At 70.5% G+C, this 112,887-nt stretch carries 99 protein-coding genes (2 of these 99 running past the window's edge); 41 read left to right on the forward strand and 58 right to left on the reverse strand.

Annotation, left to right across the window (positions count from 1 at the left end; all coding sequences use genetic code 11):
* Positions 1-279, forward strand: the 3' end of a protein-coding gene (locus ACFO6Q_RS08420) for a LysR family transcriptional regulator (RefSeq protein WP_380020188.1). Its footprint begins 636 nt before the window's first position; 279 of the gene's 915 nt are visible here — the last part of the coding sequence; its start codon lies off the left edge, out of view; its stop codon occupies positions 277-279.
* A 365-nt stretch (positions 280-644) separates the two neighbouring features.
* Positions 645-1,808 carry a glycosyltransferase gene (locus tag ACFO6Q_RS08425; protein ID WP_380020189.1) on the forward strand — a complete coding sequence of 388 codons (1,164 nt, stop codon included), beginning with the start codon at positions 645-647 and terminating at the stop codon, positions 1,806-1,808.
* Positions 1,809-1,811: 3 nt separating this feature from the next.
* On the opposite strand, the gene ACFO6Q_RS08430 is transcribed toward ACFO6Q_RS08425, so the two are convergent.
* Positions 1,812-3,182: a formimidoylglutamate deiminase gene (locus tag ACFO6Q_RS08430; RefSeq protein WP_380020190.1), complete on the reverse strand. Its 1,371-nt coding sequence runs from the start codon at positions 3,180-3,182 to the stop codon at positions 1,812-1,814.
* A gap of 72 nt (positions 3,183-3,254) precedes the next feature.
* Here ACFO6Q_RS08430 and hutI point away from each other — a divergent pair, with 72 nt between their 5' ends.
* The 5 genes from hutI (at position 3,255) to ACFO6Q_RS08455 (ending at position 6,781) form a co-directional block, all read left to right on the forward strand.
* Positions 3,255-4,484, forward strand: coding sequence for an imidazolonepropionase (hutI, locus tag ACFO6Q_RS08435; protein ID WP_380020191.1), 1,230 nt, complete (start codon positions 3,255-3,257; stop codon positions 4,482-4,484).
* Positions 4,481-4,810, forward strand: coding sequence for a YkgJ family cysteine cluster protein (locus tag ACFO6Q_RS08440; RefSeq protein WP_380020192.1), 330 nt, complete (start codon positions 4,481-4,483; stop codon positions 4,808-4,810). Before hutI ends, ACFO6Q_RS08440 begins: the two co-directional genes overlap by 4 nt.
* Positions 4,810-6,012, forward strand: coding sequence for a BaiN/RdsA family NAD(P)/FAD-dependent oxidoreductase (locus tag ACFO6Q_RS08445; protein WP_380020193.1), 1,203 nt, complete (start codon positions 4,810-4,812; stop codon positions 6,010-6,012). Before ACFO6Q_RS08440 ends, ACFO6Q_RS08445 begins: the two co-directional genes overlap by 1 nt.
* A gap of 80 nt (positions 6,013-6,092) precedes the next feature.
* Positions 6,093-6,302, forward strand: coding sequence for a hypothetical protein (locus ACFO6Q_RS08450; protein ID WP_380020194.1), 210 nt, complete (start codon positions 6,093-6,095; stop codon positions 6,300-6,302).
* Positions 6,303-6,427: 125 nt separating this feature from the next.
* Positions 6,428-6,781, forward strand: a complete 354-nt coding sequence (locus tag ACFO6Q_RS08455; protein ID WP_380020195.1) for an EF-hand domain-containing protein — start codon at positions 6,428-6,430, stop codon at positions 6,779-6,781.
* A 52-nt stretch (positions 6,782-6,833) separates the two neighbouring features.
* On the opposite strand, the gene ACFO6Q_RS08460 is transcribed toward ACFO6Q_RS08455, so the two are convergent.
* Complete coding sequence (locus tag ACFO6Q_RS08460) at positions 6,834-7,751, reverse strand: acyltransferase (protein WP_380020196.1); 918 nt, start codon at positions 7,749-7,751, stop codon at positions 6,834-6,836.
* Between the two features lie 171 nt (positions 7,752-7,922).
* Here ACFO6Q_RS08460 and ACFO6Q_RS08465 point away from each other — a divergent pair, with 171 nt between their 5' ends.
* From ACFO6Q_RS08465 to ACFO6Q_RS08475, 3 genes are all read left to right on the forward strand, one after another.
* Entirely contained in the window at positions 7,923-8,840 is a 918-nt protein-coding gene (locus ACFO6Q_RS08465; RefSeq protein ID WP_380020197.1) for a DUF2167 domain-containing protein, read from the forward strand.
* A complete protein-coding gene (locus ACFO6Q_RS08470; protein WP_380020198.1) occupies positions 8,837-9,547 on the forward strand; it encodes a site-2 protease family protein in 711 nt (236 codons plus the stop codon). Before ACFO6Q_RS08465 ends, ACFO6Q_RS08470 begins: the two co-directional genes overlap by 4 nt.
* A 68-nt stretch (positions 9,548-9,615) precedes the next feature.
* The gene (locus tag ACFO6Q_RS08475; protein WP_380020199.1) at positions 9,616-10,512 is read left to right on the forward strand and encodes a bifunctional helix-turn-helix transcriptional regulator/GNAT family N-acetyltransferase; all 897 of its coding nucleotides are present in this window, start codon (positions 9,616-9,618) and stop codon (positions 10,510-10,512) included.
* An 8-nt stretch (positions 10,513-10,520) separates the two neighbouring features.
* On the opposite strand, the gene ACFO6Q_RS08480 is transcribed toward ACFO6Q_RS08475, so the two are convergent.
* Positions 10,521-12,950, reverse strand: a complete 2,430-nt coding sequence (locus ACFO6Q_RS08480; RefSeq protein WP_380020200.1) for an ABC transporter permease — start codon at positions 12,948-12,950, stop codon at positions 10,521-10,523.
* 431 nt (positions 12,951-13,381) lie between these two features.
* Between ACFO6Q_RS08480 and ACFO6Q_RS08485 the strand changes: the two genes are divergently transcribed.
* Entirely contained in the window at positions 13,382-13,768 is a 387-nt protein-coding gene (locus ACFO6Q_RS08485) for a YciI family protein (protein WP_380020722.1), read from the forward strand.
* A gap of 2 nt (positions 13,769-13,770) precedes the next feature.
* Positions 13,771-15,009, forward strand: coding sequence for an RNA polymerase sigma factor (locus ACFO6Q_RS08490; protein WP_380020201.1), 1,239 nt, complete (start codon positions 13,771-13,773; stop codon positions 15,007-15,009).
* 70 nt (positions 15,010-15,079) lie between these two features.
* On the opposite strand, the gene ACFO6Q_RS08495 is transcribed toward ACFO6Q_RS08490, so the two are convergent.
* From ACFO6Q_RS08495 to ACFO6Q_RS08510, 4 genes are all read right to left on the reverse strand, one after another.
* The gene (locus ACFO6Q_RS08495) at positions 15,080-16,660 is read right to left on the reverse strand and encodes a serine hydrolase domain-containing protein (protein WP_380020203.1); all 1,581 of its coding nucleotides are present in this window, start codon (positions 16,658-16,660) and stop codon (positions 15,080-15,082) included.
* A gap of 222 nt (positions 16,661-16,882) precedes the next feature.
* Positions 16,883-18,421, reverse strand: coding sequence for a M56 family metallopeptidase (locus ACFO6Q_RS08500; protein WP_380020204.1), 1,539 nt, complete (start codon positions 18,419-18,421; stop codon positions 16,883-16,885).
* Positions 18,418-18,810: a BlaI/MecI/CopY family transcriptional regulator gene (locus ACFO6Q_RS08505; RefSeq protein WP_380020205.1), complete on the reverse strand. Its 393-nt coding sequence runs from the start codon at positions 18,808-18,810 to the stop codon at positions 18,418-18,420. The genes ACFO6Q_RS08500 and ACFO6Q_RS08505 overlap by 4 nt, the downstream gene beginning before the upstream one ends.
* Before the next feature lie 126 nt (positions 18,811-18,936).
* On the reverse strand, positions 18,937-19,833 hold the full coding sequence (locus ACFO6Q_RS08510; RefSeq protein WP_380020206.1) for a LysR family transcriptional regulator ArgP: 897 nt from the start codon (positions 19,831-19,833) through the stop codon (positions 18,937-18,939).
* A 96-nt stretch (positions 19,834-19,929) separates the two neighbouring features.
* On the opposite strand from ACFO6Q_RS08510, the gene ACFO6Q_RS08515 reads away from it, so the two are divergent.
* Positions 19,930-20,547: a LysE/ArgO family amino acid transporter gene (locus tag ACFO6Q_RS08515; protein ID WP_380020208.1), complete on the forward strand. Its 618-nt coding sequence runs from the start codon at positions 19,930-19,932 to the stop codon at positions 20,545-20,547.
* Between the two features lie 36 nt (positions 20,548-20,583).
* Here ACFO6Q_RS08515 and dmeF read toward each other — a convergent pair whose 3' ends face one another.
* Positions 20,584-21,546, reverse strand: a complete 963-nt coding sequence (dmeF, locus tag ACFO6Q_RS08520; protein WP_380020210.1) for a CDF family Co(II)/Ni(II) efflux transporter DmeF — start codon at positions 21,544-21,546, stop codon at positions 20,584-20,586.
* A 62-nt stretch (positions 21,547-21,608) separates the two neighbouring features.
* Here dmeF and ACFO6Q_RS08525 point away from each other — a divergent pair, with 62 nt between their 5' ends.
* A complete protein-coding gene (locus ACFO6Q_RS08525; protein WP_380020211.1) occupies positions 21,609-21,881 on the forward strand; it encodes a metal/formaldehyde-sensitive transcriptional repressor in 273 nt (90 codons plus the stop codon).
* 135 nt (positions 21,882-22,016) lie between these two features.
* Here ACFO6Q_RS08525 and ACFO6Q_RS08530 read toward each other — a convergent pair whose 3' ends face one another.
* A complete protein-coding gene (locus ACFO6Q_RS08530) occupies positions 22,017-28,883 on the reverse strand; it encodes a choice-of-anchor U domain-containing protein (protein ID WP_380020212.1) in 6,867 nt (2,288 codons plus the stop codon).
* 253 nt (positions 28,884-29,136) lie between these two features.
* Between ACFO6Q_RS08530 and dbpA the strand changes: the two genes are divergently transcribed.
* From dbpA to ACFO6Q_RS08545, 3 genes are all read left to right on the forward strand, one after another.
* Positions 29,137-30,501, forward strand: coding sequence for an ATP-dependent RNA helicase DbpA (dbpA, locus tag ACFO6Q_RS08535; RefSeq protein ID WP_380020213.1), 1,365 nt, complete (start codon positions 29,137-29,139; stop codon positions 30,499-30,501).
* Positions 30,502-30,582: 81 nt separating this feature from the next.
* On the forward strand, positions 30,583-31,593 hold the full coding sequence (locus ACFO6Q_RS08540; RefSeq protein WP_380020215.1) for a TraB/GumN family protein: 1,011 nt from the start codon (positions 30,583-30,585) through the stop codon (positions 31,591-31,593).
* Positions 31,590-32,189 carry a DUF1415 domain-containing protein gene (locus tag ACFO6Q_RS08545; protein WP_380020216.1) on the forward strand — a complete coding sequence of 200 codons (600 nt, stop codon included), beginning with the start codon at positions 31,590-31,592 and terminating at the stop codon, positions 32,187-32,189. Before ACFO6Q_RS08540 ends, ACFO6Q_RS08545 begins: the two co-directional genes overlap by 4 nt.
* Before the next feature lie 480 nt (positions 32,190-32,669).
* On the opposite strand, the gene ACFO6Q_RS08550 is transcribed toward ACFO6Q_RS08545, so the two are convergent.
* On the reverse strand, positions 32,670-33,449 hold the full coding sequence (locus ACFO6Q_RS08550; RefSeq protein ID WP_380020217.1) for a phosphodiester glycosidase family protein: 780 nt from the start codon (positions 33,447-33,449) through the stop codon (positions 32,670-32,672).
* 93 nt (positions 33,450-33,542) lie between these two features.
* Between ACFO6Q_RS08550 and ACFO6Q_RS08555 the strand changes: the two genes are divergently transcribed.
* Both ACFO6Q_RS08555 and ACFO6Q_RS08560 read left to right on the forward strand, forming a co-directional pair.
* Positions 33,543-34,025, forward strand: coding sequence for a YajQ family cyclic di-GMP-binding protein (locus ACFO6Q_RS08555; RefSeq protein WP_380020218.1), 483 nt, complete (start codon positions 33,543-33,545; stop codon positions 34,023-34,025).
* Between the two features lie 87 nt (positions 34,026-34,112).
* Positions 34,113-34,937 (forward strand): CPBP family intramembrane glutamic endopeptidase, encoded by an 825-nt coding sequence (locus ACFO6Q_RS08560; protein WP_380020220.1) that lies wholly within the window; start codon positions 34,113-34,115, stop codon positions 34,935-34,937.
* Here the strand turns inward: ACFO6Q_RS08560 and ACFO6Q_RS08565 are convergent.
* Together ACFO6Q_RS08565 and ACFO6Q_RS08570 are read right to left on the reverse strand one after the other, a co-directional pair.
* Complete coding sequence (locus tag ACFO6Q_RS08565; RefSeq protein ID WP_380020222.1) at positions 34,929-35,654, reverse strand: pseudouridine synthase; 726 nt, start codon at positions 35,652-35,654, stop codon at positions 34,929-34,931. The genes ACFO6Q_RS08560 and ACFO6Q_RS08565 overlap by 9 nt on opposite strands.
* 10 nt (positions 35,655-35,664) lie before the next feature.
* Complete coding sequence (locus tag ACFO6Q_RS08570; RefSeq protein ID WP_380020223.1) at positions 35,665-36,039, reverse strand: YajD family HNH nuclease; 375 nt, start codon at positions 36,037-36,039, stop codon at positions 35,665-35,667.
* A 119-nt stretch (positions 36,040-36,158) separates the two neighbouring features.
* On the opposite strand from ACFO6Q_RS08570, the gene ACFO6Q_RS08575 reads away from it, so the two are divergent.
* Complete coding sequence (locus ACFO6Q_RS08575) at positions 36,159-37,040, forward strand: transglutaminase-like domain-containing protein (RefSeq protein ID WP_380020224.1); 882 nt, start codon at positions 36,159-36,161, stop codon at positions 37,038-37,040.
* Here the strand turns inward: ACFO6Q_RS08575 and ACFO6Q_RS08580 are convergent.
* Complete coding sequence (locus ACFO6Q_RS08580; RefSeq protein WP_380020225.1) at positions 37,006-37,521, reverse strand: hypothetical protein; 516 nt, start codon at positions 37,519-37,521, stop codon at positions 37,006-37,008. The genes ACFO6Q_RS08575 and ACFO6Q_RS08580 overlap by 35 nt on opposite strands.
* 147 nt (positions 37,522-37,668) lie before the next feature.
* Between ACFO6Q_RS08580 and ACFO6Q_RS08585 the strand changes: the two genes are divergently transcribed.
* Positions 37,669-38,229, forward strand: a complete 561-nt coding sequence (locus ACFO6Q_RS08585; protein WP_380020226.1) for a hypothetical protein — start codon at positions 37,669-37,671, stop codon at positions 38,227-38,229.
* 45 nt (positions 38,230-38,274) lie between these two features.
* Here the strand turns inward: ACFO6Q_RS08585 and abc-f are convergent, their stop codons facing one another.
* The 5 genes from abc-f to ACFO6Q_RS08610 form a co-directional block, all read right to left on the reverse strand.
* The gene (gene abc-f, locus ACFO6Q_RS08590; protein ID WP_380020227.1) at positions 38,275-40,026 is read right to left on the reverse strand and encodes a ribosomal protection-like ABC-F family protein; all 1,752 of its coding nucleotides are present in this window, start codon (positions 40,024-40,026) and stop codon (positions 38,275-38,277) included.
* 65 nt (positions 40,027-40,091) lie between these two features.
* On the reverse strand, positions 40,092-41,309 hold the full coding sequence (locus tag ACFO6Q_RS08595) for a hypothetical protein (RefSeq protein WP_380020228.1): 1,218 nt from the start codon (positions 41,307-41,309) through the stop codon (positions 40,092-40,094).
* Positions 41,310-41,329: 20 nt separating this feature from the next.
* Positions 41,330-41,788 carry a nuclear transport factor 2 family protein gene (locus tag ACFO6Q_RS08600; protein WP_380020229.1) on the reverse strand — a complete coding sequence of 153 codons (459 nt, stop codon included), beginning with the start codon at positions 41,786-41,788 and terminating at the stop codon, positions 41,330-41,332.
* A gap of 10 nt (positions 41,789-41,798) precedes the next feature.
* Complete coding sequence (locus ACFO6Q_RS08605; RefSeq protein ID WP_380020230.1) at positions 41,799-43,214, reverse strand: MBOAT family O-acyltransferase; 1,416 nt, start codon at positions 43,212-43,214, stop codon at positions 41,799-41,801.
* 251 nt (positions 43,215-43,465) lie between these two features.
* A complete protein-coding gene (locus ACFO6Q_RS08610) occupies positions 43,466-44,464 on the reverse strand; it encodes an LLM class flavin-dependent oxidoreductase (protein WP_380020231.1) in 999 nt (332 codons plus the stop codon).
* Positions 44,465-44,611: 147 nt separating this feature from the next.
* Here ACFO6Q_RS08610 and ACFO6Q_RS08615 point away from each other — a divergent pair, with 147 nt between their 5' ends.
* On the forward strand, positions 44,612-45,970 hold the full coding sequence (locus ACFO6Q_RS08615; RefSeq protein ID WP_380020232.1) for an MATE family efflux transporter: 1,359 nt from the start codon (positions 44,612-44,614) through the stop codon (positions 45,968-45,970).
* Between the two features lie 5 nt (positions 45,971-45,975).
* On the opposite strand, the gene ACFO6Q_RS08620 is transcribed toward ACFO6Q_RS08615, so the two are convergent.
* The 3 genes from ACFO6Q_RS08620 to ACFO6Q_RS08630 form a co-directional block, all read right to left on the reverse strand.
* Positions 45,976-46,725, reverse strand: coding sequence for a queuosine precursor transporter (locus ACFO6Q_RS08620; RefSeq protein ID WP_380020233.1), 750 nt, complete (start codon positions 46,723-46,725; stop codon positions 45,976-45,978).
* Positions 46,726-47,048: 323 nt separating this feature from the next.
* Complete coding sequence (locus ACFO6Q_RS08625) at positions 47,049-49,604, reverse strand: winged helix-turn-helix domain-containing protein (protein WP_380020234.1); 2,556 nt, start codon at positions 49,602-49,604, stop codon at positions 47,049-47,051.
* Entirely contained in the window at positions 49,601-51,781 is a 2,181-nt protein-coding gene (locus ACFO6Q_RS08630) for a WD40/YVTN/BNR-like repeat-containing protein (protein WP_380020235.1), read from the reverse strand. The genes ACFO6Q_RS08625 and ACFO6Q_RS08630 overlap by 4 nt, the downstream gene beginning before the upstream one ends.
* A gap of 298 nt (positions 51,782-52,079) precedes the next feature.
* Between ACFO6Q_RS08630 and ACFO6Q_RS08635 the strand changes: the two genes are divergently transcribed.
* The 4 genes from ACFO6Q_RS08635 to ACFO6Q_RS08650 all read left to right on the forward strand — a co-directional run bounded on the left by ACFO6Q_RS08635 (position 52,080) and on the right by ACFO6Q_RS08650 (position 57,798).
* Positions 52,080-54,920 carry a S53 family peptidase gene (locus tag ACFO6Q_RS08635; protein ID WP_380020236.1) on the forward strand — a complete coding sequence of 947 codons (2,841 nt, stop codon included), beginning with the start codon at positions 52,080-52,082 and terminating at the stop codon, positions 54,918-54,920.
* A gap of 180 nt (positions 54,921-55,100) precedes the next feature.
* Positions 55,101-55,820, forward strand: a complete 720-nt coding sequence (locus ACFO6Q_RS08640; protein WP_380020237.1) for a YebC/PmpR family DNA-binding transcriptional regulator — start codon at positions 55,101-55,103, stop codon at positions 55,818-55,820.
* A gap of 35 nt (positions 55,821-55,855) precedes the next feature.
* On the forward strand, positions 55,856-56,599 hold the full coding sequence (locus ACFO6Q_RS08645; RefSeq protein ID WP_380020238.1) for an alpha/beta hydrolase: 744 nt from the start codon (positions 55,856-55,858) through the stop codon (positions 56,597-56,599).
* A gap of 491 nt (positions 56,600-57,090) precedes the next feature.
* Complete coding sequence (locus tag ACFO6Q_RS08650) at positions 57,091-57,798, forward strand: hypothetical protein (RefSeq protein WP_380020239.1); 708 nt, start codon at positions 57,091-57,093, stop codon at positions 57,796-57,798.
* Positions 57,799-57,965: 167 nt separating this feature from the next.
* Here the strand turns inward: ACFO6Q_RS08650 and ACFO6Q_RS08655 are convergent, their stop codons facing one another.
* The 4 genes from ACFO6Q_RS08655 to ACFO6Q_RS08670 form a co-directional block, all read right to left on the reverse strand.
* Positions 57,966-59,429 (reverse strand): M20/M25/M40 family metallo-hydrolase, encoded by a 1,464-nt coding sequence (locus ACFO6Q_RS08655; RefSeq protein WP_380020240.1) that lies wholly within the window; start codon positions 59,427-59,429, stop codon positions 57,966-57,968.
* Positions 59,430-59,500: 71 nt separating this feature from the next.
* Entirely contained in the window at positions 59,501-60,565 is a 1,065-nt protein-coding gene (locus ACFO6Q_RS08660) for a hypothetical protein (protein WP_380020242.1), read from the reverse strand.
* A 35-nt stretch (positions 60,566-60,600) separates the two neighbouring features.
* Positions 60,601-61,311: an AraC family transcriptional regulator gene (locus ACFO6Q_RS08665; protein WP_380020243.1), complete on the reverse strand. Its 711-nt coding sequence runs from the start codon at positions 61,309-61,311 to the stop codon at positions 60,601-60,603.
* Between the two features lie 70 nt (positions 61,312-61,381).
* Positions 61,382-62,095 carry a pseudouridine synthase gene (locus ACFO6Q_RS08670; RefSeq protein ID WP_380020244.1) on the reverse strand — a complete coding sequence of 238 codons (714 nt, stop codon included), beginning with the start codon at positions 62,093-62,095 and terminating at the stop codon, positions 61,382-61,384.
* A gap of 135 nt (positions 62,096-62,230) precedes the next feature.
* Between ACFO6Q_RS08670 and ACFO6Q_RS08675 the strand changes: the two genes are divergently transcribed.
* Entirely contained in the window at positions 62,231-62,653 is a 423-nt protein-coding gene (locus ACFO6Q_RS08675) for a YbaY family lipoprotein (protein WP_380020245.1), read from the forward strand.
* 62 nt (positions 62,654-62,715) lie between these two features.
* On the opposite strand, the gene ACFO6Q_RS08680 is transcribed toward ACFO6Q_RS08675, so the two are convergent.
* The 5 genes from ACFO6Q_RS08680 to ACFO6Q_RS08700 form a co-directional block, all read right to left on the reverse strand.
* Entirely contained in the window at positions 62,716-64,368 is a 1,653-nt protein-coding gene (locus ACFO6Q_RS08680; protein WP_380020246.1) for a M28 family metallopeptidase, read from the reverse strand.
* Between the two features lie 119 nt (positions 64,369-64,487).
* Entirely contained in the window at positions 64,488-65,519 is a 1,032-nt protein-coding gene (locus tag ACFO6Q_RS08685) for a glycoside hydrolase family 5 protein (protein WP_380020247.1), read from the reverse strand.
* Between the two features lie 76 nt (positions 65,520-65,595).
* A complete protein-coding gene (locus ACFO6Q_RS08690) occupies positions 65,596-66,750 on the reverse strand; it encodes a peptidoglycan DD-metalloendopeptidase family protein (protein ID WP_380020248.1) in 1,155 nt (384 codons plus the stop codon).
* 248 nt (positions 66,751-66,998) lie between these two features.
* Positions 66,999-67,454, reverse strand: coding sequence for a hypothetical protein (locus ACFO6Q_RS08695; RefSeq protein ID WP_380020249.1), 456 nt, complete (start codon positions 67,452-67,454; stop codon positions 66,999-67,001).
* A gap of 1 nt (position 67,455) precedes the next feature.
* Positions 67,456-68,823 carry a tail fiber domain-containing protein gene (locus tag ACFO6Q_RS08700; protein ID WP_380020250.1) on the reverse strand — a complete coding sequence of 456 codons (1,368 nt, stop codon included), beginning with the start codon at positions 68,821-68,823 and terminating at the stop codon, positions 67,456-67,458.
* Positions 68,824-68,972: 149 nt separating this feature from the next.
* Between ACFO6Q_RS08700 and ACFO6Q_RS08705 the strand changes: the two genes are divergently transcribed.
* Positions 68,973-69,503: an ECF-type sigma factor gene (locus tag ACFO6Q_RS08705; protein WP_380020252.1), complete on the forward strand. Its 531-nt coding sequence runs from the start codon at positions 68,973-68,975 to the stop codon at positions 69,501-69,503.
* A gap of 132 nt (positions 69,504-69,635) precedes the next feature.
* Here the strand turns inward: ACFO6Q_RS08705 and ACFO6Q_RS08710 are convergent, their stop codons facing one another.
* The gene (locus ACFO6Q_RS08710) at positions 69,636-72,611 is read right to left on the reverse strand and encodes a serine/threonine-protein kinase (RefSeq protein ID WP_380020253.1); all 2,976 of its coding nucleotides are present in this window, start codon (positions 72,609-72,611) and stop codon (positions 69,636-69,638) included.
* 177 nt (positions 72,612-72,788) lie between these two features.
* Here ACFO6Q_RS08710 and ACFO6Q_RS08715 point away from each other — a divergent pair, with 177 nt between their 5' ends.
* Complete coding sequence (locus ACFO6Q_RS08715) at positions 72,789-73,448, forward strand: class I SAM-dependent methyltransferase (protein ID WP_380020255.1); 660 nt, start codon at positions 72,789-72,791, stop codon at positions 73,446-73,448.
* 50 nt (positions 73,449-73,498) lie between these two features.
* On the opposite strand, the gene ACFO6Q_RS08720 is transcribed toward ACFO6Q_RS08715, so the two are convergent.
* From ACFO6Q_RS08720 to ACFO6Q_RS08760, 9 genes are all read right to left on the reverse strand, one after another.
* Positions 73,499-73,786, reverse strand: a complete 288-nt coding sequence (locus tag ACFO6Q_RS08720) for a hypothetical protein (protein ID WP_380020256.1) — start codon at positions 73,784-73,786, stop codon at positions 73,499-73,501.
* Between the two features lie 110 nt (positions 73,787-73,896).
* On the reverse strand, positions 73,897-74,262 hold the full coding sequence (locus ACFO6Q_RS08725; protein ID WP_380020257.1) for a DUF6164 family protein: 366 nt from the start codon (positions 74,260-74,262) through the stop codon (positions 73,897-73,899).
* Positions 74,263-74,336: 74 nt separating this feature from the next.
* Positions 74,337-74,924 (reverse strand): YceI family protein, encoded by a 588-nt coding sequence (locus ACFO6Q_RS08730; protein WP_380020258.1) that lies wholly within the window; start codon positions 74,922-74,924, stop codon positions 74,337-74,339.
* 80 nt (positions 74,925-75,004) lie between these two features.
* A complete protein-coding gene (gene thpR, locus ACFO6Q_RS08735; protein ID WP_380020259.1) occupies positions 75,005-75,607 on the reverse strand; it encodes an RNA 2',3'-cyclic phosphodiesterase in 603 nt (200 codons plus the stop codon).
* A 61-nt stretch (positions 75,608-75,668) separates the two neighbouring features.
* Complete coding sequence (locus tag ACFO6Q_RS08740) at positions 75,669-76,061, reverse strand: YciI family protein (protein ID WP_380020260.1); 393 nt, start codon at positions 76,059-76,061, stop codon at positions 75,669-75,671.
* 43 nt (positions 76,062-76,104) lie between these two features.
* Positions 76,105-76,359 (reverse strand): DUF3297 family protein, encoded by a 255-nt coding sequence (locus ACFO6Q_RS08745; protein WP_380020261.1) that lies wholly within the window; start codon positions 76,357-76,359, stop codon positions 76,105-76,107.
* A 131-nt stretch (positions 76,360-76,490) separates the two neighbouring features.
* Complete coding sequence (locus ACFO6Q_RS08750; protein ID WP_380020262.1) at positions 76,491-76,757, reverse strand: DksA/TraR family C4-type zinc finger protein; 267 nt, start codon at positions 76,755-76,757, stop codon at positions 76,491-76,493.
* 82 nt (positions 76,758-76,839) lie between these two features.
* A complete protein-coding gene (locus tag ACFO6Q_RS08755) occupies positions 76,840-77,664 on the reverse strand; it encodes an endonuclease/exonuclease/phosphatase family protein (RefSeq protein ID WP_380020263.1) in 825 nt (274 codons plus the stop codon).
* Positions 77,665-77,677: 13 nt separating this feature from the next.
* Positions 77,678-78,163: a hypothetical protein gene (locus tag ACFO6Q_RS08760; protein ID WP_380020264.1), complete on the reverse strand. Its 486-nt coding sequence runs from the start codon at positions 78,161-78,163 to the stop codon at positions 77,678-77,680.
* 159 nt (positions 78,164-78,322) lie between these two features.
* Between ACFO6Q_RS08760 and ACFO6Q_RS08765 the strand changes: the two genes are divergently transcribed.
* The 3 genes from ACFO6Q_RS08765 (at position 78,323) to ACFO6Q_RS08775 (ending at position 80,707) form a co-directional block, all read left to right on the forward strand.
* On the forward strand, positions 78,323-78,673 hold the full coding sequence (locus tag ACFO6Q_RS08765) for a YciI family protein (RefSeq protein WP_380020266.1): 351 nt from the start codon (positions 78,323-78,325) through the stop codon (positions 78,671-78,673).
* A gap of 8 nt (positions 78,674-78,681) precedes the next feature.
* On the forward strand, positions 78,682-79,953 hold the full coding sequence (locus tag ACFO6Q_RS08770) for an RNA polymerase sigma factor (RefSeq protein ID WP_380020268.1): 1,272 nt from the start codon (positions 78,682-78,684) through the stop codon (positions 79,951-79,953).
* Positions 79,954-80,050: 97 nt separating this feature from the next.
* Positions 80,051-80,707, forward strand: a complete 657-nt coding sequence (locus ACFO6Q_RS08775) for a glutathione S-transferase family protein (protein ID WP_380020270.1) — start codon at positions 80,051-80,053, stop codon at positions 80,705-80,707.
* Between the two features lie 52 nt (positions 80,708-80,759).
* On the opposite strand, the gene ACFO6Q_RS08780 is transcribed toward ACFO6Q_RS08775, so the two are convergent.
* On the reverse strand, positions 80,760-81,122 hold the full coding sequence (locus ACFO6Q_RS08780; RefSeq protein ID WP_380020271.1) for a YciI family protein: 363 nt from the start codon (positions 81,120-81,122) through the stop codon (positions 80,760-80,762).
* A gap of 144 nt (positions 81,123-81,266) precedes the next feature.
* Here ACFO6Q_RS08780 and ACFO6Q_RS08785 point away from each other — a divergent pair, with 144 nt between their 5' ends.
* A complete protein-coding gene (locus ACFO6Q_RS08785) occupies positions 81,267-82,400 on the forward strand; it encodes a DUF1615 domain-containing protein (protein ID WP_380020272.1) in 1,134 nt (377 codons plus the stop codon).
* A 31-nt stretch (positions 82,401-82,431) separates the two neighbouring features.
* On the opposite strand, the gene serS is transcribed toward ACFO6Q_RS08785, so the two are convergent.
* The 4 genes from serS to ACFO6Q_RS08805 all read right to left on the reverse strand — a co-directional run bounded on the left by serS (position 82,432) and on the right by ACFO6Q_RS08805 (position 87,088).
* Complete coding sequence (gene serS, locus ACFO6Q_RS08790) at positions 82,432-83,709, reverse strand: serine--tRNA ligase (RefSeq protein ID WP_380020273.1); 1,278 nt, start codon at positions 83,707-83,709, stop codon at positions 82,432-82,434.
* A gap of 94 nt (positions 83,710-83,803) precedes the next feature.
* Positions 83,804-84,361, reverse strand: coding sequence for a hypothetical protein (locus ACFO6Q_RS08795; protein WP_380020274.1), 558 nt, complete (start codon positions 84,359-84,361; stop codon positions 83,804-83,806).
* A gap of 78 nt (positions 84,362-84,439) precedes the next feature.
* Positions 84,440-85,618: an MFS transporter gene (locus ACFO6Q_RS08800; protein ID WP_380020275.1), complete on the reverse strand. Its 1,179-nt coding sequence runs from the start codon at positions 85,616-85,618 to the stop codon at positions 84,440-84,442.
* 198 nt (positions 85,619-85,816) lie between these two features.
* The gene (locus tag ACFO6Q_RS08805) at positions 85,817-87,088 is read right to left on the reverse strand and encodes an MFS transporter (RefSeq protein WP_380020276.1); all 1,272 of its coding nucleotides are present in this window, start codon (positions 87,086-87,088) and stop codon (positions 85,817-85,819) included.
* Between the two features lie 122 nt (positions 87,089-87,210).
* Here ACFO6Q_RS08805 and ACFO6Q_RS08810 point away from each other — a divergent pair, with 122 nt between their 5' ends.
* Positions 87,211-87,816: a TetR/AcrR family transcriptional regulator gene (locus ACFO6Q_RS08810; protein ID WP_380020278.1), complete on the forward strand. Its 606-nt coding sequence runs from the start codon at positions 87,211-87,213 to the stop codon at positions 87,814-87,816.
* 15 nt (positions 87,817-87,831) lie between these two features.
* On the opposite strand, the gene dacB is transcribed toward ACFO6Q_RS08810, so the two are convergent.
* The 7 genes from dacB to ACFO6Q_RS08845 all read right to left on the reverse strand — a co-directional run bounded on the left by dacB (position 87,832) and on the right by ACFO6Q_RS08845 (position 98,108).
* A complete protein-coding gene (gene dacB, locus ACFO6Q_RS08815; RefSeq protein WP_380020279.1) occupies positions 87,832-89,334 on the reverse strand; it encodes a D-alanyl-D-alanine carboxypeptidase/D-alanyl-D-alanine endopeptidase in 1,503 nt (500 codons plus the stop codon).
* A 12-nt stretch (positions 89,335-89,346) separates the two neighbouring features.
* A complete protein-coding gene (locus tag ACFO6Q_RS08820) occupies positions 89,347-90,702 on the reverse strand; it encodes a replication-associated recombination protein A (RefSeq protein WP_380020280.1) in 1,356 nt (451 codons plus the stop codon).
* Between the two features lie 284 nt (positions 90,703-90,986).
* On the reverse strand, positions 90,987-91,883 hold the full coding sequence (locus tag ACFO6Q_RS08825) for a cation diffusion facilitator family transporter (RefSeq protein WP_380020281.1): 897 nt from the start codon (positions 91,881-91,883) through the stop codon (positions 90,987-90,989).
* A 25-nt stretch (positions 91,884-91,908) separates the two neighbouring features.
* Positions 91,909-95,016 (reverse strand): efflux RND transporter permease subunit, encoded by a 3,108-nt coding sequence (locus ACFO6Q_RS08830; protein WP_380020282.1) that lies wholly within the window; start codon positions 95,014-95,016, stop codon positions 91,909-91,911.
* 219 nt (positions 95,017-95,235) lie between these two features.
* Positions 95,236-96,408 carry an efflux RND transporter periplasmic adaptor subunit gene (locus ACFO6Q_RS08835; protein ID WP_380020284.1) on the reverse strand — a complete coding sequence of 391 codons (1,173 nt, stop codon included), beginning with the start codon at positions 96,406-96,408 and terminating at the stop codon, positions 95,236-95,238.
* 11 nt (positions 96,409-96,419) lie between these two features.
* On the reverse strand, positions 96,420-97,673 hold the full coding sequence (locus ACFO6Q_RS08840; RefSeq protein WP_380020285.1) for a TolC family protein: 1,254 nt from the start codon (positions 97,671-97,673) through the stop codon (positions 96,420-96,422).
* A 57-nt stretch (positions 97,674-97,730) separates the two neighbouring features.
* The gene (locus ACFO6Q_RS08845) at positions 97,731-98,108 is read right to left on the reverse strand and encodes a hypothetical protein (RefSeq protein WP_380020287.1); all 378 of its coding nucleotides are present in this window, start codon (positions 98,106-98,108) and stop codon (positions 97,731-97,733) included.
* Positions 98,109-98,215: 107 nt separating this feature from the next.
* Here ACFO6Q_RS08845 and ACFO6Q_RS08850 point away from each other — a divergent pair, with 107 nt between their 5' ends.
* Positions 98,216-98,788, forward strand: a complete 573-nt coding sequence (locus ACFO6Q_RS08850) for an arsinothricin resistance N-acetyltransferase ArsN1 family B (RefSeq protein ID WP_380020288.1) — start codon at positions 98,216-98,218, stop codon at positions 98,786-98,788.
* Here the strand turns inward: ACFO6Q_RS08850 and lolA are convergent.
* A complete protein-coding gene (gene lolA / locus ACFO6Q_RS08855) occupies positions 98,770-99,429 on the reverse strand; it encodes an outer membrane lipoprotein periplasmic chaperone LolA (protein WP_380020724.1) in 660 nt (219 codons plus the stop codon). The two genes, ACFO6Q_RS08850 and lolA, sit on opposite strands and share 19 nt — an antisense overlap.
* 114 nt (positions 99,430-99,543) lie before the next feature.
* Here lolA and ACFO6Q_RS08860 point away from each other — a divergent pair, with 114 nt between their 5' ends.
* On the forward strand, positions 99,544-100,158 hold the full coding sequence (locus tag ACFO6Q_RS08860) for a hypothetical protein (RefSeq protein ID WP_380020738.1): 615 nt from the start codon (positions 99,544-99,546) through the stop codon (positions 100,156-100,158).
* A 24-nt stretch (positions 100,159-100,182) separates the two neighbouring features.
* On the opposite strand, the gene mgtA is transcribed toward ACFO6Q_RS08860, so the two are convergent.
* From mgtA to ald, 4 genes are all read right to left on the reverse strand, one after another.
* On the reverse strand, positions 100,183-102,834 hold the full coding sequence (gene mgtA / locus ACFO6Q_RS08865; protein WP_380020289.1) for a magnesium-translocating P-type ATPase: 2,652 nt from the start codon (positions 102,832-102,834) through the stop codon (positions 100,183-100,185).
* 152 nt (positions 102,835-102,986) lie between these two features.
* A complete protein-coding gene (locus ACFO6Q_RS08870; RefSeq protein WP_380020290.1) occupies positions 102,987-103,229 on the reverse strand; it encodes a hypothetical protein in 243 nt (80 codons plus the stop codon).
* 349 nt (positions 103,230-103,578) lie between these two features.
* Positions 103,579-105,915 (reverse strand): DNA translocase FtsK, encoded by a 2,337-nt coding sequence (locus tag ACFO6Q_RS08875; RefSeq protein WP_380020725.1) that lies wholly within the window; start codon positions 105,913-105,915, stop codon positions 103,579-103,581.
* Positions 105,916-106,109: 194 nt separating this feature from the next.
* Complete coding sequence (gene ald, locus ACFO6Q_RS08880) at positions 106,110-107,171, reverse strand: alanine dehydrogenase (protein ID WP_380020291.1); 1,062 nt, start codon at positions 107,169-107,171, stop codon at positions 106,110-106,112.
* A 219-nt stretch (positions 107,172-107,390) separates the two neighbouring features.
* Here ald and trxB point away from each other — a divergent pair, with 219 nt between their 5' ends.
* From trxB to infA, 5 genes are all read left to right on the forward strand, one after another.
* Entirely contained in the window at positions 107,391-108,341 is a 951-nt protein-coding gene (gene trxB / locus ACFO6Q_RS08885; protein WP_380020292.1) for a thioredoxin-disulfide reductase, read from the forward strand.
* A 109-nt stretch (positions 108,342-108,450) separates the two neighbouring features.
* Complete coding sequence (locus ACFO6Q_RS08890; RefSeq protein ID WP_380020293.1) at positions 108,451-109,608, forward strand: GNAT family N-acetyltransferase; 1,158 nt, start codon at positions 108,451-108,453, stop codon at positions 109,606-109,608.
* Positions 109,605-110,336, forward strand: a complete 732-nt coding sequence (aat, locus tag ACFO6Q_RS08895) for a leucyl/phenylalanyl-tRNA--protein transferase (RefSeq protein ID WP_380020294.1) — start codon at positions 109,605-109,607, stop codon at positions 110,334-110,336. The genes ACFO6Q_RS08890 and aat overlap by 4 nt, the downstream gene beginning before the upstream one ends.
* 312 nt (positions 110,337-110,648) lie before the next feature.
* On the forward strand, positions 110,649-111,425 hold the full coding sequence (locus ACFO6Q_RS08900; RefSeq protein WP_380020295.1) for a ferredoxin--NADP reductase: 777 nt from the start codon (positions 110,649-110,651) through the stop codon (positions 111,423-111,425).
* Positions 111,426-111,544: 119 nt separating this feature from the next.
* Positions 111,545-111,763, forward strand: coding sequence for a translation initiation factor IF-1 (infA, locus tag ACFO6Q_RS08905; RefSeq protein ID WP_343785901.1), 219 nt, complete (start codon positions 111,545-111,547; stop codon positions 111,761-111,763).
* A 236-nt stretch (positions 111,764-111,999) separates the two neighbouring features.
* Here the strand turns inward: infA and clpA are convergent, their stop codons facing one another.
* Positions 112,000-112,887, reverse strand: partial view of an ATP-dependent Clp protease ATP-binding subunit ClpA gene (gene clpA, locus ACFO6Q_RS08910; protein ID WP_380020296.1) — the 3' end only. Its footprint extends 1,389 nt past the window's final position; the window shows 888 of its 2,277 coding nt (coding positions 1,390-2,277); its start codon lies off the right edge, out of view; the stop codon is at positions 112,000-112,002.

The following is a 112,887-nucleotide window of genomic DNA, read 5'->3' on the forward strand; positions in this document are numbered from 1 at the left end:
GAATTCTGCGAGCGCGGCCGCTGGTTCGAGATCGGCGTCGAGGGCAACCTGATCAGCAACGACAGCTCCCTCGGCCTCGGCGCCGCGCTGGCCGGCATCGGCCTGGTGCACACCATGGAACCGCGCGCCCGCGAGCACCTGGACAGCGGCGCGCTGGTCAGCGTGCTCGACGACTACCTGCCGCCGTACGACGGCTTCTACCTGTACTACCCCAGCCGCGCGCAGCTCGCGCCGAAGCTGCGCGTGTTCGCCGATTTCCTGCGCGAGCGCATCGGCTGAAGCCGGCGTGGGCTGCGCGAGGGTGGCGCTGGCCACGCTCGTTCTCCAGCCTCTACCGCTACCGCCGCAATCGCGCCGTCATTCCCGCGCACGCAGGGATGGTCTCCGGCCACCCGCCTCTTTCCGAGATTGCGTCATTCCCGCGAACGCGGGAATCCATGGGCTTCGGCATCGACCGGGAAGGCCAGGATCAAGATGGATTCCCGCTTGCGCGGGAATGACGGCGGGAGCGATGACGCGCGCTGGAATGACGGCGGAAGAGTTCGCGGCACACGGTGAGCAAAGGAGTGACCGGCCGAATGCCTCGGCGCGCACCCCATCGCACCGTTGCCATTTCGTAAGAAACGCCCCGTAACGTCCGCGTCATGAACGTGCTCATGCTGTCGGACGTGTACTTCCCGCGCGTGAACGGCGTGTCGACGTCGATCCGCACCTTCGCGCGCGAACTGCAGCGGCTCGGCCACGCCATCACGATCGTGGCGCCGGCCTACGGCGACGCCGAGCAGGATGGCGAATTCGAGATCCTGCGCCTGCCCGCGCACGGAATCTTCTTCGATCCCGAGGACCGCCTGATCCGCGCTGCGGCCCTGCACCGCGCCGCGGACGAACTGGCGCGGCGCCGCTGGGACGTGATCCACGTGCACACGCCGTTCCGCGCGCACCGGCTCGGCGTGATGCTGCGCCGGCGCGGCACGGCGCCGCTGGTGGAGACCTACCACACCTATTTCGAGCCTTACGCCCGGCACTACTTCCCGTGGCTGCCGGCCGCGCCGCTGCGCTTCGTCGCGCGCAGCCTGTCGCGCCGGCTCTGCCGCGAAGTCGACCATCTGATCGTGCCGACGCGGCAGATGCAGGAGGTGCTCGAGCGCTACGGCATCGCCACGCCGACCACGATCATCCCGACCGGCATCGACCTCGACGAATTCCGCGGCGGCGACGGCGCGCGCTTCCGCCGCATGCACGGCATCGACGCCGGCCGGCCAACCCTGGTCACCGTCAGTCGTCTGGCGGCGGAGAAGAACATCGGCTTCCTGCTCGAAGTCGCGCGCGCGCTGCTCGAGGAGTTTCCCGATCTGGCTTTCGTCGTCGCCGGCGAGGGCCCGGACGCGGAGCGCCTGCAGGCGAAGGGACGCGCGCTCGGCCTGGAAAACCACCTGCGCTTCCCCGGCAACCTCGACCGCCGCACCGCCCTGCTCGACTGCTACCGCGCGGGCGAGGTCTTCGTGTTCGCCTCGCCGACGGAGACGCAGGGCCTGGTCCTGATCGAGGCGATGGCGCTCGGCGTGCCGGTGGTGTCGACCGCGGTGATGGGCACCGAAACCGTGCTGCGGCAGGCACGCGGCGCGCGCGTCAGTGCCGAGGACGTGCGCGCGTTCGCCGGCCACGTCGCCGATCTCCTGCGCTCGCCCGAGCTGCGCACACGCATGGCCGAGGCCGGGCGCCAAGACGCGCTCGCCTGGAGCGCGCCGGTGCTGATGCGCACCACCGTCGAGCTGTACGAACGGCTGGCGGCATCCAGGCGCGCCTGAGCCTCACCTCAGGCCGTCGACGACCTCGCGGTAGCGCACCGCAATGCGCTCCTCGTCGCGATGGCGGAAATCGCGCACCCCCCAGCGGCCGGCGACCATGACGTCGCGAACAAGATTCGTATTGCCGGCGAACAGCCAGCTGTCGATCGCGTGCGTCGCGTCGCGGCCGGCCAGCAGCGGCGATGCGTCGTCGAGCACCACCAGGTCCGCGCGCGGCGCGGCGCTGTCGGCGGAAGCGCCCAGGCGTGCGATGTCCACGCCGCTGGCCTGCGCACCGCCGGCCAGCGCCAGGGCGAACAGGCGCTCGCCGGTGCTCGGCGTCGCCACGGTCGCGGTGACGTTGCGATGGCGCGTGATCAGCCGCTGGCCGTACTCGAGCCAGCGCAGTTCCTCGACCGGCGACACCGAGATGTGGCTGTCGGAGCCGATGCCGATCGCCCCGCCGGCGTCGAGGTAGGCCGGCAGCGGAAACAGCCCGTCGCCGAGATTCGCCTCGGTGGTCGGGCACAGGCCGGCGACCGCGCCGGTCGCGGCGAGGCGGCGCGTTTCCCGTTCGCTCAGGTGCGTGGCGTGGACGAGGCACCAGCGCGCGTCGACCGGCGCGTGGTCGAGCAGCCATTCGACCGGACGCGCGTTGCGGATCGCCAGGCTGTCCTGCACTTCGCCGATCTGCTCGGCGATGTGGATGTGGATCGGGCGATCGCGCGCGAGCGCGTCACCGAGCACGACGCGCAGCGCCTCCTCCGGCACCGCGCGCAGCGAATGCAGCGCGATGCCGACGCGCAGCGCCGGCGATTCCAGCGTGCTCAGGCGTTCGAGCAGGCGCAGGTAGGCGTCGACCTCGTGGCCGAAGCGCCGCTGCCGCTCGGTCAGCGGCCGGCCGTCGAAGCCGCCGGTCATGTACAGGGTCGGCAGCAGGGTCAGGCCGATGCCGGCTTCCTGCGCCGCCTCGATCAGGGCCAGCGACATCGCCGCCGCGTCAGCGTACGGCCGTCCGTCCGGCTGATGATGCAGGTAGTGGAACTCGCACACCTGCGTGTAGCCGGCCTTGAGCATCTCCACGTAGAGCTGCGCGGCGATCGCGCGCAGCGCCTGCGGGCCGACGCGTCCGGCGAACTGGTACATGACTTCGCGCCAGCTCCAGAAGCTGTCCTGGGAATTGCCGCGCCTCTCCGCCAGCCCGGCCATCGCACGCTGGAACGCGTGCGAATGCAGGTTCGGCATGCCGGGGACGACGTAGCGTCCCAGGCGCTCGGCGCCGTCCGCATCCGCGGCGGCGGTCGGCGCGAAACGGTCGCCGTCGACCTCGAAACGGGCACGCTCGGTCCAGCCGCCGTGCGGCATCCATCCGGAATCGGCAAAATACGCAGGCATCGGAATTTTTTCGCAGTCGTCGATCGCACGCAGCCTAGCGAGCGGCGCGGCGTATCGCCAGATGGAGTGTGCATGCCGAACGCGCAATGGGATGGTCTGCTGCTCGACGCGAGCCTGGCGACGATGGACCGGGCGGGCGTGCCGTACGGCCTGATCGAGAACGCCGCGCTGGCCTGGAAGGACGGCGCGATCGTGTTCGCCGGCGCGCAGCACGACCTGCGCGATGCGCCGGAGCGGCTCGCGGCCGAAGTCGCCTCGGCCGGCGGCGCGCTGGTCACGCCGGGCCTGATCGATTGCCACACGCACCTGGTGTTCGGCGGCGACCGCGCCGACGAATTCGAGCGGCGCCTGAACGGCGCCAGCTACGAGGAGATCGCGCGCAGCGGCGGCGGCATCCTGTCCAGCGTGCGCGCCACGCGCGCAGCCTCCGAGGACGAACTGCTGGCGCAGTCGCTGCCGCGCGCGCGCGCCCTGCTCGCCGACGGCGTCACCACGGTCGAGATCAAGTCCGGCTACGGCCTGGATCTCGACAGCGAACTGAAGATGCTGCGCGTGGCGCGCCGCATCGGTGCCGAGCTGGGCATCGGCGTCAGCACCACCCTGCTCGCCGCGCACGCGCTGCCGCCGGAGTTCAAGGACCGCGCCGACGACTACGTCGAGCTGATCCGCACGCAGATCCTGCCGGCCGCGGCGCGCGAGGGCCTGGCCGACATGGTCGACGCGTTCTGCGAGCGCATCGCGTTCTCGCCGGCGCAGACGCGGCGCGTGTTCGAGCGCGCGCGCGAACTCGGCCTGCCGGTCAAGCTGCACGCCGACCAGCTGTCCGATCTGGGCGGCGCCGCGCTCGCCGCCGAATTCGGTGCGCGCTCGGCCGAGCACCTGGAGCACACCGGCGAGGCCGGCGTGCGCGCGATGGCCGCCGCCGGCACCGTCGCCGTGCTGCTGCCCGGCGCGTTCTACGCGCTGCGCGAGACGCAGCCGCCGCCGATCGCGCAGTTCCGCGAGCACGGCGTGGCAATGGCGATCGCCAGCGACCTCAATCCCGGCACCTCGCCGCTGCTGTCGCTGCGGCTCGCGCTGAACATGGCCTGCATCGAGCTGCGTCTGACTCCGGAGGAAGCGCTGCGCGGCGCGACCGTGCACGCCGCGCGTGCGCTGGGACTGGACGATCGCGGCATGCTGAAAACCGGACTGCGCGCCGACTTCGTGGTCTGGAACGCACGCCATCCGGCCGAGCTGTGCTACTGGATCGGCGGCGGTCTCGCCCGCGAAGTGCGCGTAGGCGGACGCGCGATGCGATGACGGCGGCGCTCGACATCGAAGTCGTCGACGAAGTGATCGATGCGAGCGTGCGCTGCGCCCGCTGCGAAGCGGTCTGCTGCCGCCTGCCGGTGCTGCTGATGCCCGGCGACGCCGTGCCGATCTGGGCCACCGACGTCGACGAGCACGGCCTGGAACACATGGCACAGCGCGACGACGGCTGGTGCACGGCGCTCGATCGCGACACCATGCGCTGCACGATCTACGCGCAGCGCCCGCAGGTCTGCCGCGACTTCGCGATGGGCGGCGCCGGCTGCCTGATCGAACGCGCCGAGTGGTACGGCGACGCCGCGCCGGCGGGCGGCTGATGACGGGCTCCGACGCGGCGCAACCGCGGGATTTCGATGCGATCGTCATCGGCGGCGGCGCCGCCGGCCTGATGTGCGCGCTGGTCGCCGGCCAGCGCGGCCGCCGCGTGCTGGTGATCGAACACGCCAACCGCGTCGGCAAGAAAATCCTGATGTCCGGCGGCGGGCGCTGCAATTTCACCAATCTCGGTGCCTCGCCGCGCAATTTCCTCTCCGCCAATCCGCACTACTGCAAGTCGGCGCTGGCGCGCTACGCGCCGGCCGATTTCGTGGCGATGGTCGAGCGTCATCGCATCGCCTACCACGAGAAGGAGCTCGGCCAGCTGTTCTGCGACGAGTCCTCCAAGCAGATCGTGCGCATGCTGCTGGACGAATGCGCCGCCGGCGGCGTGCGCATCGAGACGAGCTGTTCGGTGACGGGCGTGCAGCGGCGGGACGACGGTTTCCGCATCGCCACCACGTCCGGCGAAGCGGTCGCGCCGTCGCTGGTCGTGGCCAGCGGCGGCCTGTCGATTCCGAGCATGGGCGCGAGCGGCTTCGGCTACGAGCTGGCGCGACAGTTCGGCCATCGCGTGCTGCCCACGCGGGCCGGGCTGGTGCCGCTGACCTTGAGCGGCAGGCACCTCGACGCGTTCGATGGCCTCGCCGGCGTGGCGCTGCCGGTGGAAGCGCGCTGCAACGGGACGAGCTTCCGCAACGCGATGCTGATCACGCATCGCGGCGTCAGCGGCCCGGCGATCCTGCAGATCTCCTCGTACTGGAATCCCGGCGACGAACTGCGCCTGGACCTGCTGCCCGATCGCGACGCGTTCGACTGGCTGCAGGCGCAGCGCGCCGAGCGCCCCGCCGCCGAGCTGCGCAACGTGCTCGCCGACGCGCTGCCCAAGCGCTACGCCCAGCGCTTGTGCGAGACCGCGTTCGCGAGCCGGCCGATGCGCCAGTACCGCGAAGCCGAACTGCGCGCGATCGCGGCGCAGCTCGGCGACTGGCCGCTGATCGCCAGCGGCACCGAGGGCTACCGCACGGCGGAAGTCACGCTCGGCGGCGTCGATACCGACGAGCTGTCCTCGTCGACGATGCAGTCGCGCCTCGTGCCGGGCCTGTATTTCATCGGCGAGGTGGTCGACGTGACCGGCTGGCTCGGCGGCTACAACTTCCAGTGGGCCTGGGCCTCGGGACAGGCCTGCGGCAACGCGCTGTAGGCGGCCGTTCACGCTCGCGCGGAACCTGCGCGCGCTGCGCGGGTCGGAATCAGTGGGCCCCAGATGACGGAGGTGTCGCCATGCCGGTCGCGCGAATCCATTGTCCCCATTGCCAGGGCGAATTCATCGACAGCCGTACCGACTGGAAGGCCGAAGACGTCGCGCGCTGTCCGAAATGCGGCGCGGACGTCGCCGCGCACCTGGGCGAGGTCGAATCCTCCGCCGACGAGAACGATCGCGTCGCGCACGCCGAGCCGGCCGTCGCCACGCCGCTGGACAAGACGCGCTGAGCGTCCGGCGTGCGCTAGGCCATAACGGAATATCTACACTAGGCTATTGATTCCCTATCGGAAACATTCATAGCGAATTCAATCGGCCAGTGCGATCGTGGCGTTCGGATACGACGGAGGTTGCCATGAAGAATTCGACGTCCGCGATCGCGGCACTGGCTCTCGCGCTGGCGATGCCCGCAGCGTTCGCACAGACCAGGAACGCGCCGCCGATGAACGAGCAGCAGCAACTGGAGCGCACCCAGCAGGAGCTGCAGAACCGCGAGAACGAACGCGCCGCCGCCACGCCGGTGCAGTTCGACCAGCTCGACGTGCGCAAGGCCGGCCAGCTGACGCTCGAGGATGCGAAGAACGATCCGTGGCTGTCGCGGCATTTCCGCCAGTGCGACACCGATGGCGACCAGCAGGTCACGCGCGCCGAGTACACCGCGTGCACCGCCAAGCCGAAGACTTCCGACGCGGACAAGATGGACGAATGATCGCCGCCGCGCGAACGCCAGGAAAACCCCCCGCGCCGCACGATCCAGCCGTCTAGACGGCCGGCTCTCCGGCGGCTTCCGAGGAGAGCCGCGCGTAGGTGGCGTCCTTGTCGGTCCACAGCGCGTTCATCCAGGCCTGGAAGCGCTCGCGGAACGCCGCATCGTTCTGGTAGTCGCCGCTCGCCAGCTCGCGCGGAATCGGCCGCTCCAGCACGTCCACGCGCACCTCGCCCACGCGGTCGGCGAACAGGTCGAGCAGGGTCGGCTGGCCGCCGGGGTAGACCACCGTCACATCGAGGATCGCCTGCAGGCCCTCGCCCATCGCCTCGAGCACGAATGCCACCCCGCCGGACTTCGGCTTCAAGAGATGGCGGTACGGCGATGCCTGCGCCGCATGCTTGTCCGGGGTGAAGCGCGTGCCCTCGACGAAGTTCATCACCGCAACCGGAATCGCGCGGAACTTGGCACAGGCACGGCGCGTCGCCGCGATGTCGCGTCCGGCCAGCTCGGGCCGCCGCGCGATCTGCTCGCGCGCGTAGCGCCGCATGAAGGGGAAATCCAGCGCCCACCACGCGAGCCCGAGCAGCGGCACCCAGAACAGCTCGCTCTTGAGAAAGAAGCGCAGCAGCGGAATGCGCCGGTTGAACACCTTCTGCAGAACCGGGATGTCGACCCAGCTGCAATGGTTGGCGAGCACCAGGTAGTGCCCGTCGCGCTGCAGCCGTGCGCGTTCGCCGAGCACGAAGCGCGTGCGCGTGAAGGCGACGATCAGCAAACTGTTGAAGCCAATCCAGCTCTCGGCCAGGCCCGTCAGCAGCGGGTTGCACAGGCGCCGCACCGCGGCGAACGGCAGGACCACCTTGAGCAGCGCGATCGCGAGTAGCGGCAGTGCGTGCAGCAGGGTGCTCGCGACGATCAGAACGCCAGCCAGGGGCAAGCGCAGGAAAACCGGCAGTGCTCGCATTCGCATCCAGGCAGGGAACGACCCGGCCAGCCTAGCGGCGATCGGCGCGCATGGCGAGCGCGGGCGGCGGCGCATGCGCTACCCTTGCCGCCGCCGGCCGCGCCGCGGCCCGCCGTCCGCCGTCCGCCGTCCGCCGTCCGCCGTCCGCCGTCCGCCGTCCGCCGGGGAGAACATCCAATGGAAATGAAGTTCCTGCGCCGCCTCGTCTGGGCGGCCGCATTCGGCGTGTGCGCCGTTTCGGCCGCGCACGCCGAGGAAACCGCGGCGGGCACGCCGGATGCCGCGTCCCAGGCCGCCGCCGACGGCCCGTGGGAGAAGGCCGCCCAGGCCATGCAGCCCGGTCTGCGCAAGGTCGCGCTGTCGAACCAGGCCACGCTGGACCTGCCCGAAGGCTACGGCTTCGTTCCGCCGGCGCAGGGCAAGGCGCTGATGGAAGCGATGGGCAACAGCATCGGCGACACCTTCCTCGGCCTGATCGTGCCGACCGGCGAGGACGGCGAATGGATGGCGACGGTGGACTTCGAGGACGCCGGCTACATCAAGGACGACGACGCCCGGCACTGGAAGGCCGACGAACTGCTCGACGAACTCAAGCAGGGCACCGAGGCCGGCAACGAGCGCCGCGCGCGGCTGGGTTTCTCGCCGCTGGAAGTCACGCACTGGATCGAGCCGCCCGCCTACGAATCCGCCACGCAGCGCCTGGTGTGGTCGGTCGAGCTGCGCGAGAAGAGCGCCCCGGCCGGAACCGACAACACGGTCAACTACAACACCTACGTGCTCGGTCGCGAGGGATACGTCTCGCTCGATTTCATCACCTCCCAATCGCGCGTCGAGGGCGAGAAGCCGGTCGCCAAGCAGCTGCTGGGCTCGATCTCGTTCAACGAAGGCCGCCGCTACGCCGACTTCAACTCGTCCACCGACAAGGTCGCCGAATACGGCCTGGCCGCGCTGATCGGCGGCGTCGCGGCGAAGAAGCTCGGCCTGCTCGCGCTGGCCGGTGCGCTGTTCGCGAAGTTCTTCAAGCTGATCGCGGTCGGCGTGGTCGCGATCGGCGCCGCGCTGCGCAAGTTCCTCGGCCGCAAGACCTCGCCGTGAAGCTGCTCTGGCTGCTGCTCGGCGGCGCGAAGCTCGGCAAGCTCGCGCTGACCGGCGGCAGCATGCTGCTGTCGATCGTCGCCTATGCCTGGCTGTTCGGCTGGGGCTATGCGGTCGGCTTCGTGTTGCTGATCCTGATCCACGAGATGGGCCACTACCTCGCCGCGCGCCGGCGCGGGCTGGACGTCGGCGCGCCGACCTTCATCCCGTTCGTCGGCGCCTGGATCGAACTGAAGCAGCAACCGCACGACGCCGAGACCGAAGCCTACGTGGGCATGGCCGGGCCGCTGGTCGGCACGCTTGGCGCGCTCGCGTTCTACGCCGCCGCGCGCGCCACCGGCAGCGATCTGCTGCTCGCACTCGCCTACGCCGGGTTCTTCCTCAACCTGTTCAACCTGATCCCAGTCTCGCCGTTCGACGGCGGCCGCATCAGCGCGGTGATCTCCCCGCGCCTGTGGCTGCTCGGCGTGCCGCTGCTGATCGCGCTGTTCCTGTGGCGGCCCAGTCTGCTGCTGGTGCTGATGGCGATCCTCGCCGCGCCGCAGGTGATGCAGGCGCTGCGCGGATTCTCCGCGCCGGAACAGCAGGCGTACTACCTGGCCGACGCGGAGACGCGCACGTCCTACGCCGCGCTCTACCTCGGTCTCGCCGGCTTCCTCGCCGTCATGTGCCACGAGCTGCACGCGCAGCTGCCGCGCGCGTTCTGAGCGCCGCGTCGCACGGCTTTCGCGGCCGGCGCTTGCACTCCGAAAATTGTCTGACTAAAGTCAGACGAATGAAGAACACTCCCCTGCCCGACGACGTCGGCCGCATCCGCGCCTTCAACCGCACGCTGACGCGGCGGCTCGGCGTGCTGAACGAGAGATACCTCGGCCGCGACCGCCCCTACGTCGAATCGCGCCTGCTGTTCGAGATCGGCGCGGACGGAGCCACCGCGCGCGAGCTGCGCCAGCGCCTGGGCATGGATTCGGGTTTCCTGAGCCGGCTGCTGCGCACGCTGGAGGCGAGGAACCTGGCGACCACCCAGCCGTCCGCCGCGGACGCGCGCGTGAAGGCCGTGCGCCTGACGCGCTCGGGGCTGGCCGAACTGCGCAAGATCGACGCGCTGTCCGACAAGCTCGCGCAGTCGATGCTGGATTCGCTCGACGAATCGCAATCGCAGCGCCTGGTGGCGGCGATGGCCGAGGTCGAGCGGCTGCTGCGCGCTTCCAGCGTCGAAATCGCGCCGGAAGAACCGGACGGCGCCGGTGCGCGCCACTGCCTGGACCGCTACTTCGCCGAGCTGGACGCGCGCTTCCCCGGCGGCTTCGACCGCAGCCACGGCCATTCCTCGGACACTTCCGACTACCGCGCCCCGGGCGGCTGCCTGCTGGTGGCGCGGCTGTTCGGCGAGCCGATCGGCTGCGGCGCGCTGCGCACGCTCGCGCGCGGCGTCGGCGAGATCAAGCGCATGTGGGTGTCTCCCGACGCGCGCGGACTCGGCCTCGGGCGGCGCCTGCTGTGCGAGCTGGAGCAGGCCGCGCGCAAGCACCGCATGCGCACGCTGCGCCTGGACAGCAACGGCACGCTGGCCGAGGCGCTGCGCCTGTACCGCTCCGCCGGCTACCGCGAGATCGAACGCTTCAACGACAATCCCTACGCGCAGCACTGGTTCGAAAAGGCGCTGCGCTGAGCGGCACGTCAGTCGCGGCGCAGCGACTCGATCGGATCGAGGTTGGACGCCCGGCGCGCCGGCAGGTAGCTGGCGAGCAGGCCGACCAGCACCATCACCAGCGGCATCGCGACGAAGGTCGCGACGTCGAGCGGCTGCACGCCGAACAGCAGGCTGCTCAATGCCCGCGTGCCGGCGAAGGCGACCAGCACGCCGATCGCGACGCCGACGCCGACCACGCGCACGCCCTGCCCGACCACCATCGCGCGCACCTGCGTCGCGCGCGCACCGAGCGCCATGCGCACGCCGATCTCGCGCGTGCGCTCGTCGACGACGTAGGACAGCACCGCGTACAGGCCGACCGCGCCGAGGATCAGCGCGAGCAGCGAGGCTATGCCGAGCGTGAGCAAGGTGAAGGACAGCTGCAGCATCGAGTCCTCGATCAGACGGGCCATCGTGAACACGCGATACATCGGCGCTTCCGGCGCGACCTCGTGCACCAGCGCGCGCACTTCCGGCGCGATCGTTTCCGCACGCGCGGTCCGGACGACGTAGCCCGGCGAGGAGACCGTGCGCCCGCCCTGCGGCGTGGTGTCGACCAGCGGGAAATACACCGCCGCTTCCGCCGGCGTCTGCAGATCGTCCTGCATGACGTCGTCGACCACGCCGACCACGGTTTCCCAGGCGGTCTGGTCACGACGCTGCAGGCGCTGGCCGACCGCGTCGCGCCCCGGCCACAGCATCGCCGCGGCGGACTTGCTGACGAGAACGTTGCCGCGCGAGGAAGCGTGGTCGTCGGCGCCGAACGTGCGCCCGGCCAGCAGCTTGATCCCCATCGCCTTGAAGTAGTCGCCGGCGGTGAAGTTGTAGTGCAGCAGCTTGCCCTCGTTCGCATCGGCGCTCATCTGCTCGGTGCGGATCGGCATCAGCGACGTGCCTTCGTTGAGCGGCACGTTCTCGATCAGGCCGACCGATTGCACGCCGGGCAACGCGGCCAGGCGCTCGAGGAAGGCCAGGTTGAAGCGCGCGAAGGAGGCCGCGTCCTTCAATTCGGGCCGCTCCGGCGCGATCTGGAAGGTCAGGATGTCGCGGGTGTCGTAGCCCGGATCGACCTGGCGCAGTTCGTAGACGCTGCGCATCAGCAGCCCGGAGCCGATCAGCAGCGCCAGCGCGAGCGCGGTCTGCCCCACCACCAGGGCGTGGCGCAGCCAATGCCGCTGGCGGGTCAGCCCGCGGCCGCCTTCGCGCAACCGCGACAGGTCCGGCGCGGAACCGCGCAGCGCCGGCAGGCCGCCGCAGATGAAGGCCGACACCAGCGCGGCGACGGCGGTGAACGACAGCGTCGCCGCATCCAGGCCGGCTTCGTCCAGACGCGGAATGAGCGCCGGGGCCGCGCTCAGGAAGATCGGCAGGGCGACCGCGGCGATCGCCAGGGCGGCGACCGCGGCGAATCCGGCCAGTACGATCGCCTCGGCCATGTGCAGGCGCAGCAGCTGCCCTCGTGCGGCACCGAGCGCGCGCCGCACCGACATCTCCTGATGGCGCCCCTCGATTCGCACCAGGAACAGATTGGCGACGTTGGCGCAGGCAATCAGCAGGACCAGCACGGTCGCCGCGAACAGCACCCACAGCGGCCCCGAGTAGTTGCCGAGCAGTTGATCCGCCAGGCCGCGCACGACCGCGCGATGCTGCCCGATCAGGCGCGCGTAGGCGGTCGGTCCGCCGAAGCGCTCCGGCAGGCGTGCGGCCAGCGTGGTCAGCTCGTTCGCCGCGCTGCCATACGTGGCGCCCGGCGCCAGGCGGCCGACCAGGTCGGCGCCGAAGCGGCCGGGCGCCTTGATGTCGGCCGGCCGGATCGTCTGCGAGATCCACAGCATCGTGTCGTTGCGCGGAAAGCGGAACTCCGGTCCCATCACGCCGATGATCGTGCGGTGCTTGTCGGAGACGTCGTAGGTGCGCCCGATCACCGACGGATCGCGTCCGAACCATCTGGTCCACAACGCGTGGCTGATCACCACGGCGGTGTCTTCGTCCTGCTCGGTCGGCAGGCGTCCGAGCATCGGCTTCACGCCCAGGGTCGAGTACAAGGTATTGGTCGGCTGCGACATGCGCACGCGCTCGACGCGGTCGCCGACGCGCAGCGTGGAGGTGAAGTTGTCGTAGAGCGCGACGTCCTGCAGGAGCGTGGACTGCTCCTTGTACTGCAGGAAGAATTCCGGCGCCGCGCCGAGTTCCTCCGGCAGGCCCGAGCCCGGCGCCGAAGCCGTGACGTAGACGAGGCGGTCCGGATCGGCATACGGCAGGCGGTCGAGCAGGACCGTCTTGACCACGCTAAACATGCCCGCCATCGCGCCGATCGCGAGCCCGAGCATGCCGACCGTGGTCACGGTGAATCCCGGCGTGCGCCGCAGCGTGCGCAACGCCTGTCGCAGGTCCGCCATCCAGTTGCCCAGTCGCATGCGATCCTCTGCTGCAAGGCCGTCGTTCGGCCGGTGCGTTCGCGCAAGAGTGCGCGATGTCGCGACTGCTTTCAGCAAGGCACGTGCCAGCGCACGGCCGGCTTTCCGATCAATGGCTTGCGAGCGGAGCTCGCGAAACCTGTTCGGTGGCGGGCGGTTTGCGTCCGGAAGCGGACAGCGCGATTGTCCGGCGCATTCGGGGTAGCCGACCAAGGAAGCGTTTCTCGCAGAGGCGCAGAGAACGCAGAGAGAGCGATGGTCCAAAGCGCTTTTCCTCTGCGTTCTCTGCGCCTCTGCGAGAATGTGCTTCTTCGATCACCCCATCGCCGAGCTTATTTTTTCCGCCATGTAGAGAACCCGCGCCCGGCTCCGACTACACGGTGAACGCCCCCATGGCGGGTGCGGCCAACGAGGAAAATCCCGTGAAATACATGCTGATGATGCACGCCCCGAAGGAAGGCTGGACCACCGCCGGCATCGGCACCTGGGCGCCGGAGGACATCCAGGCGCACATCCGCTTCATGATGGACTTCAACCGCAAGCTGAAGGCCTCCGGCGAATTCGTCGACGCGCAGGGCCTGGCCGGGCCGGAGGAAGCCAAGCTCGTGCGTGCACGCAAGGACGGCACGCCGGACACCGACGGCCCGTTCGCCGAGAGCAAGGAATTCCTCGCCGGATTCTGGATCCTCGACGTCGACGGCCCGGCGCGCATCCACGAGATCGCCGCGCAGATCTCGATGGCGCCCGGCAAGGGCGGCGCACCGCTGCACATGCCGATCGAAGTACGCCAGGTGATGAGCGCGCCGCCGGTCGACTGAGCGTGAGCGTCGACGACCTCGGCCTCGAGCCCCTGCTGCGCGAACTCGCGCCGCAGGTGCTCGGTGCGGTGGCGCGCCGCTTCGGCGACTTCGCCGCGGCCGAGGACGCCACGCAGGAAGCCCTGCTCGCCGCCGCGCTGCAGTGGCCGCGCGAAGGGCGCCCGCACAACCCGCGCGGCTGGCTGATCCACGTCGCCGCGCGGCGCCTCACCGATCAGATCCGCGCCGACTTCGCGCGGCGCCAGCGCGAGGCGTTCGTGTTCCTCTACGACGCCGGCGAGGAAGCGGCCGACCCGGTCTTCGACGAGGACGGCCTCGACCGCGACGACACGCTGGTCGTGCTGTTCCTGTGCTGCCATCCGGCGCTGACGCCGCCTTCCGCGATCGCGCTGACCCTGCGCGCGGTCGGCGGCCTGAGCACGGCCGAGATCGCGCGCGCCTTCCTCGTGCCGGAGGCGACGATGGCGCAGCGGATCAGCCGCGCCAAGCAGACGATCCAGTCCTCCGGCGTGCCTTTCGAGCTGCCGGACGAGCGCGAACGCGCCGAGCGCCTCGACGCGGTGCTGCACGTGCTCTACCTGATCTTCAATGAAGGTTACGCCAGCAGCGCCGGCACCACGCTGCACCGCGTCGACCTGTCTGACGAGGCGATCCGCCTGACCCGCGCGCTGCACGCGCTGCTGCCGCAGGAAACCGAGGTCGCCGGCCTGCTCGCCCTGATGCGGCTGACCGACGCGCGCCGTCCGGCGCGCAGCGGCGCCGACGGCGCCCTGATCCCGCTCGACGAGCAGGACCGCTCGCGGTGGGACCGCGAAGCGATCGGCGAAGGCCTCGCGCTGGTCGAAGCCACGCTGCCGCGCGGCCGCATCGGTGCGTACCAGCTGCAGGCCGCGATCGCCGCCGTGCACGCCGAAGCGGCGCGCGCCGAGGACACCGACTGGCCGCAGATCCAGGCGCTGTACGGCGTGCTGATGCGTCTGTCCGACAACCCGGTCGTCGCGCTGAACCACGCCGTCGCCGCGGCGATGGTTCAAGGTCCGCGTGCCGGACTGGACCTGCTCGATTCGCTCCAGGCGAGCGGCCGCCTCGCCGGCCACTATCGCCTGGACGCGGTGCGCGCGCATCTGCTGGAAAGGAGCGGCGACGCCGCCGCGGCCAAAGCCTGCTATCTCGCCGCGGCGGGGAAGACCGCGAGCGAACCGGAGAGGAACTACCTGGCGATGAAGGCGGCGCGGCTGTAAGTGCGACTTCGGCGAGCGGCATCGATGCAGAACCCGAAGCCTGCCGCGACCGGACTTCGCCCGATGCGTTTCAAGGCTTTTTTTCCGGCATCCGCGCAGCCTCGGTGGCGCCGGCGGCGGCCGGCTTGCGCTCCGCCGCTTCGCGCCGGTAATAGGCCTGCGCCCCGTCGCTTTCGACGCTCACCGCCCGCACGGCGCCGTGGGCGTCACGATGGAACTGCAGCTCGACGCCGTAGCGCGTGGCGTAGAAGCGCGCCGGAGTCAGCGGCAGCAACGGCGACGGCTTCGATTCGCCGGGCAGGTCGGCCGTCAGCGTGCCGTCCTTCATTTCCACGGCCAGCGCATCGAACTCGAAGGTGTCGGCGAGATCGCCGCGAAGGTCCATCGGCACGGCCGCGTCGATCCGGTACGTGCCCGCGTAGTCGGCATAGGCCGGTGCTTTCAGATCCAGCTCGATCGCGCGGATCGGCGGCCGCAGCTCGCGCCCGAGCGCGTCGGTCAGCGCGTTGCGGATCTCGCCGCGCAGGCCCTTGCTGTTCTTCGCGTTGGTCAGGATGACGAAACCGTCACCCGTTTCGAGATAGCCCTCGAAGGCCGCGTGGTAGCTGTCGTTGTCGCCGTTGTGGAAGAACCGGCGCGTCACGCCGGAACCGGACAGCTGCGGACCCAGGCCGCGCGAGCCGGGCGAGACTTCCGTCATCATCTGGATCGCGATGCCCTGCGGCAGGAAGTCGCCCTTGCCGCGGTAGCTCTCGATCAGCGCGCCGACGAATGCGCCGAGTTCGTTCGCGCTCGTCCACAGCCCCGAGGCGGCCTGTTCCGGAAACGCCTGCCAGCCGCGCGGCAACGCGGTCGGCTTTCCCTCCGCGTCGTGCGCCTTGGCGATGTTGCCGAGCGACGCCGGCACGGGGTTGTCGAACGTGCTGCGGCGCATGCCGACGGGCTCGAACACCTGCGCGCGCGCGAGCCTGGCCAGAGGCAATCCGCTCACGTCCTCGATCGCCTTCTGCTCGACCATGACGCCGCCGCCGGAGTAGTCACCCTGCGTACCGGGCGCATGCTGCAGGCGCACCGGCTCGTTCTTCGCCGGCGGCTTTCCGTCGAGGGTTTCGATCAGCGTCGGCAGCTTCTCGCCGGGCAGGTAGTCCTCGAACCCGTGCACGCCAAGCCCGGACGTATGCGACAGCAGCATGCGCATCGTCACCTTGGGATTCTCGATGCCCGGCGCGGCCGGAATGCGCCACGACTTCAGGTAGTCGTCGACGTTGCGGTCCAGCTCGATCCTGCCCTGCGCGACCAGCCGCAGCGACGTCGCCGAGGCGACCACCTTGCTGATCGAGCCGACCGAGAACAGCGTGTCCGCATCCACCGCATCCTGCGTGCCGGCTTCGCGCACGCCGAAGCCGGCGGCATACACCACTTCGCCCCCTTTCAGCACCGCGACCGCCACACCGGGCACCTTGTAGTGCGCCATGCGCTCGCGCAGCGACCAGCCGGGCATGGGCTCGCCAGCCTTCAGCAGGCCCGGACGCAGGCCGCTGCGCAGCGCGGCGTCCCACTGGGAATTTCCTTCGGGGCCCGGCGCCTGCGCCGCAACGGTGCCGGTCAGCAGGATCGCCGCCAGCGTGCAGGCGAATGTCGTTTTCCTCATGGGTCGAAGCCTTTTTCGATCGGGGAAGGGGGAAGATTTCGCGCGACGCGAGCCGGCGTCGCGGCAATGCGCCGCCGCTGCCCCCGTGCGTGCACGGCGGCGAGACGGATGTTCGGAAGAAGCGGCAACCCGTACGCGGGCGGGCTCGCCGCGTGGCTGAGCCTCAGTGCGCGGGCGACGCTCGCGGTGCGGCGGTCGCCGGCGGGCGACGAGACCGGAGCTTCATCGCCGCTCGACCCGCGCGCCCTGCTCGATCAGGTAGGCGCGCACGGCCGCGTCGCCGGCCTGGTTCAGCGGCGTGCGCCAGCGTCCGAGCCAGCCGTCGGCCTCCACGCCGAGATTGACGTCCGCACCATGCGCGACGAGATAGCGCACGGTCGCCAGATGCCCGCTGCGGGCCGCGTTGATCAGCGGCGTCTCGTCGTACGTCACGACGCGGTTGACGTCGGCCCTGGCTTCGACCAGACGCTCCACGATCGGCTGCAGGCCGAGCCGTGACGCGACGATCAGCGGGTTTCCTTCGCCGAGCGAGGCGCGGTCCGGATCGGCGCCGAGATCCAGGAGCGCGTCGACCGTGTCCAGGTCGCCGGAGCGCACCGCCTGGATCAGCGGCGTGCCGGCATAGAGCACGCGCGCATCGATGTCGACGCCGCCGGCGACGAGTTCGCGCACCGCGTCGCGGTCGCCGCTGCGCGCAGCCGTGAGCAGGGCCGTCACGCGCACATCGGGCTCGGCCGTCGACTGCGCGGGAAAGTCGAACCGCGGCACCGCCGCCACCGCCAGCCCCGCGCAGGCGACCAGCACAGCTACGCTCGCCGCGAGCGTCAGGCGGCGGCGCGTCGAACCGGCTGCGGCTTCGTCGTCGACGAGGCCGTCGATGCGCTGCACGAGATGGCTGCGCTGCTCGAAGATGCCGACCGCGAGCGAGTCGCGGCGTTCGCCCAGTTCGAGCAGCGCCTCCACGCTCGCCAGCAGCGAGTCGGCGTAGTCGGTGCGATCGCCGCGCCCCTGCGCGGCGCGTGCGTCGCAGGCCATCTCGCGTGCCAGTTCCAGCTGCGCGTTGATCAGGCGCAGGAACGGATTCCACCAGAACACCGCCAGCGCTCCGCGCAGCGCCGCGACCAGCCACAGGTCGCCGCGGCGGATGTGTGCGATCTCGTGTCGCAGCACGTCGTGCAGCGCCTGCGGCGACAGCGTCTGCGCCAGCGCGCGCGGCAGCAGGATCCACGGGCGCAGCAGCCCGACCACCATCGGCCCGTCGGCGGCCGTGGTGGCGATCCGCGCGTGACGCGGCAGCACCGGCGCCAGCGCCGCCTCCAGCGCCGGCGCCGGCCGCGCGCCGGCGCGCAGGCGGCGCGCCTGCCGCCAGCCGTCGACCAGACGCATCCACTGCCACAGCAGGCCGAGCGCCCAGGCCAGCGCGAGCAGCGAGGAGAACGACCGGGGAATCTGCAGGTACAGCACATCCGGACTCTGCCCGGCTTCGTACACCGGCTCGTCGAGCCGCGCCCCTTCGGAAGGCAACGGGATCAGACGACTGGCATCCGCCGCCGCCACCGGCAGGCTCGCCGCCGACGGACCGGGAAGAAAGGAAACGAACGGCAACGCCACCGCCAGCGCGAACACCGCCAGCAGCAGCCACGAGCGCACCTCCGCGCCGAGCGCGCGCAGGTGCACCAGCAGCAGCGCGACCCCGAACAGCACCGCGCTGTGCAGCAGATGCTGGGTCGCCACGATCAACGCCACGTCGACGATGTTCACTTGCGCCTCCTCGCCTTCGCCTCGCCGACCCGGCTGCGCAGGGCGTCGATCTCCGCGCGGTCGATGTCGTGCTCCCGGATCAGATGCTGCGCCAGCAGGTTCGGCGAGCCGTCGAAGAACTGCGCCAGCAGATGTTCCAGCGCCTGCGCGCGTGCCTGCTCGCGCGTGATCGCCGCCCGGTAGACGAAGGCGCGCCCTTCCTGCCGATGCGTGACGAAACCCTTCTTGTCGAGGATGCCGAGCATCGTCAGCACCGTCGTGTACGCCGTGGGCTTGAGCCTGGCCAGCTCGTCCGCGACGTCGCGGACGGAAGCCTCGCCCCGCTCCCACAGCACTTCGAGAATCGCCTGCTCGGACTTGGTGAGCGTGGGTGAAGCGGGTCTGGCCACGTCGAACCTACTTATTCTTTAGTAGATGCATCTGATCACGGTCGGCGGCGGGCTGTCAACTAGTGAATTCGTAGATTGACCCGGAGACGCAGGCGAGCCGATTCGTCTTCGTGAGCCGCCGAGCCCTCACGCCCGCAACGCCGCAGCCGCGCCCTCCCGCAGGCCCTGCCCGATGCGCTGCAGGGTCGTCGACCGAACCGCCGCGTGCTGCCAGTACAGCGGCACGTCGAGCCAGCGTTTGGAATCGAGGTCGACGATCGTCTTCGCCTTCAGCGCCGCCGCGATCAGCGATTCGGGGGCCAGGCACCAGCCGAGGCCGCGCACGGCGGCCTCGACGAATCCCGAGGACGTGGGCAGGTAGTGCACCGGTGGCATGAGGCGGGCGCGCGTGACGCGGCGGACGAAGCGCCATTGCAGCGCGTCCTTGCGGTTGAACACGATCATCGGCGCGCGCGCGAACGCGGCCGCGTCGATGCCCCGAGGGAAGTATTCGGCGGCGAAGTCCGCGGCGGCGATCGCGCGGTAGCGCATCCGGCCCAGCGCGTGCACGTTGCAGCCCTGCAGCGGCTTGGCGACGGCGGTGATCGCGCCGAGCACGCTGCCGTCGCGCAGCAGGTCGAGCGTGTGGTCCTGGTCGTCCACGCGCACGTCGAACACGTAGCCGTACTGCCGGTGCAGGCGCGCAAGTGCGGCGACGACCCAGGTTTCCAGCGAATCGTCGTTGACCGCGATCGCCACCGGGCGCGCGGACGGCGCCGCCTTCTGCTCCGGCATGAAGTCGGCCAGCGCCTCGGCTTCCAGCGCCTGCATCGGCCGCACGCGGCGCAGCAGGTTCTCGCCGGCCGGCGTCGGCCGGCACGGTGACTGCCGCACCACCAGCACCTGGCCCAGGCGGTCCTCGAGCGCCTTGATCCGCTGTGATACGGCTGACGGCGTGACGCAGAGGCGGCGCGCAGCCGCTTCGAAGCTGCCCTCCTCGAGCACGGCGGCGAAGGCGGCGAGCTGCGGATGGATGAGGTCCATGGCGGATCAGATTTTCTTCAGAAGAGTCAGGAAATGTAGTTTGTCTTAGTTGGATCGTCACGGCAGGCTGCGCACTTTCCACCGGAGGAAACCGTCATGTCCTTCGCCACCGCCACCGCCGGCTTCGTCGCCGGCGCCGGCCTCATCATCGCCATCGGCGCGCAGAACGCATTCGTCCTGCGCCAGGGACTGCAGCGCCGCCACGTCGGCCTCGTCGCGGCGACGTGCGCGCTCGGCGACGTGGCGCTGATCGTCTGCGGCGTCGCCGGCGTCGGTGCGCTGGTGCACGAATGGCCCGCCCTGCTGCAGGCACTGCGCTTCGGCGGCGCGGCCTTCCTCGCCGCCTATGGCCTGCTGGCGGCGCGGCGTGCATGGCGCGGTTCCGGCGCGCTGGCGCCGGCCGGCGACGGCGAGGCGAGCCGGCGGCGCGTGCTGCTCGCCTGCCTCGCCTTCACCTTCCTCAATCCGCACGTGTACCTGGACACGATGGTCCTGCTCGGCAGCCTGTCCACGCGCTACGCCGGCGCGACGCGCTGGGCCTTCGCCGCCGGCGCCTGCGGCGCCAGCGTGCTGTGGTTCGCCACGCTCGGTTACGGCGCGCGCCTGCTGCTGCCGGTGTTCCGCGACCCGCGCGCATGGCGCGTGCTCGACGCGTCGATGGCCGTGTTCATGCTGGCGCTGTGCCTGCTGTTGCTGCTGCGCCCGCTCGGATGAACACCGGCCGCCGTTGCAATCGGCATCACCGGACGCCTACGCCGGAAGCGGAACCGCCTCGATCGTGACGTGGACGAGTTCCTCGTGCACGGAAAGCGCGCGGCGGAAGCGTTCGGTGTCGACGCCGGCTTCGGTGACGATCTCGACGATGCAGGCGAATTTCCCCTGGCCGACCTGCCACACGTGCAGGTCGCTGATGCGCGCCGGCACTTCCCCGCCCTCGATGGCCTCGCGGATCTCGGCCACCACCGGCGCGTCCATCTGCGCATCGAGCAGGATGCGTCCGCAGGCGCGAATGAGCCCCCAGGCCCACACCGAGACGAGCGCGGCGCCGACCAGCCCCATCACCGGGTCCAGCCAGGCGGCGCCGAAGACCATGCCGCCGAGCAGCGCCACGATCGCCAGCACCGACGTCGCCGCATCGGCCATCACGTGCAGGTAGGCCGAGCGCTGGTTCAGGTCGTGACCGTGCCGGTGCGCGTGTTCATGCCCGTGGTGATGCGGGTGATGATCGTGGCCGTGATCGTGGTGCCCGTGCGAATGATGGTCGCGCAGCCACCATGCGCAGACCAGGTTCACCCCCAGCCCGACCACGGCGATGACGATCGCCTCGCGGTAGTGGATGACGCCCGGATCGAGCAGCCGCTCCACCGACTGGAAGGCCATCAGTCCGGCCACGCCGAGCAGCAGGATGGCACTGGTGTAGCCGCCGAGGATCTCGATCTTCCAGGTGCCGAAGGCGAAGCGGCGGTCGCCGGCGTAGCGGCGCGCGCAGCCGTAGGCGAAAGCGGACAGTCCCAGTGCGAGCGCGTGCGAACTCATGTGCCAGCCGTCGGCGAGCACCGCCATCGAGTTGAACCACCAGCCGCCGGCGATCTCGACGATCATCATCGCGAAGGTCAGCAGCATTGCACGGCGGGTGTTGCGCTCGGCCATCGGATTGCCGTGGTCGAACGCGTGCGAGTGGCGCCGCGCGGCGGCGTGGGCTTCGAGATTCATGCAGATGGGCTCTATGGCAGGGGCTTCTATCGATACCCCCATAGGGTATAGGCTTCTTTCCCATGGCGCACGTCGCACGTGACAAGAAGAAGCTCCTCGCCCGCGTCCGCCGGATCGCGGGGCAGGTCAATGCGCTGGAAAAGGCGCTGCAGGCCGGCACCGACTGCGCCGACGTACTGGTGCAGATCGCCGCTGCCAAGGGCGCGATGCACGCGCTGATGATGGAAGTCATGGCCGGCCACCTGGCCGAGCACGTCGCGGCGGAACCGCGCGAGGCCAGGCGCGTCGCCGAGGCGGCCGCGGTGGTCGATCTGTTGCGCCGCTATTCGCGCTAGGCGCGCGGCCGCAACGCCCTTCCCTACCCGCCGCGTCGCCGTGAGAAACGGCGCACTCCGCGAGGTGCCTTCGTCGCAGAACCCGCACTGCGGCGCCGCCGGCCACGAACCGGCGGCGCCTGCGAAACGCGCCCGTCAGCGCTCGTCGCGACGCGTCCCGCGCAGGGCCGCGCCGCCGAGCACGGCGAGCAGCAACAGCAGCGCAGCCAGCGCGCGCGGATCGGCCACCGGCACCGGCTTGGCCTCGACGCCGCCCGGCACGTCGGCGACGCCGAGCGCGACCGGATCGACGATGACGCCGTTGGCCGCACCGTCGGCGTCGAGCGGGCCGCCGTCGACGATCGTGTAGGCGACGCTGGTCGCGCCCGATGCCGTCGCCGCGATCGTCGCCGGTGCCGACGCCGCGCCGAGCTTCCACAGCGCCCAGTCGGCCGGCCGCGACGGGAAGGTCAGCGTCACCGCCAGGCTGGTACCGATCGCGCAGCCCTGCGCGCGCAGCGCGACGGCGCCGTGCGGGAACGACACCCCGGCCGGCAGCTGCAACCCGCCGGTCGCCACGAAACCGCTCTGCGCCGGATCCAGCGAGCACTGCCCGCCGGCGATGACGATCGTCGCCGGGCCGCTGCCGGTCGCCGTCGAGGCGGTCAGCCGGTCGGTCTCGTCGTCGCCGTTGGTACCGGCGATCGGTGCCAGCGCCACGCCCTGGTAGACCGGATCGGCCGAAGCGACCGGCCCCGGCTGGATCGTGTAGGCCGCGTCGCCGTCGAAGGAGACGTCGTCGACGCCGCTGATCGTCACGCTCTGCGCGACGTTCCAGTTCGCCGGCGTGAAGGTCACGCTGGCCGGCGCGACGGTCGCCTCGCCGGTGTCGCTGGAGGCGAACGGAATGGTCACGTTCGCGCTCGGCTGCGTGTTCAGCACGATCGACAGCGTGGCGCTGCCGCCGGCTTCGCTGGTGAAGACCGGCGCGGCCGGCGTGATGGACACGCCCGAGCTGTCGTCGTCGGTGTTGATCACCGCCACGTCCGGCGGATCGATGCCGGCGTAGCCCGGATCGGCGCTCGCCGCGGGCGCGGTGACGATCGCGTAGGCGACGTCACCGTCGCCGATCGCGTCGTCGACACCGGTCACTGTCGCCGTCTGCGCGGCGTTCCAGTTGGCCGGGGTGAAGGTCAGGCTGGCCGGCACCACGATGCCTTCTCCGGTGTCGCTGCTCGACAGCGCGATCGTCACGTCGGCGGTCGGCTGCGTGCGCAGCACCACGCTGAAGCTGGCGCTGCCGCCGGCCTCGCTGGTGACCAGCCCTGCGGTCGGCGCCACCGTGATGCCGGTCGCATCGTCGTCGCTGTTGGTCACCGATACGTCCGGCGCGTCGAGGCCAGCGTAGTCGGCGTCGGCGCTGACCGCCGCCGCGGTGACGATCGTGTAGGCGACGTCGCCGTCGCCGAGCGCGTCGTCGACGCCGGTCACGGTCACGCTCTGCGCCGTGTCCCAGTTCGCCGCGGTGAAGGTGACGCTGCCCGGCGCGACCGTGCCTTCGCCGATGTCGCTGCTCGACAGCGCGATCGTCACGTCGGCGCTCGGCTGCGTGCGCAGCACCACGGTGAAGCTCGCCGTGCCGCCGGCCTCGCTGGTGACCAGCCCCGCGGTCGGCGCCACCGTGATGCCGGCTGCGTCGTCGTCGCTGTTGGTCACCGACACGTCGGCGGCATCGACCCCGCTGTAGTCCGCGTCCGCACTGACCGCCGGCGCGGTGACGATCGTGTAGGCGACGTCGCCGTCGGCGAGCGCGTCGTCGACGCCGGTCACGGTGACGGTCTGCGCGGTGTTCCAGTTCGCCGCGGTGAAGGTGAGGCTCGCCGGGGCGACGTCACCCTCGCCGGTGTCGTCGCTGGACAGCGCGATCGTCACGTCCGCGGAAGGCTGCGTGTTCAGCACCACGGTGAAGGTGGCGCTGCCGCCGCCTTCGCTGGTGACCAGGCCCGCGGTCGGCGACACCGTGATGCCGGCGGTGTCGTTGTCGGTGTTGGTGACCATGACGTCGGCGGCGTTCATGCCCGCGTAGTCCGGATCGCCGCTGGCCGCGGCGGCGGTGACGATCGAATAGGCGACGTCGCCGTCGATGAGCGGATCGTCGACGCCGGTGGCGGTGACCGTCTGCGGCACGTTCCAGTCCGCCGCGGTGAACGTCACGCTGGCCGGTTCGACCGTGCCTTCGCTGGTGTCGTTGCTCGACAGCGCGATCGTCACGTCGGCGGACGGCTGCGTGTTGAGCGCGATCGTGAACGTCGCCGTGCCGCCGGCCTCGCTGGTGACCAGGCCCGCGGCCGGCGAGACGGCGATGCCGGCCACGTCGTCGTCCTCGTTGCTGGCGGCGACGTCCTCCGGATCGATGCCGGCGTAGTTCGCATCCGCGCTGGTCGCCGGCGCGGTCACGATCGCGTAGGCGACGCTGCCGTCGACCTGCGGATCGTCGACGCCGGTGACGGTGACCGTCTGCGCCACGTTCCAGTCGGCCGGCGTGAAGACGAGGCTGGCCGGAGCGGCCGTGCCCTCGCCGGTGTCGCTGCTGGCCAGGCCGATGGTGACGTCGGCAGTCGGCTGCGTGTTGAGCACGACGGTGAAGGTCGCGGTGCCGCCCGCTTCGGTGGTGGTCAGGCCGGCGGTCGGCGCGACGGTGACGCCGGCGGTGTCGTTGTCGGTGTTGGTGACTTCCACGTCGTCCGCGTCGACGCCGTCGTAGGCCGGATCGGCGCTGGCGGCCGGATCGGTCACGATCGCGTAGAGCACGTCGCCGTCGTCCTCGAAGTCGTCGACGCCGGTCACCGTCACGGTCTGCGGCTGGTCCCAGTCCAGCGGCGTGAACGTCACGCTGGCCGGCAGCGCGGTGCCTTCGCCGGGATCGTCGCTGGCCAGCGCGATGGTGACGTCCGCGGTCGGCTGGCTGTCGAGCACGACGTTGAACGCGGCGGTGGTGCCGGCCTCGCTGGTGACCAGTCCGACGACCGGCGTCACGCTGACGCCGGCCTCGTCGTCGTCGGTGTTGCTGACCGCGACCTCGTCCGCATCGCGTCCGGCGTAGCCCGGATCGGACGAGGTCGCCGGCGCGGTGACGATGGTGTAGGCGACGTCGCCGTCGTCGAGCGCGTCGTCGACGCCGGTCACCGTCACGGTCTGCGCGCTGCTCCAGTTGGCCGCGGTGAAGGTGACGCTGGCCGGCGACACGGTGCCTTCGCCGGTGTCGCTGCTGGACAGCGCGATGGTGACGTCGGCGGTCGGCTGCGAGGCCAGCGCGACGGCGAAGTTCGCGCTGCCGCCGGCTTCGGTCGTGACCAGGCCGCCGGTCGGCGCCACCACGATGCCGGCGCTGTCGTCGTCGGTGTTGCTGACGCCGACGTCGGCGGCGTCACGCCCGGCATAGCCGGCGTCGGCGCTCGCCGCCGGTGCGGTGACGATGGTGTAGGCGACGTCGCCGTCGTCCACGTCGTCGTCGACGCCGGTGACGGTGACCGTCTGCGCCACGTTCCAGTTCGCCGCGGTGAACGTCACGCCGGCCGGCGCGACCGTTCCTTCGCCGGTGTCGCTGCTGGACAGCGCGATGGTCACGTCGGCAGTCGGCTGGCTGCCGAGCGCGATCGTGAACGTCGCGGTGCCGCCGGCTTCCGTCGTGACCAGCCCGCTGGCCGGCGTCACGACGATGCCGGCGGTGTCGTCGTCGAGATTGGTGACGGCCACGTCCGCGGCGTCGCGTCCGCCGTAGCCCGGATCGGCGCTGAGCGCCGGCGCGGTGACGACCGCGTAGGCGACGTCGCCGTCGTCGACCAGGTCGTCGACGCCGGCGACCGTGACGTTCTGCGGCACGTTCCAGTTCGCCGCGGTGAACGTCACGGCCGGCGCGCCGACCACGATGCCCTCGCTGCCGTCGCTGCTGGACAGCGGGATCGTCACGTCGGCGGTGGGCTGCGAGGCGAGCACGACGGCGAATGTGGCGGTGCCGCCGGCTTCGGTGGTGACCAGTCCGCCGGCCGGGCTGACCACGATGCCGGCAGCGTCGTCGTCGAGATTGGTCACCGCGACGTCGGCCAGGTTCACGCCGCTGTAGAAGCCGTCCGCGCTGGTCGTAGCGCCGGTGACCACGGCGTACGGCACGTCGCCGTCGTCGATCGCGTCGTCGACGCCGGTGACCGTCACCGTTTGGGCCGTATTCCAGTTGGCCGAGGTGAAGGTCAGGCTGGCCGGCGATACCGTGCCCTCGCTGGTGTCGCTGCTGGACAGCGGGAGGGTGACGTTCGCCGTCGGCTGCGAGGTCAGCGCGACGCTGAAGACGGCGGTGCCGCCGGCCTCGGTGGTGACCAGGCCGGTCGTCGGCGTGACGGTGAAGCCGGCGACGTCGTCGTTGACGATGCTGCCCTGCCCCTGCGCGTCCGTCACGGTCGCGTTGGTCACGTTGGTCACGTTGACGAAGAAGGTCTCGTTCGCCTCGGCGACGAGATCGCCGTTGACCAGCACGCTGAAGGCGTAGGTCGAGCTGCCGGCCGGGATCGTCTGCGCGGTCAGCGATTTCTGGGTGTAGTCGCCCGGCGCGACGGCGGTGTTGTTGGCGGTCGCGATGTCGAACGTCACGCCGCCCGGCCCCGCCGGCGCGCTCAGGCTGACGGTGAAGGCGAAGGTGGTGGTGCCGCTGTTGCCCTCGTTGAGCGAGACGTCGTTGATGCTCAGGTTCGGCAGCGCCACGCCGGTGCCGGTCAGGGTGATGTCGAACGGGTTCTCGTCGGCGTCGTTGCTGGCGATGTGCAGGTCCGCGCTGCGCGCTCCGGCCGCGCCAGGAGCGAACTGCACGGTGAAGGTGGTCGTGCCCGACGCCGCCACCGGCGCGGTCGGATTGGCGGTGACGGTGAAGTCGCCGGGGTTGGCGCCGGTCTTGGTGATCGCAAGGCCGGTGAGGTTGGCGGTGCCGGAGTTGCGGATGGTGAAGGTCAGGCTGGCGTTGCTGCCGAGATAGACCGAGCCGAACGCCTTGCTGCCGCCGTCGGCGATGTTGGTGCCGGCCGGCTGTTCCACCGCGATCTCCGGCGCCGCCGCCGGCACGTCGCCGAACACGCGCGCATACAGATCGTCGGTGTTGCCGGTGGCGTTGTTCTCGTCGCGCATCAGCACCGCGAAGCCGCCGCCGGCCTTGACGATGGCCTGCGGCGTCTGTTCGTCGGGCGTGCCGGTCGGCTCGCTGTCGTGCACGCGGATCGAGGCGTGCACCGGATTGCCGGCGTTGTTGTACAGCCGCACCCAGGTGTCGCCGCCGCTGGTGGCGTTGCTGCCGTTGCCCTGGTCGTTGTTGGCGCCGTCGTCCTCGTTGTGCGCGGAATTCCAGGTCACGGCGAAGCCGCCGCTGGTCGCCGCCAGCTTCGGGATGTTCTGGCTGCCGCTGCCGTTGGGGTTGACGTCCGTGTACGGGAACAGCACCCCGGTGCGCGCGGTGCCGTCGGCGTTGAACACGCGCACCGCCGAGGCGTAGCCGCCGCCGTCGATCGAGGTACCGGTGCCGCCGGTGCCCGAGCTGCGCACGCGCACGCCGGCCGCGAAGCCGCCGTCGTCGAGCGCGATCAGGCCGCGCGGCGCGTCGTAGTCGTCGAACAGCGCATCGGAAGCGGGTCCCGCGATCATGATGCTCGGCCCGGCCGGCGCGCCGGCGGCGGTGAACGCGCGCGCGTAGAAGTCGTCGGTGTTGCCGGTGTTGTCGTCGTCCTCCTTCCACACGATGGCGAAGCCGCCGCCGGTCAGGGCGACGACCCCGTACGGGTATTCGCTGTCGTCGGTGCGCAGGTCGTTCACGCGCACCGTCGTGCTGGTGCCCGCGCCGGAGTTGTTGAACGTGCGCGCGTAGGCTTCGCCGCCGGTCGTGCCGTTGAAGCCGGTGCCGGCGTCGACGAAGCCGGGATCGTTGGTATTGCGGTTGGAGTTCCACGTGGCGACGAAGCCGCCGCCGGCGAGCGCGGCGAGCTGCGGCGCGTCCTGGTTGCCGCTGCCGTCCGGATTGACGTCGGCATAGGGAAGGATCAGGCCGGACACCGGCGCGCCCGAGGCGTTGAACACCTGGATGTAGCCGGCGCCGCCGCCGCCATCGGTGCTGACGCCGGTGCCGTCGTTGTTCTGGTCGCGCGTGCTCCAGGCGACCGCGACGTTGCCGTTGGAGAGCGCGATCAGTCCGCGTCCGCCGAGCAGGTTGTCGAAATCCTTGAAGAACGCGTCGTGGCCGGTGCCGCCCAGGCGCACGCTCGCCGCCTGCGGCGTGCCGTTGGCGGCGTAGACGCGCAGGAAGTAGTCGTCGGTGTTGCCGGTGACGTCGTTCTCGTCGTGCCAGACGACGGCGAAGCCGCCGCCGGTCAGGCCGACTACGGCGACGGGGTCCTGCTCGTCGGGGACGCCGTTGGGATCGTTCTCGTTGATGCGGAAGGTGCCGCTGACCGGGGTACCGGTCGCGCTGTAGACGCGGCCGTAGGCGTCGCCGCCGGAAGGCCCGCTCTGATAGGTGTCGCCCGGCCCGCCGAGCGAGTTCCACACCATCACGAAGCCGCCGCTGCTGAGCGCGGCGAGCTGCGGCGTGTTCTGGCGCCCGGTGCCGTCGGCGTTGATGTCCAGGTACGGCGCGACCACGCCGGAGACCGGCGTGCCGGTCGCCCCCGACAGGATCTTGAAGAACGCGCCGTGCAGCTTGCCGTTGGCGCCGTCGGGCGAGTCCGGCGACACGGCGGTGTTCGGCCGCGAGGTCCAGGCGGCGACGACGTTGCCGCCGGCCAGGCCGACCAGCGAACGGACCGGATGGTTGTCCTTGAAGTACGGGTCGTGGTCGAGCACGCCGCCGGCCGCCACGTTCGCCAGCGGACCGACGGGATCGCCGGGAGCGGCGAAGGCGACGCCCGAAACGGTGATGGATACGGCGACGGATACGGCCAGCAGGACCGGACGCAGCAGGCGTCGGTCCCCGACTCGGAACGATACGGACATGTGGTCTCCCCCTGGAGCAGCACGTCGTTGCGACGCACTGATGCGCAAGCGTCGCGCTAAAAAGTTACAGATGCAAGTGTGATCAATTCGCCAAATACCCGAATTTCACATTGCATTCCATGGGCGCCGCACTGGCCTGCGTCGCGGCCGCGGGATGGCGACGGGAGGCGTCACGGCCGGTCCGCGGCGTCGCTCCACGCGGCCGCACGGAGCCGCGAATCGCGCGCACGCGCGCGACCTGCGAGAATTGCGCATGCCTACCTTCTCCTCGCTCCCCCTTCCCGCCGCCCTGCAGCGATCGCTCGACGCGCTCGGCTACGTCGAGATGACGCCGGTGCAGGCCGCCGGCCTGCCGGCCCTGCTCGACGGACGCGACCTGATCGCGCAGGCGCCCACCGGCAGCGGCAAGACCGTCGCCTTCGGCCTCGGCCTGCTGCACCGCCTCGATCCGTCCTACGTGAAGCCGCAGGCCCTGGTGCTGTGTCCGACGCGCGAGCTGGCCGACCAGGTCGCCCGCGAGATCCGCCGGCTGGCGGCGGCGATCCCCAACCTCAAGGTGCTGTTGCTGACCGGCGGCGTGCCGCTGGCGCCGCAGCTGGCCTCGCTGCGCAAGGACTCGCACGTGGTGGTCGGCACGCCCGGCCGCGTGCAGGAAGTGCTGGAAACCAACGCGCTGTCACTGGCGAAGGTGCGCACGCTGGTGCTCGACGAAGCCGACCGCATGCTCGACATGGGCTTCGAGAAGGCGATCCGCGAGATCGTCCGCCACCTGCCGCCGCAGCGGCAGGGACTGCTGTTCTCGGCGACCTACCCCGAGGACATCCGCCGCATCGGCCGCGAATTCCTGCACGAGCCGGTCGAGGTGACGATCGCCGACGCGCAGGAGAAGCCGCAGATCGAGCAGCGCTTCTACGAAGTCGACACGCCGCGCAAGCCCGCCGCGCTGGCGGCGCTGCTCGGCGAGGCCGCGCCGGAATCGTGCATCGTGTTCTGCAACACGCGGCGCGAGGTCGACGAGGTGGCCGAATCGCTCGGCGGCGCCGGCATCCACGCGCTCGCGCTGCACGGCGACCTCGACCAGCGCGATCGCGACGAGGTGCTCGTGCGCTTCGCCAACCGCAGCTGCCGAGTCCTGGTCGCCAGCGACGTCGCCGCGCGCGGACTGGACGTCAAGGACCTCGACACCGTGGTCAACTACGAGCTGCCGCCGGATGCCGACACCTACCTGCACCGCATCGGGCGCACCGGCCGCGCCGGGCGCAGCGGCTTGGCGCTGAACCTGGTCGCCCCGCGCGAGCAGCCGCGGGCGCGCAAGCTCGCCGAATCCAACGGCAGCGAACTGCGCTGGGAAACGCTCAGGACCGGCCGGTCCGCGCCGCTGCCGGCGCCGATGGCGACCCTGCGCATCGACGCCGGCCGCAGCGACAAGATGCGCCCCGGCGACATCCTCGGCGCGCTCACCGGCGACGCCGGCCTGCCCGCCGCCGCCGTCGGCAAGATCGACGTGTTCCCGACGCGCTCCTACGTCGCCGTGCGCCGCGAGGACGCCGGCAACGCGCTGGCGCGGCTGCGCGCGGGCCGCATCAAGGGCCGCAACGTGCGCGTCGCGCGGATCTGACGCAGGGCCGCGTCAAACGCGATTCACGCTCGCGCGGGTAGGCTTCGCCGGTTTTTCCGACCGCTTCGAAGGATGGTTTCCATGTTCCGATTCCGGCTGTCGTGCGCCGTCCTCGGCCTCTCGCTGGCGAGCGCCGCTCTCGCACAGGATCCGCCCGCCGCCGTCGCCGCGGCGCCGGCCGAGGCGCCGGTCATGGAAACCGTGCTGGTCACCGGCGAGCAGCCCGGACCGGGCCTGTGGAAGGTGTCCAAGGGCGACCACGTGCTGTGGATCCTCGGCACCTGGTCGCCGCTGCCGGCCGGCATGACCTGGCGCTCCAAGGAGGCCGACGAGCTGATCGCGCAATCGCAGGAAGTGCTGACCACGCCGCGGCCGAGCGTCGAACTGGGCTTCTTCCGCCGCCTGACCCTGCTGCCGTCGCTGATCGGCGTGCGCAAGAACGCCGACGGCGACAAGCTCGAGGACGTGCTGCCGCCGGACCTGTACGCGCGCTGGCAGGTGCTCAAGGAGCGCTACATCGGCCGCGATCGCGGCATCGAACGGCAGCGCCCGATGTTCGCCGCACGCGAGCTGTACCGCAAGGCGATCGTCAAGTCCGGCCTCAGCTTGAAGAACGACGCGCAGTCGCTGGTGCGCGAGATCGCCAGGCAGCACGCGGTCAAGGTGACCGAGGTCAACGTCGAGATCGAGATCGACGATCCGCGCCAGGCGATCCGCGAATTCAGGAACTCGCCGCGCGAGGCCGACGTCGCCTGCCTGCGCGCGACGATGGACCGTCTCGACACCGACCTGGCTGCGATGAAGCAGCGCGCCAACGCCTGGGCCGCCGGCGACCTGGACGGGCTGCGCAGCCTGCCCTACGTCGACCAGAACGCGACCTGCATCGGCGGCGTCGCCAGCGCGCCGGGCCTGCGCGAACGCGTCGCCGCGGCGCAGGCGCGCGTCGCCGAGGAATGGACCAGGGCCGCCGAGGGCGCGCTGGTGCGCAACGCGAGCACCTTCGCCGTGCTGCCGATGGACGAGCTGACCAAGAGCGACGGCTGGCTGGCGCGCCTGCGCGACAAGGGCTACGCGGTCGAGGCGCCGGAATGACGGCGCAACCGCAGGCGCAGTCCGACGCCGAGGTGATCGCCGCGACGCGGCGCTGGATCGAGCGCGCCGTGATCGGCCTGGGCCTGTGCCCGTTCGCACGCGCGCCGTACGCGCAGCAGCGCGTGCGCTACCGCGTCAGCGCCGCGCGCGACGCGCAGGCGCTGGCGGTGGACCTGCGCGAGGAGGCGCAGCGCCTGATCGCGACCGATCCGCAGGAGATCGAGACCACCTTGCTGATCCATCCGCACGTGCTCGGCGATTTCCTCGACTACAACGATTTCCTCGACGTCGCCGAAGCGACGCTGGATGAACTCGAGCTCGAGCTCGACGCCGACCTGCAGATCGCCAGCTTCCATCCGCACTACCAGTTCGGCGACGCCGAGGCCGACGCGATCGAGAACTGCACCAACCGCTCGCCGTATCCGATCCTGCACCTGCTGCGCGCCGACGGCGTGGCGGCGGCGATCGAATCGGTGCGCGATCCCGAGGCGATCTACCGGCGCAACATCGACACCCTGCGCGAGCTGGGAACCGACGGCTGGAATGCGCTCTGGGACGAAGGACGGGATATTTCAACGCGCCGGCGGAACGACTAGGATTTGCGGGGCACCGCCCGCGGTTTCGCCGGCGGCACCGCCGAACCACACCGTCCAGGAGGCCTCATGAAAGGCTTGAACCAGAAGAAGACCGAGAAGAAGAAACCGGAAAAGAACCTGAAGGAAAAGCGCGCCGAGAAAGCCGCGAAGAAGGCGGCGAAGGGGCGCTGAGCCGGCCCGGCCGGACGTCTTCGTCCTTCTGCGAGCGCGCCTGGAACGACCCGGTACTGCAAAAGCCCGGTCGTCGGCGCGCTCGATCTTCTGCGAACCCAGCTTCTGCGAACTCGATCTTCCACAAGCTCGAGCGCCGACGAACCTCATCGTCGTCATTCCCGCGAACGCGGGAATCCATCGGGCTCTCGATCATCTGGAGCAGAATCACGATGGATCCCCGCGTTCGCGGGGATGACGGGTGTTTTTCGGGACTCCTCCGAAAGATTCGGGGCTCCTCCGAAAGAAAGGGATTCCCCCGCGGCGCAGCTACTCGGCCGCCGCGCCGAACACCGCCAGCATGCCCGCATACGGCTTGACCATCATCGCCGGCGCTCCGGCGTAGCCGTCCGCCTCGGTGTAGATGCGCGACAGCGTGCCGTCCAGGTACAGCGCGTCGCGGCAGCCGATCCCGTCACGGAACAGGCGCGCGAAGGCGTGGAAGGTGACCGGCGCCTGGCTGACCGCGAAGACGACCTCGTCCGGGGTGCGCGCGCATACGCCGCTGCGCCATTTCAGGCTGTCGGAGTCCTCGACGAAGCTCGGATTGATGCGGCCGTCGACGACCAGCATCGGGCCCGACTGCGTCGCCAGCCGCGCGTCGATGCCGCGGCCGTTCCAGTCGCCTGTTGCCGTCACCGCGGCGCGGCCGTGCCGGTCGATCGAGAACACGCCGTTGGGCTGCAGCGAGAAATTGCCCGAGCGCGCATTGCCCTGGGCCGTGTTCAGCGGCCGCAGGGTGCGGCCGTCCTCGACGTAGAGGCCGAGCGGGCGGAACTGACGGTCGTAGATGCCCGCGTTCGTCGCGAACAGCAGCGTGCGCCCCTGCCCCTCGCCCCAGCGCTTCAACGCGTCGATGCTGGCGAACGCGTTGCCGTCGCCGTCGCGCCAGCGCGCTTCCAGCGCGTCGCGCCTGAGATCGAGTTCGACCACGCGGTAGTCGGCGGCGTCGAACTGCAGCGCGCGGCTTTCCAGCGCCTGCGCGCCGCGTGACGCCATCGCGAGCAGCGCCGCGGCCAACGAGAGAGAAGAAATCCATCGCGCCTTCATCGGCCGATTGTCGCGCAAAGCGGGATTGCGAAGGCGTTAAGAACGAGCGCAGCCGGGCGGGTACACTGCGCCCTTTCCTTTCCGGGCCCGGCCATGCCTTCGTTCGACGTGGTTTCCGAAGTCGACAAGCACGAACTGACCAATGCGGTCGACCAGGCCAACCGCGAGCTGGGCAACCGCTTCGACTTCAAGGGCAGCGACGCGCGCTTCGAGCTGGACGGCTCGGTCATCACGCAGTCGGCGCCGAGCGAGTTCCAGCTCAAGCAGATGGGCGACATCCTGCGCGCGCGCCTGGCCGCCCGCAGCATCGACGTGCGCTGCCTCGATGCGGCGGAGCCGGAAGTCAACCTCGCCGTCGCCCGGCAGAAGATCACCGTCAAGCAGGGCATCGAGCAGCCAGTCGCGAAGAAGATCGTCGCCGCGATCAAGGCGGCCAAGCTCAAGGTCGAGGCGCAGATCAACGGCGAGAAGCTGCGCGTCACCGGCAAGAAGCGCGACGACCTGCAGCTGGCGATCGCGCTGCTGCGCAAGGGCGAGTTCGAGATCCCCCTGCAGTTCGACAACTTCCGCGACTGAACCTGCAGGCCGAATGGCCTATTGCGCCGCGCCGCGGGCGGCCTATCGTGGCGAAGGGAACGTTCGCCAGCCGGCTCGGAGGGAGTCATGGCCGTCGTCGTCCGCGCCGTACTGCTCGGCCTGCTGGTCGCCATGGCCGGCACGATTCCGCGCAACCTGCTGTTCGCGGCGAACCTGCGCTTCCACGCGCAGGTGCCGTGGGCGATCCCGCTGGTGGCCGTCTATCTGTGGCTGTTCTGGCGCTATCTGCGCGGCGCCGGACCGCCGGCCTCGACCGCGGCCCTGTGCCGCCAGAGCCTGCGCGCGCAGCGCGTCGCCGGCCGCGTCTGGGCCTGGGCGCTGCTCGCCGGCACACTCGCCATCGCCGCGCTCGTGTTCGCCCTGAAGCTGGCCAACCGCCTGTTCGTCCTGCCGGCGCAGACCCTGCCGGATCTGTCGCAGGTGCCGCCGCTGACCGTGCTGTCCCTGCTGCTGGCTGCCGCGCCGATCGCCGGCCTCGTCGAGGAGGCCGCGTTCCGCGGCTACATGCAGGGTCCGATCGAGCGCAGCCACGGCCTGCTCGTCGCGATCCTGGTGACCGGCACGATGTTCGCCGTCGCGCACCTGGACTTCACGCCGGCGCTGTGGCCGTACTATGTCGCGGTCGCGGCGATCTACGGCGTCGTCACGCACCTGTGCCGCTCGATCCTGCCGGCGATCGTGCTGCACACCGGCGGCAACCTGTACTCCAATCTCGATCTGTGGCTGCACGGCCAGGCCGAATGGCAGGCGGTCTCGAAACCGGCCGAGCTGATCTGGCAGACCGGCACCGATCGCGCGTTCTGGCTGTCCGCGGCGGCCTTCGCGGCGCTCACCGTCGCTGCGGTGTGGGCGTACTTCCGGCTGGCCGCCGCGACGCGGCCGTCACGCTGAGCCGGGCGCCTCGCCGGAGGGGGCGAACACGCGCGCGATCTCGTCGGTGCCGAGGGCGCGCCACGTGCCCGGCGAGAGCTCGCCGAGCGTCAGTCCGCCGATTGCCACGCGATGCAGGGCAACCACGTGGTTGCCGACCGCGGCGAACATGCGCCGCACCTGGTGGTAGCGCCCTTCGCCGATCGCCAGCTCCGCCTCGCGCGCGCCGAGCACGTCCAGCCGCGCCGGCGCCAGCGGCGTCGTCTCCCCGTCGAGCATCAGCGTGCCGCCGGCGAAGACGGCCGCCTCGTCGCCGCGCAGATCCTCGGCCAGCAGCGCGCGGTAGCGTTTCACCACGTTCGCGCGCGGCGAGATGATCCGGTGCAGCAGCGCGCCGTCGTCGGTCAGCAGCAGCAGGCCGGAGGTGTCGCGATCGAGGCGGCCGACCGTCGACAGCAGCGGATCGCGCAGCCGGAAGCGCGGCGGCAGCAGGTCGTAGACGAGGCGGCCGGCGTCCTTGGTCGAGCAGGTGTAGCCGGTCGGCTTGTGCAGCATCAGCGCCAGGCCCGGCGGCGGATCGAGCGGTTCGCCGTCGACGCGGATCGCCTCGTGCCCGACCGCGTCGTCCGCATACAGCACCTCGCCGGCCGCGTCGGTGACGCGGCCTTCGCGGAACAGGGCCGCGACCTGCTTGCGGCTGCCGTAGCCGAGATTGGCGATCCGCTTGACCAGCTTCATGCGTGCGCGATCAATCCTTGCCGCGGGCGAGCAGGTCCTTCAGGCCCGCGAACGGATTGCCGGTGGCGGCGGCCGTCGCCGTCTCGCCGTCGCCCGCGACGTGATCGATGTAGCGCGAATGCTCGTTGTCGTGGCAGTACACGCACAGCAGCTCCCAGTTGCTGCCGTCGGGCGGATTGTTGTCGTGGTCGTGGTCGCGGTGATGCACGGTCAGCTCGCGCAGGTTCATGCGCGTGAACGTGCGCGCGCAGCGGCCGCACACCCACGGATACATCTGCAGCGCGCGCTCGCGGTAGCCGTGCCCACGCTGTTCGGCCGCGCGGCGCGCATCCGCGACGACGCGATCGAGTCTGTTCTGGTCGATGTTCGGCCGGTTCGTCGCCATCGTGCGGCTCTTTGATGCGAGGCGCGACGATAACGCAAAGCCCGGCCCGGCGGCGACAACCCCGGCTGCCGCGGACGGACGTTTCGTGGCAGGCTGCCCCATTCGATACCGCCCTGCCGATGGCCACACCGACATCCCCGCTCCGCTGCCTCGTCCTCGCCCTGCTCGCGGCGACCCTGCCCGCGCGGGCCGACGAGGCGCCGTTCGCTTCGAACGCCGAAGCCGAGCGCGCGGTCCGCGCGCTGCTCGTCGCCTCGCCGTACAAGATGTCCGAACGCGCGCGCGCCGGGACGATCCGCTACACGTTCGAACACACCGCGTCCGGCACGACCGGTGACTGGCCGGAAACCGGCGAGCAGCACGTGGAGATTCGCGGCGATCGCGTCACGCTGACCGTCTGCGCAGACTGCGGCCGCGAAGCCGCGCCTTCCGCCGCCGAGCTGCAGCGCTACCTGGCCGCCAATGCCTGGGTCGACAGCGACGACCGCGCGATCCGCGCCTTTGCGCGCGGCGCGACGGGAGCGTCGGTCGACTCGCGCATGAGCGCGCTCGTGCTCGCGGTGCAGAAGCACATGAGCGGCGCCATCGACTTCCGCCGCTACGCGACGGCCACCGAAGCCTTCGCCTCACGCGAAGGCGACTGCACCGAGTTCGCCGTGCTGCTCGCCGCCGCCGCGCGTGCACGCGGCATCCCGGCCCGCGTCGTCGCCGGCCTCGTCTACGACAGCCGCTTTCTCGGGCGCTCGCACGCGTTCGGACCGCACACCTGGGTGCAGGTGTGGACCGGCCAGCGCTGGCGCAGCTACGACGCCGCGCTCGGACGCTTCGACGCGGGGCACGTGGCGTTGCGGGTGGGTGACGGCAGTCCGCAGGAAACCTACGGCGTCATGCGGCGGATCTCGACGTTGCGGATCGTCGATGCCGTGGGACTGCCGCCGCCGCCCGCAGGCGACGGCAGCGGGCGAATCACGGATTCGGTGCCGACGACGCCGGAGCGCTGAGCATCGGCAGGTCGGGAAGGTCGGAATCGTCGACCCATTCGGCCGAGTCGGGCGACCGCACGCCACCGGTGATCGTGACGGTATCGATCGGCTGGAATTCCTCGTCAGCGACGGCCCTGACCTCGTCGCATTCCGGACCGCCGGCCTTGGAGCCCGACAGGATCGTGCTCGACGTGCCGGCATGGCTCTGCAGCGGATCCGCTTGCGCCCCCGTGGGCAGTACGTCGATCGCCAACGCCGACGCGGACATCGTCATCGCCAATGCGGCACCGAATCCCGCGCCGAGAGGACGCATCGCCGGCACCCGATAGGAAACGCAGACTGGCCCCTTCGCATTGCGCAGCAGCGCGCGCCGCTCCTCCTCGCTCATGCCGTCCAGCGCGTGCACGGTCTTCTCGCAGCGCGCGCACCAGCCGTCGATGCGCTTGCGCTCGTCGATGCCGAGCGGACAGGGTTGGTCGATCTTCGGAAAGCAGGCCATGGGGACTCCGTTCGTGGCGATGCCGGCGGCACCGTTCTACCACGCGGGCGTGCAACGGCCCAGATCTCGGCGCGGGGTTGTCTTGCGACCGCGCGGCGAAGGCCCCGGCCGCGTAGACTGGCGGCGACTCACCACGGGAGGGAAGTCATGTTCCTGATGTCGTTCTGGCTGCCGATCCTGCTGTCGGCGGTGTTCGTCTTTCTGGCCAGCGCCGTGATCAACATGGCCCTGAAGTTCTGGCACGGACCCGACATGAAAGGGTTCGCGAACGAGGACGAGGTCGCCGCGGCGATCCGCAGGGGCAACCCGGCGCCGGGCCTGTACATGATGCCGTTCTGCGATCCGGCGACGTACAAGGATCCGGCGGTGCAGGCGAAATTCAACCAGGGGCCGGTGGCGAAGATCTACCTCAGCCCCAACGGCATGAAGAGCCTGGGTTCCCACCTCGGCGCCTGGTTCCTGCTCTGCCTGGCGATCTCGGTCGTCTGCGCCGGCCTCGCCGGCACCGTGCTGCCGCCGGGCGCCGGCTCGCACGCGATCTGGCACACGGTCGGCCTCGCCGCCCTGCTCGGCTATTCGTTCGGCGAGCCGACCAACGCGATCTGGCGCGGCCAGCCGTGGATCGTCTCGCTGAAGTACGCGATCGACGGGCTGGTCTACGCGATCGTCACGGCGGCGACGTTCGCGTGGTTGTGGCCGGGGGCTTGACGGAAGGACCGTCGCGATGAGGAAACCGGCCCGACCGGGCCGGTCTCAGCGCCCCGCCCCGCGCTGCTTCTTCGGCGTGTAGTCGGGCACCTTGCCCTGGGGCGAAGCGGGCTTTTCTTTTTCCTTTTCCTTCGCCTTGACCTTCGGCTCGGCCTCGCCGCCGCCGTTGGAGCCGCGCGCGCGCAGCCAGGCGGCGTACTCGTCGAGGTCGCCGCTGAACTCCTCGACCTTGCCGTCGGCGACGCGCCAGAACGTATCGCACACCAGGCCGGTCAGGTGGCGGTCGTGGGAGACCAGCACGATCGCGCCTTCGAAGTCGCTCAGCGCCTCGGCCAGCGCCTCGCGCATCTCCAGGTCGAGGTGGTTGGTCGGTTCGTCGAGCAGCAGCACGTTCGGCTTGCGCCAGGCGATCAGCGCCAGCGCCAGGCGCGCGCGCTCGCCGCCGGAGAAGCCGTCGACGACTTCGAACGCGCGATCGCCGGGGAACTGCCAGCGGCCGAGATAGTCGCGGAAATCCTGCGTCGACACGCCGGGCGCGATCTCGCGCAAATGGTCGATCGGCGTCTGGCCTTCGTGCAGGGATTCGACCGTGTGCTGGGCGAAGTAGCCGAGCACGAGGTCCGGATGCGCGGTGCGCTCGCCGTCGAGCAGGGGCAGTTCGCCGACGAGCGTCTTCACCAGAGTCGACTTGCCGGCGCCGTTCGGGCCGAGCAGGCCGATGCGGTCGCCGGCTTCGAGACCGAACTTGACCTTGCGCAGGATGGTGACGTGATCACCCTCCTCCGGCACATCGTGGTCCGAGGGCCCGGCGTGCGCGCTGCCGTCCAGCCTGTAGCCGGCGTCGACCAGGTTCAGGCGCAGCAGCGAATGCGGCAGCTTGGCCGGCTGGGCGAAGTTGATGCGGATCTCGCGCTCGGCGCGCACCGCCTCGGTGCCGGCCAGCTTGGCCAGGCGCTTGACGCGCGACTGCGCCTGCTTGGCCTTGCTCGCCTTCGCCTTGAAGCGGTCGATGAAGGCCTGCAGGTGCGCGCGCTCGGCCTGCTCCTTCTCGAACGCGATCTGCTGCTGGCGCAGGTGCTCGGCGCGCTGGCGCTCGAAGCTGGTGTAGTCGCCGCTGTAGAGCTTGGCGCGCTGCTCGTGCAGGTGCAGCGTGTGCGTGCACAGGCCGTCGAGGAACTCGCGGTCGTGCGAGATCATCAGCAGCATGCCGGGATATTTCTGCAGCCACTGCTCGAGCCAGAGCACGGCGTCGAGGTCGAGATGGTTGGTCGGTTCGTCGAGCAGCAGCAGATCGGACGGCTGCATCAGCGCGCGCGCCAGGTTCAGGCGCACGCGCCAGCCGCCGGAGAATTCCGACACCGCCATGCGATGCGTCTGCGGGCGGAAGCCCAGGCCGTGCAGCAGGCGTCCGGCGCGCGCCTCGGCGTCGTAGCCGTTGATCTCCGCGAGCTTCTGGTGCGCGGCGGCGACGCCGTCCCAGTCCTCGGCCGCGGTCGCCGCCTTCTCCGCCTCGAGGATCGCGTGCACTTCGGTATCGCCGGAGACGACGAAGTCGATGGCGGAGTCCGGCAGCGACGGCGTTTCCTGCGCGACGCTGGCCAGGCGCAGCTTGTTGGGCAGATCGATGTCGCCCTTGTCCGGTTCGATCTCGCCGGTCACGACGGCGAACAGGCTCGACTTGCCGCAGCCGTTGCGGCCGATCACGCCGACCTTGGCGCCGGCGTGCAGCGCGATGTCGACATCGGACAGGAGCAGGCGTTCGCCACGGCGCAGGGCGAAGTTTCGGAAGGCGATCATGGGGGTGCCGGTAGTGCGAGCCGCGCATTGTAGCGGAACGTGCCGCGGCACGACTCGCGCGGCCGCTACGGCGAAGGCGGCGCAGCAGCCACCGCGCCGGCCGCGACGCAGTCGGCCGGCTGCAGCGCGGGCGGGGCATCCGCGCGCAGGGGCAGGCGCGCGGTGAGGTTCGCCAGCCTGCGCACGTAGGCATCGGTGAACACCGTCGCGCAGGCGCGTGTGAGGTGCGAATTCTCCGGCAGCGTCAGGCCCTGCGCCTGCGGCACGTCGTCGGCGTGGATGCCGCGCACGGCGGCCGCCGCGAGCAGCGCTTCCCAGCCGCGCGCGCGCGGCAGGCGCCGGTCCTCGCCGGCGCGGAGCGGCCCCGTCGACGGCGGCCGCACGAAGACGACGTCGCCGCCGCGCGCGCGGATCTTCGCGACGGCCGCACGCGTCGCCTCCAGGGTCATCGCCACGACGTCGTCGGCGACCGGCGGCCCGGTCCGCATGCGCGAGCGCTCGAACGCCAGGCGCGCGTGCTCGCGCAGGCGCTCGTCGCTTTCGATGCGCGTCCACATCCCGCTCTGCCGCTGGTCGGTCGTCGAGATGATCTTCCAGACCTCGCCGTACGGCCCGTCCGCCCCGGCGCGCAGGTCGGGATCGAGCCGGCGCACCAGCCGGCTGAGGCGGTATTCCTCGTCGAGGAAACCGAAGACGCGCGACAGCGCGCGATGCAGCAGGAACGCGCTGCGCTGCGCCGGCGATTCGTAGCGGTACAGCTTCAGCGCGTCGGCGCGCAGGCCGGTCTCGCGGCGGAAGTACGAGGTCTCCGCGATGCCGACGACCGCGAGCCCCCTGAAGTTCAGGGCGTCGGCGAGGTTTTCGAGGAACGGCCGGGCATTCGTGCCGACCAGCGCGAGCTGCAGCGGACGCACGCCGGTCAGCGCCTCGAAGCGGGCAAGATCGGTATCGAACAGGATGCGCGAATCGCCGACGATCGCCACCGGCACATCCTCGCTGTCGATGCGCCGGCGCTGCTCCGCCCAGCCCGAGGCGTAGTCGCCCAGATCGCCCGGCATCAGCTGCAGCGTGCGCATGCGCCATTCCCAAGCGCCGAGCGCGAGCAGCGTCAGCATCGTCGCCATCGCCAGTATGCGCGGCCACGGCTGCAGCGGAATCTCGCGCTCCGGCACCGGCTGAGCCACGCCGGGGCGGTCCGACGCGGTCGCGCGCACGAAGCCCGGACGCTCGCGCGCCGTGCGCGCAGCGCCAACGGAGTCCTGGCCGGGGCAGGCAAGCGACATGACGAGGCTCCTGCGCCGGGCTACGGCTTCTTCGGCACCCGCGTGCCCTGGTGCACGACCAGCTGCCAGCGGCCGTCGCGACGCACGAACACGTTGGTGAAGCGGATCGCCATCTCGTCGTAGTTCCCCTTGTAGGTGCCGCCGACGTTTTCCACCCCGGTCACGACGGCGGTGTCGCCGTAGAGGCTCACGTCCATGTCCTCGTCGCGCACGAAGTCGGGCTTGAGCTTGCCCGAGGCGAACACGTCGATGTCGGCCTCGCGGCTCACCACGGAGCCGGCGATGTTCTGCACGCGGAACTCCCTGGCATAGAGCCGCTCCAGATACGCGATGTCGGGCTTGACCCGCGCCGCTGCCCATTCGTTCTGGATGCGGATCAGTTCGTTGCGGGCCTCGTCCGCCGCCCGCGCCGGCGCGAACGCGAACGCGCCCGCCAGACCGATCGCCACCCACCTGCCCGTCACACCCAATCCGCTCATGGAGGTCTCCTCAGAACTGGAAATAGATGAACGCACTGCCACTGCCCTGCTCGATGACGATGGCGAAAGCCAGGCATGCCCAGATCGCGCCCAGCAGCGGCGCCGGAACCCGCTCGAGCAGCGTTTCCAGCGTGCGCTCGCGCATCAGCCAATGCGCGGCGACGATGCCGCCGACGATGACCGCCACCGCGATCAGGTCCACCGCCGGCAGGATCGGCACCGCCTTCGCGTTGAGCCCGAACATGCCCTCGAGCACCAGCCAGGCACCGCCGAAGGTCTTGGCGCGGAAGAACACCCAGGTCAGGTTGATCAGCGCGAAGGTGAGCATGCCGAGGGCGAACGACGCCGGCGGGTCCGGATGCCAGCCGCCAAAACGCCTGCGCAGGAGGCGCTCGGCGACGAGGTAGATGCCGTGCAGGCCGCCCCAGACGACGAAGGTCCAGCTGGCGCCGTGCCACAGGCCGCCGAGCAGCATCGTCGCCATCAGCGCCAGATACGTGCGCGCCTCGCCTTGCCGGTTGCCGCCGAGCGGGATGTACAGGTAGTCGCGCAGCCAGGCCGACAAGGTGATGTGCCAGCGCTTCCAGAAATCCGAAAAGCCGATCGCGGCGTACGGAAAGCGGAAGTTGTCCGGCATCGCGAAGCCCAGGCACATCGCCGCGCCGATCGCGGTGGTCGAGTAGCCGGCGAAGTCGCAGAAGATCTGCCCTCTGAAGGCCAGCGTCGCCGCCCACGCGTCGAGCGCGCCGGGAATCTTCGTGCCGTCGTAGACCGCTTCCACCGGCCCGGCGAGAAAGCCGTCGGCGAGCACGACCTTCTGGAACAGGCCCAGGGTCATCAGCGCCAGACCGAAGGCCAGCTGGTTCGCGCTGGCGCGCCGCGGCGTCTCGAACTGCGGCACCAGCTCGGTCGGCCGCATGATCGGGCCGGCGACCAGATGCGGGAAGAACGTCACGAACAGCGCGTAGTCGAGGAAGCTGCGCGCCGGCTGCGCGCGGCGCAGGTAGATGTCGAGTGTGTACGACATCGTCGCGAACGTATAGAACGAGATGCCGACCGGCAGCACGATGTCGAGCGACGGCGGCCGGTAGACGACGCCGAGCGCGGCCATCAGCGCGCCGAAATTCTCCAGCAGGAAGCCGCCGTACTTGAAATAGCCGAGCATGCCCAGGTTGGCGACGACCGACAGCAGCATCCAGGCGTGCCGCGCGACCGGCCGCTGCGCGTCGACGAGCTTCTTCGCCGCCCACCAGTCGACCACGGTCGAGACCCACAGCAGGATCACGAACGGCGGATTCCACGCGGCGTAGAAGACGTAGCTGGCGATCAGCAGGTTGATCTTCCGCGTGCGCCACGCCAGCGGCAGGTTGTGCAGCAGCAGGACGGCCGCGAAGAAGACGGCGAAGGTCAGCGAGTTGAAGACCACCTTCCACCCCTCCCGCCCCGTTCCGGTGAGTGAATGCGCAGTGCTTCACCGTCCGCACGCCCCCGGCGCACGGTGAATGGCCGTGACGACGGCGGCGCGAGCGCCACCCGATCTCCGCCACGACGACGGCGCTCCCTGCCCCGGATGACACGACCTGATCTCCCGTCGTGCAACCTGGTCGCCGATTGTTACGCCAAACGGTGCGCCATCCCGCCACGCACGAGGAAATCGCGGCGACCGGCCGCGTGGAGTCAGCCCGCGCGCGCCAGCCGCTCGCGCACGGCCGCGGCGATCTCGAACGAGCGCACCCGCGCGGCGTGATCGAAGATGTTCGCCGTCAGCATCAGCTCGTCCGGACGGAAGCGCCCGAGGAATTCGGCGATACCGCGCTCGACCGTGTCCGGCGCGCCGACGACCGAGCAGGCCAGCGCCTGCTCGACACCGAACTTCTCGGTCGGCGTCCAGTAGCCCTCGATGTCGTCGATCGGCGCCGGGATCAGCCCCGGCCGGCCGCGGCGCAGGTTGGTGAAGGCCTGCTGCAGCGTGGTGAACAGGCGGCGCGCCTCGCCATCGGTGTCGGCGGCGACGACGTTCAGCGCGAGCATCGCGTACGGCTGCGCCAGGCGCGCGGACGGCCGGAACTCGCGCCGGTACAGGTCCAGCGCCTGCGTCATCGCGTCCGGCGCGAAGTGCGAGGCGAACGCGAACGGCAGGCCGAGCGCGGCGGCCAGGCGCGCGCTGAACAGGCTCGAGCCGAGCAGCCACACCGGCACCTCGATGCCGGCGCCGGGCACGGCGCGCACCGGCTGGCCGGGCTGCGCGGGCTCGAAATAGCCGAGCAGCTCGATCACGTCGTTGGGGAACGCCTCGGCGCTGTCGAAGTAGCGGCGCAGCGCGCGCGCCGTGGCCTGGTCGGTGCCCGGCGCGCGGCCCAGGCCCAGGTCGATGCGGCCCGGATACAGCGAGGCCAGCGTGCCGAACTGCTCGGCCACCTGCAGCGGCGCGTGGTTGGGCAGCATCACGCCGCCCGAGCCGACGCGGATCGTCGAAGTGCCGCCGGCGACGTGGCCGATCAGCACGGCGGTCGCCGCGCTGGCGATGCCGGGCATGTTGTGGTGCTCGGCGAGCCAGTAGCGCAGATAGCCGAGGCGTTCGGCGTGGCGGGCGAGGTCGAGCGTATTGCGGAACGACTGCGCGGCGTCGCCGCCTTCGCAGACGGGCGCGAGGTCGAGCACGGAGAATGGAACCACGCGGGCGCTCCTGGCGATCGGAGCGATCCATCTGGGGACGATCGCCGCCGCGCGCAAGCGTGCGGACGCTTCGCCGCGGCGGAAACGGCGCAGACAATCGCGCCGCTTCGGTGCACACTGCGCGCCCCTCGCCTCGCCGATGCCGTCATGCGCGACCTGACCACGGGCTCCATCACCGGCCACCTGCTCCGGCTCGCCGCGCCGATCGCCATCGGCATGCTGTTCCAGACCCTGTACGTGCTGGTCGACCTGTACTTCGTCGCGCAGATCGGCGACGCGGCGATCGCCGGCGTCGCCACCGCCGGCAACGTGATGTTCGTCGTGATGGCGCTCAGCCAGGTGCTCGGCGTCGGCGCGATGGCGCTGATCGCACAGGCAGTCGGCCGCAAGGACCGCGCCGACGCGAACCTGGTCTTCAACCAGAGCCTGCTGCTGGCCGCGCTGCTCGCGGTGCTGACTCTGGTGATCGGCTACGCCGCGGCGGGCGAATACACGCGCGCGCTCAGTGCCGACGAGGCCACGCGCGCCGCCGGAACCACGTATCTGCACTGGTTCCTGCCCGGCATGGCGCTGCAGTTCGCCCTGATCGCGATGGGCTCGGCGCTGCGCGGCACCGGCCTGGCCAAGCCGGGCATGGTGGTGCAGGTGCTGACGGTGGTGCTGAACGCGCTGCTCGCGCCGATCCTCACCGCCGGCTGGCTGACCGGCAAGCCGTTCGGCGTCGCCGGCGCGGCGCTGGCCAGCTCGATCGCGGTGGCCGCCGGCGTGGTGATGATGGCGCTGTACTTCGTGCGGCTGGAGAAATACGTCGGCTTCGACGCGCAGCTGCTGCGCCTGCATCCGCCGACCTGGAAGCGCATCCTGCGCATCGGCCTGCCGCCGGGCGGCGAGTTCGCGATCATGTTCCTCTACATCGCCCTGATCTACTGGCTGATCCGCTCGTTCGGCGCGCACGCGCAGGCCGGCTTCGGCGTCGGCTCGCGCGTCATGCAGGCGGTGTTCCTGCCGGCGATGGCGATCGCCTTCGCGGTCGCGCCGCTGGCCGGGCAGAACTTCGGCGCCGGCCTGCTGCAGCGCGTACGCGAGACGTTCCGCCACGCCGCGCTGATCGGCAGCGCGCTGATGCTCGCCCTGACCCTGCTGTGCCAGTGGAAGCCCGAACTGCTGGTGCGCGGCTTCACCGCCGACGCGGAAGTGGTCGCGGTCGGTGCCGAGTTCCTGCGCATCATCTCGTGGAATTTCGTCGCGCAGGGCCTGATCTTCAGCTGCGCCGGCATGTTCCAGGCCTTCGGCGACACCCTGCCCTCGCTGTACGCGAGCGCGACGCGCGTGGTGCTCACCGCGGTTCCCGCGCTGTGGCTGTCCTCGCGGCCGGGCTTCGAGCTGCGGCAGCTGTGGTACCTGTCGGTGGCGACCGTGAGCTTCCAGGCGCTGCTGTGCCTGTGGCTGCTGCGCCGCGAGCAGCGCCGGCGCGCGGTGATCGCGCCGGCTGCCGCCGCGGCCTGAAGCGCTCAGTTCAGCGCGCGCCGCTCGCCCTCGTCGCGCAGGCTGAACGGCGTGAAGTGCGTGCCGCGGTCGTACACGTCCACGCCCTCGCGGCGCTTGAGGAAGCCGACCACCGCGTAGGTCACCGGCGTGAAGACGATCTCCACCAGCACCTTCATCGTCCAGTTGAAGGCGATCACCTTCAGGATCGTCTCGCCTTCCCAGATGCCGGCGAAGGCGATCGGATAGAACGTCAGGCTGTCCAAGCCCTGGCCGACCACGGTCGAGCCGATCGTGCGCGTCCATAACCAGCGGCCCTGCGTCCACAGCTTCATCTTCGCCATCACGTAGGAATTGGCGAAGTCGCCGAGCCAGTAGGCGACCATCGAGGCGAGCACGATGCGCCAGGTGGAGCCGAACACGATCTCGAGCGCCGGCTGCAGCTGCGCGTTGTACGGCTCGCCCGGGCTGGGCGGCATGACCAGGATGACCCAGGTCATGAAGCTGGCGAACAGCAGCCCGCCGAAGCCGGCCCAGATCGCGCGGCGCGCGCGCGAGTAGCCGTACACCTCGGTCAGCACGTCGCCGAAGATGTAGCTGACCGGGAAGAACAGGTTGCCGACGCCGAAGCTCAGCGCGCCGAGCAGCGGCAGCGTGACCGAGCCGACCTTGGCCGGGCCGATCAGGTTCGAGCAGAGCAGCACCGCGACCATGCCGCCGACGAGCAGGTCGTAGTAGCGGAAGCCTCGCGTGGTGGCGGCAGGGGTGTCGGACATCGGCGGGACTCCGGATCGAGGCGCGCCGATGGTAGCGACCGGACCGGCGCTTGCGAATACGCACGCGACCGTCTGCTCCGCCCGCCCCTCACCCCGGCCCTCTCCCGCACGCGGGAGAGGGAGAAAACCATTCCGCCCAACGCAGACGAGTCATCGCAGACGAGCGCAAAGCATTCACCTCTCCCGCTTGCGGGAGAGGTCGAGTCGCGACGCGACTCGGGTGAGGGAACGTCGGAATGCGGCACTTCGCCTGCGTTCGGCCCTTCCTCGCCGGCGGAAAAGCGAAGCACGCTTCCCGCCGCCGCCCGCCATCGGCAGTCCGCTCAGTTGCCGACGCCGACCGTGGCGTTGCCGATGCGCACCGCCGCCGGCGGCTTGACCAGTTCGGGCGGGATCGCGCGCTCCATCGCCAGTGCGCGGGCGCGGTCGAGCGCGCTGCGCCAGGCCTCGCCCTGGCCGAGCGCGTGGTAGAGCCGCACCTGCAGCAGCGCGCTGCCGAAATCGTGCTCGGCGTAGCGCGCGATCTGGCCGACCACCGGCGCCGCGCGGATCAGCTCGCCGCGCGCGATCAGCGAACCGGCCCAGGACTCGGCCACGTCGGCGATGTCGGCCGGCACGTTCTGCGCGTTGGCGGCGCGCAGCGCGTCTTCGTAGGCGCGGTCGGCTTCGGCGTAGCGGCGCTCGGCGGCGGCCTGCTCGGCCTCGGCCAGGCGTGCGTGGATGACGAAGGTGGTGTTGCCCGACGGCGCGGCCCACGCCGCGTAACGTCGGGTCAGCGCACCCGCTTCGGCGACGCGCTCCTGCGCGTGCAGCGCGCGGATGGCGAGAAACCACGCTTCCGAGCGCGCGCTGTCGAATTCGGGCGCGGTCAGCTTTTCCGCGGTCGGTTCGGTCAGAGCGTACGCCTCCGCTGCACGGCCGCGCGCCAGTTCGAGCAGGGCGCGCTCGTTGGCGGTCAGCGCGGCGAGTTCGGCCTCGCGCGCCGGATCGATGCCGCGCGCCAGTTCGCCCAGCTGCATCTCGGCGTCGCTCCAGCGGCCGTTGTCGGCCAGAGCCTGCGCGCGGCGCAGCTTGAGCAGATGTTCCAGGTCCGGGCTCGGCAGGCGGCCGAGCAGGGCCAGGCTGCGCTGGCTGACTTCCAGACCCTGCCCGGGCTGCAGCAGCACGCGGTGCGCGACCACCTGGTTAGCCATCGAGGTCACCAGCTCGCTGGAAATGCCGAAGCGCTCGAACTGGCGTTCGGCGCGGCGGAAACTTTCCAGCGCGTCGCCGGGATGGTTGCGCACGCCGCTGAGCGCGCCTTCGTTCAATTCGACCTGCGCCAGCCCGAGCGCGTCGCCGGCCAGCTGCAGCGCGATGCGCGCCTGCGCGAAGTCGGCCATCGCCGCGTCGGCCTTGCCCTGCAGCGCGCGCGCCACGCCGCGGCGCATGTGGCTCTTGCCGAGCAGCGCCGGTTCGCTGCGGCTTTCGAGCGTTTCCATCGACGAGTCGAGCACCGCTTCGGCCTCGGCCGCGCGGCCGAGCCGCACCAGCATCGCGCCGCGGCTGCTGGCGATGCTCGCGCGCAGCACCGGATCGGTTTCCGGCGGCACCTCGGCGAGCAGGCGCCGCAGGTCCGCCTCGGCGACGTCGAAGCGGCCGGCGCCGGCCTCGACCTGGGCCAGGCGCAGACGCAGTTCCGGTGCGGCGCGCTGTTCCGGCGGCGCCGACTGCAGCAGGCGCCGCGCACCGTCCAGATCGTCGGCGAGCAGGGCCGCGTCGATGCGCGACAGCAGTTCCTCCGACGGCAGCGCGGCCGCCTCCGCCACTGCGGCGGGCGACAGGCGGCCGATCACGTCGAGCAGGCGTTCGCTGGCCGCGCGCGCGGCCGCGATCGCGTCCTCGCCGCTGGCGGTGACTTCGCGGGCGGCCTTGTCGCGATCCTGCAATTCGAGGCCGACGGTCCAGCCGTGGTCGGTGCGGCGCGCGTGCGGCACGACCAGATAGCGCGGCTTGAGCGCCGCGCGGATCGTTTCCGGCAGCTGCGCCGCGTCGCCGGCGCGCAGCGCCGAGACGACGTTCTCGCTCGGCGCGACGGTGCGCCCGGCCGCGCGCAGGCGCGCCGCGACGAATTCCATCATGCCCAGCCGCAGCCAGGAGAACTCCTCGTCCGCGTCGACGCGGGCCGGCAGCACCACCAGCGTGTCGGGCGCGCTCGCCGGCGCCGCGGCCACGACGCGTTCCGGCGGCGGCGCCGGGTGCGGCTGGCGCCACGCCCAGAAAGCGGACGAGAGCACGACCGCGGCGACGGCCGCCACGGCGGCGGCGGCGAACCAGTGCCTGCGCCCGCTGCGCGTTTCCCGGGTGACGGCCGCGGGCGCGGCGCCGGTGTCCGGCTCGGGCGCCGGCGGCACCGGCGCGGCGGCCTGAGCGGGCGGCGGCGGCTCGGCCGCGACCTCGACCTCGTGCACATCGGCGATCCAGCGGTAGCCGAAGCCGGCGACGGTGCGGATGGTGTGCTGCGCCTCGCCCGAATCGCCGAGCGCGCGGCGCGCCTTCAGCATCGCCTGGCCGAGCTGGCTGTCGGCGGTATCGGCCCTGCCCCACACCGCCGCCATCAGCTCGTCGCGGCCGACCGCGCGCTCGCGGTTGTCGAGCAGGTAGGCGATGCAGTCGAAGATCTTCGGCGACAGCTGCAGCAGGCGCCCGCCGTCCCGCAACTCGCGCGCGGCGAGATCGATCTCGAAATGGTGGAACCGCAGGCGCTGACTCACCCGCGCGAGGGTAATGTCCTCGCGCGGGGCTGACCAGAGCGCCGGGTCATGCCCCGGCGCCGTGGTCTGCGCGAGCCCGCGCCAGGCCGCGTGACGCGCCAGCACGGCCTCCATCGCGAGCGTCAATCGAAGCCGTCGGCGAAGACGCGATCGGTGACGCCGCCGTCGCGCACGCTGACGAAACCGCCCTGCGAGCCGGCGTAGTACAGCAGCGGCGCGCCGGTCTTCGACGGCGCCAGCTCGGCCGGCATGCCGGCGGCGTCGAGGCCGGCGGAGAAGCGCACGAAGGTCGCTCCGCCGTCGCCGGAGTGCTGCACGCGCACGTCGCCTTCGAGCGCGATGTACAGGCCCTGCGCGGTGTCCTGATCGCAGGCGATGTCGCGCACCGGCATGCCGGCCCAGCCGGTCGAGGTCCAGCTGCCACCGGCGTCGCCGCTGGTGTAGACCGCGCCGCTGCTCCAGGAGTCGTACATCGACAGGTACACCTCGCCGGGCGTGGCAGCGGACGCGCACAGGCGGCCCAGGCGCGCGAACGCCGGCAGGCCGTTCAGGGCCGGCTCCCAGTTCAGGCCGCCGTCGGTCGAGCGCACCGCGCCGCCGGCCTGCGCGGAATCGAAGCCGTCGTAGGCGCCGACGATCTGTGCGCCGGCGCTGCCGGGCACGAACTGCAGGTCGACCACCTTGTCGTTGTCGGCACCCATGTAGCGCTTTTCCCAGGTGGCGCCGCGGTCGGCCGAACGCCACACGGTGCTGGCCCAGCCGGCCACGCCGAAGTCGCCGCCGCCGAGCAGGATCAGGTCCGCGTCGTCCGTGCTGAAGCCGATGCCGTAGAGATCGGATTCGTACAGGTCGCCCTGGTCCGGGCCGAGGCTGGTCCAGCTGCCGTCGCTCTCGCGCCGGTACAGGCCTTCCGGCGCCACCGTCGAAGGGCCGGTCGACAGCGCGTACAGCGTGCCGTCCGGCGCGAAGCGCACCGCGCTGTAGCGCGTGGCCGGCGCCGTCGCCGCCGTCCAGGTGACGCCGCCGTCGGACGAGGTCAGCAGGCCGCCGGCGTTGTTGCTCTGGAACGCGACCGCAAGCTGGTTCGCGTCGGCCGGACTGGTGTCGATCGCATAGAGATTGAATTCGGAGATGCCGGTCGAGGCGGAGGCGAACGCGTCGCCGCCGTCCGACGAACGGTACACGCCGAGCGAGCTGGCGCCGAGCAGCAGCTGCGCCGACGAGGCCGGCGCGAAGCGCAGCGACTGCGCCGACAGCTGCTGCGTGCCGCCGATCGCGGTTTCCCAGGTGGCGCCGCCGTCGGCGCTGCGGTTGACCCCGGCGCCGTCGGTGCTGACCAGGATCGTCTGCGGATCGGCCGGATCGACCGCGATCGCGGTCACCACCGCCAGCGGCCAGCCGGCGTCGTCCAGGCGCGTCCAGTTCGCGCCGAGGTCGTCGGAGCCGTACAGGCCGAGATAGGCCGAGCCGAACAGCTGGCCGCCGCCGACCAGCAGGCGCGAGCCGGCGAATTCGACGGCGCGCACCGGATTGCCGGGCAGACCGGCGGAACGGTCGGTCCAGCTGGCGCCGCCGTCCTGGCTGACCCATGCCTCGCCGCCGCCGAACGCGCCGCCGAACACGGCCGCCACGGTGTCCGGATCGGCCGGATCGACGGCGATCGCGTAGCCGCTCATCGGCGCGTGCGGCGGCGTCACGTCGCTCCAGGTCGCGCCGCCGTCGGTGGACTTGACCACGTTGGCGCCCTGCAGGCCCTGCGCGTCGGCGACGGCGGCCCAGATCACCGCCGCATTGCCGGGATCGAGCGCGACGTCGAGCACCTGCTGGTTCGGGCCGATGCCGAGGTCGCGGCGCGTCCAGTTGGCGCCGTCGTCGCTGCTGCTCCACACGCCGCTGTCGGTCGCTACGAAAACGGCGCCGCCGCTGCCGAACTCGACGTCGTGGACGCCCAGGCCGGCCAGCGCGGCGACGCGCGACCAGCTCGCCGCGTCGTCGGTCGAGCGGTACAGGGTGCCGCCGCCGGCGGCCGAGGCGATGCCGGCCAGCAGCACGCCCGGCGTGGTCGGCGAGGCGGCCACGTCGGCGACGTCGCCGCCGTACGGGCCGAGCGCCTGCCAGTCGGCCTGCACGTCGCCCTGCGGGACCTGGCCCAGGTCGGGCACGAATCTCGCCTCCGGCGAGCGCAGCGGGCGGCGGCCGGACCCGTCGGCGGCCGTCGCGCGGAAGGGATCGGACAGCGCCGGGCCGGCCGGCGCGGCGCCGGTCGCCGCCATCGGCGGCAGCACGGCAAGGAGTCCGATCACGAGAGGCAATCTGCGAATCGTCATTGCACTAACCCCCAGGAGTCTGATTCGGTTCACACGGCGCCGACGCAGGTGCGAGCCCCGGCGTGCCGCCGCGGTGACCGGCGGCGCGTGCCAGCGTGGTGACAAATCGCCCGGCCCGCGTTCGCATCGCGTTTGCGATGCGTTTTCGATGCGTTTGCGGTGGATCGCCGCGAACTGGACGCAACGCCCGTTTCGTTCAGGCAACCGCGGCCGGCGGGTTGCGCCGATCGCCCCGGCCCTCGATCATCGGGCGCAGTCCACGGAGGAGACGACGATGTCCCTGAGAACGAATGTCCCGCTTTCCCGCCTGCCCGCCGGGGCAGCCCTGCTGCTGTGCGGACTGCTCGGCGCCGGCGGCGCCGGCAGCGCGCCGGCGGCCACGGCCGGGGCGCCGCGCGTCGACGAGGCGGGCCGCACCACCCTGCCCGGCCACCGCCTGCGCTGGGCCAGCGCGGCCAACGACCGCGGCGCGGTTCCGGCCACCTTGGAACTGACCCAGCTGCGCCTGAGCCTGAAGCGCTCGCCGGAGCGCCAGCAGGCTTTCGATGCCTACCTGCGCGAGCAGCGCGACCCGGCCTCGCCCAACTACCAGCGCTGGCTCACGCCGAGCGAGATCGGCGAGCGCTTCGGCGCCACGCAGGCCGACATCGACGCCGTCTCGGCGTGGCTGCGCGGCCAGGGCCTGCGCGTGGATTCCGTCTCCAACAGCCGCATGCGCCTGCAGTTCAGCGGCAGCGTCGCCGCGGTCGGTGCCGCCTTCGGCACGCAGCTGCGCTACTACCAGACCGCCGGCGCCGCCAAGCGCATGGCGCCGGCCGACGAGCCGCGCGTCCCGGCCGCGCTGGCCGGCACCATCGACGCGGTGCTCGACCTGAGCCCGGCGCAGTTCGAGCCGCAGTTCCGCATCGGCGCGCGCAACGCCTCCGCCGATGCGGCGCAGCCGGCGCTGAGCCTGTGCGACGGCGGCGCCTGCGATCACTACGTCGCGCCGGGCGATTTCTCCAAGATCTACAACCTGCCGGACAACCTCGACGGCAGCGGCCAGTCGATCGCGATCCTCGGCCGCGCGCGCGTGTACGACACCGACATCCAGAGCTTCGGCCTGCGCACCGGCGTCACCATGAAGACGCCCACCGTCATCGTGCCGCCGGACGGCGTCGACCCCGGCCCCGCCGCGACGACCTGCTCGACCACCGGCACGCCCAGCTGCGATGACCCCAGCGAAACGGTGAAGGACCAGAGCGAGGCCACGCTCGACGTGACGCGCGCCGGCAGCGTGGCGCCCGGCGCGGACATCAAGCTGATCGTCAGCGGTCACAAGGGCGACGTCGACGGCATCAACTACGTGATCGACTACGCGATCGACCACGAGCCGCTGCCGGCGAAGATCATCAGCATCAGCTTCGGCTCGTGCGAGGCGGGCAATTCGCAGGCGACCGCGAACGCGCTCGACCAGCTGTTCGCGCAGGGCGCGATGCAGGGCCAGTCGATCTTCGTGTCCTCCGGCGACGCCGGCGCCGCCGACTGCGCGGACTACTTCACCGCCCCGGCCGCCGACCTCAGCCGCAGCACCAACATCCTGTGCGCGTCCGGCCACGTCACCTGCGTGGGCGGCACCAGCTTCGGCCTGGGCACCGACCAGCACTGGAGCAGCACCAACGGTCCGGGCTACGTGTCGGCCTCGGGCTACATCCCGGAAGGCGCGTGGAACGAGCCGCGCGACGCCGACGGCAACCTGCAGGTCGCCGCGACCGGCGGCGGCGTCAGCACCTACATCGCCAAGCCGGCCTGGCAGAACGCGCCGGGCGTGCCCGGCTCGGCCGGGCGCTACGTGCCGGACGTGTCGTTCGGCGCCTCGTCGAAGAACGGCTACTTCGGCTGCATGGCGGCGTCTCAGGGCTCTTGCGTGCCGGGCGCCGACAACCGCTTCCGCTTCCTGATCTGGGGCGGCACCTCGGCCTCGGCGCCGAGCATGGCCGGCATCGCGGCGATGCTGAACCAGGGGCGCGGCGCGGCGCAGGGCAACCTCAACCCGACCCTGTACGCGCTCGGCTCGAACGCCGGCAACGGCATCTTCCACGACGTGACCGTGCAGAGCAGCGGCGTCTCCGGCTGCTCGGTCGGCACCGCCAGCCTGTGCAACAACAGCCTGCCCAGCCCGAGCGGACTGTCCGGCGGCCTGCAGGGCTACGCCGTGGGGCCGGGCTACGACCTCGCCACCGGCCTCGGCTCGCTCGACGCCAGCCGCCTGATCGCGCAGTGGGGCAGCGCGCCGGTGGCGGTGAATCTCAACCAGCACGGCCTGACCGGTTCGTGGATCTCCTCGCAGGCCGACAGCCAGGGCTGGCTGCTGGAGATCTACCCCGACCTCGCCGGCCCCGGCCGCGGCGTGCTGTTCGGCGGCTGGTTCACCTTCGACGTGACCGCCGCCGGCGGCGTGCGCTGGTACACCATCCAGGGCGACGTGGATTCCTCCTCGGCCTCGGCGACGGTGCCGATCTACCTGACCAAGGGCGGACGCTTCGGTTCGTCGCAGGCGACCAGCACGCAGAGCGTCGGCCAGGTCACGCTGCGCTTCGACGACTGCTCCAACGCCGAACTGGACTACCAGTTCAGCGACGGCAGCGCGCGCAGCGGCAGCCAGAGCCTGACGCGCCTGACCGCGCCGATCACCTGCTCGCCCAGCGGCAACAACGGTGCGGCGGCGTCGAGCTACCTGCTGTCGGGCGCCTGGGCCGATCCGGCGCACACCAACCAGGGACTGATCCTCGACGTGAATCCGGCGCAGAACGTGTTCTTCGCCGCCTGGTACACGTTCTCCACCACCGGCCAGACCAGCAGCGGCCCGTCCGCGCAGCGCTGGTTCACCCTGCAGACGGCGATGACGCCGGGCAGCACGCGCCTGGACGACGTGCCGATCTACGTCTCCAGCGGCGGCGTGTTCGACCAGCCGGCCGACACCACCACCACCGCCGCCGGCCAGGCCGACATCGTGTTCCACAGCTGCAGCAGCGCGACCCTGACCTACCGCTTCGACAGCGGCAGCGGCTTCCCGTCCAGCGGCACGCTGAACCTCGCGCGCGTCGGCCCGACCCCGGCCGGCTGCTCGCTCTGAGCCTGCACCGCCGGCCGTCGTGATCCTGCGACGGCCGGCGGCCCGGCTGGCTCGCCGGCGCGCGCTCGAAGTATTCTCTGCGCCCCCGCACCGACGCGGTGCCGGCGGCCCGTCGCATCGCGCGGCAGGACGCCGGGCGGCGATCCGCGCCTGCACCCTTCACACACCAGGTACCTTCCCATGGGCAGAGGCCCGAGCATCGAGAACCGCAAGAACGCCGAGGACGCGCGCCGCGGCAAGATCTTCACCAAGCTGATCCGCGAGATCACGATCGCCGCGCGCGGCGGCGCCGACCCGGCCGGCAATGCGCGCCTGCGCGTGGCGATCGACAAGGCGCTGTCGTCGAACATGTCCAAGGACACGATCGAGCGCGCGGTCCGGCGCGGCTCCGGCGCGGACGGCGCCGACGACATGCAGGAAATCCGCTACGAAGGCTACGGCCCTTCCGGCGTCGCCCTGATCATCGACACGATGACCGACAACCCGGTGCGCACCGTGTCCGACGTGCGCCATGCGCTGTCCAAGCACGGCGGCAACCTCGGCACCAGCGGTTCGGTCGCGTTCCAGTTCCAGCGCATCGGCGAACTGGTGTTCGACACTTCCGCCGCGGGCGCCGAGGACAAGCTGCTCGAGGTGGCCCTCGACGCCGGCGCCGACGACGTGCAGAGCGCCGACGGCCGCAGCGCCGTGCTGTGCGCGCCGGAGAACTTCGAGGCGGTGAAGAAGGCGCTGACCGACGCCGGCCTGCAGCCGACCAGCGCGGACGTGGTGATGCGTCCGGAGAACCGCGTCGCGGTCAGCGGCGAAGCCGAGGAAACCCTGCGCGACCTGCTCGACTGGCTCGACGAGCTGGACGACGTGCAGGAGGTCTACCACAACGCCGCGCTGCCGGCGGAGTGAGCGCGACCGGCGCCGATCCGCGAACGGCGAACGCCGTGGCCGAAGACGAATCCGTGCTGGAACGTCCGGCCGCGCCGCCGGACGCGGTGGTCGCCTGGGGCGGCGCTCCCGACCAGGTCGCCGACGTCCGCCACGGCGGCGCGCGCGCCGCGCAGCGGCCGCTGCTGGCGATCGTGCATGGCGGCTTCTGGCGGCCGCGCTACGACCGCGCCCACACCGCGCCGATGGCGGCGGCGCTCGCCGCCTCCGGCTGGACCGTCGCCTCGCTCGAATACCGCCGGATTCCCGGCGACCCCGACGCGACCGTCGCCGACGTGCGCTCCGCGCTGAGCGCATTGCCCGCCCTGATCGAAGGCCACGACGGCGACGTCGTCGCGATCGGCCACTCGGCCGGCGGCCATCTCGTGCTGCTCGCCGCGTCGCGTCCGCCGACGCCGCGCCTGCGCGGCGTGCTCGCGCTGGCGCCGGTCGCCGACCTGCGCCTCGCACAGGAACTGCACCTGGGTGATGGCGCGGTGAGCGCATTCCTCGGCAGCGACGGCGCCGCGCGCGCCGACCTCGATCCGCTGCACTCGCCCGCGCCGCCGATCGCCACCACGATCCTGCAAGGCGCCGACGACACCACCGTCCCGCCCGCCGTCGCGCAGTCGTACGCCCGCGCGCATCCGCAGGTGCGCCTGCGCATCCTGCGCGACGGCGGTCACTACGCCGTCATCGACCCGCTGAGCGCGGCATGGCCGGCGGTGGTCGAGGAAATCGAAGCGCTCGCGGCGCGCTGAGCGCGCCGCCCGGTCTGTGCGGGAAGATTTCTCGCAGACGCCTCAAGGCGCGGAGAACGCCGTCGTTTTCATCTCCCGCCACGTCCCGAATGGCTCCGCGAGAAGTTGCGTCCTCACCCAAGAGCCTGCGTCGAATGACGTTTGCGCTTCCACAAAGCGTCGCGGCAGCGCCCTCCTCGTTTTCCCGGAGCTCCCTTCCTTGAAAAGATCGCGTCGGGCTCCCGGCGAAGCTGCGATCCCATGCATGGTCAGCAGCGACGTGAAGGCGAGAGACAGGAGGCCGATCTTCTGCGCCGGCTGGTGACGATCACTTTCGAGCATATCCATACATCGGTTTGAAACAACTCCTTGACATACGGGCCGGCTCGTCCGTAAACAGGCGTCGAGGACTGTCGCAACAGCGCCCGCTCGAGATAGAAGGGGCACTCGGCGGCAGTTCTCGGCATCTCCCGGGGTTCTCCCCGGGGACATACTACGAATGGAGGAGTCGTATGAAGGTATACAAAGGAACGCCACTTGCAGCGGCTTGTTTGTTGGCTCTAGTTGCGGGCGGCGCAATGCCGTCACGGTCGGCAGTGGCGCAGTTGACGCAGGATTCAACCATCCAGGTAAGCCAGACCATCGAGCTGACTCAGGATCAGGCGGGAGTCAAGCTGACCTACTACCCTTTGCAGGATGAGCCGCTGCTCTCGGCAAAAAAGGGAAGCGATCTGCTGACGCAGGCCCTCGCTTCGTACGAGCAGAATTTCCCGGAAAAGGTGCATGCAAAGCAGGGCGCCTTGGCGCTCTCGATTGCCGTGCTTCCGAACCAGAGTTTCGCCACTCCGGTTAAGCAGCTCGAGTTCACGGTGAAGCCGTCCGAGCTGAAGGCTGCCGCGAACATCGCGTCGACAATTCCAGGGGACGAGGTAAACGCACCTATCAATCCACCCGAGATGGCCGAGCCACCACCGGGTTATCCGCTGACACCGAATGAAGTCACCGACGTAACTTATCGCCAGTGGCGTAACGGCTACCGCAGGGACACCCAGTATCACCGCACCCCGCCACGCGCGCCGAATTGGACGCCGGGGCCGTGGCAACTGATCGATGACCACACTGTTTATGTCGGAGGCGGCGGTGGCGGAGGGGGCGGTGGAGGGGGCGGCGGTGGAACCGTGATCGTCCATCCGCCCATCACCGAAGAAGAGGCCAACTAGCCTCGACGAGTACTTTCCGGGTTCCAATCCCGGCGCAAGTTCAGGGCCGCCATGTGCGGCCCTTCTCGTTCCCGATCTGAATCTCTTCGCCTAGATATCGTCGTTCAAGCCACCCGGCAGCATTCGTGACGGGATCGCAGACCGTCATACCGCCCAAGATCGAACTTCTACGGAGACGCACTCGACTCGTCGGCGTAGCGCTTGACGATCTCGTACAGGAAGCGGCGGCCGTCCATCAGCGACTTCACGCGGATGCGCTCGTTGAGGCCGTGCGCGCGGCTGCCTTCGGCGTCGTGGAACATGCCGGACAGGCCATACGTCGGCGTGCCGGCGGCGTTGAGGAAGCGGCCGTCGGTGGCGCCGGTGGACATCGTCGGCACGACGGCGACGCCGGGCCAGATGGTCTCGGCGACCTGGCGCACCGGATCGAGGATCTGCGGCGTCAGCGGCGGCACGTGCGCCTTCGAGCCCGGATCCTCGACGCCGCCGATCGCGATGCCGTCGTCGCCGATCGCGTGCGCCAGGGTGTTCTTCACCGTCTCCACCGGCACGCCGGGCAGGATGCGGCAGTTGACGTTGGCGCGCGCGCGCTGCGGCAGCGCGTTCGGCGCGTGGCCGGCCTCGACCATGGTCGCCACGCAGGTCGTGCGCAGCATGCTGTTCCAGGCCGGATTGAGCGCCCACAGTCGTTCGGCCGCCGCCTCGTCCGGCGGATCGCGCAGCACCGCCTTGATGTCCTCGACGGCCTCACCGGAGGCGAGTTCGAGCTGCGCCTTGAAGTAGGCGCGCGTGGCCGGGTTGAGCTGGATCGGGAAGCGATACGCGCCGACCTTGTCCAGCGCCGCGGACAGGCGGTAGATCGGATTGCTCGGCTTCGGACGCGAACTGTGGCCGCCCGGATCGGTGATCTCGAAACTGAAATCCTGGTAGATCTTCTCGCCGGCCTGGATCTGCAGCGCGATCGGCTTGCCGTTCGCGTCGAGTTCGCCGCCGGCACCTTCGTTGAGCGCGAACGCGGCCTTCAGCGCGTCCGGATGCTGCTCGATCAGCCACGACACGCCGTTGAAGGTCTCCGACGTCTCCTCGCCGCAGGTCAGCGCGAGCTTGATGTCGCGGCGCGGCTGGAAGCCTTCGCGGCGATAGCGGATCAGGCTGTCGGTGAACGCCGCCGCCATCGCCTTGTCGTCGCTGGCGCCGCGCGCGTAGAACCAGCCGTCTTCCTCGGTGAGCTTGAACGGATCGCGCTGCCAGTCTTCGCGCCGCGCCTCCACCACGTCGATGTGCGCGAGCAGCAGGATCGGTGCGAGGCCCGGCTCGCGGCCGCGGTAGGTGGCGATCAGGTTGCCGTCCTTCGGCCGCTGCGGCGGCACCAGCACCTGCACGTCGCGCGGCGGCAGGCCGGCGGCGAGCAGGCGCTTCTTCATCGCGTCCGCGGCCTGCGTGCAGCTGCCCGACGACAGCGTCGTGTTGATCTCGACGAGTTCCTTGTACAGCGCGCGGAAGGCCGCCTCGTCCGGCGCCGGCGCCTTCGCCGCGGCCGGCACGGACGCGCCGGCAAGGAGAACGGTCAGCGCGCAAACCCGGCCACGGTGCTTCATGAAGGCGTCCTCGCAGGCGAAAGCGGCAAGCATGCGGGGTCGCCGCGGTCGCGACAAGCCGGTCCGTCGACGGGTTCGCCGCCGATGCGCGCCGGCGCTCCGCGTCACGGCGCGGCGTCGAGCCGGCGCCTGGAGTCGGCCAGCAGCACGTCGTGCGCCGCCGCGCGCACCGCGTCGGCGGGCGCGTCGGACAGATCGGCCCGCTGCGCGTGGACGCCGCGCGCTTCCAGCTGCGCGCGCAGCGCCGCCAGCACGCGCTTGTTCGCATAGGTGTGCGGCGAGTCCTCGTCGTCGCTCTGGCTGGCGGCGAAGCGCGCGAGCAGCTCGGCCAGGGTCGAACGCGCCATCCACGTCTCGGTGAACTTCGCGCGGTACTCCAGTTCCCACGGCTTGAGCGCCGGGAAGCGCTTGAGGTCGGAGAAATGCTGGGTTTCGTGGCCGAGCAGGCTGGCGCGGAACCGGTCCGAGTCCAGCTTGCCGTCGAACCACGGCACGACCGCGTAGATGCGGTCGTCGGCCGCCCAGCCGCCGGCGGAGCCGCGCCCGCAACGCGCGTAGTAACTCCAGCCGCGGCTGACGAAATCGTCGAGCAGCTCGACGTCGACCTGGAACTCGCTGTCCGGCAGCGTCACGCGATACAGCCGCGAAGTCTGCTTGCGCCAGATCATCAGCTCGCGCAGCGGCGGCGTGCGGCCGAGCTGGGCGTGGTAGCCGCGTTCGCGCAGGCGCGCGACGAGGCGGTTCTCGATCGCGTCCCAGTCCTCCTCCGCCGGCGCGCCGATCAGGCCGCGCAGGCGCTGCAGCAAAGCGGCATCGAGCGCGTCGCGCGAGGCCGGCGCCGACAGCGCCTGCCACCAGTAGTCCTGGTAGACCGTCAGCAGCTCGCGTGCGAACGGTTCCTCCACCGCGCCGGCCAGGTACGGCGGACCGCTGCGCTGGAAGCGGCCGAACAGGCAGGCGCGATAGTCGGCGTCGACGCCGGCGTACTGATCGGCCGGCACCGAGCCGACCGCCTCCAGCGTGCGTCGCGCGTCGCCCTGCAACGCGGCGCTGGTCGAAGCGTCGATCGCCTGCCGCGCGGCGGGCGTGCTCGTCGCCGCCGCGGCATCCGCGGCGAGCGGGCACAGCAGGGCCAACACCATTCCGAGCACGGGCGCGGTGCGTCGCATCGTTCGTTCTTCCGGCATGCCTTGCGGCGTCGCGGCTATTGCAACGCAGCCGCGGCGGCGGCGTATTGAACGCATTTGATCCCGCCGATGCGCCGCCGCAGCGCCGACGGCGGCAGCCCCGCGTGCGCGCGCACCACGCGCGTGAGGTGGCTCTGGTCGGCGAAGCCGGCATCGGCCGCGACGTCGGCCAGCGGCGCCGGCGTGGCGAGCAGGGCCAGCGCCCGCCGCCAGCGCAGCTCGCGCCGCAGCGCCTGCGGCGACATGCCGTGGGAAAGGCTCAGCGCGCGGCTGGCGTGCGCGGCGGAAACCCCGAATTCGCGCGCGAGATCGGCGATCGGCCGGTCGCCGGCACCGAGCGCCTCAACGAAGGCGCGCTGCCAGGCCGGAACCTGCGGCGGCTCGCACGGCGTGCTGGCCGCGCGCAATTGGGCGAAACGCTGCGGAGCGTGGCGGAAGATCGCGATCGCCTCGCGCAGGTCCGGCACCAAGCGCGCCTGCGCCTGCGCGACGCCGTCGAGCGCCGGCAGCACGAGGTTGATCACGCGCGCGCCGGAGCGCTCGAAGCGGTTGCCGTGCGCGTGATACGGCGGATGCAGCAGCAGCACGCCCGGCCGCGACGGCAGCGGACCGTCGACGCTGTTCTCCTCGTAGCTGCCGTCGAGCACCAGCGCGGCGTAGGCCTCGCGGTGCCGGTGCGTCGGCAGCGCGTCGCCGCGGGCGTGGCGGGTTTCATAGCAGGCGGCCATGTGCCCACACTAGCCGCCGCACAGGCGCGGCGACAGCGCCATTGGTCATCGGCGGGATGGGCACGCCCGCTTACCACGAGGTGCGCTCGGGCAGCAGGCCGCGCAGCTCCAGGTCGGTCAGGTTGCGCCACTGACCGACCTTCAGCGCGCCGAGCTTGACGTTGACGATGCGCACGCGGCGCAGCTGCGTCACGCGGTAGCCGAACGCCGCGGCCATCAGGCGGATCTGGCGGTTCAGCCCCTGCGTCAGCACGATGCGGAAGCCGAACTTGGCGATGCGCGTGGCGCGGCACGGCTTGGTCATCTGGCCGTGCAGGCGCACGCCGCGCGCCATGCCGGTGAGGAATTCCGGCGTGACCGGCCGGTTCACCGCGACGAGGTATTCCTTCTCGTGGCGGTTCTCGGCGCGCAGGATCTCGTTGACGATGTCGCCGTTGCTGGTCAGCAGGATCAGCCCTTCCGAATCCTTGTCGAGACGACCGACCGGGAAGATACGCTGCTGGTGGTCGACGAAATCGACGATGTTGCCGCCGACCTCGCGTTCGGTCGTGCAGGTGATGCCGACCGGCTTGTTCAGCGCGATGTAGACGTGCTTGCGCGTGGCGCTGGCGGCGCGGCGCGCGAGCAGCGGCTGGCCGTCGACGAGAACCTCGTCGCCGTCGGCCACGGTGGTGCCGATGCCGGCGGCGCGGCCGTTCACGCTGACGCGCTTTTCGGCGATCAGCCGGTCCGCCTCGCGGCGCGAGCAGTAGCCGGTCTCGGCGATGTGTTTGTTGAGTCGCATCCAGCCATTCTAGCCGTCTGCGCCTCGCCGCAGACGGGCGCGCGATGGCCGAGGCGCAATCGCATCGACCTTGCGCACGTGCAAGCGGCGCGCGCAACGTGTAAAAACCCGCCCTCTTTCCGTCCGGATCCGCCCATGCGCCAGCTGACGTCGATTCTCCTTCTGGCCGGACTGGCCGCCTGCCAGTCGGCGCCGCGCCCGAAACCGTCGTCGCCGCAGGCCGCTGCCGAAACGGCGATCCGCGGCCAGGCGACCTGCCTCGAACGCATCCGGCTCGCCGACGGCGCCAGCCTCGAGGTGCAATTGATCGATGATCAGGGCACGACCGTCGCTCGCCGCGCCTTCGAGGGACTGCGCGGACCGCCGTACGATTTCGCCCTGCCCTACGACGCGGCGAAGATCGAGGCGGCGCACCGCTACGCGCTGCGCGCGACCTTGCGCAGCGCGGCCGGACATCTGGAATTCGCCACCGACGCGCGCGTGCCGGTCGAACCCGGCAGCACGCAGCGCGTCGAGCTGCCTCTGGTGCGCGCCACGACGCCAGCAACTTCACACTGACGCCGGAAACGAAACGGGCCGGGGAATGCCCGGCCCGTTTCGCTCATCGGTTCACCGCCGGATCAGCGGCGGTCGGCCGCCGTCGCGTCGCGCGCGGCGCGGAACTCCGAATCCTTGGACCAGTCCGGCCAGCGCTTGGAATTGGCCAGTTCGTTGCCGAGCTTGTAGAGCAGGCCGAGATCGCGCGCCATGCCGGCGAAGCTCCAGTCGGCCTGCCATTCGTCGCCCTGCTGGTGGTAGCGATTGGCGGTGTAGTCCTTCGCCGCGGCCTCGCCGGCGGCGGTGCCGCCCTTGACGAGGTCGTCACCCGAACCGAACGACACCGCCGGCACGCCGCGCTTGGCGAACGGGAAGTGGTCGGAGCGGAAGAAGTAGCCGGCTTCCGGATGCGAGTCGGGCGTGTAGGTCAGGCCCAGGCTCTTGCCGTCGGCGACCAGCAGGTCGAGCAGGTCGGATTTCGCGCTGCCGGAGGTGGTGAAGTTGCGCGCCGGCTCGCCCGGATCGAGCGCGTCCATGTTGATGTCGGCGACGGTCTTGCCGAGCGGATAAAGCGGCTTGGACGCGTAGTACTCCGAACCGAGCAGGCCCTTCTCCTCCGCCGTCACGGCCAGGAACACCACCGAGCGCTGCGGCTTGGGGCCGTTGGCGAAGGCGCGGCCCATCTCGATCAGCGCGGCGACGCCGGTCGCGTTGTCGACCGCGCCGTTGTAGATCTTGTCGCCCTTCTTGTCCGGCTCGCCGACGCCCAGGTGGTCCCAGTGCGCGCTGTAGATCACCGTCTCGTCCGGACGCTGCGTGCCCTCGACGCGGCCGACCACGTTCTGCGAGGTGATGACCTGCTGGTCGACGGCGTAGTCGGCCGAGAAGGCCGCGCCCTTCAGCTCGACCGGCTTGAAGTCGCGCGTCTGCGCCAGCTTCTTCTGCGCCTCGAAATCCAGGCCCGCGCGCTTGAACAGGTCGGCGGCGAAATCGCGCTGGATCCAGCCTTCCAGCTTCGGATGGACGGCGGCGCCGTTGTCGCGCACGACGTCGAACATCGTGTTGGTGTTGGAGTTCTTGACCGTGTTCCAGCCGTACGAGGCCGGCGCCGTCTCGTGCACGATGAGGATGCCGGCGGCGCCCTTGCGCGCGCCTTCCTCGAACTTGTAGGTCCAGCGGCCGTAGTAGGTCATCGCCTTGCCGCCGAAGTCGCCCTGGCCGCTCTCGAAGTCCGGGTCGTTGATCAGCACGACGCCGATCTTGCCCTTCAGGTCCACGCCCTTGAAGTCGTCCCATTTGCGCTCCGGCGCGTCGACGCCGTAGCCGAGGAAGACCAGCGGCGCGTCCTTGATCGAGACGCTCTTGGAGCCTTCCATCGCCGCGCGCACGGCGATCTGCTCGCCCTGCGTCAGCGCCTGCGCCTTGCCGCCGACGCTGACACCGAGCTTGGGCGTGCCGCTGATCTGCGAGCGCGCCAGCGGCACCGCCTGCGTCCACGCGCGCTTGCCGTCCTTGAGGTCGCCGCCCGGCTGCAGGCCGGCGGCCTTCATCTGCGCGACGACGTATTCGACCGTCTTGGTCTCGCCCGGCGTGGCCGGACCGCGGCCCTCGAACGCGTCGGAGGACAGCGTCTTGACGTCTTCGGAAAGGCGCTTGGCGTCGAACGTCGGCGCCTTCTCGGCGAACGCGGACGACGACAGCGCAAGGGCGATGCAGCTTGCAAGCAGACGTTTCAAGGGCGGACCTCCGTTCGGAAAGCGCTCGATGCTAGTCGCCGCTGCGCGGCAGGTCCAGACGCGCTGCGGCGAATCGTCGACCGGCCGGCGCTCCCGCTAAATCGCGAAGCCGCCCGGTTTCAGTCCTCGAACCCGTCCGCGAACAACGGCGGCAGGTACGGCAGCAGCCAGCGCATCTGCGGCTTGTCGACGGTGAAGTTCCCGGTGGGCTCCAGCGAGAACATGTAGTCCTCCCACCACGGCCCGGCCGACCACCAGGCCCAGCCCAGCCAGACGTCCGCGTTCGCCTGCAGATGGGCCAGGGCGCTTTCGATCGCCGACTCGCAGGCCGGGTTGTCGGCACCGGCCGTCTCGGCGAGGAAGCCGCGCAGGCCGTTCGCTCGCAGCCATGTGCTCATGTCCTGCAGCTGCGCGGCACCGGTGCCCGGCTCGCAGACCTCGCTTTCGCCGCCGTGGCCGGCGTCGAAATACTGATGCACTTCGAACGCATGCGGACCGGTGTCGGCGATCGACAGCATCGCGGTCGCGTTCGGCGTGCCGTACCAGTTGTCGCTCCAGCTCCAGGCGCCGGTCCAGCCGTTGCCGGGCACCAGGATCAGCTGTCCCGCACCGGTCGCGCGGATGCCCGCGATCGCGGCGTTGGCGGCATCCACCCATTGCTCGGTGGGCAGGTCGTGCGGCTCGTTCATCAGGCCGAAGACGACCTGCTCGTTGTCGGCGTAGTGCACGGCCATGCGCGCCCAGAAATCCGCGAACGCTTCGTTCGGCACGGCGGGCGATCCGATCACGTCGTCGTAGTAGCGCGCGAAGTTCTGCGGATTGAGGATCACGCGAACGCCGACCGCGGAAGCGTGCGCGACGAGGCCGTCGAGCGCGGCGAGATAGGTCTCGTCGAATTCGCCGTACGACTCCGGCTGCAGCCGTTCCCACATGAACGGGATGCGCACGAGGTTCATGCCGCGGCTGCGGAAGTAGTCGATCTCCGCATTCGTCGGCCAGAGGTAGTCGACACCGAGTTCGCCGGGCAGCGCGGTACCGAATTCCGCACCGGACAGGTTGACGCCGCCGTAGCGGTTGTTCGCCTGTGCCGGAACGCCGGCACCGAGACCGGACAGCAGCGCCAGCGCGGCGCATTGCATGGAAGCACGCATGTTTCGCCCTCCTCTCACGTGATGCCCTCCTGCCGATCCCTACGCCGAACCGGGGCGAATCCCGCCGTAGGCCTCGTCAATCGAAGCCGTCCGCGAAGATCATGTCGACATCGACGTCGCCGACGGCGAACGCGTGCTCGTAGGTCTGCCCCTCGTACTCCGCGACGAAGCGCCAGAGGCCTTCCGGTGCGGCGGCCGGCAGCGGGCTGCGCGTCCAGTACCAGTACGAGGCCGCGTAGTGCGCCGCGTCGCTCGAACCCGACCAGGTGTCGAACACGCTGCCGTCGGGCCGCAGCACGCGGAACGTCGTGACCTGCCCGGCGAGCTGGTCGCGGTAGTAGGCGGCGAAGATCGGCGCGTCGCCGGGATAGAACTGGTCCGACAGGTTCGGCGTCTCGTCGACCGGATCGGGACAGTTGTCGCCGTGGTAGTCCGGCGGCGCAGCGTGCGTGGCGAGCTTGACGATGGCCGAGTCGTAGTACGGCCGCTGCTCCGCCCACAGCGAGGCCGCTGCGTTGCAGGCGCCGCTGAACGGCTCCTGGATCGCGTAGCCCGCGAGGCTCGAGTGCAGCTCGAAATGCAGATGCGGCCCAGTGGAAAAGCCGGCGCTGCCGACCTTGCCGAGGTAGTCGCCGGCGGCGACGGTCGCGCCGACCGGCTGGCCGGTCTGCGAGAACTTCTTCATGTGGCCGTACCAGGCGACGCTGCCGTCGGCGTGCTGCACGTAGACCGCGTTCCAGTCGTCGGAAAAATGGTTCGGGCAACTGCGGTCGTCGTTGCCGTCGATCTTGCCGATGATCGTGCCCGGAGCCGCGGCGACGATGTCGACGCTGCCCTGGTCCATCATCAGCCACGGGAACGGCGTCAGGAAGATGTCGATGCCGGCATGGCCGTCGTAGGTGCGCGCGCCGCAGTTCCAGTCGAGAGTCTGGCCTGCGCCGGCGTTGAGATCGACGAAGTTGGAAATGCCGTGGTAGCCGTAGTCCGCGTAGCCGTTGGCCGGCCGCAGCGGCCAGGCCAGCCCGCCTTGTTGCGGGGTCAGCCAGGGCGGCGTCGCGGAAAGCCGGCCGGCCTGCACGAGTTCGGCGACGTTGCGCGCCAGTTCGGTGTCGATGCGGGCGCGGAAGGCCGGGCTGAGTTCGTCGTGCGGAGAATTCTGCAGGCTGCCGCCGCCGTCGGGCACGCTGGTCGCGGCGAACGCACACGTCGCCGCCAGGCCCAGAACGGCCACACAGGCAAGCGCACGACGACGAGCCGCGGCCGGACGACGGACATGCGGCGCCCGCGCGGCACCCGCTTCGACATGCTCGGCATTCGTCGCGGACGATGATTTCGTGGAATCTGACGTGATCATGGAAAACCTCCGATCCGCAATCTGCGGCTTGCACGCACCGGACAAGAAAACCGCTCGCCCCGGGGCGAAGGACGAGCGGCCGCGGGAATCGCCCGGGAGGGGCGGTTCCCGTCTCGCCTAACGCTTCATTTCCAGTCGCGAGTACGCGCAATCGCGTCGCGCGGATCAAAGCCGTCCTGGAAGATGAGGTCGCCGCCACCGCAGGTGCCGGCCGGCGCCGCGACGGCATCGATAGCGTAGCCCCCACCCTCCACGCGCGTTCGCGCCGGCGTCAGCTGCGCGCGCAGCTCGAAGCCGCCGCCCAGCTGCCCGGCGGACCCGGCCTGCATCGATGCCTGCAGATCGAACCGCGGCGAAGTCGCGTCAGCCAGCGCGGCCGTGCCGACGAACAGGGCCAGCGACGCCATCGTTCCGATGGCGTGACGACGTGGAAAACGGAAACTTCGGGAAACCGGCTCGCCATCCCGGCGAAAGCCGGGATCCTTCAAGCCTTTCCTCCCGTCGGCCGGAGTCGAGATGGATTCGCGCTTTCGCGGGAATGACGGCGTTCCTGGCCGCTCCGTGCAGATCGGCGCGTTCATCTCACTTCCCCTTCGCCGCTTCGAGCCTGGCCAGACGCGTCGTCAGCCTCTGCACGGTCGCTTCGAGCATGGCGTTCCTCTGCGCCAGTTCCTGCACCGCGGCGATGGTCACGATCTGCGCCGGATAGGTGTCGACCTGCAGGATCTCGTTGTCCGCCGTCTTCTCGGCGCCCGGCAGGTATTCGCCAGACTTCGTCACCGCGTCCGGAAACACCTCGGCGAACTGCTGCGCGATCACGTTGTAGTAGCGCTGGTCGGCGACTTGCGGATGCTCGGCGCGATACGCGTCGGTGTAGCGGAAGCTGACCGGATGCACCTTCGCCAGCGTGTCCAGCGCGCCGTCGATCGGCTGGATGTCCTGCTTGATGCGGCCGTCGGAATTGGCCTGCCAGGCGCCGGCGGTGGATTTGGTGGCGTTGCCGTCGACCTTCAGGCTGTCGGCGATTTGCACCGGATTGTTGATGTGGACACCCGCTGACGAGTAGATGTCCATGTTTCCCGAAATATCGTTCACGGTAAGCCTGCCCCACTTTCCGGAAAGGCTGTACAGGCCCAAGTCGGCATGTCCATCCGACGCCACACCTTGCCTTGGATGGATCTCGAGATCGTCGATTCCATTGGCCAATTGATTGGAATTCAGGATGACCCCGCCATCTGCGTAGACCAGAAACTGATCGGCCCCTGTCGTGGAACGATAGGCGGCACCGTGTGCCGTGCCTTTCCACACGAAACTCCGGTCGTGCCCCGCCGCAACGAATCCGCCGCCGCCACCGTCCCCTCCGCCTCCTCCGGCGAAACTGTCCGGCGCGTGCGCTTCCGACCAGCCCATTGCCACCGAACGCGCACCGTCCGCCCAGGATTTGCCGAGGGAAAGAGCACCGCCTTCGGCATTGACGGGAGAAAAAGATCCGTTGATCACGCCATTGGTCGCAAAAACCAACGGTTTGTTGTCCGTAGTGCCCAACATGTTCGGCCAGCCTGCGGTGCCGGCATTTCCTGTGGTCGACCAGCATGCGTCGCCACCGTTGATCTGCGAACGCCCAGCCAGATCGGCGAATTCGCCGCCGCCGGCCCTGCGCACGGCGACAGCAACCCAGCCGCCGTCGACGGCCACGCCGCCGAAATCGACCTCGGTGCTGAAGCGGCCATCCTCGACGTCGACGCCATACAGCGTGACCGCCTCGGCCGACGCCGCAGCGGCCTTTTCGCTGCCGTAGGGCGTCAGGCGCAAATCGTAGCGGCCGCTGGCCGGTTGGCCGCCGTCGTTGAGGCTGCCGTGATAGGTGAAGCTCGCGGCCTGCGCCGCGGAGCCGCCCAGAGCCAGCATCAGGACCACTCCCGATATGACGCGGCGAATCGATCTGTTCATTGGTTCCTCCCGTGCAATCCATTGAATGGACCGGCCGATGCCGATTCCAGGCTGCGACAGCCGACGGCTATTCACGCCGTCCGGAGCGCAAACCCGCCATCCGCCGGCGCGGCATGCCGCGCCCCCGGATTTGCTGCACAATCCCGCCCATGCAGGGAGCCCTTCCGCCGTCCAACGACCAGGCCGTCGAGCTGCTGGTCAAACTGTTCTATGCCGATCTGCAGCGCATCGCGCGCCGCGAGCGCGGGCGCCTCGCCTCCCCTGCCGCCACGCTCGGCACCACCGCCCTGGTGCACGAGGCCTACCTGAAGCTGGCGCGGCAAGGCGCGTTCAAGGACCACGCGCATTTCCTCAACACGGCCGCGCTGGCGATGCGCCAGGCGCTGGTCTCGTACGCGCGCGCGCGCCTGCGCGAAAAACGCGGCGGCGGGCAGGCCGCCGTCGACATCGAAACGGTCGACATCCTGGCCGCGAGCGACGAACGCCTGATCGCGCTCGACGAAGCCCTCAATACGCTCGAGCAGACCTCGCCGCGACTGGCGCGCGTCGTCGAGTGCCGCTACTTCGCCGGCTATTCGGAAAAGGAAACCGCGCTCGCGCTCGGCATCGCCGAACGCACCGTGCAGCGCGACTGGACGATGGCGAAGGCGCTGTTGTACGAGGCGCTGGGTGCTACCTGAGGAAGGCCCTGTCCCTCGTCGCTGACGTCATGCCGCGAACGCGGGTATCGGTGGAAGGACATCCGGAGCCGACGCGCAACGGTCGAGAAACGCGCCCGCGAGAATGGCGGCGGCATTGAACGCGCCTCGTGGCTACGCCGCTTTCGCGGTATGCCCCGCAGCCGCAAGGCGCTGCAGCAGGCGACGCAAGGGTTCTCGAAAGTGCTCGCCGAGTTCCTTGTGCTGCGCATGGATCGCCTGTGCCCTGGCGGCGAGTTCCCGTGCCTGCGCCACGTGGCCGAGCGCAAGCTGACATTCCGCCACGACGATCTGCACCTCGGCGAGGTACGGGCTCGTCGGCAACGACAACTCCTCGCGTGCAGCGAGGGCGGCTTGCAGCAACGGCAAGGCGTTACCGGAATCACCTTTGTCGAGCCTGGCCATGCCCTCGTAGAAATCGATCCGGGAAGAAACTCTTCCGAACAATTCGGGGTGACCGCTGGCCTGGAGCATCGCGCGTACCTTGGCCGCATGCTCGACGGCAGTACCGAAGCTACCCGAGCGTGCCCCAATTTCGGCAGTCAGTATCTCGCGAACGAGCGCGAATCTCGGCAACCGTTCTCCCGTTCCCTCCGGAACGACATAGCTGCCGAGCATTCGTGCCGCCTCGTCGAAGCGCCTCTGCCGCACGGCCAAATCCACGCGCTTCTCGATGACGGGATTGAATGCTGCCGTGCCCGGCTTCTGACCGGCGGCCTCGCGAATGGCCGCCGCTTCATTCAATGCCTCATGCGCCGCATCGTAGCGACCCAGCTCCATCCAGGTCGCCGCGGTTTCCGCGACTGCCACCCCCAACGTGACGTTCTTCGCTCCGCGGCGAAGCGTCTCCACCGCAACGCCTATGTCGTCCATGCTGGTCTCGAAGTCACCGGCCAGTCGGTAGTAGCTGGCGCGGGTTCCCAACACGTACGCGACGTCGGTCGGGCTCTCGGCCCCCGGCAATGCGAGGAACTGTTGTTTGGCCCGAGTCAGCAGATGCAGGCTCTCGCGAGTGCGGCCGAGCTGGAACAGGATGGCTCCCAGCGCAGTCTTCCGTCGCACGGTCTGAACGTGTTGCTCTCCATTGACGGCCAGCGACGACCCCAACGCCGATCGCGCATTGCGCTCCGCGCCGTTGTAGTCGAGCACTTCGAGTTGGAAAGTGGCAAGGCCGCCGTAGGCCTCGGACAGACCGGGGCGCCCATCGGGCAGAGCCTGCAGAACGCCGACGGCGCGGCTCATCGATGCGACGGCGTCTTGTGCGTTGCCGTTGATCGATTGCACTCTGGCTTGCAGCTGCAGTGCTTCCGCCAGGTTCATCGACACCGGTAGCGCCTCGAACAGACGCACGGCACGCTGCGAATAGTCGAGAGACAGCGGCCGGTCGGTGAGGCGATAAAGCTGCGCTTGCTTGAGCATCAAGCGGCCACGCAGCGTGGAGCGATCATCGTGGCGGCGGTCGAGGATCGCTCGGGCCTCGCCCAATATGGCCTCGCTCTCCTTCTCGTCTTTTGAACCGTAGACAGCGTCGCCGAGATCGATCAACGCCGCGGCGAGCTCGGGAGCTTCCTCGCCGTAGCGATGCCGCGCGATATCCACGGCCTGGCGGCGCAATCGGACTTGCTCGTCCTTCATTTCCAGGTCTTTGTAGAGATCGCCGAGCAGTCGCAGAACACCGATCTTCGCTTCCGGCGCATCGGCCATCGCCGCGTCGATCTTCTTCGCGCCGAGATCGAGCAGCTCGCGCGCGGTGGTCTGGCGCGCTCTCACCGGATCGCTTTGCGCACTCGAATTGGCGCGAAAAACCTCGCGCAGGAATTCCTGCACGGAAGTCGCCGTGCGCGCCTCACGTTCGGCTCGCTGCGCCTCCATGCGCGCCTTCTGCGCCTGCCACGCAACAGCAGCGGTAGCCGCGGCCATCGCGACGAACAGCAGGGCCGCACTCGCCAGCGGCAGCCAGTTCCTGCGCACGAAGCGCCGCGCCACGTAGATTCGCGCGCCGATGCGCGCCTGTACCGGCCGGTGGTCCAGATACCGGCGAACGTCGTCCGCCAGCGAACGCGCATCCGGATAGCGCTCGTTCGCTTCGCGCCGCAAGGCCTTGCCGGCGATCGCGTCGAGATCCCCGCGCAGCGCGCGCGCCGCCACCGGCGACTGCACTGTCGCGAGCTTGCTCGGCGGCGGCAGCGGCGCATCCAGCAACCGCTTCACCGCGGCCGCCATCGGCGCCGCGTCGTCCGACCAGGGCAGCCGGCCGGTCAGCAGCTCGAACAGGATCACGCCGAGCGCGTACACGTCGGTCGCGGTGCTGATCGCGCCATTGACCAGTTGCTCCGGCGCGGCGTAGGCCGGCGACAGGTAATGGGTGCGGGTGGCATCGCCGGATGATTCGGCGTCGATCAGCTTGGCGATGCCGAAATCGAGCAGCTTGGCCTGACCGTCCGACGTAACCAAGATGTTCGACGGTTTCAGGTCGCGATGCACGACCAGGCGAGTATGCGCATACGCCACCGCATCGCAGATCTGCAGGAACAAGTTCAATCGCTCGGGCAGGGACAACCGATGCGCGTTCGCGTATGCGATCAGATGTTCGCCCTCGACGTACTCCATCACCATGTAGGCGGTGCCGTCCACCTCCACGCCGCCGTCGTAAAGCCGCGCGACGCCCGGATGCACTAGACCGGCGAGAATCTCGCGCTCGCCGAAGAAGCGCTGGCCGATCGAACCGCGCGCATGCGGGATCAGCTTCAGCGCGGCCTGCTGCTGAAAGCCGCCTTCGCGACGTTCGGCCAGCCACACTTCCGCCATGCCGCCGCGACCGAGCGGATGCAGCAGGCGGTACGCGCCGATCGTGCGGCCGGCCGCGTACGGACTTTCATACGCGACTTCCGCGCCGCTCGTCTGGATCGCGCCGCGGTCGAGAAATCCGCTGGCGCCCTCGGCCAGCTGCAGCAGGCGCTCGATGCGTTCGCGCAAATCGGGACGACCGGCGCATGTCTGGTTCAGCAGCGCCGCGCGCCGCTCTGCCGGCTCGGCCAGCGCGCGCGCGAACAGGCCGTGCATCTCCCCCGCCTGCGGCACCTGCGACATGTCGCCCCTCCCGGCGTGCCCTCGCAGCATACCGCTGCGCACCTCTGCACCGAGCGCCGCCGAGCGCAGCGACACCGGACCGTATTGCGCACTCGATACGCCGAAACGCGTCGATTTCCGTCATGCCGCTTTCTGCACGCGCCGCGGCGGGAATCCCCGTTCGCATAAGATGCCGGCATGACCGGTTACGAAACCCGCCTCGTCACGCTGCGCTTCGGCGAGCACGAGCTGCACGTGCGTGCCCTCGCCGACCTGCAGCAGTACGACGACCCAGACGGCCGCGCCGAACGCGCCGGCATCTCTTCCGCGCAGTGGAGCCTGTTCGGCCACGTCTGGCCGGCCGGCTGCCTGCTCGCCCGCGCGATGAGCGACCATCCGGTGGAAGGCAAGCGCATCCTCGAACTCGGCTGCGGCCTCGGCCTGGCCAGCCTGGTGCTGAAGAAGCGTGGCGCCGACGTGCTGGCGACCGACCACCACCCGCTCGCGCCGGAATTTCTCGCCGCCAACGCGGCACTGAACGGCCTGCCGCCGGTGCCGTACCGGAACCTGGACTGGAACGAGCCGGCCCCCGATCTCGGGCGCTTCGACCTGATCATCGGCAGCGACATCCTCTACGAGCGCCGCCACGCCGCGCTGCTCGCGCCGGTGTTCGAGCGTCACGCGAAGGACTACGCGGAAATCGTCATCGCCGATCCGGGACGGGGAAACAGCGCGCTGATGAACCGGGTGCTGGCCGCGCAGGGATATGCGGTGGAGGAAACGCGGGCGGCGATGGCGGAGGACGAGGTGGTGCCGTTTCGGGGGCGGCTGCTGACCTATCGCCGCCGCACGCAATGAGCACGCTCTACGGACCTTTGGCGCGACGCCAGAACCGACTGCCGAAACACCTACTCCCGCGTGTAGAAGACGTGTCCCTTGTCAGGAGTCCTCAGCATCTGAAAGAAACCGATGCGTTCCACCGAGTCGATGCTGATGACCGGAGTCCCGCCGTTGTTCCGCGCGGAGTACTCTGCCGTCGCCCAGAGCCCCACCACGGCGTCTTTTGCCTTGCGTGACGCATCTTCGGCGCATTGGGCGCGGACCGTTCTCGCCGCGTAGAACCCAATGGCGGGCTCCTCATTTTCCAGCGCGAAGGAAATGCCCTGGCCGTGCATCAGAACGCGAAAATACGGCACCTTCGACCTCCGAAGAACCACACGCTGATTTCGATCTTCGCGGTCATGCAGACTTTGTCCTCACGACCCAACCGATCCGTGACCAGGCCGAATCATTCCCTTTGCCGACGCTAGCGCCACATCAACACCACCGGCAACGCGATCAGTCCCAGCGCCAGCGCCGCGGCGAGCAGCACGACCAGCACGCGCAGCGGATCGTCGCGCAGCGTGGTCCACCAGGTCGGGGCGGTGCCGTCGCGCTGCGCGGCGGCGTACTCGGCCTGCGCCTGCGCGCGGCGGCGCTCCTGGTAGTCGGCCAGCACGCGCTCGGCCTCCGGCGCAGCCGTCTCGTCGGCGATCCAGATCGCGCCAGCGGATACGCCCCAACGGCTCGGCGGCGTCTCGTAGAACTCGATGCGGCGCTCGGCCAGCAGCGCGCGCACCTCGTCGGCTTCGTCGTCGGGTACGTGGCGCAGGTTCAGCAGCAGGCTCGTCATGCGTCGATCATAACTGCGCCGTCAATTTCGGGAGCCGCGCATTGGATTTCCGTCTGCGCGGCGCCGATCCCATCTCACTTGTCGCGTATCGCCTCGACCTGGATGCGCAGGGCGACGTTCATGTCGAAGCCGTAGTCCTTGCCGGCGTCGAGGCCGAAGGCGGAGCGGTCGAACGAGCCGTACGCGTCCGCACCGCAGTACTCGCGCTTGAGCATCGGATGCTCGATGCACTTGAAGCGCTCGATGCGCAGCTCGACCGGCCGCGTCACGCCGTGCAGGCTCAGTTCGCCGGACACGCGCGTCGGCGCGCCGTCGACGAAGTTCTCCAGCTTGCCCTTGTAGCTCGCCTTCGGATGCCTGGCGGTGTCGAAGAACTCCTTGCCGCGCGCCCATTTGTCGAGGGCCTTCTGACCGAAGTCGATGCTGGCGGGATCGAGGTTGACCTCGACCGTGCCGCTGCCGGCTTCGCGGTCCAGCACGACCCTGCCGGTGCTCTTGTCGAGCTTGCCGCGCCAGACCGAGATGCCCATGTGGTCGGCCTCGAAACTGGGATAGGTGTGGTCGGGATCGAGCGTGTAGCCGACCGGCGCGGCGGCGGCACTTCCCAGGGCGACGACGGCGAACAGCGACACGAGACGGCGGATCGAGGTGATGCGGGACATGGCGGCTCCTGGATGCGGCGGAAGCGCCGCTCTCGTCGGTATGACGAACCGCGCCGGCCGAAATCGACACGCCGCCCGATTCAGTCGCGCAGCGCCCAGCGAGCGAGCGGAACGTGACGGCTCTGGCCGAGCAGGCTGCGCACCAGCACGAACTCCTCGACGCGCCAGCGGACCGGCTCGACGGCCTGCGCGGGCACCAGCGCATCGTCGTAGAGCAGGGTCACGTGCGGCGTGAACTGCGGCGCAACCCAGCGCGCCAGTCCGCCGGCGCCCAGCGCCTGGCCGAGCGAGCGCTGCAAGGCGGCCATCGACACCGTTCCCTCCTCGCCGAGCAGCACGAAAGGACGCCGGCTGTGGCGCGCGGAGAAACTCGCGACGCGATCGAAACTCACCTCGAACGGTGCGCAGGCGACACGCCCGGCCGCTTCGGTGGCCATCCGCACGACGTCGTTCGGAACGCCGACGTAGTCGCCCAGATGGTGCAGCGTCACGTGCAATCGATCGGTCGCCAGCGGCTTGCCGTGCAGGGCGTACCGTTGCCGCAGATCGGCCGCCAGCGCGGCGATCCGCGCGGCGGTGGCCGCATCCGGATAGACGGCGAGGAACAGCCGGTCGGTGGGCTCGGCCGCGTCGAACCCCGCCAGCGAGGGCTGGTCCGGAGCGGCGGCCCGGCGCGGACTCACGGCTGGTCGCCTCCGCTTGCGCTGCCCACGGCGGAAGCGGCCGCAGACCGCAGCCCCGGCATCAGGCCGCGGCCGGCGCCGCGGCGCCGACGCGGCGGCGCACCGCGTCCATGTCGCGCACCGGACGCACCTCGATGCAGCCGGTGGCCGCCCACGGGAACTCTGCGGCGATGCGCAGCGCCTCGTCCATGTTCTCCGCCTCGATGAGGTTGAAGCCGCCGAGGATTTCCTTGGTCTCGGCGAACGGACCGTCGACGATCGAGGCGCGGCCGCCGCGCACGCGCAGGGTCTTCGCGGTCGCCGGCGCTTCCAGCTGCTGCGAATCGAGCAGGTGCCCCGACTGGCGCAGCTCGTCGGCGTGTTCCAGGCAGCCGCGCATGGTCGTGTCGAACTCGCCGGCGGGCAGCGCGTCGAGCAGGGCGGCGTCGTTGTAGATCATCACGAGGAATTTCATCGTCTGCTCCTGGGCGGGTCGCCGGCGGCGACGCGGTGGCGCGTCAGGATTCGGCCTTGGCGGAATCCTGGAAATACGGCACGACCTCGCCCTTGAGCTTGAGCGTGATCGGGTTGCCGCGGCGGTCGAGGGCGCGGCCGGCGGCGACGCGGATCCAGCCCTCGCTGATGCAGTATTCCTCGACGTTGGTCTTTTCCTGCCCGTTGAAACGGATGCCGATGCCGCGCGCGAGCAGGTCGGCATCGTGGTAGGGGCTCTTGGGATCGACGCTGAGTCGATCGGGGAAGGTATCGGTCATCGCTGCACGGCCGGTTTCGTCAAACGCCTACTATGCGACCATCCGCCCGCGCTTGCCAACGGTTGCGCCGTGGATTGCGCCTCCGCCCCGCTCTCCGCCGCGCCAGCCGGCCGGACCGCCGGCGACGCGATTCAGCGCAGCTGGCTGTCCTTGCTGCCGCGGCGGTTGTAGCCGGCAAAAGCCTCCTGCTCGCGGTCATGCGCCTGCTGGCACGTCACGCACAGGCGCACGCCCGGCACGGCCTTGCGCCGCGCCTCGGGAATCGGCGCTTCGCATTCCTCGCAGTGGCTGCGCCCGGCGCCGCTCGGCAGCTGGCTGCGCACGCGCTTGATCGCGTCCTTCACGGTCGCGTCGATCTGGTCCTGCACGGCGCCGTCGCCGGCCCAACCGGTGGCCATGACTGTGTCCTCCTGCGCTGCGGCCAAGGATACGCGCATTCGCGCACGCCGCTCCGGACGGAAAAATGCGGCCGCACGGCCGTCAATCAAGCCAGCGCAGCGTGGCGAGCACGCCGTAGTGGTCCGATGCCCAGGTGCCGTGGCGGTCGGCGCGGTCGAACATGCGCCCGGCTTCGACCACGGCGAACCGCGCCGGGTCGAACATCACATGGTCGATGCGCAGCGGCGCGTAGTACTTCAGGTTCAGCGTGCTGTGCTCGCGGGCGTCCTGCGCCGCGTCGGGATGGCGCGTGTCGTAGGCGTCGCGGTAGCGCGCGGCGAGCGGGGCGAATTCCGGCGCGTTCGCCGGCGCGTTGAAATCGCCGACGACGATCGATGCCGCTCCTTGCGAAGTGGCGTCGCGCCAGGCCAGCAGATCGTCGACCTGTTCACCGCGCACCCGGCCGCCGCCGGCCTCGAACGCCAGATGCGTGGCGTAGACGTCGAGCCGGCGCGCGCCGATCGCCAGGCGCAGGTGCAGCGCGGTGCGGTAGTCATCGGCAGGCCGCAGCGGCTTCCACTCCTGCACCAGGATCGGGTGCCGCGTCAGCACCGCATTGCCGTAGCGGCGCAGATGCTCCGGCGGATCGACCGAGGCGAACACGTAGCGATAACCCAGCGCCGCGGCCAGCGTCTGCGCCTGGTTCGGCAGGCCCTCGTGCTGCAGCACCTCCTGCAGGGCGATCACGTCCGGCCGCAGCTGCTTCAGCGCGCTCACGATCAGCGCCTGGCGCCTGGGCCAGTCGGCCTTGTCGTGCCACAGGTTCAGGGTGACGACGCTGAGCGTGTCCGGCCGCCCGCGCGCCTGCGCCGACAGCGCCGCGGCCGCGGCGACGACGCAGAAGCACAGGCGCAGCCAGCCGCGCACGACCCCGCCGGCCTCAGCGCAGCGCGCGGCGCGCGAACAGCACGCAGACCACGCCGAACACCAGATGCGCCAGGACCACCCAGACCAGCCGCTCCGGATGCTCCAGCGACGGCGCGCGACCGACGCGCGACAGCGGCATCACGACGAAATTCATGATCAGGTACATCAGCACGCCGTACGCAATGCCGTAGGCGAGCGGCCTTTCCAGCAGCGCCGGCCGGCGGCGCGCGACCAGCGCGTAGGCGGCCACGAACATCGTCGCCATCACCAGATGCAGCGCGGCGCCGAGCACGGCCGCGCCAGCGCCGCCGTCGTAGCTGGCCTTGCCGAGCACGCCGACGGCGATCGACTGGAACATGCGCGTCACGCCGGTGACGTTCCAGGAGAACCAGTACGTGGTGGCGAACGCGGCGTCGCCGAGGGCGATCAGCAGTCCGCCCAGCGCCACCTGCGGCCAGGCGATCGGCGCCGCCGCCATCGCCTCGGATCGGATCGACATGAAGCACCTCCGTCATCGGATTCCGGGACGATCGGGTCCCGCTCCGGTCGATCCTCGCACAGGCTCCGCCGCGGCGGGTTGCAGGAGTTGTCCAAACGGCCGACGCTGGCGCGTCATCGGGAAGGACGGCGCTTCCGCCGTCGACCACGGGAGATCGCGATGCAATACCTGCTGATGCTGTACTCGGACGAAAGCGGCTGGGACGCCCTGAGCGAAAAGGAACAGGAAGAAGGCGTGGCCGCCTACACCGCCTACACCCAGGCGCTGGCCCAGGCCGGCGCGCTGGTCGGCGGCAACCGCCTGCGGCCGGCGGACACGGCCACGCGCGTCAGCGTCGCCGACGGCAAGACCCAGGTGCTGGACGGTCCGTACGCGGACTCGAAGGAGCAGCTCGGCGGCTATTACCTGATCGAGGCCGCCGATCTCGACGCAGCGCTCGCCTGGGCGGCGCGCTGCCCCGGCGCCTACCACGGCACCGTCGAGGTGCGCCCGGTCTGGCCGACGGATTGAGCGCACGCGTGCCACGCACGGACGCCGCGAAAACGCACCGGCCCGCTGCGCAGGACGCGGCGCGGCGCGAGGCGGAAGCCGTCGCGCGGCGCAGCTACGGCAAGCTGGTCGCCCTGCTCGCCGCGCGCTCGGGCGATCTCGCCGCGGCCGAGGACGCGCTCGCGGACGCGTTCGCCGCCGCGCTGGCCGAATGGCCGCGCGGCCGTCCGGCGAATCCGGAAGCCTGGCTGCTGACCGTCGCGCGGCGCAAGCTGATCGACGCGGCGCGCCGCCGGCGCAGCGGCGAGGCCGCGCTCGAGCACTGGCAGCGGCTGGCCGACGGGATCGACGCGGCCGACGACGCCGTGGCGATTCCGGACCGGCGCCTGGCCCTGATGTTCGCCTGCGCGCATCCGGCGATCGAAGCCGGCATCCGCGCGCCGCTGATGCTGCAGGCGGTGCTCGGCCTCGACGCGAAGCGCATCGCCGGCGCGTTCCTGACCTCGCCGGCGGCGATGGGCAAGCGCCTCGGGCGCGCGAAGGAAAAGATCCGCCAGGCCGGCATCGCGCTGCGCGTGCCGGAGCCGGAGGAACTGGGCGCGCGCCTGGACGGCGTGCTCGCCGCGATCTACGCCGCGTTCACCGACGGCTGGTCCGATTGCGGCGATCACGACGCCGGCCGCCGCGGCCTCAGCGAGGAAGCGCTGTTCCTGGCCCGGCTCGCCGCGCAGCTGCTGCCGCGCGAACCCGAGGCGCTCGGCCTGCTCGCCTGCCTGCTGCACGCGCACGCGCGCCGGCATGCGCGGCGCGACGCCGGCGGCGCCTACGTGCCGCTGGCCGCGCAGGAGGTGTCGTCGTGGGACGCGGCGATGATCGACGAAGCCGAGGCGCTGCTGCGCCGCGCCGGCACGTTCCGCGCGATCGGCCGCTACCAGCTGGAGGCGGCCGTGCAGTCCGCGCACGCCGAACGCCGCGTGCGCGGACGGACGAACTGGGCTGCCGTGCTGCAGCTGTACGACGCGCTGGCGGCGCTGACCCGGTCGCCGGTAATCGCCGTCAACCGCGCGCTGGCACTGGCCGAACTGCGCGGCGCCGAGGCGGCGCTGGCAGCGCTGCCCGACCCCGTTGCCGACCCGCGCCTGCGCGACTACCAGCCATACTGGGCGACGCGCGCGGAACTGCTCGCGCGTGCCGGCATGACGCGCGAGGCCGGATCGGCCTACGAAATCGCCATCGGCCTGGAGAGCGACGAGGCCGTGCGCCGCTTCCTGCGCGGCCGGCAGGCGGCGCTGGCCGGCTGAGCCGGCGAGGACGTGTCGATCCCGCCCTCGCCCGTTCGTCGTACCGGCGAACACGGACGCCGCCGCCGGCGATCCGCCCCACCGCCGGAGACGCCCGATGCCGAGGTTGAAGCTGTACGCCCACCCGTTCTCGTCCTACAGCCAGAAAGCGCTGGTCGCGCTGTACGAGAACGCCACGCCGTTCGAGTACCGCATGCTCGGCGACGCCGAAGCGATGGGCGAACTCGCCGCGCTGTGGCCGATGAAGCGCTTTCCGGTCCTCGTCGACGGCGGGCGCACGGTGCTGGAGGCGAGCACGATCGTCGAGCATCTGGACCTGCACCATCGCGCCGCGGTGCGCTTTCTTCCCGACGACCCCGCCGCAGCGCTGGAGGTGCGCATGCTCGATCGCTTCTTCGACAACTACGTCTCCACGCCGCAGCAGAAGATCGTGTTCGACCGCCTGCGCCCGGAAGCCTCGCGCGACGCCTACGGCGTGGCCGAAGCGCGCGCCATGCTCGACACCGCCTACGCCTGGCTCGAACGCTGGATGGACGGCCGCGAATGGGCCTCCGGCGGGCGCTTCAGCCTGGCCGACTGCGCCGCCGCACCGTTCCTGTTCTACGCCGACTGGACGCACCCGATCGGCGCGGCGTACGCGAACGTGCACGCCTATCGCCGGCGCCTGCTCGAACGCCCCTCGTTCGCGCGCGCAGTCGACGAGGCCCGGCCGTACCGGCCGCTGTTTCCGCTCGGCGCTCCAGACCGCGACTGAACGCACGCGCGGGGAGTCCGATACGCATCGGACTCCCCGCGCCCGCCGACGCTCAGCCCTGCGGCTTGCAGCTCTCGTCGATCGCGCGCACCTCGCACTCCAGCTCCCACTCGTCGCCGTGCACCTGCAGGAAGCGGCGCGTCCATTCCACCGCTTCGTCCAGCGAGGCGGCTTCCAGCAGCGCGTAGCCGCCGACCACCTCCTTGGCCTCGGCGAACGGACCGTCGGTGACCTTGATCCGGCCGCGCGACAGGCCCACGCGCACGCCCTCGGACAGCGGCCGCAGGCCGGCCGTGTCGACCAGCACGCCGGCGACGGTCATCTGCGCCATCAGCTCGCCCATCTCGGCCAGCAGGCGCTCGCTCGGCCGCTGGCCGGTGTCCTGGGTGACGCGGATCATCGAAAGGAATCGCATGGCTCTTCTCCTCGGGGGTTTGCCGCTACGACGAACGGCGCGGCGGCGGATCGACATCGCACCCGCGCGAAAACATTCGCAACACCGGCGGCGCGGGCGGCGCGGCGGATGGACAAGTCCGCCGCGCTTCCGTAAGAAGCCTGCATGCCCACGATCGCGTTCCCGGAAGGATCGATGCCGCGCGCCGCGCTCGGCATCGCGCTCGCCCTGCTCGCCGGCTGCGCGACGCAGCCGCCGGCCGCACCCGCGCGCCGGCCGGCCGACGTGCGCGCCGAAATCGTCCGCCTGATGCCGGCGAGCGCGAAGGACCGCAACGGCTGGGCCACCGACATCACCGCCGCGTTCGCCGCGATCGGCCTCGAACCGAACACGCAGAACCTGTGCGCGACGCTGGCGGTGATCGAGCAGGAATCCACGTTCACCGTCGATCCGGCCGTGCCGGGCCTGGGCCGCATCGCGCGCGCCGAGATCGACCGCCGCGCCGAGCAGCACCACGTGCCGCAGCTGCTCGTGCGCGGCGCGCTGGCGCTGAAGTCGTCCAACGGCAAGAGCTACGCCGAGCGCATCGCCGCGGTGCGCACCGAACGCGAGCTGAGCCTGGTCTACGAGGACCTGATCGACCGCATTCCGCTCGGCCAGCGCCTGTTCGCCGGCTCCAACCCGGTCCGCACCGGCGGGCCGATGCAGGTCAGCGTCGCGTTCGCCGAGCGCCATGCGCGCGAGCACCCGTATCCGTACGCGACGCAGGATTCGATCCGCCACGAGCTGTTCTCGCGGCGCGGCGGCGTGTACTTCGGCATCGCGCACCTGCTCGGCTACCCGGCGAACTACGAACGCATGATCTACCGCTTCGCCGACTTCAACGCCGGCTTCTACGCCAGCCGCAACGCAGCGTTCCAGAACGCGGTCAGCCTCGCCTCGGGCATCCCGCTGGCCCTCGACGGCGACCTGGTGAACTACGACGACGACAAGCCCGGCGCCACCGAGCTGGCGGTGCGCACGCTGTCCAGGCAGATCGACATGGGCGATTCGCGCATCCGCCGCGCGCTCGAACGCGGCGACGGCGCGGAGTTCGAGCGCAGCGACCTGTACGAGCGCGTGTTCGCGCTGGCCGAGCGGACCGAACGCAAGCCGCTGCCGCGCGCGCTGATGCCGCGCATCGACCTGAAGAGCCCGAAGATCACGCGCAAGCTGACCACCGAATGGTTCGCCACGCGCGTCGACGGCCGCTACCGCGCCTGCCTGGCGAAGGCGCCGGCCGCGAAAGGGGCGTCCTGAACGCGGCGAATGCTCGGCGGCGAAACGACGCTCAGGCGATGCGCTCGGCGCCGCCGAAGTACGGACGCAGCACTTCGGGCACGGTGATCGAGCCGTCCGCGTTCTGGTAGTTCTCCATCACCGCGATCAGTGCGCGGCCGACGGCGACGCCGGAACCGTTCAGCGTGTGCACGAGTTCGGGCTTGCCGGTGTCCGGGTTGCGCCAGCGCGCCTGCATGCGGCGCGCCTGGAAATCCGTGCAGTTCGAGCACGAGGAGATTTCGCGATAGGTCTGCTGCGACGGCAGCCAGACCTCGAGGTCGTAGGTCTTGGCCGCAGCGAAGCCCATGTCGCCGGTGCACAGCAGCATGCGGCGGTAAGGCAGGCCGAGCTTCTCCAGCACGACCTCGGCGCAGCGCGTCATGCGCTCGTGCTCGTCCCAGCTGTCGGCCGGCTTGGTGATCGACACCAGCTCGACCTTCTCGAACTGGTGCTGGCGGATGTAGCCGCGCGTGTCGCGGCCGTGCGAACCGGCCTCGGCGCGGAAGCAGGGCGAATGCGCGGTCAGGCGCTGCGGCAGCGTGTCGGCCTCGACGATCTCCTCGCGCACGAGATTGGTCAGCGAGACCTCGGCGGTCGGGATCAGGTACCGCTTGGTGTCGCCGACGACGGTGGAGAACAGGTCTTCCTCGAACTTCGGCAGCTGGCCGGTGCCCTGCATCGCGTCGCCGTGCACCAGCAGCGGCACGTTGCACTCGAGATAGCCGTGCTCGCCCGCGTGCAGGTCCAGCATGAACTGCGCCAGCGCGCGATGCAGGCGCGCCAGCTCGCCGCGCAGCACGGTGAAGCGCGCGCCGGACAGCTTCGCGCCGGCGTCGCCGTCGAGCCAGCCCTTGTGCGCGCCGAGGTCGACGTGATCGCGCACGGCGAAGTCGAACGCGCGTGGCGTGCCCCAGCGATGCTGCTCGGCGTTCCCGGTTTCGTCCTTGCCCTGCGGCACCGACTCGTGCGGCAGGTTCGGCAGGCCGAGCGACAGCGCCGCCAGTTGCTCCTGCACCTGCGCCAGCGCGTGCTCGTTCGCCTTCAGCTGGTCGCCGATGCCCGCGACTTCCGCCATCAGATCGGCGACGTCCTCGCCCTTGGCCTTGGCCTGGCCGATCGCCTTCGAGCGCGTGTTGCGCAGGTTCTGCAGCTCCTGCGTCTGCGTCTGCGCCTGCTTGCGCTGCGCCTCCAGCGACTCGATCGCGGACCGGTCGAGCGCGAATCCGCGTGTGGCGAGGCGTTCGGCGACGGTGTCGAGCTGGGCGCGGAGCAGGGCCGGATCGAGCATGAGGCAGTCCAGAAACAAGGAAGGGCGCGGATTATACCTGCGCCCTCCTCCGTTCCTTCGCGACCGCGTTCGCGGCCGCGGCTGCACCGGCGGATCAGCGCCGGCCGAGCCACCACGCCATCGCCAGGCCGGCGAGCAGCCAGCCCACACCCTGGTCGATCAGGCCGCCGATCACGAAATCGGCCGGGAAGCGGTACCAGGTCCACTGCGGCACCAGGTTCGCCAGCCAGCCGAACACGCCGAACGCGGCCGCGCCGAGCACGCGCGCACCGAAGCCCCAGGCGGTCGCCGCCAGCAGCCAGGCGACGAGCAGCGCGGCGAGGAAGTTGGTCACGAACTGCGTGCCCAGTTCCCTGCCCATGCTGCCGGCGTCCTGCAGCGGCGGCGCGACCACGACGAACGCGAACGGGTGGGCCTTCGCCTTGTCGGCCCAGGCCTTCACGGCGGCCTCGTCGCCCATCTTGGCGCCGTCGATGTGCGGCAGGTGGTAGATGCCGGGCTGGCCGAGCCCGCTGCTCACGGCCGACAGCACGACGTCCTCGTTCTGCGGCGCGCGAAAGCCCATCTCGCCGACCGGCAGCAGCATGTGCGAAACGAATTGCCAGAAGAACAGCACGACGGCGGCGAGCAGCGCCGCAATGACGATACGCATGGAAACACCTCGCTCCCCAGCCCAGGTGCGCGCACGCTACGCCGGGCCCGGACCCGCCGCAAGGCGCGCAGCAGCACGCTAGGAATCGGCCGGCGCGCGCGCCACCCAGGTCTTGAGCAGCACCGCCGCCAGCAGCGCGCAGGCCGAGCCGAACGCGAACGCCGCGCCCGGCGACAGCGCCGACCACAGCCAGCCGAACAGCAGCGAGGCCGGCAGCAACAAGATGCCGGCGACGAGGTTGTACCAGCCGAACGCGGTGCCGCTGCGTTCGCGCGGGACGAGATCGGCGACCAGCGCCTTCTCGGTGCCTTCCAGCGCCGCGGTGACCACGCCGTAGCCGGCGAACGCCAGCCACAGCGCCCAGTCGGCGCTCGGCAGGAAGCCGATCGCCAGGTACGCCAGCGCGTAGGCGAACCAGGCCATCGCCAGCGTGTCGGCGCGGCCGCGGCGGTCCGACAGCGCCGACAGCGGCGTCGACAGCACGGCGGCGACGAACGAGAACAGCGCCCACATCAAGGTCGTGCGCGTGGCGCCGGCACCGAGTTCGTTCGCGCGCAGCAGCAGGAACATGTTCGAGGAATTGCCCAGCGTGAACAGGCCGAGCGCGAACAGATAGCGGCGGAACGCCGGCGGCATTCCGGCCAGGGTCCAGCGCATCGGCGCCTTCGACGGCAGCGGCGCGCGCTCCGGCTCGGGCACCTTCAGCGCGAGCACGAGCACCAGCAGCGCCGGCACGATCGACAGCAGGAACACCGTGCGCAGCTCGACACCGGCGGCGAGCAGGGCCGCCGCGGCCAGCGGCCCGATCACCGCGCCGAGATTGTCCATCGCGCGATGGAAGCCGAACGCCAGGCCGCGCTGCCGCGGCTCGACGCTCAGACCGATCAGCGCATCACGCGGCGCCGAGCGCAGGCCCTTGCCGATGCGGTCGGCGAAGCGGCAGGCGAGCACGCCGGGCCAGCTGGTGGCGAGCCCGATCAGCGGCCGTGCGAAGCCGGCCAGGCCGTAGCCGGCGACGACCCACGCGCGCGTGCGGCCGCTGCGGTCGGCGAGCACGCCGGCGAACAGCTTGAGCAGGCTCGAGGCGGCTTCGGCAAGGCCTTCGATCAGCCCCAGCGCCTTCGGACCGGCCATCAGCACCGAAGCCAGGTACAGCGGCACCAGCGGATAGATCATGTCGCTGGCGGCGTCGTTGACGAGGCTGATGGCGGCCAGCAGCCACACCGTGTGCGGCAGCGAACGCACGTCGCGGATCATCGGACTTCGCCTCGACCGGGCATGCGGCGGCACCTTACGTGGAGTGCCGCATTATGGCGTTGGTCGGGGCGGTGAAGAAGAAGCGTTTCTCGCAAAGGCGCAGAGAACGCAGAGAGAGAAGAAGAGCTAAAGAGGGAACTCCCTTGTCTTTCTCCGCGTCCTCTGCGTCTCTGCGAGAAAAATCTCTCTTGAACGCCGTCAGGCGACGGCAAGCCGTCCGGGCCGCGCGCCGCGAACCTGCAGGGCGAGCAAAGCGGCGATCAGGCCGGTGCCGCCGGCGATGAGGAAGGCGTAGAAGTAGTCGCCCTGCACCGTGCGCATCGCGCCGGCGAAGAACGCCGCAGCCGCCGCGCCGAGCTGGTGACCGGCGACGATCCAGCCGAACACGACCGGGGCCTCGCGTTCGCCGAAGGATTCGTTGGCGAGCTTGAGCGTCGGCGGCACGGTGGCGATCCAGTCCAGCCCGTAGAAGACCGTGAACACGCCGAGGCTGTAGAACGAGAAGTCGGAGAACGGCAGGAACATCAGCGACAGTCCGCGCAGGCCGTAGTAGACGAACAGCAGCTTGCGCGGGTCGTAGCGGTCGGTCAGCCAGCCCGACAGCGTGGTGCCGATCAGGTCGAACGCGCCCATCGCGGCGAGCAGGCCGGCGGCCTGCACTTCGGCCAGCCCGCGATCGCTGCACAGCGCGATGAAGTGCGTGCCGATCAGCCCGTTGGTGGTGAAGCCGCAGATGAAGAAGGTGCCGATGAGAAACCAGAAATCGCGCTTTCCGGTGGCGCGGGCGAGCGCGCCGAACGCCGCCTGCAGCAGGCCGGTCGCCGGCGGTCCGGCAACCGCCGGCGCATCCGCCGCCGCGCCGTAGGGGCGCAGGCCGACGTCCGCCGGGCGTTCGGGAACCAGCCACAGCGCGAGCGGAATCAGCGCCGCGCAGGCGGCGGCGACCGCCCACACCACCGGTCTCCAGCCGCCGGACTCGGCCAGCGCCGCCAGCAGCGGCATGAAGATCAGGGTGCCGGTGGCCGTGCTCGCGGTCAGCAGGCCCATCATCAGGCCGCGGTTCGTCGTGAACCAGCGATTCACCACGGCCGCGCCGAGCACCACCGCGACGCAGCCGGCGCCGACGCCCGACAGCACGCCCCAGGTCAGCATCAGGTGCGCCGGCCGCGTCATCGCCGAGCTGGCGGCGGTGGAGACCGCCATCAGCGCCAGCGCCGCGACCAGCACTCGGCGGATGCCGAAGCGCTGCATCAGCGCGGCGGCGAACGGCCCGGCCAGGCCGTACAGGAAGATGCCGATCGCCGCCGACAGCGAGATCACGTCGCGGCTCCAGCCGAACGCGCGCTCCAGCGGCACGATCATCACGCCCGGCGCGGAGCGCAGCCCGGCCGCGACCAGCAGCGCGAGGAAGACGACGCCGGCGACGACGTAGGCGTAGTTCTGGCCCAGCTTCCTGGCGAGCGCTATCATGTTACGTACCGGTACGTTCGGGAAACGGATGTTACTGACCGGTACGTATCAAGGTCAAGCGGGAAGGTTTTCCCGCCGCCAATGCGCGCAGACGCGCCTACCCCAGCCATCGGAAAGCGAACGTGACCGCCAGCAAGACCAAGCCGAAGACCGCGAGCTCCGGGACGCCGCGCGCGATCGACCGCATCCGCGCCGTCGCCGACGAGATGTTCTACCGCGAAGGCATCCGCGCGATCGGCGTGGACGAGATCGTCAGCCGCGCCGGCGTGACCAAGCCGAGCCTCTACCGCAGTTTCGCCTCGAAGGACGAACTCGCCGCCGCGTACCTCAGGAGCTACGACGACCTGCTCTGCCGCCGCTTCGACGACGCCGGCGTCGGCCGCGAAAACGATCCGCGCGGGCATCTGTTCGCCTACCTGGAAGGCCTCGCCGGCCGCGCGGCGAAGCCGGGCTATCGCGGCTGCGGCCTGACCAATGCGGCGATCGAGTACCCGCAGGCCGACCATCCCGCGCGCAAGGTCGCCGACGCCAGCAAGCGCGCGTTCCGCGCCCGCCTCGTCGCGATGGCGAAGGCGATGGGCGCCGACGATCCGCAGGCGCTCGGCGACGGCCTGCTGCTGCTGATCGAAGGCACCTACAGCAGCGGCCAGCTGTTCGGCCGCGGCGGTCCGGCGAAATCTCTCGTCGCCAACGCGCGGCGGCTGATCGACGCCAGCGTTTCGCGCTGACGCCCGGCGGCGCCGTCAGAGCGCTTCGACGACGATCCGCGCGACCTCGTCGAGCTCGGCGCTGGCGCGCACCGCGTCGGCGTCGCGCAGGTAGTTGTTGAGGATCACCGCGAAGGCGATGCGCTCGCCCTTGGCGCTGACCGCGTAGCCGGCCAGCGAGGCGACCTGCGCCATCGCGCCGGTCTTGGCGAACACCTTGCCGCGCCCGGGCAGGTCGCGCAGGCGGCCGCTCAGCGTGCCGTCGACGCCCGCTTCCGGCAGCGCGCCGCGGAACGCGCGCTTGGCCGGATCGTCGGCGTGCGCCCGCAGCAGCTTCACGAACGCCGCCGCCGAGGACAGATTGCGGCGCGACAACCCGGCACCGTCGTCGAGGCTGACCGCCTCCGGCGCGATGCCGAGGCGGTCCAGATAACGCCGCATCGCCGTCATCGCGAACTGCCCGGTCGAACGGAACGGCGCGTCGGCCGCGTTCGCGCCGGACCGCTCCGCCTCCGCCGCGCCGACCATCAGCAGCAGGTTCTGCATGTACAGGTTCTGCGACAGCTTGAAGCCGCGCCGCAGGACCTCGCCGAGCGGCGGCGAGACGACGTCGCCGACCGTCCACGCCTTGTCCGCATCGCGCAGCGCGTCGCGCTGCGGCCACGACACGCTGCGCAGCTTGCCGCCGACCTCGATGCCGTAGTCGCCCAGCGCGCGCTGCAGCGCGTAGCCGGCCATCAGCGGCGGATCGGGCAGCGACAGGCGGTAGTCCGTTTCCGCCGCGCGCGCGGACACCGGTCCGAACGCGCTCAGGCGCCGCTCGCCGGGACGCCGCACCAGGCTGACGTCGCTGCGCTGCGGCGGCGCCACGGTGCGCAGTTCGTTGTCCAGCTCGAAGGCCTGGCCCATCCAGTCCGGCTCGAAGCGCAGCAGCGCCGGAGCGCCGACGCGGCCGCCCGGTTTCACGTACAGGCGCGCGAGGTTCTCGCCGACCGACAGCGCCGACGCCGGCACGCCGAACCAGCTCTGCAGGTCCGCCGCTTCCCAGCCGCCGCCGTAGCTCGGCGCGGAAAAATACGTCGCGTCGGCGACGAGGTCGCCATCGATTCTGCGCACGCCGGCCTTGCGCAGGCCGTCGGCGAGACGGCCGGCCCAGTCCGGGCTGGCCTCCGTGCCGAGCGTCGGATCGCCGCGGCCCTGCAGGATCAGGTCGCCGTGCAGGGTGCCGTCGCGTGCCGGTCGCGCCGTCGCCAGCAGTCGCGTGGAAACGCGGTAGTCGGCGCCGAAGGTCTCCAGCGCCAGCGCGCCGGTGTACAGCTTGGCGGTCGAGGCCGGTACCAGCAGGCGGTTCGCGTCGCGCTCGTACAGCGTCCGGCCGCTGTCGATCGAGACGACCTGGATGCTCCAGCTCGCTGCGGCGAAGCGCGGCGCGGCGACGTGCGCGTCGATGCGCTGCTGCAGACTCGCCGGCGCGGGCTCGGCCTGCGCGGCGAAGGCGACGGCGGCCAGCAGGCCGCCCAGCAATGTCAGTGTCCTCATCCTTGCCGCCGCTCAGTCCTCGCGCCGTTCGCGCCGGGCGACGGCGCGGCGCTGGCGCAGGTCCAGCAGCTTCTCGCGAAACTTGCCTTCCAGGCCGCGCTCGGTCGGCGTGTAGAAACTGGTTTCGGCGAGTGCGTCCGGCAGCAGTTGCTGGTCGAGCGCGACGCCGCCGGCGGCGTCGTGGTCGTACTGGTAGCCCTTGCCGTAGCCGAGCCCCTTCATCAGCTTGGTCGGCGCGTTGCGCAGGTGTAGCGGCGCCTCCAGCGTGCCGGTTTCGCGCACGACGCCCTTGACCTGGTTGAACGCCATGTAGGCGGCGTTGCTCTTCGGCGCGACGGCGAGGTAGATCGCCAGCTCCGCCAGGCCGAGTTCGCCTTCCGGGCTGCCGAGGCGGTCGTAGGTGTCCCAGGCGTCCAGCGCCATGCGCCACGCGCGCGGATCGGCCAGGCCGATGTCCTCGACCGCCATGCGCGCCAGGCGGCGCGCGAGGTAGAGCGGATCGCAGCCGCCGTCGAGCATGCGCGTCAGCCAGTACAGCGCGGCGTCCGGATCGGACGAGCGCACCGACTTGTGCAGCGCCGAAATCTGGTCGTAGAACTGCTCGCCGCCCTTGTCGAAGCGGCGCGTGCGGTCGGCCAGCACCTGCGCCAGCGTCGCCTCGTCGACGACGCCGCCCTGGCCGAGTTCGGCGGCGATCTCCAGGAACGTCAGCGCGCGCCGCACGTCGCCGTCGGCGGCCTGCGCCATCGTCGCCAGCGCCGCCTCGTCGACGACGATGCCGCTGCCGCCCAGCCCGCGTTCCTGGTCGGCCAGCGCGCGCTTGAGCGCGGCGACGATCGCCTCGGCCGGCACCGCCTCCAGCACGTGCACGCGGCAGCGCGACAGCAGCGCCGAGTTCAGCTCGAACGACGGGTTCTCCGTGGTCGCGCCGATGAATACGATCACGCCGCGCTCGATGTGCGGCAGGAAGGCGTCCTGCTGCACCTTGTTGAACCGATGCACCTCGTCGACGAACAGCACCGTGCGCACGCCCTGCGCGTAGCGCGTCTCGGCCTCGGCCAGCGCGGCGCGCACGTCCGGCAGGCCGGAGAGCACGGCCGAGATCGCGCGGAACTCGGCGTCGGCGTAGCGCGCGAGCAGCAGGGCCAGCGTGGTCTTGCCGCAGCCGGGCGGCCCCCACAGGATCATCGAATGCACGTGGCCGGCTTCGATCGCGCGGCGCAGCGGCGTGTCCGCACCGAGCAGGCGCGTCTGCCCGACGATCTCGTCGAGCGAGCGCGGCCGCATGCGTTCGGCCAGGGGCTTCAAGGCTTCGGATTCGGCGAACAGGCCGGGAGCGGCGGTGGTCGGGGACTTGCGGCGGGACATGCCGCGATCATACGTGTTCGCGCCGCGCGGGAGGACCCGGGTGCCGGGGCGCGCATCCCTCACCCGAAGCGCTGCGCGCTTCGACCTCTCCCGCGAGCGGGAGAGGTGAAAACATTCCCTTCTCCCGAGGAGAGAGGGCGGCCGGGCTTTTCTCCCTCTCCCGCAAGCGGGAGAGGTGAAGACATTCCCTTCTCCCGAAGAGAGATGGCGGCCGGGCTTTCCTCCCTCTCCCGCTTGCGGGAGAGGGCCGGTGTGAGGGAGGCGTGTGCAGCCTGCCGGTCAATTCACTCGCGAGCGCAGTCGCTGCCGCAGTCCGCGCGCTCGATCTGGATCGTCGCGTGCTCGATGCCGAACAGTTCGCGCAGCTCCGCGGCGAGCGCGCGACGGATCGCCTCGGCGTCGGCATCCGCGCGCTCGAGCACCACGTGCACGGTCAGCACCGTCCGCTTCGACGCCAGCGCCCAGGCGTGCAGGTCGTGCACCTGCGCGACGTCGCCGCGGGCCAGGATGACGCGGCGCACGGCGTCGAGATCCAACCCGCCCGGCACACCCTGCATCAGGATGTTGCCGGCCTCGCGCAGCAGGGTCCAGGTACGCGGCAGCACCCACAGGCCGATCAGCGCGGCGATGACCGGATCGGCCAGCGTCCAGCCGGTCGCCAGGATGATCGCCGCGGCGGCGATCACGCCGACCGAGCCGAGCATGTCGCTCCACACTTCCAGGTAGGCGCCCTTGACGTTCAGGCTCTCGCCGCTGCCGGCGGCGAGCAGGCGCATCGAGACGAGGTTGACCAGCAGCCCGAGCACGGCGATCACGAGCATGCCGGCCGAGGCGACCGGCGGCGGCTCGCGGAAGCGGCCGACCGCCTCCCACAGGATGTAGGCGGCGACGACGAACAGCAGGCCGCCGTTGACCAGCGCGCCGAGCGCTTCCATGCGCGCGTAGCCGTAGGTGCGTCTGGCGTCCGGCAGGCGCCGGCTCAGGCGCACGGCGACCAGCGAGATCGCCAGCGCGATCACGTCGGTGCCCATGTGCGCCGCGTCGGACAGCAGGGCCAGGCTGTTGGTCAGCAGGCCGCCGACGACTTCGGCGACGAGGAACGTCGCGGTCAGCGCGAACGCCCACCACAGCGGCTTCTCGTGGCTGTTCGCGGCGATGCCGTGGTCGTGTCCGGCGCTCATCGCCGCCCTCCCCGGCGCTGCGTCTTCATGTCGCGCCCTCCTTCTTCGCATCGCGCGATTCCAGCCATTCGTACAGCACCGGCAGCAGGATCAGCGTGAGCAGGGTCGAGCTGATCAGGCCGCCGACCACCACGGTCGCCAGCGGCCGCTGCGTCTCGGCGCCGACGCCGCTGGACAGCAGCATCGGCACCAGGCCGAGGATCGCCACGCTGGCCGTCATCAGCACCGGCCGCAGGCGCAGCGCGGTGCCCTGCAGCACCGCCTCGCGCGGGCTGCGCCCCTTCTCGCGCAGCTCGTTGAGGAAGCTGACCAGCACGATGCCGTTGAGCATCGCCACGCCGAACACGGCGATGAAGCCGATCGCCGACGGCACCGACAGGTACTGCCCGGTGACGAACAGCGCGACCAGGCCGCCGATCGTCGCGAACGGCACGTTGGCGAGGATCAGCGTGGCGTAGCGGATCGAGTTGAACGCGGTGTACAGCAGCACGAAGATGAAGAAGATCGTGACCGGCACGATGACCGACAGCTTGGCCAGCGCGCGCTGCTGGTTCTCGAACGCGCCGCCCCATTCGGTCCAGTAGCCGCTGGGCAGCTTCACCGCCTGCGCCACGGCCGCGTTCGCCTCGTTGACGAAGCCGTCGATGTCGCGGCCGCGCACGTCCATCTGGATCACCGCGTAGCGCTGCAGCTGCTCGCGCCGCACGAAGGAATAGCCTTCGGCGATGCCGACCTCGGCCACCGCCGACAGCGGCACGATCGCGCCGGCGGCGGACTTCAGCGGAATCCGCCGCAGGTCCTCGACCGAGCGGCGCGTGTCGTCGTCCAGCCGCACCGCGATGTCGAAGCGGCGCACGCCGTCGAGCAGCACGCTGACCGGCTCGCCGCCGAGGCCGTTGCGCACGACGGTCAGCACCGCTTCGGCGTTCATGCCGTAGCGAGCCAGCGCGTCGCGGTTCACCGCGATGCGGATCTGCGGCTTGCCGACGTTCGCCTCCAGCGACAGGTCGGTGACGCCGGGCACCTTCGCCAGCACGTCCTTGATGCGGCCGCTGAGGCGATCGAGTTCGGCCAGGTCCGTGCCGTACAGCTTCAGCGCCAGCGTCGCGCGCACGCCGGAGATCAGCTCCTCCACGCGCATCTGGATCGGCTGCGTGTAGCCCGGCACCACGTTCGGCACCTTCTTCTCCAGCGCCTCCTGCATCGCGTCTTCGAGCTGCTTGATGCTGCGGCCGGTCTTCCATTCCTCCGGCGGCTTGAGCGCGGTGTAGATCTCCATGTAGTTGACGTCGGCGGTCTCGCCCTTCTCGGCGCGGCCGATCATCGCCAGGGTGCTGTCGACTTCCGGGAACTCCTTGAACGCGTCGGCGATGACCTTGCTGGTGCGGATCGATTCGTCCAGCGAGGTCGACGGAATGCCGGTCACGCGCCACATGATCGAGCCTTCCTGCAGCTGCGGCATGAATTCCTTGCCGAGGAACGGAAACAGCGAAAGGCTCGCGACCAGCGCCGCGACGGCGATCGCGACCACGCCCTTGCGATGCGCCAGCGCCTTCTCCAGCAGCGGGCGGTACACGCGCTTGATCCTCGCCACCAGCCAGGTGTCGCGCTCCTCCTTGGGCTTGAGGATCAGCGAGGCCAGCACCGGGATCAGGGTCAGGCTCAGGACCAGCGAACCGGCCATCGCGAAGGCGATGTTGAAGGCCATCGGCTTGAACATCTTGCCCTCGAGTCCGTCGAGGCTGAACAGCGGCAGGAACACCACGATGATGATCAGGATCGCGAACGCGATCGGATTGGCCACTTCCTTCGCCGCGGCCAGCACGGCCGACGTCCGGTCGACGGACTCGCCGTGCTCCTTGCGCTCGGCCATGATGCGGAACGCGTTCTCGACCATCACCACCGCGCCGTCGACCATCATGCCGATGCCGATCGCCAGGCCCGCCAGCGACATCAGGTTCGCCGACAGGCCGAACTGGCCCATGCCGATGAAGGCGATCAGCATCGCCAGCGGCAGGGTGACGATGACCACCAGTGCGGATCGCAGCTCGCCCAGGAACAGGAACAGGATCAGCGCGACCAGCAGCGAACCTTCGACCAGCGCGCGCGTGGCGGTGCCGACGGCCTTGTTGACCAGGTCCGTGCGCTCGTAGATCGGCAACAGCCGCATGCCCTCGGGCAGCGCGCTGCGCACCACGTCGAGCTTGCTCTTGACCGCCTCGACGACGTTCTTCGCGTTCTCGCCGATGCGCGCCAGCGCCATGCCGAGCACGACCTCCTCGCCGTCGCGCGTGACCGCGCCGAAGCGCGGTGCCGGCGCCTCGACCACCTCGGCGACGTCGCGCAGGTACACCGGCACGCCGTCCTCGGCCTTCAGCACGATCGCGCCGATGTCGGCCGTGCTCGCCAGCAGGCCGAGGCCGCGCACCAGGAACTGCTCGCGGCCGACGTCCATCACGTTGCCGCCGACCTGGCCGTTGTTGGCCGGCAGCGCCTGGATCACGTCCTCGAAGCCGAGCCCGCGCGCGTACAGCTTCTGCGGATCGATGCGCACCTGGAACTGGCGCTCGCCGCCGCCCCAGGAGCTGACGTCGTCGACGCCCTTGGCGGTGCGCAGGATCAGGCGCACCGTCCATTCCTGCCAGGTGCGCAGGTCCATGTCGCTGATCTGCTCGCGGCTGACGCCCGGCGCGCGCTCGACCGTGTACCAGAACACCTGGCCCAGGCCCGAGGTGTTCGGGCCCATGCCCGGCTTGCCGTAGCCTTCCGGCAGGCGGTCGCCGATTTCCTGCAGGCGCTCGTTGACGAGCTGGCGCGCGAAATAGATGTCCATGTCGTCGTCGAAGTAGACCGACACGTAGGACAGCCCGAACAGGCTGACCGAGCGGATCTCCTGCACCTTCGGCAGGCCGGCCAGCGCCGATTCAACCGGCGTGGTCAGCAGCAGCTCGACGTCCTCGGCGGCCAGACCGGGCGATTCGGTGTAGACGTTGACCTGCGCCGGCGTCACGTCCGGGAACGCGTCGATCGGCACGTCACGCACCGCGCCCGCGCCGAGGAACGCGACCACGCCGAACGCGATCAGCACGAGGAATTTGTAGCGCAGGGAGAGTTCGACGAGGCGGTTCAGCATGCTGCACCTCGCGGCATCGTTCTCCACGAGGCCGAGTCGCGGCGTTTTCCTTCTCCCGCAAGCGGGAGAAGGTGCCGAAGGCGGATGAGGGAAACCGGAGTGGGGCGCCACACTCCGAAAGCCCTCACCCGCGCCTCCGGCGCGACCTCTCCCGCAAGCGGGAGAGGTGAAGCCGGAGCGCGTGTTCCGGATACGAAGCGGTATCGCAAGCGTCCGCCATCAATGCCCATGACCTTCCCCCAACTGCGCCTTCAGCAGCTGCGCCTTCATCTCGAACGCGCCCTCGACGACGATGGTGTCGCCGGCCTTGAGTCCTTCGCGGACCACGGTGGCGTCGCCGATCACCTCGCCGGTGCGCACCGGCACCGGCGCGAACGCGCCGGCGTCGTCGCGGCGGAACACCACCGTCTCGCCGTCCATCTGCACCAGCGCGCTGCTCGGCACGCCCAGGGCCTGCGCCGCCTGGCCCGCCTCGGCGTCGAGGAAGACCTCGACATAGTCGCCGCCGTGCAGGCGGTCCTCGGCGTTGGGCACTTCGATGCGCACGACCGCATTGCGCGTGGCCTCGGACGTGCGGTGCGCGCTGCGCATGACCTTGCCGCTCATGCGCGCGCCGCCGGCGACGATCGTGGCCGTGCTGCCGACCGGCACCCGCGCGACCGTGCCGGCCGGCAGCTTGGCGTCGACCCACACGACCGATTCGTCGACCAGTCGATACAGGGCGCGGCCCGGCTCGATGCGCTCGCCGACCACGAAGCTGTCTTCGGTGATGCGCCCGGCGTGCGGGGCGGCCAGCGTGAACTGGCCGTTCGCGCCGCCGCTGGCCGCACCCGGCAGGCCGTACGCCTGCGCCTTCGCGCGGGCGCGATCGAGTGCGATCTTCGCCTCGGAAATGCGCCGGCCGGCGACGGCTTCGCGGCCGAGCGCGGACACGCGCTTCCATTCCTGCTCGGCCACGCGCAATTCCGCCTGCGCGTCGGAAACCTCGACGCTGGTCAGCGTGACCAGCGGCGTCCCCGCCGCGACCTCGTCGCCGAGCTTGGCGTGGCGGCGCACGACCAGCGACACGACGCGCGGCGTGATCAAGGTGGTGCCGTACGCGTCGTCGAGCACTTCGCCCGGCGCACGCAGCTGCTCGCCGGCCAGGGCCTGCGCGACTTCGGCGGTGCGGATGCCGGCTGCCTGCAAGGCCGCGGCGTCCATGCGCACCACGCGCTCGCCCTCGCCTTCTTCGTGGCCATCTTTTTCGGCGGCATGCCCGTCCGGCGACGCCTTCGCGCCGGCCTGGGTTTCGTCGTGCGCGGCCGGCGCGGCCGGCTGCGGCGATCTCGAGCAGGCGGACAGGGCGAGTGCCGCGACGGCGCTCATCAGGATCGTTCGAATCGGTGTCATCGTCGGCATGCTCATCGGGTGGATTCCAGGCCGACCCAGCGCTCGAACCGGTTGCCGGCGACGAGGTAATCGGCGTAGTTGCGCCACAGGCGCGCTTCCAGCTCGGCGCCCGCCAGCGCGGTGTCGAGCGTCTGCTTGATCTGCAGCAGGTAGTCGGTGGTGGACAGTTCGCCCTCGCGCCACGATTTCTCCAGCAGCTGCGCGCGCCGTTCGATCTCGGTGCCGCGGCTGCTCTTCCAGCTGCGCCACGCGGCGAGCGTCGCGGCGTAGCTGTCGACCGCCTTGCGCCGCTGCGCGGAGAGCTCCATCGCGACGCGCTCGGTCTCCGCCGCGGAAGCCTCGGCGTCGGCGCGCGCGGCGACGACTTCGGCGCGATGGTCGTTGCGCAGGAACAGCGGAATGCTGACCGAGACGCCGAACACGTCGTCCTTCAGGCCGTTCTCTCCGTAGCGGATGCGTCCGCCGCCGACGTTCACGGTCGGGTCGGCGATGCGATTGCGTTCGGCCACCACAATCTCGCGCTCGGCCGCGCCGCGCACCGCCTCGGCGATCAGCCATTCGGGCAGTTGCTGCAGCGATTCCTCGCCGAGCGGTTCCGCGGCCGGCAGCGCGGACGAATCGGGCAGCTCGCCGGCCGTGGCGGGTTCTCCGCCCAACGCGCGCAGGCGGCTCTCGGCCTCGGCCCGCTCGGCGACGAGCACCGACTGCGCGGCCTCGGCCTCGTCGCGCGCCAGCGCGGCGACGTCACGGTCGAGGCCGGAGATGTCGTCGGCGTCGAACTGCTTCACCGCGAGGTCGGCGAAGCGCGTCATCGAGGCGACGCGACGCTCGCCGGTCTTCACGCGCCGGTCGGACGCGTTCCAGTCGATCCAGGCGTCGAACCAGCGGCGCGCGAAATCGCGCCGCTGCAGCTGCGCCTGGGCTTCGGACAGGCTCAGCTTCGCCGCCGCAGCGTCGCGGCGCGCGTAGCGCTTGCCGCTCAGGTCGAGCGTGAGCGCGACGCCGGCGGAACTGGTGCGATCCGGCCCCTCGCCGCTGCGCGACAGCTCCAGCTCGGGGTTGTACAGCGGCTTGGCGGCGGCTTCCAGGCGCGCCTGCGCCGCCGCCAGCTGCGCCTGCACGGCGCGCTGGTTCGGATGCTTCTGCCACGCGCTCTGCAGCGCGGCACGCAGGGTTTCCGGCGCCGTCGCGGACGCCGAATGCACGTCGCGCGCGGCGACGGCAAGACACAACGCGGCAGCCAACGCCGCCGATGAACGGAACATGGATTTCCTCCAGACAGAACCGGGAGCGATCCGCGCACGGACCGCGACTGACGAAGGTCAGGCGGCTATCGGAGGACGCAGCAGGTTGGAGGAACGCACGTCGACCGCCGGGCGCGCGGCGGCGACGGGCATCGGCGAGGCCGGCTCGAAGAAGAGCGCGAGGAACGCGTCGGCCGGCAGGGCCGGGGCATGGCCGCAGCAGTGCACGGCGTGCAGCAGGTCGTGCAGCAGCGCACCGCCTTCGCCGCGGTCCGGCGCCGCGCCCGCGTCCAGGTCGGCAACGCCGCCGGCGTCGGCCGGCGACGTCGCGGCGTGCGCCAGATCGTGCAGATCGCAGGCGAACACCATCGCCGGCTGGATCACCAGGCACAACAGCAGCAACGCCACCGCGAAGGCGCGGCAGCGATGTCCCGATGTGCGGATCCAGGCGATCATCCGGCAAGACTAGCCGGCCGGTCGCACGCTACACAATTACGCTTGCGCGCCGCGCGCGGCGACTTCCATACTCGGCGCGCGCAAGCGCCCCGCACCGACCCACCTGCATGACGCCGATCTACCGACTCGCCACGCCCGCCGACGCCGCCGCACTCGCGGCGATCTACGCGCCCTACGTGCGCGACACCGTGGTCACCTTCGAGACGGAAGTACCGGACGCCGGCGAATTCGCCCAGCGCATCGCGCGGATCGGCGCCGCCTATCCGTGGCTGCTGGCCGAACTCGGCGGCGAAGCGGTCGGCTACGCCTATGCGAGCGAATACCGCACGCGGCGCGCCTATCGATGGAGCGTGGAAGTCACCGTCTACCTGGCCGATGCGGCGCGACGCCGCGGCATCGGCCGCGGCCTCTACGCCAGGCTGTTCGAGCTGCTGCGCGCGCAGGGCTACGTCAACGCGTACGGCGTGGTGACGCTGCCGAACGCCGCCAGCGTCGGCCTGCACGAGGCGATGGGATTCGCGCCGATCGGCGTGCACCGCCACACCGGCTACAAGCACGGCGCCTGGCACGACGTCGGCTGGTGGCAGCGGGTCCTGCGCGAGCCGCCGTCGCCGCCGGACGAGCCGCTGCCGTTCGCCCACCTCGACGCGGCGATCGTGCGTCAGTCCTTGATCGGATAGACGTCGGCGTCGGGCTTGAGGTCGCCGATCACGTCGACGCCTTCGGGCGGCGTGAACTTGAACGTCGCCGCCGGCAGGTTCGCGTTGCGCTTCCAGTCGGCGAAGCGGATCTCGGTGGTGTTGCCGAGCTGGTCCCTGAAGCGCATGCGCACCAGGCTCGTCGCGTCGAAGCCGAGTTCGGCGTACTCGAATTCCGGCTCCTTCGCCTTGGAGGTCAGCTTCAGCCAGGCCAGGCCCTCGCGTTCGCCGCCCTCGGCCGCGTTGAACTGGCTGTCCAGCTGCGACAGGTCGGTCAGCACGGTCAGCGGGCTGTGCGCCTCCTCCGAACTCTGGTTGCGCACCGACACCTGCTGCAGGTCCGGTTCGTAGATCCACACGCGCCGGCCGTCGGCGACGATGGTCTGCTGGTAAGGCTGCGTCGTTTCCCAGCGGAACTGCCGCGGCGCTTCCAGCGACAGCGTACCGCGCGATTCGTCGCCGCGACGGTCGTTGGCGTCGGTGACGGTCTGGCTGAACTGCGCGGTGACCGAGCGCAGCCCCTTGGAGAACGCTTCCATGCGCGCACGCGCGGAGTCGGCGGCGTGGGCGGCGAGGCAGAACGGCAGCAGCAGCGACAGGGCGAGCAGACGCATGGACGGGATCCGCGGCGGAAACGGGAGGCGATTATCCGCGCTGCGGCTGAACGCTGCACGGACCGACGCCGCCCGCCGCTGTGCCAGAATCGCGCGCGTCTCCTTCCGTCCCGGGGTTTTCCGATGTCCGCCGCTCGCCGCCTGCTCGCCGCTTCGTGTCTCGCCCTGCTGTCGGCCTCCGCCGGCGTCGACGCCGCGGTGGTGTGCAGCGCGCAGCAGGACATCGACGTTCCGCAGGACGGCGAAGGCGTCTACCTCAACTTCGTCACCGGCGTGCACGCCGGCAGCGAAGGCGCCGTGCCCGGGTTCGACTTCGACCCCTACGCCGCGCAGTCCAGCAATCCGGCCAACCAGCTGAAGTTCTACTGGGGTTCGTCCGCCAACGGCGGCGGCGGCGTCGCCAGTGCCGGCGACGTCTACGCCGTGCTCGCTCCCGGCGACACGATCGGCGCGGCATCGCTGTTCACGCGCGCCGGCTTCACCGGCGACACCTCGGCCTGGCAGGCCGGCATCGACGGCTATCTCGGCGTGCGCTTCACCAACGAAGCGACGACTGCGATCAACTACGGCTGGGTGCGCCTGTCGACCACGGCGCCGCTGGGTTTTCCGGCGACCATCGTCGAGTGGTGCTACGAGGACGGCGGCGGCGACATCGAGATCGCCGCCGAACCGGCCGACGCGATCTTCTGCGACGGTTTCGACGAGACGGCCTGCACCGCCGGTGCGGGCGGCGGATGATCCGCGCCGCCCGCCCGCGGCCTCTCACAGCCAGCGGCCGTAGCGGCGGATGTACCAGACCTTGACCGCCTGCGTCAGGCCGCAGTAGCACAGCAGCGTCAGCGCGAGCCAGCCGAAGTACGCCGCCGGCAGCGCCGTCATGCCGAGCTTGGCGCCGAGCGGCGTGAACGGGATCGCGATGCCGGCGAGCATGATCGCCGCGGTCAGGAACAGCACCGGCGCCGCCGCCCAGCTCTGCACGAACGGAATCCGCCGCGTGCGGATCATGTGCACGATCAGGGTCTGCGACAGCAGGCCCTCGACGAACCAGCCGGACTGGAACAGCCCTTCGTGCTGCGCCGAGTTCGCGCCGAACACGTGCCACATGAGCAGGAACGTGGTGACGTCGAAGATCGAGCTGATCGGCCCGATCCGCACCATGAAGCGGCCGATGTCGCCGGCGTCCCAGCGCTGCGGCCCGCGCAGGTATTCCTCGTCCATGCGATCGAACGGGATCGACAGCTGCGACAGGTCGTACAGCAGGTTCTGCACCAGCAGCTGCAGCGGCAGCATCGGCAGGAACGGCAGGAACGCGCTCGCCACCAGCACGCTGAACACGTTGCCGAAGTTCGAGCTGGCGGTCATCTTGATGTACTTCATGATGTTGCCGAAGGTGACGCGGCCTTCGATCACGCCCTCCTCCAGCACCATCAGGTTCTTCTCCAGCAGGATGATGTCGGCCGACTCCTTGGCAATGTCGGTGGCCGTGTCGACCGAGATGCCCACGTCGGCGCCGCGCAGCGCCGGCGCGTCGTTGATGCCGTCGCCGAGGAAGCCGACCGTGTGCCCGCCGCGCTGCAGCGCCTGCACCACGCGCGCCTTCTGCAGCGGCGACATCTTGGTGAACACGGTGGTGCGCCGGACCAGTTCGTCGAGCGCGTCGTCGTCGAGCGCCTCGATCTCGACGCCGCGCGCGGCGTGCTCGACCTCGAGCCCGACCTCGGCGCAGATCTTGCGCGTCACCGCCTCGTTGTCGCCGGTGACCACCTTGACCGCGACGCCGTGCTGGCGCAGCGCGGCGATCGCCGAGCGCGCCGTGTCCTTGGGCGGATCGAGAAACGCCAGGCAACCGATCGCGACCAGCTCGGCCTCGTCGGCGACGCCGTAGGCGCGCCCGGCCGGCGGCCGGTGCTGCACCGCCACGACGAGCACGCGCAGGCCGTCCTCGTTGAGCCGGCGCGTCATCGCGCGGATCGCGCCGCGCCGCTCCTCGGTCAGCGGCACGACCGCGTCGCCGGCCTTCTCGAACGCGCTGATCGCCAGCATCTCCTCGACCGCGCCCTTGCACACCAGCAGCTCGCCGCCGGCGCCGTCCGCGAGCACGACCGACATGCGCCGGCGCTGGAAGTCGAACGGAATCTCGTCGACGACGGCGTAGCGCTGCGCGAGAGGCTCCAGGTCGCGGTGCGCGAGCACGGCCTTGTCCATCAGGTTGCGCAGGCCGGTCTGGAAGTGGCTGTTGAGCCAGCCGTAGGCGAGCACCTCGTCGTTGTCGTCGCCGTCGAGGTCCAGGTGCCGCTCGAGCACGATCCGGTCCAGGGTCAGCGTGCCGGTCTTGTCGGTGCACAGCACGTCCATCGCGCCGAAGTTCTGGATCGCATCGAGACGCTTGACCACCACCTTGCGACGCGACATCGCCAGCGCGCCCTTGGCCAGGTTGGCGCTGACGATCATCGGCAGCATCTCCGGCGTCAGGCCGACCGCGATCGACAGGGCGAACAGGAACGCCTGCAGCCAGTCGCCCTTGTCCAGGCCGTTGATGACGAAGACGACCGGCACCATCACCGCCATGAAGCGGATCAGCAGCCAGCTCACGCCGCTCACGCCGCGGTCGAAGCTGGTCGGCGCGCGCTGGCCGACGAGGCTGCGCGCGAGCGAGCCGAGGTAGGTCAGGCGGCCGGTCGCCACCACTACGCCGACGGCCGTGCCGCTGACGACGTTGGTGCCCATGTAGCACACGCCGGGCAGGTCGAGCGGGCTGTCCGGAACGCCTCCGCGCGGGTGTGCGCCGGGCGGCAGCGGCGAAGGCGCGCTCTTCTCCACCGGCAGGGATTCGCCGGTCAGGATCGCCTGGCTGACGAACAGGTCCTTGGCCGTGAGCAGGCGCAGGTCGGCCGGCACCATGTCGCCGGCGGCCAGATGCACGATGTCGCCGGCGACCAGTTCGGCGACCGGCACCTCGATCGGCTCGGCGTGCCCGTCCTCGGCGCGGCGCGTGACGGTGGCGGTGTTGCGCACCATCGCCTTCAGGCGTTCGGCGTCGCGCGCGGAACGGAATTCCTGCGTGAAGCGCAGCAGCACGCTGATCGCCACCATCGCGCCGATGATCAGCGGCCCGGTCAGGTCGTCGGCATCGGTGACCAGTTGCACGCCGGCCAGCACCAGCAGGACGACGATGAACGGATTGGCGAACGCGTGCAGCAGCTGCAGCGTCCAGTGCGGCGGCTTCTCGTGCGCCACTTCGTTGAAGCCGTCGCGCTCGAGGCGGCGTTCGATCTCGTCCGCGCCCAAGCCGTGCAGGCCGCTGCCGAGTGCTTCCAGCAGCGCCTCGTTGGGGCGATGGGCTTCCTGCGCGGCGGCGAGTTGCGGGCGCGCGGCCGGCTTGCGGGCGGCGCTGTGGAGGTCGTGGTTCTTCATGGCTCGCGTTCCGTGGGAGGTTCGCCGCGCGGCGGCGCCGGACGCGAGCCGGCCGGATCAGGACGATCCTGGCGGGCACGCGTGCGGCGGACGCGGGCGAACGGGGAAGGAAAAAGGTGCTGGTGGCGGTTTCGGATCGTCGGGCATGGCGATCAGCCGCTGGCCGGAGCGGACGGCGTGCGCTGCCGGCAGCCGGACGCGGCGTCCCAATGGCAGGTCGGCAGCGTGCTGCGAGGATCGAGCGTCCAGTGAGCCGACAGTTCGACGCGCTGCGATTCGCGCCGCGGCGGCGGCACGGTGGCGCGATAGCGCGGGCGGCGGCGCCGCGCGAGGCCGAGGAAAACGAGAAGACCGCCGCGCACGCGCGACGGGAGGAACCGGGTGTTGAGCTGCATGGCTCGCCTCCGTGTTGCCCGATGGCAACCGCGAGGCGAGCCGGACTTCCCTAGTCGGGGAAGGATCCGGCCGACCCTGGCGGATCGCCGCAGGCGCCGAGTTGGATTTGCGACGCCGTCATCCGATGCTCGCGGAGGCCGGCGCAGCGACTAGGGTGGTCGTCCATATCGTCAGTGGTGGATGACAAGGGCCGCAGCGGCGTGGCGCCGTGCGGCGGCGCGGATTCTCTGCCTCGAAAAAGACCCCGTCAATCCCCGGCGCGCAAAAAAAAATCCGCAGCGCCAAGGCGGCTGCGGATCTTCGTGTCCGGGGGCGACAAGGCGCCTGCGCTCCGGGGCGCGGCGCCGGCTAGCGTTCCGGCGGCGGCGGCGCGAGCACGGTGCGGTTGCCGTTGGATTCGGCGGCGCTGACCACGCCGTCCTGCTCCATCTTCTCGATCATGCGCGCGGCGCGGTTGTAGCCGATCTTCAGGCGCCGCTGCACGCCGGAGATCGACGCGCGGCGCGACTCGGTGACGATCGCGACGGCCTGGTCATACAGCTCGTCGTAGTCACCGCCCTCGCCGCTGGACTCGTCCTCCGGCAGGCCGGATTCACCGATCACCTTGCCGTTGCCGAGCGACTGCACTTCCTCGAGCACGCCCTCGATGTAGTCCGGCTCGCCCTGCGCCTTCAGCCATTCGACCACCTTGTGCACCTCGTGGTCGTCGACGAAGGCGCCGTGCACGCGCTCGGGCGCGGCCGTGCCCGGCGGCAGGTAGAGCATGTCGCCGTGGCCGAGCAGCGTCTCCGCGCCGCTCTGGTCGAGGATCGTGCGCGAGTCGATCTTGGACGACACCTGGAACGCGATGCGCGTGGGAATGTTGGCCTTGATCAGGCCGGTGATGACGTCGACCGACGGACGCTGCGTGGCGAGGACCAGGTGCACGCCGGCCGCGCGCGCCTTCTGCGCCAGGCGCGCGATCAGCTCCTCGACCTTCTTGCCGACGATCATCATCATGTCGGCGAACTCGTCGATGATCACGACGATGTACGGCAGCGGCTGCAGCGGTTCGGCCACGCGCGAGGGCTGCGAGGCGTCGGGCCGGAACAGCGGATCGAGCAGCGGCTGGCCGGCGTCGTCGGCGTCCTTGACCTTCTTGTTGAAGCCGGCGAGGTTGCGCACGCCGACGGCGGCCATCAGCTTGTAGCGCCGCTCCATCTCGGCCACGCACCAGCGCAGCGCGTTGGCGGCCTCCTTCATGTCGGTCACGACCGGCGCGAGCAGATGCGGGATGCCCTGGTAGACGGACAGCTCGAGCATCTTCGGGTCGATCATGATCATGCGCACGTCGCGCGCGCTGGCCTTGTACAGCAGGCTCAGCACCATCGCGTTCAGCGCGACCGACTTGCCCGAGCCGGTGGTACCGGCGACCAGCAGGTGCGGCATCTTCTGCAGGTCGACCACCACCGGCGCGCCGCCGATGTCCTTGCCCAGGGCCAGCGCGAGCGGCGACTTCAGCGCGTCGTACTTGCCGGAGCTGAGGATCTCGGAGAGATAGACGATCTCGCGGTTGGTGTTGGGGATCTCCAGGCCAATCACCGACTTGCCCGGGATCACGTCGACCACGCGCACGCTGACCACCGACAGGCCGCGCGCGATGTCCTTGTCCAGGCTGGAGATCTGGCTGCCCTTGATACCGGGCGCCGGCTGCATCTCGAAGCGCGTGATGACCGGACCGGGATGCGCGCTGACCACCTGCGCCTCGATGCGGAAATCCTTCAGCTTGAACTCGACCTGGCGCGACAACGCCTCGAGGGTTTCCTCCGAATAGCCCTTCGCCTGCGGCTTGGGCTCGTCGAGCAGGGACAGCGGCGGCAGCTCGCCCTCGCTGGAGGCGCCGGCGAACAGCGGGATCTGCGTTTCGCGCTTGGCGCGCTCGCTCTTCTCGATCGGCGCGATCACCGGTTCGATCTTGACCGGCTCGCGCTTGGACTGCTTGACCGTCTCGACCTTGCGCACCACCTCGCGTTCGGCGCGCGCCTCGCGCGCGGCGTTCCAGTCCTCGGCCTTGCGCATCTTGCTGGCGACGCCGGCGCCGGCGCCGAGCAGGAAGCGGCCGATCACGTCCATGACCTTGAACCACGACAGGCCGGTCGCCAGGGTGATCGCGACCAGCAGCAGCGCGAGCAGGAACAGCCCGGCGCCGAGCGGCCCGAAGCTGTGCATGAGACCGTTGCCGATCGCGCGGCCGAGCACGCCGCCGCCGCCGGCCGGCAGGACGCTCGGTCCGCTCCAGTTGAGCCAGGCCAGGCCCGGCGCGGCGATGAAGAAAGCGACGAAGCCGACCAGCCGCAGCGCCGGCTCCAGCGGCGAGCGCTCCTGCGTGGTGGCGCCGCGCAGCACGACCGCGCCGACGACCAGCAGCAGCATCGGCAGCGTATAGGCCACCACGCCGATCAGGAAGAATTCGAGGTCGGCGATCCAGGCACCGAACGCGCCGCCGAAGTTGTGGATCGCGCGCGCCGGATCGCCGGCGTGCGAGAAGCCGGGGTCCTCGGCGCTGTAGGTCAGCAGGCAGGCGAACAGGTAGACCGCCAGCGGCAGCAACAGCAAGAACGCCGTCTCACGCAGGCGCTTGTGCCATCGCTCGTCGAGCCGGGGTGCCGGTTTGGATTCTTTCAGTACGCGAGCCACCCGTACAATCTACCCGAATTCCCCACTACAAGACATTGAGTGAATTGAAAAGATTTTCGCGCGGCCGCGCGCGAAGACCCGCAGCGGGTCGCGCACCATACCGACGTCATGCCCGCGGAAGCGGGCATCCATTTGCTTGCAACGCTACAGCGCTTTGGATTCCCGCTTTCGCGGGAATGACGTCGACTGGTGATTTCGAGCAATCAGCCCTTCAGCGCCGGATGGACGATCTTGCCGCCCTCGACGTTGATGCCCTTCTTCAGCGGCTCGAACTTCTTCCAGTTCTTGTCCGAGGCGAGACGGCTCACGTAGGGCAGGATCGCCGCGCAGATCGCCTGCGAGGAGGTCTGCGGCACCGCGCCCGGCATGTTGGTCACGCAGAAGTGCGTGACGCCGTCGACGACGTAGGTCGGGTCGGCGTAGGTGGTCGGCTTGGAGGTCTCGAAGCAGCCGCCCTGGTCGATCGAGATGTCCACCAGCACCGAGCCCGGCTCCATCGACTTGACCATCGCGCGCGTGACCACGTGCGGCGCCTTCGCGCTCGGGATCAGCACGGCGCCGATGACGAGGTCGGCGTTGCGGATCTCGCGCGCGACGGTTTCCTCGTACGGGTACAGCGCAGTGACGTTCGGCGCGAGGTTCATCATCTCGCGCAGGCGGTCCTGGCGCTTTTCGAACACGATCACGTTGGCGCCGCCGGCGGCGGCCAGCTCGGCCGAGTTGCGGCCGGCCGCGCCGGCGCCGAACACGATGACCTTGCCGCGCTCGGTCGACGGCAGGCCGCCGAGCAGCTTGCCCTTGCCACCGGCCGGCTGGTGCAGCAGGTGCGTGCCGATCTGCGTGGCGATGCGGCCGGCGATGATCGACATCGGCGCGAGCAGCGGCAGCGTGCCGTCGGCGTCCTCCACCGACTCGAACGCCACGCCGGTGAGGCCGATCTCGAGCAGGCGCTGGGTCAGCTTCGGATCGGGCGCCAGGTGCAGGTAGCAGAACAGCAGGTGGTCCTTGCGCAGCAGCTTGAGATCGCCGGCGATCGGCTCCTTCACCTTGACGATCAGCTCGCCCGCTTCGTAGAGCTTCTTCGCGGTCGGCGCGATCTTCACGCCGACGCTCTCGAAATCCTCGTCCTTGAAGCCGCTCTTCAGGCCGGCTCCGGCCTGCACGTAGACCTCGTGGCCGCGGCGCACGAGATCGCCGCAGGCGGCCGGCACGAGCGCGACGCGCCCTTCCAGGGTCTTGGTTTCCGAAGGCACACCGATACGCATTGCAGGATTTCCTCTAGGGGACGATCAGCCAATCACGGACGGCGCCTTGAATCGTGCCCGCATTCCCTCCATTCTCCGTGGCTCCCCGCATGACTGCGCGCCGCTATGCGACGACGTAGGAATGCCGGGAAGAATCGGACCCGCCGGCGACGGATCATTCGTGCCGGCATCGGAAGAAACGCCACGAGTCGGTCGCCTCGAAAGCGGCCCGGATTATACATGAGCACTGCCAAGCACTCGCGCCTGATCATTCTCGGTTCCGGCCCCGCCGGCTACACCGCCGCGGTGTACGCCGCGCGCGCCAACCTCAAGCCCACGCTGATCACCGGCCTGGCCCAGGGCGGCCAGCTGATGACGACGACCGACGTCGACAACTGGCCCGGCGACGTCGAGGGCCTGCAGGGTCCGGACCTGATGCGCCGCATGGCCGAGCACGCCGAGCGCTTCGACACCGAAATGGTGTTCGACCACATTCACAGCACCGACCTGTCGCAGCGTCCGTTCCGCCTCAAGGGCGACGCCGGCGAGTACACCTGCGACGCGCTGATCATCACCACCGGCGCCACCGCGAAGTACCTGGGCATCCGCTCGGAGGAGCACTTCAAGGGCAAGGGCGTGTCCGCCTGCGCGACCTGCGACGGCTTCTTCTTCCGCGAGCAGGAAGTCGCCGTCGTCGGCGGCGGCAACACCGCCGTCGAGGAAGCGCTGTACCTGTCCAACATCTGCCGCAAGGTCACGCTGGTGCATCGCCGCGACAAGCTGCGCGCCGAGAAGATCATGCAGGACAAGCTGTTCGAGAAGCAGCGCGCCGGCAAGATCGACATCATCTGGAACCACGCGGTGGACGAGGTGCTCGGCGACGACGCGGGCGTCACCGGTCTGCGCCTGCGCAGCACGCAGGACGGCGCGACGCGCGAGATCGCGGTCACCGGCGCCTTCATCGCGATCGGCCACACGCCCAACACCTCGATCTTCGAAGGCCAGCTCGAGATGAGCAACGGCTACATCAAGATCCGCACCGGTCTGGAAGGCGGCGCGACCGCGACCAGCGTGCCCGGCGTGTTCGCCGCCGGCGACGTCGCCGACCAGGTCTATCGCCAGGCCGTGACCTCGGCCGGCTTCGGCTGCATGGCGGCGCTGGATGCCGAGAAGTTCCTCGACAAGGGCTGAGGCGAAGCGGAAGCCTGAAACACGAAGGACACGAAGAGAAGCGGAAGATGGGCTTTTCCCTGGTGTTCTGCGTGCCCTTCGGGTTTCGATCGTTCGCCCCGAATCCCGCATGACGACAGCGCGCTTCTACCCACGGCTCGACGACATCCCGGCCGCGGCCTGGAACGCGCTGCGCGCGGACGACAACCCGTTCCTCGACCACGCGTTCTTGAGCGGGCTCGAACGGCACGGCTGCGTCGATCCGCGCACCGGCTGGCAGCCGCATCATCTGGCGCTGTACGACGGCGAACGCCTGGTCGCCGCGGCGCCGCTGTATCTGAAGGGCAATTCGCACGGCGAGTTCGTGTTCGACTGGTCGTGGGCGCACGCCTACGAACAGCACGGCCTGGACTACTACCCCAAGCTGCTCTGCGCGGTGCCCTATTCGCCGGTGACCGGCCCGCGCCTGCTGGTCGGCGCCGGCCACGACGCGGCGGCGCTGCGCGCGACCCTGGTCGCGACGATGCGCGCCGAGGCCGAGCGCCTGCGCCTGTCCTCGGTGCATCTGAACTTCGCCAGCGCCGCCGACGCCGAGGCGTTCGCCGGCGGCGACTGGCTGGCGCGCTTCGACTGGCAGTTCCACTGGCGCAACGCTCCCTCCGAAAGCGGTGCCGGCTGGCGCGACTTCGACGACTTCCTCGGCGCGCTCAACCACAAGAAGCGCAAGAACATCCGCCACGAACGCTCGCGCGTCGGGCGCGCCGGCGTCGTCTGCGAAATCCGCCACGGCGACGAACTCGACGACGCCCAGTGGCAGGCGCTGCACGACTTCTACCTGGCCACCTTCGACGACAAGGGCAACTACGCGGCGCTGACATTGGAGTTCTTCCGCCATCTCGGCCGCACCCTGCCGCGCCAGGTGGTCGCCGTGCTGTGCCGACGCGGCGAACGGCTGATCGCCGGCGCGCTGATGCTGCGCAGCTCGACCACGCTGTACGGCCGCTACTGGGGCGCACACGAGAACGTCGAGGCGCTGCACTTCGAGGCCTGCTACTACCAGGGCATCGAGTACTGCCTGCGCGAAGGGCTGACCGCCTTCGAGCCCGGCGCGCAGGGCGAGCACAAGCTCGCACGCGGCTTCCTGCCCACGCGCACGCGCTCGTTCCACTGGGTCGCCGACACGCGCTTCCGCCAGGCGATCGGCGACGCGCTGCGGCGCGAGGCACAGGCGCTGGACGGCTATCGCGACGACCTGCTCGCGCATTCCCCGTACGCGCAGCGCCCGTGATCCGGTTGCCGTTCCTCGATCCCGATCGCGCCGAGGCCTTTCCGCCGGTCGAGCGTGCGCTGGCCGAGCCCGACGGCCTGCTCGCCGCCGGCGGCGACCTGTCGCCCGAACGCCTGCTCGCCGCGTACCGGCGCGGCGTCTTCCCGTGGTTCTCCGACGGCGAACCGATCCTGTGGTGGTCGCCGTCGCGGCGCACGGTGTTCGACACGGCCGCGATGCACGTGCCGCGCCGGCTCGCGCGCTGGCTGCGCGGCTGCGACTGGACGATCCGCGCCGACAGCGCGTTCGGCGCGGTGATGCGCGCCTGCGCGGCGCCGCGCGCGAAGCAGCGCGGCACCTGGATCAGCGCCGAGATGATCGCCGCGTACGAGCGCCTGCACGCGCTCGGCCATGCACATTCGGTCGAGGCCTGGGACGGCGACCGCCTCGTCGGCGGCGTCTACGGTGTCGCGCTCGGCCGCATGTTCTTCGGCGAGTCGATGTTCAGCGCGGCGACGAACGGCTCGAAGGTCGCCCTGCTCGGCCTGGCCCGCGCGCTGCGCGAACGCGACGTCCCGCTGCTCGACGCGCAGGTCGCCTCCGATCACCTGTTCACGCTCGGCGCGTTCGAGCTGCCGCGCGGCGAGTTCTGCACGCGCGTGGCCCGGCTCGTCGCGGCGCCCGCCTCCGCCGGCCCATGGCGCGGACAGCGCCTGCCGCCGGCGCGCGAACTCGCGCTGTCGCGATGACCGCCGCGGAGCGCTTCGCGGCCGTCGCGTATTGCCTGCAAAGATGAGAATAACTATCATTAACATTCATGCCGGGTACGCCTCGCGGCCTCCCGACCGCCGCGACGTCCCCGACGAAATCCAGGCAGAAGGACGGATCGCGCGCCGCCAAGCACAGCGCCCAGGCGCGAGGCCGCCGTCCTTCCACCGACGTCTCCTTGTGCCGCCCGCACGGCCGATCCCGACCCGGGACATCGCGCCGTATCGCCCCTCACGCCCTCTCATCGCACAATGTACGGTTCTCTTCGCTCCGATCCCCCGCTCCGCTCCGAAATGACCCAGCACGCCGTCGAACGCGTCACCCACGTCCACCACTGGAACGACAGCCTGTTCTCGTTCCGCACCACGCGCGACCCCGGCCTGCGCTTCACCAGCGGCCAGTTCCTGATGATCGGGCTGCCGGCGGAAGGCCGCCCGCTGATGCGCGCCTACAGCATCGCCAGCCCGGCCTGGGCCGAATACCTCGAGTTCTTCAGCATCAAGGTCGAGAACGGCCAGCTCACCTCGCGCCTGCAGCACCTGCAGGTCGGCGACGAGCTCCTGGTCAGCCGCAAGCCGACCGGCACCCTGGTGCTGCACGACCTGCATCCGGGCCGCCACCTGTACCTGCTCGGCACCGGCACCGGGCTCGCCCCGTTCATCAGCCTGATCCAGGACCCCGAGGTGCTGGAAGCCTACGACCGCATCGTGGTCGCGCACGGCGTGCGCGAGATCGGCGACCTCGCCTATGCGCAGTTCATCGAGCGCGAGCTGCCGCAGCACGAATTCCTCGGCGAGCTGGCGCGCGAGAAGCTGATCTACCAGCCCAGCGTCACGCGCGAGCGCTTCCGCACGCAGGGCCGCATCACCGACCTGATCGCCGACGGCCGCCTCGCCGAACTGTCCGGCCTGCCGCCGCTGCATCCGGCGCGCGACCGCCTGATGATCTGCGGCAGCCCGGCCATGCTGGCCGACACGCGCCGGCTGCTCGACGAGCGCGGCTTCGCCGCTTCGCCGCGCTCGGGCCACCCCGGCGACTACGTGTTCGAACGCGCCTTCGTGGAGAAATAACGCCTAGCGCGCCGGGCGGAACGGGCCCGATTCGGGCCGTTTGCTTCACGCCACGCTCCGATCGTGGCAGAATCGCGCGCCTTTCTGGGCCGCTCAGGCCCCGCCAACCCAAGGGAACAATGTCCAAAGACGACGTCATCGAGATGGAGGGGACGATTCTCGAAACCCTTCCGAACACGATGTTCCGCGTGAAGCTCGAGAACGGCCACGTGGTGACGGCCCACATCTCCGGCCGCATGCGCAAGAACTACATCCGCATCCTCACCGGCGACAAGGTCAAGGTGGAGATGACTCCGTACGACCTGACCAAGGGTCGCATCACGTACCGCATGAAGTGAGTCCGGGACGCACTCGGTCCCCGTGCGCAGGCGCACGCCGGACCGGGCTCTGATTCCCGCGCGCTTCATCCTCCCGCTCCGCGCGCCCGATCGCAGCGCGACGCCCCGGGAGCATTCTTCCAGGCTCCCCGCAGCGCCCGACGCATCCGCCGCGCACGCCGCGCCGGCACCGGCGGGGCCGAAACGAAAAACGGCGCCGCGAGGGCGCCGTTTTCCGGAACTTCCCGGAGCGCGGGCTACTCGACCACGGCCGGCAGCTTCTCCGCCGTCTCGCAATCGACCGCCAGCTTGCCGTCCTTCAGCGACAGCAGCACCTTGCCGCCTTCGGCGAGCTTGCCGAACAGCAGTTCGTCGGCGAGCAGGCGCTTGACGTTGTCCTGGATCACCCGCGCCATCGGCCGCGCGCCCATCTGCGGATCGAAGCCGTTCTCGGCCAGCCAGCGGCGCGCGTCGGCGTCGACGGTCAGCGAGACATGCTTCTCCTGCAGCTGCATCTCCAGCTCGATCAGGAACTTGTCCACCACGCGCAGGACGTGCTCGAAATCGAGCGCGTTGAACTGCACGACCGCGTCCAGGCGGTTGCGGAATTCCGGCGTGAAGGTGCGCTTGAGCGTCTCCATCGCGTCGGTCTGGTGATTCTGCTCGACGAAGCCGATCGTGCGCCGCGCCGCGGCCTGCGCGCCGACGTTCGTCGTCATCACCACGATGACGTTCTTGAAGTTCGCCTCGCGCCCGTTGGTGTCGGTCAGCGCGCCGCGGTCCATGATCTGCAGCAGCACGTTGTAGACGTCCGGATGCGCCTTCTCGATCTCGTCGAGCAGCAGCACGCTGTGCGGATGCTTGACGATCTGCTCGGTCAGCAGGCCGCCCTGGTCGAAGCCGACGTAGCCCGGCGGCGCGCCGATCAGGCGTGACACCGAATGCGCTTCCATGTACTCGGACATGTCGAAGCGCACCAGCTCGATGCCCAGCTGCATCGCCAGCTGGCGCGTGACCTCGGTCTTGCCGACGCCGGTCGGGCCGGTCAGCAGGAAGTTGCCGATCGGCTTGTTCGGATTGCCCAGGCCCGAACGCGCCATCTTGATTGCGCTGGTCAGCGCGTCGATCGCGGCGTCCTGGCCGAA

The sequence above is a fragment of the Dokdonella ginsengisoli genome, assembly GCF_042652785.1.
Taxonomy (GTDB): domain Bacteria; phylum Pseudomonadota; class Gammaproteobacteria; order Xanthomonadales; family Rhodanobacteraceae; genus Dokdonella_A; species Dokdonella_A ginsengisoli.

Excerpts from the sequence above, each read along its gene's own strand:
- ACFO6Q_RS08675 (WP_380020245.1), top strand. The coding sequence starts at position 62,231 with ATGCGCCAGCTGACGTCGATTCTCCTTCTGGCCGGACTGGCCGCCTGC.
- ACFO6Q_RS08685 (WP_380020247.1), bottom strand. The coding sequence starts at position 65,519 with ATGCGTGCTTCCATGCAATGCGCCGCGCTGGCGCTGCTGTCCGGTCTC.
- ACFO6Q_RS08835 (WP_380020284.1), bottom strand. The coding sequence starts at position 96,408 with ATGACACCGATTCGAACGATCCTGATGAGCGCCGTCGCGGCACTCGCC.
- ACFO6Q_RS08485 (WP_380020722.1), top strand. The coding sequence starts at position 13,382 with ATGCTGATGATGCACGCCCCGAAGGAAGGCTGGACCACCGCCGGCATC.
- ACFO6Q_RS08515 (WP_380020208.1), top strand. The coding sequence starts at position 19,930 with ATGTCCTTCGCCACCGCCACCGCCGGCTTCGTCGCCGGCGCCGGCCTC.
- ACFO6Q_RS08740 (WP_380020260.1), bottom strand. The coding sequence starts at position 76,061 with ATGAAATTCCTCGTGATGATCTACAACGACGCCGCCCTGCTCGACGCG.
- ACFO6Q_RS08775 (WP_380020270.1), top strand. The coding sequence starts at position 80,051 with ATGCCGAGGTTGAAGCTGTACGCCCACCCGTTCTCGTCCTACAGCCAG.
- ACFO6Q_RS08845 (WP_380020287.1), bottom strand. The coding sequence starts at position 98,108 with ATGATCGCCTGGATCCGCACATCGGGACATCGCTGCCGCGCCTTCGCG.
- ACFO6Q_RS08890 (WP_380020293.1), top strand. The coding sequence starts at position 108,451 with ATGACGACAGCGCGCTTCTACCCACGGCTCGACGACATCCCGGCCGCG.
- ACFO6Q_RS08620 (WP_380020233.1), bottom strand. The coding sequence starts at position 46,725 with ATGTCCGACACCCCTGCCGCCACCACGCGAGGCTTCCGCTACTACGAC.
- ACFO6Q_RS08660 (WP_380020242.1), bottom strand. The coding sequence starts at position 60,565 with ATGCGACGCACCGCGCCCGTGCTCGGAATGGTGTTGGCCCTGCTGTGC.
- ACFO6Q_RS08725 (WP_380020257.1), bottom strand. The coding sequence starts at position 74,262 with ATGACGAGCCTGCTGCTGAACCTGCGCCACGTACCCGACGACGAAGCC.
- ACFO6Q_RS08570 (WP_380020223.1), bottom strand. The coding sequence starts at position 36,039 with ATGGCGACGAACCGGCCGAACATCGACCAGAACAGACTCGATCGCGTC.
- ACFO6Q_RS08870 (WP_380020290.1), bottom strand. The coding sequence starts at position 103,229 with ATGCAGCTCAACACCCGGTTCCTCCCGTCGCGCGTGCGCGGCGGTCTT.
- ACFO6Q_RS08565 (WP_380020222.1), bottom strand. The coding sequence starts at position 35,654 with ATGAAGCTGGTCAAGCGGATCGCCAATCTCGGCTACGGCAGCCGCAAG.
- infA (WP_343785901.1), top strand. The coding sequence starts at position 111,545 with ATGTCCAAAGACGACGTCATCGAGATGGAGGGGACGATTCTCGAAACC.
- ACFO6Q_RS08430 (WP_380020190.1), bottom strand. The coding sequence starts at position 3,182 with ATGCCTGCGTATTTTGCCGATTCCGGATGGATGCCGCACGGCGGCTGG.
- ACFO6Q_RS08560 (WP_380020220.1), top strand. The coding sequence starts at position 34,113 with ATGGCCGTCGTCGTCCGCGCCGTACTGCTCGGCCTGCTGGTCGCCATG.
- ACFO6Q_RS08715 (WP_380020255.1), top strand. The coding sequence starts at position 72,789 with ATGACCGGTTACGAAACCCGCCTCGTCACGCTGCGCTTCGGCGAGCAC.
- ACFO6Q_RS08705 (WP_380020252.1), top strand. The coding sequence starts at position 68,973 with ATGCAGGGAGCCCTTCCGCCGTCCAACGACCAGGCCGTCGAGCTGCTG.
- ACFO6Q_RS08585 (WP_380020226.1), top strand. The coding sequence starts at position 37,669 with ATGTTCCTGATGTCGTTCTGGCTGCCGATCCTGCTGTCGGCGGTGTTC.
- ACFO6Q_RS08540 (WP_380020215.1), top strand. The coding sequence starts at position 30,583 with ATGTTCCGATTCCGGCTGTCGTGCGCCGTCCTCGGCCTCTCGCTGGCG.
- ACFO6Q_RS08480 (WP_380020200.1), bottom strand. The coding sequence starts at position 12,950 with ATGCGACTGGGCAACTGGATGGCGGACCTGCGACAGGCGTTGCGCACG.
- ACFO6Q_RS08750 (WP_380020262.1), bottom strand. The coding sequence starts at position 76,757 with ATGGCCACCGGTTGGGCCGGCGACGGCGCCGTGCAGGACCAGATCGAC.
- ACFO6Q_RS08650 (WP_380020239.1), top strand. The coding sequence starts at position 57,091 with ATGAAGGTATACAAAGGAACGCCACTTGCAGCGGCTTGTTTGTTGGCT.
- ACFO6Q_RS08665 (WP_380020243.1), bottom strand. The coding sequence starts at position 61,311 with ATGGCCGCCTGCTATGAAACCCGCCACGCCCGCGGCGACGCGCTGCCG.
- ACFO6Q_RS08425 (WP_380020189.1), top strand. The coding sequence starts at position 645 with ATGAACGTGCTCATGCTGTCGGACGTGTACTTCCCGCGCGTGAACGGC.
- ACFO6Q_RS08785 (WP_380020272.1), top strand. The coding sequence starts at position 81,267 with ATGCCCACGATCGCGTTCCCGGAAGGATCGATGCCGCGCGCCGCGCTC.
- ACFO6Q_RS08780 (WP_380020271.1), bottom strand. The coding sequence starts at position 81,122 with ATGCGATTCCTTTCGATGATCCGCGTCACCCAGGACACCGGCCAGCGG.
- ACFO6Q_RS08525 (WP_380020211.1), top strand. The coding sequence starts at position 21,609 with ATGGCGCACGTCGCACGTGACAAGAAGAAGCTCCTCGCCCGCGTCCGC.
- ACFO6Q_RS08850 (WP_380020288.1), top strand. The coding sequence starts at position 98,216 with ATGACGCCGATCTACCGACTCGCCACGCCCGCCGACGCCGCCGCACTC.
- ACFO6Q_RS08615 (WP_380020232.1), top strand. The coding sequence starts at position 44,612 with ATGCGCGACCTGACCACGGGCTCCATCACCGGCCACCTGCTCCGGCTC.
- abc-f (WP_380020227.1), bottom strand. The coding sequence starts at position 40,026 with ATGATCGCCTTCCGAAACTTCGCCCTGCGCCGTGGCGAACGCCTGCTC.
- ACFO6Q_RS08550 (WP_380020217.1), bottom strand. The coding sequence starts at position 33,449 with ATGAAGGCGCGATGGATTTCTTCTCTCTCGTTGGCCGCGGCGCTGCTC.
- ACFO6Q_RS08760 (WP_380020264.1), bottom strand. The coding sequence starts at position 78,163 with ATGTCGATCCGATCCGAGGCGATGGCGGCGGCGCCGATCGCCTGGCCG.
- ACFO6Q_RS08635 (WP_380020236.1), top strand. The coding sequence starts at position 52,080 with ATGTCCCTGAGAACGAATGTCCCGCTTTCCCGCCTGCCCGCCGGGGCA.
- ACFO6Q_RS08595 (WP_380020228.1), bottom strand. The coding sequence starts at position 41,309 with ATGTCGCTTGCCTGCCCCGGCCAGGACTCCGTTGGCGCTGCGCGCACG.
- ACFO6Q_RS08655 (WP_380020240.1), bottom strand. The coding sequence starts at position 59,429 with ATGCTTGCCGCTTTCGCCTGCGAGGACGCCTTCATGAAGCACCGTGGC.
- ACFO6Q_RS08830 (WP_380020282.1), bottom strand. The coding sequence starts at position 95,016 with ATGCTGAACCGCCTCGTCGAACTCTCCCTGCGCTACAAATTCCTCGTG.
- ACFO6Q_RS08580 (WP_380020225.1), bottom strand. The coding sequence starts at position 37,521 with ATGGCCTGCTTTCCGAAGATCGACCAACCCTGTCCGCTCGGCATCGAC.
- ACFO6Q_RS08455 (WP_380020195.1), top strand. The coding sequence starts at position 6,428 with ATGAAGAATTCGACGTCCGCGATCGCGGCACTGGCTCTCGCGCTGGCG.
- ACFO6Q_RS08450 (WP_380020194.1), top strand. The coding sequence starts at position 6,093 with ATGCCGGTCGCGCGAATCCATTGTCCCCATTGCCAGGGCGAATTCATC.
- ACFO6Q_RS08745 (WP_380020261.1), bottom strand. The coding sequence starts at position 76,359 with ATGACCGATACCTTCCCCGATCGACTCAGCGTCGATCCCAAGAGCCCC.
- ACFO6Q_RS08575 (WP_380020224.1), top strand. The coding sequence starts at position 36,159 with ATGGCCACACCGACATCCCCGCTCCGCTGCCTCGTCCTCGCCCTGCTC.
- dacB (WP_380020279.1), bottom strand. The coding sequence starts at position 89,334 with ATGAGGACACTGACATTGCTGGGCGGCCTGCTGGCCGCCGTCGCCTTC.
- hutI (WP_380020191.1), top strand. The coding sequence starts at position 3,255 with ATGCCGAACGCGCAATGGGATGGTCTGCTGCTCGACGCGAGCCTGGCG.
- ald (WP_380020291.1), bottom strand. The coding sequence starts at position 107,171 with ATGCGTATCGGTGTGCCTTCGGAAACCAAGACCCTGGAAGGGCGCGTC.
- ACFO6Q_RS08475 (WP_380020199.1), top strand. The coding sequence starts at position 9,616 with ATGAAGAACACTCCCCTGCCCGACGACGTCGGCCGCATCCGCGCCTTC.
- ACFO6Q_RS08440 (WP_380020192.1), top strand. The coding sequence starts at position 4,481 with ATGACGGCGGCGCTCGACATCGAAGTCGTCGACGAAGTGATCGATGCG.
- ACFO6Q_RS08695 (WP_380020249.1), bottom strand. The coding sequence starts at position 67,454 with ATGAACGCGCCGATCTGCACGGAGCGGCCAGGAACGCCGTCATTCCCG.
- ACFO6Q_RS08795 (WP_380020274.1), bottom strand. The coding sequence starts at position 84,361 with ATGCGTATCGTCATTGCGGCGCTGCTCGCCGCCGTCGTGCTGTTCTTC.
- ACFO6Q_RS08495 (WP_380020203.1), bottom strand. The coding sequence starts at position 16,660 with ATGAGGAAAACGACATTCGCCTGCACGCTGGCGGCGATCCTGCTGACC.
- ACFO6Q_RS08510 (WP_380020206.1), bottom strand. The coding sequence starts at position 19,833 with ATGGACCTCATCCATCCGCAGCTCGCCGCCTTCGCCGCCGTGCTCGAG.
- trxB (WP_380020292.1), top strand. The coding sequence starts at position 107,391 with ATGAGCACTGCCAAGCACTCGCGCCTGATCATTCTCGGTTCCGGCCCC.
- ACFO6Q_RS08800 (WP_380020275.1), bottom strand. The coding sequence starts at position 85,618 with ATGATCCGCGACGTGCGTTCGCTGCCGCACACGGTGTGGCTGCTGGCC.
- ACFO6Q_RS08530 (WP_380020212.1), bottom strand. The coding sequence starts at position 28,883 with ATGTCCGTATCGTTCCGAGTCGGGGACCGACGCCTGCTGCGTCCGGTC.
- ACFO6Q_RS08825 (WP_380020281.1), bottom strand. The coding sequence starts at position 91,883 with ATGAGCGCCGGACACGACCACGGCATCGCCGCGAACAGCCACGAGAAG.
- ACFO6Q_RS08465 (WP_380020197.1), top strand. The coding sequence starts at position 7,923 with ATGGAAATGAAGTTCCTGCGCCGCCTCGTCTGGGCGGCCGCATTCGGC.
- ACFO6Q_RS08460 (WP_380020196.1), bottom strand. The coding sequence starts at position 7,751 with ATGCGAATGCGAGCACTGCCGGTTTTCCTGCGCTTGCCCCTGGCTGGC.
- ACFO6Q_RS08700 (WP_380020250.1), bottom strand. The coding sequence starts at position 68,823 with ATGAACAGATCGATTCGCCGCGTCATATCGGGAGTGGTCCTGATGCTG.
- serS (WP_380020273.1), bottom strand. The coding sequence starts at position 83,709 with ATGCTCGATCCGGCCCTGCTCCGCGCCCAGCTCGACACCGTCGCCGAA.
- ACFO6Q_RS08445 (WP_380020193.1), top strand. The coding sequence starts at position 4,810 with ATGACGGGCTCCGACGCGGCGCAACCGCGGGATTTCGATGCGATCGTC.
- ACFO6Q_RS08545 (WP_380020216.1), top strand. The coding sequence starts at position 31,590 with ATGACGGCGCAACCGCAGGCGCAGTCCGACGCCGAGGTGATCGCCGCG.
- ACFO6Q_RS08860 (WP_380020738.1), top strand. The coding sequence starts at position 99,544 with ATGTCCGCCGCTCGCCGCCTGCTCGCCGCTTCGTGTCTCGCCCTGCTG.
- ACFO6Q_RS08555 (WP_380020218.1), top strand. The coding sequence starts at position 33,543 with ATGCCTTCGTTCGACGTGGTTTCCGAAGTCGACAAGCACGAACTGACC.
- ACFO6Q_RS08670 (WP_380020244.1), bottom strand. The coding sequence starts at position 62,095 with ATGCGACTCAACAAACACATCGCCGAGACCGGCTACTGCTCGCGCCGC.
- ACFO6Q_RS08600 (WP_380020229.1), bottom strand. The coding sequence starts at position 41,788 with ATGAGCGGATTGGGTGTGACGGGCAGGTGGGTGGCGATCGGTCTGGCG.
- ACFO6Q_RS08765 (WP_380020266.1), top strand. The coding sequence starts at position 78,323 with ATGCAATACCTGCTGATGCTGTACTCGGACGAAAGCGGCTGGGACGCC.
- mgtA (WP_380020289.1), bottom strand. The coding sequence starts at position 102,834 with ATGAAGAACCACGACCTCCACAGCGCCGCCCGCAAGCCGGCCGCGCGC.
- ACFO6Q_RS08820 (WP_380020280.1), bottom strand. The coding sequence starts at position 90,702 with ATGTCCCGCCGCAAGTCCCCGACCACCGCCGCTCCCGGCCTGTTCGCC.
- ACFO6Q_RS08840 (WP_380020285.1), bottom strand. The coding sequence starts at position 97,673 with ATGTTCCGTTCATCGGCGGCGTTGGCTGCCGCGTTGTGTCTTGCCGTC.
- ACFO6Q_RS08710 (WP_380020253.1), bottom strand. The coding sequence starts at position 72,611 with ATGTCGCAGGTGCCGCAGGCGGGGGAGATGCACGGCCTGTTCGCGCGC.
- ACFO6Q_RS08730 (WP_380020258.1), bottom strand. The coding sequence starts at position 74,924 with ATGTCCCGCATCACCTCGATCCGCCGTCTCGTGTCGCTGTTCGCCGTC.
- dmeF (WP_380020210.1), bottom strand. The coding sequence starts at position 21,546 with ATGAATCTCGAAGCCCACGCCGCCGCGCGGCGCCACTCGCACGCGTTC.
- dbpA (WP_380020213.1), top strand. The coding sequence starts at position 29,137 with ATGCCTACCTTCTCCTCGCTCCCCCTTCCCGCCGCCCTGCAGCGATCG.
- ACFO6Q_RS08640 (WP_380020237.1), top strand. The coding sequence starts at position 55,101 with ATGGGCAGAGGCCCGAGCATCGAGAACCGCAAGAACGCCGAGGACGCG.
- ACFO6Q_RS08805 (WP_380020276.1), bottom strand. The coding sequence starts at position 87,088 with ATGATAGCGCTCGCCAGGAAGCTGGGCCAGAACTACGCCTACGTCGTC.
- ACFO6Q_RS08900 (WP_380020295.1), top strand. The coding sequence starts at position 110,649 with ATGACCCAGCACGCCGTCGAACGCGTCACCCACGTCCACCACTGGAAC.